This is a genomic window from Streptomyces sp. GL_140 (genome assembly GCF_057834465.1).
Genome location: NZ_CM174404.1, coordinates 5,971,474 through 6,079,201, shown reverse-complemented (window position 1 = coordinate 6,079,201; position 107,728 = coordinate 5,971,474). Strand labels below are relative to the sequence as shown.

The following is a 107,728-nucleotide window of genomic DNA, read 5'->3' as shown; positions in this document are numbered from 1 at the left end:
GAAGGGCGGCACCCCATGGCCATGACCGTCGGTGAACTCGTCGGCTACGTCCGCGCGGACTCCTCCGACTGGACCCGCGGCCTCGCCCGCGCGGAACTTGCCGCCCAGGGATTCACCGTTGACGCGGCCGGCCGCCTGCGCAACCTTGCGGGGCACTTCGTTGCCGAAGCCTCCGTGATGAACCAGGCCCTGGGGACTGTCGAAGAGGGCCTGGAGGACGTCTCCACGCAGACCTCGGAGACTGCGGCGGTCGTCGAGGTCGAGACCCGCACCATGGCCATGCGCTTCCGGGCGCTGGCGCGCGCCGCCGACGATCTGGGAACCTCGCTCGGGGCGCGTCTCGGCCGGGCCGTGAGCAGCCTGCGCAACATCAACATCGACACCGACCGGCTCGGCTCCATGGCGGGTCGCATCAGTGGCGTCGCGATGTCCTTCGCGAAGGTCGGCGCCGCGATTGGCGCGGCCGGGCCGCTGGTGGCCGGGCTGGCCGCGACGGTGGTCCAGATCGCCCCGGCGGCTCTGGTCGCCGTGTCCGGGCTTGTGGCTCTCAAGCTGGCGACGGGCGCGCTCAAGCTGGGCATGGTGGGTGTGGGCGACGCGGTCAAGGCCGCGATGGACCCTTCGGACCCGCAGGCCTTCGAGGAGGCCATCAAGAACCTCGCACCGTCTGCCCGTGCTTTCGCGCGCGAGGTCCGCACCCTCCAGCCCCAGCTGAAGAGCATTCAGCAGACCGTGCAGCAGGAAATGTTCCGCGACCTGGACACGGTCCTCCGCGACCTGGGCAAGACCACCCTGCCGATCCTCAAGTCCCAGCTCAAAGAGACCGGCATCACCCTCAACTTCATGGCCAAGGGCGTCGGTGACGCGGCCATCGAAATGAGCCGCAACGGCACCCTCGGCAAAGCCCTCTCGGGGGCAAACGAAGGCCTCGCCAACCTGTCGCAGGCCCCCGGGCTCGTGGTCCGGGCCCTGGGCCAGGTCGCTGCAGCAGCCGCGCCCAGCTTCGCCCGGCTCACCGAAGCCGCGGGCGCCGGCCTGAACACCCTCTCCGGCCGCCTGGACAAGGCGTTCGCGTCGAACAAGATGCAGCAGGCCATCGAGGACGCGATCACCGTCTTCAAGCAGCTCTTCGACGTCGTCGGCAACGTCGGCTCGATTGTGGGGTCCGTCTTCTCTGCCGCCCGTACCACCGGCGGCGACTTCCTCGGCGTCCTCACCCAGATCACCGGGGCGATCGCGGAGGCCTTCGCCAGCCCCGCCGTGCAGGGCGCTCTCCAGGCGATCTACGGGACGATGGCGGTGCTCGCCCAAACCGTTGGCCCGCTCCTCATCACCGCGCTCAAGGCCATCGCCCCGGTGTTCACGGCGCTCGGTCCGCCCGTCCAGCGGCTCATCGAGATCCTCGGGGCCGCCCTCGGCCCGATCATCGCCGCACTCGGCCCCGTCCTGGAGGCCGCCGCGGAGGCTGTCGGCGCGCTCCTCGACGCGGTCGGCCCCCTGATCCCGGTGTTCGCGAGCCTGATCGTGGGGCTCCTGCCTGCGCTGACACCGATCCTCAAACTGGTCGCGAACGTCTTCAAAATGCTGGCCCCGCTGGTCGCGCAGCTCGCGGGTGTCCTGATGTCCGCGCTGACGCCGATCCTGGCCGCTCTGATCCCGGTCCTGGAACCGATCCTCGACGCGTTCATGACGCTCACCGAGGCCATCCTGCCGATCCTGTCGGCGCTGATCAGCGCACTCGCCCCGGTCATCACGCAGCTCGCCGGGATCTTCGCGCAGTTGATGGTGGCGCTGGCTCCGGTCATCGCACAGCTGGTGCTGCTGGTCGCGAAAGTCCTGACCGACATGACACCAATGCTGATCACCGTCATTGGCTGGATCGGCAAACTCGCCGAAATGTTCGCTGGTGAGCTCGGCCGGGTCATCAACACCGTGGTCCTGCCCGCCATCGAAGCCATCGTGGCGCTCCTCAAGGGCGACTTCAGCGGAGCGTGGGACGCCGCGAAGAGCATGCTGAGTGGCGTCCTCGACTTCTTCGTCCGAGCGTTCATTGAGCTCCCCGGCCGCGCTGGCTCGGCGCTCGCCGGACTCGCGGGCGCACTGTGGGACCGCGTCCAGGAGGCTGGCGGCCGGATGATGGACTCGGTCCGGCAGAAGAAGAACGAGTTCGTGGACTGGATCCGTGGGATCCCCAGCGCCGCCCAGAACGCCCTTGGTGACCTCGGCAGCATCCTGTGGAACGCGGGCGCCCGCCTGATCAGCGGGTTCATCGAAGGCATCCGGTCGAAGATCGGATCCATCAGGTCCACGCTCAGTGGCATTACAGGCATGTTGCCCGATTGGAAAGGGCCGGCTGATGTCGATGCCCGGATCCTTACCCCCGCCGGCCGCAGCATCATCGAGGGGTTCCAGCGGGGCATCACCGCGCAGACTCCGGCGCTTCAGCAGCAGCTCGGCGGCCTCACGGGCGCCCTGCCGGGGATGGCCCTCGGCCCAGCGGGCGCGGGCGGCCTTCAGGGAGGTGGGGGGCAGCCTCGCACGATCATCGAGTTCGAAGGACCAGAGGCCTTCAAGGCCCTGATCCGCCGCATTGTCCAGGTTGATGGGCGCGGGTCCGTCCAGACCGCTTTCGGCTAGGAGGCCCGCATGTCAGTACCCGACGCCCGCGTCGAGCTCCAGATCGCCGGCACGTGGACGGACGTCACCAACGATGCCCTCCACGCGGGCGCAATCCGGTACAGCTGGGGCCGTCGCGGGGAAGGGTCCCAAACGGACCCTGCGGCAGCCTCGTTCGCACTCCGCAACCCTGACGGCAAGTACAGCTCCCGGAACCCGGGCAGCCCGTATTTCGGGCAGTTGGGCCGCAACACGCCCGTGCGCCTTACGCACGGTGGCGGAACCGTGGGGCTTGTCATCCCGAGTGGGGTCCGAGGAGGCGCGACCACTCCCGACGCGGCAACCCTCGACATCGTGGGCGACATCGACGTCCGTGCCGATCTCACTCCAGCCCATTGGGCAGGAGCGAGCAGCGCCAACAGCTTTGGCGTCCTGGGCAAGTACAACACCACCGCGAATCAGCGCTCATGGCTGCTGTGGCTCCACGAGGACGGGGTGGCCGAGTTCCGGTGGTCCACCGACGGGACCACTACCGCCAACGCCACCTCTAGCCAGCCCGTACCGTTCGGCCCCGGCGAGCGCGGAGCCCTCCGGGCCACGTTGGACGTCAACAACGGAAGCGGCGGCTACACCGTCGTTTTCTACACCGCGCCCACCATGGCAGACCCCTGGGTACAGCTCGGCACCAGCACCGTCACCACCGCCGGCACCACATCAATCTTCAACTCGACCGCTGTTGTGGAAGTGGGGGACATCGCCACCTCCACGCTTGCGGCCACCTCCCGCCAGTACCACTCCATCGAGATCCGCAACGGGATCGGCGGATCTGCTGTCGCCAACCCGGTGTTCAGCGCGCAGGCCAGCGGCACCACTACGTTTGCTGACCCAGCCGGACGAACATGGACCGTCGGAAACGGCGCGGAAATCACCTCCCGCCGTATCCGCGCCGTCCTGGAGGCATCCTCATGGACACCACAGTGGGGTGCGGGCGGCCACGACGTCACCACCCCCGTTGAGGCGGCCGGCATCCTGCGGCGCCTCGGCCAAGGCGCGAAAGCCCTGGCCTCGCCACTGCGGCGCAGGATCCCCACGGTAGGGGCTCCGGTCGCCTACTGGCCGCTGGAGGACGGCCGGTCTGCCCTCCAGGCCTACTCGCCACTGCCGGCCGTGTCACCGCTGGCCGTATCCGGATTCGAGTTCGCCGCAGACAACACACTCCTCGGATCCGCGCCGCTTCCCCGCATCACGGCATCTGCCAGCATGCTCGGCGTGGTCCCGGCCCACACCGCTACGGGACAGTGGCTCGTTGCTTGTGTCTTCTACTGGGCGACCCCGCCCGCCTCGCCCACCGTCCTCATGGACTTCGCGACCACGGGAACTGCCGCTCGCGTCGTCCTCACCGTCGACAACGGCAGCCTCTCCCTCGACGGATATTCCAGCACCGGCGCGAGCTTGTTCAGCGTGCCTTCGGTAACCACTGGTTTCGGATTCCATGGCGCCTGGACCCGTCTGGAGATCAACGCCGAGCAGACGGGCGGGAACACCCGGTACCGGATCGGCTGGGTCGACGTGTCGGGGGGCGGCTTCGGAAACGACACCACCATCGCCGCGACCGCAGGAACCGTGACCACGATCGGCACCTCGTTCGGCGCGCTCGCGGCCGACGTGCGCCTCGGCCACCTCGGAGTGTTCGCCAGCTCGAACACATCCGTCTACGACCGTGCCGATGACGGCTGGTTCGGCGAAACCGCAGCCGCCCGATTCCGCAGGCTGGCCACCGAGGAGAACGTGCCAGCCATTGCCGGGACCGCCCCGACCCAAATGGGCCCCCAACGCTCTGAAACCCTCCTAACCCTGCTCGGCGAATGCGAGACCTCGGATGGCGGGATCCTGTACGAGGACCGGGAACGGGCGGGCCTTATCTACCGGGGCCGCACCACCTTGTACAGCCAGACCCCGAGGCTGACCATCCCCTACGCGCAGCTCGCGCCGCCGCTGAAACCGGTCGACGATGACCGGCACCTTCGCAACGACCGCACCGTGAGCCGCGTTGGCGGCTCGTCCGCGCGGGCCGTCCTGACAAGCGGTTCCCTGTCGACTGCGGCCCCGCCGTCAGGTGTCGGCACCTATGACGACTCCCAGACCATGAGTTTGGCCTCTGACGGCCAGTGCGAGGACATTGCCCACTGGCTGCTACATCGAGGCACCTGGGATGAGGCCCGGTATCCGAGCGTGCGGATCTACCTGCACAAATTCCCAACACTCATCCCGGCGGTGGCCGCGCTCCAGCCGGGCGACATCATCCGCATCACCGGTCTGCCTGCGTGGCTTCCACCTGGCCCTCTCGATCTGATGGTCGAGGGCGGCGACGAAGAGCTGAAGACGTTCGAGTGGACAGTCACGCTGGCATGCTCGCCGGCGGGCCCGTGGACCGTGGCCGTGGTCGACGACCTCGTCACCGGCCGGGCCGACACCGACGGCTCGACCCTCGCCTCGGGCGTCACGTCGACCGCGACGTCCCTGTCGGTTGCAACCGTGGGCGCACCGCTGTGGTCCACCTCGGGCGCCGAGCTCCCTGTCGACATCGAGGTCGGCGGCGAGGTCATGCGGGTGACCGCGATCTCGGGCGCGGCCAGCCCGCAGACGTTCACCGTGACCCGCTCGATCAACTCGATCGTCAAGGCGCAGTCCGCCAGCGCGGACGTTCGCCTCGACCAGGCCCCAATCATCAGCTACTGAGGAGGCGCCATGGCGTACACAGGATGGGTCGCCGGACTCCGGACCACCGCAGCCCGCCTCAACGCGATCAGCGCAATCTGGACGCCGTACACGCCCACCTGGACGTCCTCGACCGGCGCCGCGGTCTCTCTCGGCAATGGCACTCTCGACGGCGAGTACGCGCTGGACGGCGGCCTCTGCCACGTCAGGGCCTCGCTGGTGGGCGGGAGCACTACAACGTGGGGTGGCGGCCAGTTCAGGTTCGCGCTGCCCTTCGCGTGTGCTTCGCTGGCCAGCTCCAGCATGTCGTACGTCGGTAGCGCCCTGGCCCTCGACCCCGGCGGCGCCTACTACCCGGGGGTCTCGCGCGTCCTGTCCGGCGACAGCTTCGCCATGGCCCTGTCGTCGACCGCCGCGAGCGGCGCGACGCCGGGCGAGTGGAACGCCACTCGACCCTTCACCTGGGGCAACACGGACAACTTGTCCATCTGCCTCGTGTACAAGCCTGCGTAGCCACCCCGCCACCCACCGCCCCGAGCCTGATGGCCCGGGGCTTTTGTCATGTCTTGGAGGTGTCATGGCCTGGTACCCAGGCGCCGAGAAAATGGAGCTCCAACCGGAGTCCGATTCCCAGCCCGCAATTCGACCGACGCAGTTCATCATGCACTCCGTCGCAGCCCCGTGGGACGAGAATCGGATCTACGCCTACTGGCGCGATTCGACGAACCTCGAAAGTCACTTCGGCCTCGACTACGACGGCTCACTCGGCCAGTACATCGGCACCCAGACCAGGGCTGATGCCAACTACCGAGCCAACCTTCGGCCGGACGGCACCGGCGCGGTATCGATCGAGACTGCCTCGAACGACGACGCCACCGACCCGTGGACACCGGAGCAGGTCGAGCAGCTGATCCGGCTCGGCGTGTGGCTCCACCAGGAACACGGCCTCCCGCTGCGGGTGTGCCAGACCGCCGACGACCCCGGATACGGCCACCACCGGCTGCACACGGCATGGGCCGTGTCCGGCACGGACTGCCCCGGCGACGCCCGCGTGCAGCAGTTCAAAAAGATCGTCTTCCCGGGCATCGTCGCCCGCGCGACCGGCGCCCCCGACCCGTCCCAGGAGGACGACATGGCAACCCCGAACGAGCTCTGGTCCTACAAGGGCACCGGCGAACCCATCGACGCGTACGGCTACCTGGTCACCGCGAGCAAGCGGGTGGCCGTCCTGTCCGACCAGGTGGCCGCGCTGACCACGAAGGTCGCCGCGTTGGAGACCACGGGCCTCACCCCGGAGCAGGTCGCCGCCATCGCCAACGCCGTCGCGGACGTTCAGGCCGCACGCCTCACCAACTAGGAGACCTCCATGACCAGCCCGTTCCCGCCCGTCGATTCCATCCTCAAGACCGGCGCCACGTACGCCAAGGACGTCGCCGAGCGCACCATCTGGACGTTCGCCGCAGCCACCGGCGGCCTCCTCGTCGCGTCCGGTCCGGCCGATATGCTCCACGGCTCCTTCTGGCAGTCCGTTGGCACGGCCGGCATCGTCGCCGCGGGCACCTTCGTCAAGGGGCTCCTGGCCCGGCTGGTCGGTGACCCGAACAGCGCGTCGACCGCCAAGGGGGTCTAGTGACCACCCCCGATCCGGGCGTCTACATCAGCTCCGCACAGATGTATGGGGAGGTGAGGGGGCTGACGCAGACCGTAGGGCGGATCGAGTCCAAGCTCGACGGCATCCTCGACGACACGAAAGACCTCCGCCGTGACTTCGCGGATCACGAGACGCGGATTCGCACCCTGGAGCGGTCCCGCTGGCCCCTGCCCACCCTTGGCGTCCTCGCCGGGGTCGGCGGAGCCGTGACCGGGGCACTCGCCCTCTTGGCCCGGTAGGAGGACACCATGTCGACCAGGCGCACCGTCACCGGCAGCGTGGCGGACATCTTCACTGACCTCGGCGCCCCGGTGACCGTCACCCTGGCATGCCTGCCGCGCCGCTGGACCGACGAGACCGGCAACCGGCTGCTCGTCGGCCCGGACCATCCAGTCACCGTCACGGCCGGCGCGTGGTCGGCGTCGCTGATCCCCACGGACGCGGCAGGGATCGAGCCCGCGACGGGCCGCTACTACCGGATCACGGAGTCCCTTGCCGGGGTTCCGGTCCGGGTCCGGACGTTCGCGGTCCCAACGGGCGACGGTTCACCGCTCGACATCCTCGACCTCGTCGTCGCCGACCCGGGGCTCCCGGGCTACGTGCGGGGTGCTGCAGGTCCGGTCGGGCCTGCGGGGGCTCCGGGAGCGAACGGCGCACCCGGCGCTGCAGGAGCCCCGGGAGCGAAGGGCGACACGGGCGATACGGGGCCGCAGGGGATCCAGGGCATTCAAGGCCTGCAGGGCACCGCAGGCACTGCCGGAGCCGCGGGGGCGACGGGCCCTCAGGGCGCGATCGGTGCGTCCGGAACGGTCGTCACGACCAGCGGGGCCACCATCACTGACGGCACCATCACTGATCTGCCCTCGTCCACGCCGTGGATCATCGTGCAGACGAGCGCGGGCACGCCGCTCCAGTGCACCATCCCCGCAGCAGTCGGCGACCGCATCGACGTCGACCTCGCCATGATGTACAACGGCGCCCACTTCATGGACGTCGCCCTACTCACCAGCGGCGGGGCTGTCTCCATCTACGGCGGCTCCGGCACGAGCACACCGCTGGCCGAGGGCGCGCCATGGCTGTACCCGAGCACCAGCTTTTCGAAGGTGACGAGCCAGTTCTTCGTGGTGCAAGCAGGCCACATCGACGGCTCCGGAAACATCACCGTGGCCCTCGTCCACAGTGGCACCGCCGCCGGCCGGGTCTACGCCAACACCGTCTATCCGTGGCGGATGAGGCTCTGGAACTTCGGCGCGGTGAACGGTTCGGCCGCTGGCTCTTGGCTGCCGCGCCCGTCGGAGCAGGGGCTCATCACGTGGACTGGCGACCCCAACGATGCCGGGCATGTGACGGCGCAGAGCAGCGCGGGTGTCGCGGGCCGGATCACGTTGGTCAAGATCCCGATCCGGGAGCAGGTCACCGTCGCGAACATCTGGTTGGGCCTGTCCGGTGTCGACGCGGGCGCCTCGCTGAGCAACTGCTACCTCGGCCTGTACGACAGCACAGGAGCCCTGAAGGGTGTCACTGCGGACATCTCCTCGTTGCTGATGTCGGGCGCTACGGCCAAGGCCCTGCCGCTCGCCACGCCGTTCGTTGCGGCACCCGGCAACTACTACATCGCGATGCTGCTCGGCAACGGCTCCACCTGGACGACCAACTCGCTCACCTTCAAGGCCACCGGGGCCGGGATCTCGGTGAACGCGAACCTGACGGCGCCGAACCTCCGCTACTCCACGATCCTCACCGGACAGACGTCGTTGCCGTCGAGCCTGACGCTATCGAGCCAGGCAACCAGCACGATCAACACCGGCTGGGGATCCCAGTGGTACGCCCTCTCTGGACCCTAGGCAGCACGATGCCCCCTCTCGCCTACGGGCGGGAGGGGGCGCTTTCGTGCGTTCGGCCCCGTGGATAGGCTGCTCGCATGACGATTCGCGCTGTGGTGTTCGATGTCGGTGAGTGCCTCGTGGACGAGACCCGGGAGTACGGCACCTGGGCCGACTGGCTCGGCGTCCCCCGACACACCTTCGCCGCGATGTTCGGCGCCGTGATCGCACAGGGCCGCGACTACCGCGAGGTCTTCGAGCCCTTCAAGCCCGGCTTCGACCTGACGGCCGAGCGGGAAGCACGTGCTGCCGCTGGCCTCCCGGAGTGGTTCGGCGAGAACGACCTCTACTCGGACGTCCGCCCGGCGCTCGCGCAGCTCCGCGCGGACGGCCTGTGGCTGGGCATCGCCGGGAACCAGACCGTTCGGGCGGGCGGTCTGCTCCGCGAGCTGTTCACGAAGGATGTCGACCTGATCGGTACCTCGGACGACTGGGGCGCGAGCAAGCCGGATCCGGAGTTCTTCGAGCGGGTCGCCGCCGTCGTCCCGGCCGCCCCCGGCGAGATCCTCTACGTCGGCGACCGCGTCGACAACGACCTCCGCCCCGGCGCCGCCGCGGGCATGCACACCGCGCTCATCCGCCGGGGCCCGTGGGCCACGATCCAGTGGAACACCGCCGAGGCCCTCGAACTGCCAACGTTCCGCGTCGAGAGCCTCGCCGAACTGTCCCCTCGGATCACCGAGTTCAACAGGCGAGAGCGCTGACGACGGCACCCCAGCCGTAGAGACGATCATCGAGGTCGCGGACGTACTGCTCGTGTTCCCACGGAGCGAGTGCGCGCCGCACCTCGCGGACCCGCTCCAGCCCGGTGGCGTACCAGTGCGTCTCCAGCAGCTCCAGCGCGCGAAGCGCGTACCGCGCCGCGTCCTCCGGGCGTCCGGCGGCGGCCTCGACCGCTCCGAGGTCTCCGAGGATGACGGTGCGCTGCTTGTCGGCGTCCTCCGGAAGCTCGTCGAGGACGTGGAGCAGCGTCTCGCGGGCCTGCGGCAGGTGCCCGGCTGTGAGCTGGGTATTGCCCTTGAACGCGGCAAGCCGGACGGGGCTGAACCAATCCATCCACTCGGGGGTGGGGCCTGCGTCGTCCTCGACGACGGTCTCACCGTGGGCGATGAGGTTGAGGGCGGCTCGCGTGTCCCCGCAGCGGGTGGCGCATTCGGCCTCGACGGCATCGAGCCAGGCCACGAACTGGCCGCTGGCTTGGCCGCGCCGGGCGTAGGTGCGGGCCGCGACCATGCGCTCTGTGGCGGCGGAACACTGCCCAGACCATCCGGGGATGAACGCCATGTGCGCCAGGATCGCGGCGCCGAGCAGCGTGTCGTCGGCCTCGCCCGCGGCTTGGAGAGCACGGACCCACGTGTCGCCGGCCCGGGTGGGCTCGCGGAGGTCGAAGAACTCGATCCGGCCTGCCAGGAGCCAGCTCTCCGAGAGAGCCACGGCGAGGGTCTGACGCGTTCTGCCGGTAGTCGCGTCGAGGAGCTGGCCGCCGAGGGTGGCATGTGCTGCAACGGCCGGGTGCAGGACCGACGGGGTGACGGTCCAGTACAGCCGTCGGTGTGCCCGGGTGACCGCAAGGAAGTCGGAACCGGCGGTGGCTGGTTGTGGTGCGCTCGAGGCGCGCAGCGGTCCGCGGTTCGCAGGGGCGATAAGGCTGGTGCTGGTCTGCGGTCCGGTACCGGGCGGCACGTTGAACCCGAGCTCGTCGAGGGGGCGGCCGAGCAGGTCGACGAGTGCCTGCCGCACGTCGGTCTGCGGCAGGGGCGGGTTCTCGGCTTCGTAGCGGCGGGCCTGCCGTAGGCCGATGTGGATCCCGCGGGCGGCGAGGGCGTCGACGAGTTCCTGCTGGGTCCGGTAGCCGGCGGCCTGGCGGGCCGCCCGGAAGCGCGCGTTGCCGGTGGGTCGGGTCATTCCAACTCCCGTAGTGGGTAGGTGTCCTGACCTACTGTCTCAGGACGCCCTCTTGACTGCCATGGTTCACCAGAATGGGGGCAGCAAAGCCCTATTTGAGGACCCAGAAAGGCCGCTCTGAAGTCCTAGCAATAGGACTTTCCTAGGTCCATGGTGTCTCTCACCACCCGTTGACGACGGTAGGGAGTGACCCGTGACCAGCCCGACCCACAGCTGCGCCCGCGGCGTATGGAACCTCGACACCCCGGACGATCCCCGTATGGGCATGGCTGAGGTGGTCGAGCCGAGCGCTGATCTCCTTGACCGGGCGCAGGCCGGCTGGGCGCGATTCACCAGCACGGATGGAGACGAGTCCGATGGCTAAGCCGGGAGAGCACCTGGCCCACCCGCTCCTGAACCAGCGGGTCCGCGATATTGCCTCCGGTACGGAGGGCCAGCTCATGGCCGTCGTGTATGAGGAGGTCCGCCGCGTCTATGGCGACCCCCAGTACGCGCCAATCGCATACATCCGAATGAAGTCCGGTCTGGAGCTGTCGACCTCGGAACGCAACGTCGAGGCCACCGGATGACCGGGCTTCCGCAGCAGCTCTGCTACGTGCTGATCGTGCTCGGCATCCTCGCCGTGATCGTCGTCGGCACCACCTGACCCGCACCTTCCTGCACATGACCTAGGGGAGAAGCATGTCCAGTCCCGTACCGAACCCTGTCCCGCCGCCGTGCATCAGCCAGCCCGGCAACCCGCAGCCGTCCGGCGTCCTGACGGCCACCGCCCCCGCAAGCGCGCGGGCTCTGCTCAGCGATGCCGAGTTCAACGGCGTCATGCACACCGTCCTGGATAACAACCCCGGCATGGCCATGGACCTCGCCTCCCGCATCGTTGTCGACGCGCTGGCGTTCCTCGCCACGGCCGCCCGGACCCCGGCGGGTCTCGTACCGTCCCGTGTCGTGGACGAGGGCTGGCACGCGCTCGTACTCCACACCGCCCTCTACCAGTCGCTGTGCTTCCGACTCTGCGGCGGCTTCATCCACCACCTGCCGGAGCGGCCCGACCCCACCAACCGCTCACACAGCTCCGTCGAGCGCACCGTCGCCGCGATCGAGGCCGCGGGCTACAGCGTCGACGCGGACCTGTGGCGCGGCCCGGAGGACACCCTCGTCACCGTCGCCGCTTCCTGCCGTCACTCGGACGACGGCGGCCCGATCGTCATCATCCCCAAGCCCAAGGGCTGAGTAGGCTGCCGCCATGAACGAGTGGATCGACCCCCGGTACGCCGACCTTGTCGAGGCCCTGCACGAGGCATTGCGCGCTCAGGACCCGACCCGGCAAGGACCTGCGCCGGTCCGCGGGTTCGTCGTGGCGGAGCCTGACGAGAGCTGATCTGAGAACCGCCCCGGCCGACAGTTCCCCCTCCGGCCGGGGCTACTCCCGGACGAGGTGCGCGAGCGGTACGCCGATGGCGTCCGCGATGAGGATGAGCGTGTCGAGGAGCGGGCTCGCCTGGCCCTGCTCGATACGGACGTACGTTGCCCGGTCCATGTCGCCAGCTTGCTCGGCCACGAACTGCTGTGTCAGCTTCCTGTCCGTCCGGGCCTGTCGAATCTGTTCGCCGATGCGTCGTCGTCTGGCGAGGACGTGAGCGGGTACAGGGTGGGCACGGGACACCCGTACACGCTGACGTGATCATGAACTGATGTATGTAGGGTGCACCCTACATCGACTCATCTCCCGCAAATGTGGGCATCAGCCTGCACACCAGACCGGCCCTCCCAGTCCTGCCCCCCAGGCGGCGGGAGCGGCCAGCGGGGCCCCCGCCTGCCAGCGGGGGCCCTGCTTCATTTCCACGCGACCTGCACAGAATTCGGGTCCCAATACCCGCCACCGGGCTGCCGGCCCCGGCGGGCCCGGTTGATGGTCACGGTCATCAGATACGAGATCACCGCCCGCTTCCGAGACAGATCCAGCCCGTTCCACGCTTCCTCAACGTCCTCCGCCGTGAGCAGGGCGGCCACCGGATTCACCTTGACCGCACGCGACAGCACCTCTTCCGCTGCGGCAATCCGCTGCCGCGCAGCCTCGGACGCCAGAGTCCACGACCGCATATCCAGCTCTCCACGCCCCAGAGCGCCCGCCAAGCCGTCCAGGGTGAACCGTGCCTGCCTCCGGTCCTCCTGGGCGCCCCGTACATCCACAGGGTCCTCACGGGTCGCCAGAAGGTCTGCTGCATCAGGGAGGGAGAGCCGGTCAAGCACGGCGAGTTGAACGACATCGTCTACGAGGTCTCGCCGACGGCTCACGTGCTTCTGCGACCGGCACCGGTAGTTGAGCATCCGTTCCCGATCGGGGTGGTTGCCGCTGCCGTCCGTGGACGAAATCACGCTCTTGCCGCAGGTCCCGCACACGTAGAGGCCCGTACCGAGGGCAACCCTGGCGTTCCCGGCTGGCCCGATCTTGCGGCTCGGGTCCTTGAGCATGGCGACAACACTCCGCCATGTCGGCTCGTCCAGCGCGGCAGGCCACTGGGCCGGCCCCACCTCCTCACCCCTGTGTACGACGATGCCCGCGTTGCGGGGGCGTAGGAGCATCTTGCGGATCTCGGAGGCACTCCACTGCCCGCCGGTACTCGTGAGGGCTTCACGGGCCCGCAGATCCCGCTGAATGGAGTACAGGGAGGCTCCGGCGAGAACGCTGCGTGCAGCGTGCTGGATGCACTCCACCTCGGCAGGGATGGGCGTCATACCGTCGACCTCCCAGCCGAAGGGCCGTCGGCCGCCGAAGTGCTTACCCATTTGCGCCATCTGATCCCGGGCGCGCTTCTGTCTTTCGACCATCCGCTCGACCTCGTACCGAGCCTGCACTCCGAGCTGCCGGGCGATCATCCGTCCGGTGGCAGTGGTGAGGTCTAGGTGGCCCGCCTTGACCGTGCGCGTCTCGACGCGCCGCGGCTCGCAGATGTCGATGTACCGCTCGAGCTCGGCAGGCGACCGGTGGAGGCGGTCCGTGTGCCAGGCGATGACGCACTCGCCAGCGCCCGCCTCGAGCCCTTGGAGCATCCGGATGTAGTCCGGGCGTGGCTTGCCCGAGTAGGCCGAGAGGTCGTTGTCTTCGAAGACTTCGACGACGCGGTACTCGGTGTCGCTGTTGCTGAGCTGTTCGGCCAGTGCGTAGCCGTCTTCGATCTGGCGGTCACAGCCGAGTCCGGCGCCCTCGCGGTCCGAGCTGATGCGGGCGTAGAGGTAGCAGCGGACTACGCGGCGCCCTGTCGGGCCGGTGTTCTGTGACTCCATGCCTCTATGCTCGCACTTTAATTCCGTCTTTCGTGGGCCTTTGCTAGGTCGAAGGCCCACTAAAGGCAGTTTTAAATCTCGGGGTGCGCCCGCACCTCTTCGACCGGATCCATCGGGTTGTAGAGGACAGCCATGCCGACCTGAGTCGCGTGGGCGAGGTGATCGGTGAGTTCCTTGGCGAGCTGCTCGCTGCCGTGGTCCGGGTGGACGGCGAGGACCGTCTTACCGCGAAGCTGAATGGGGATCATGGCGTAGCCGTCCGGTACGAGCGCGGAGACGACTACTTCAGCTTCCACTGGGCGCGGACGCTCCCGATGGGTGTACTCACTGTCAGCCATGCGACCCCCTTGGCGCTGCCTGCGTCACAAACCGCGCACAAGTTCGAATGCGAGCGCGCAAATGCAGACTATCGGACCTAACGCGCCCCCAGGCGGTGCCGCCAATGGTGTCGCATTGAACGGCTTCTGACTACACCGAGCATATGAAAACTACAGAGCGTGTTCAGCCCGCTGGTGGCATATGCCTCGATGTCTATTCCTGTCGGGTGAACGATTCAATGAGTCGCTGAAGCTGCTCACGCTGGGTAGGCGTCAGCGGCGCAAGGCTGTCGACGAGCGCACGCGCCTCACCCGACGCGGACCACTCAACGTCGACACCGAAGAACTCGGCGCCAGCGGCGTCCTGCACTTTCCCAAGCGGCACGTCGAGGCCGACGGCCAGTCCCCGCAGCATCGGGTAGTCCGGGATCTGCACCGGGAGGTCGGTCGCGAGGCGGTGAAGCCAGGAGGATTTCACGGTCTGCTCGCCGGTTTCCGGGTCGATGCAGCGCGCGGCGAGCTTGTCGTAGCTCAGCCCGAGAGTGTTCTTGCGGTCGCGCGCGAGGTCTCTCAGCTGGCTTCGCCCCGCCGCAGGGGAACGATCTTGTGCAGCCATGAGGGTCATCCTGCCACTCCGAGTCATGTCATGGGCCGTGGGGTGTCCATGCGACCAGTGAGGCGGTCCACCTATCCCCCCAAGTGGCGGGGGGTCTGCCATCCCACTCGCCGGACAGAGTGTCCATGCAGTGCAGCGGCGCACGCTAGGGCGCAAAGCAGAGTTTGGCCAAATTCACACGCCACACCCAAGAGGCTGGACGTGACGTCCAAGCTATGCAATGCTTCATCCATCCAAGCAGTGCAACAATTCACTGCACGAGGTGGACGCATAGATGTCTGACCACAAGCCCATTCCGCTCTTCCGACTCGTCGACCGAGACCTCCTGGCCAAGCTCATGGAACGCACCGGCACCGGCGCCGCAGTTACCGGCCGCGAGCTCGCCACGAAGGCCGACGTTTCACACAGCACCATCGGCAACCTACTGACAGGCGAGCAGGAAGCAGTCTTCTACCCGACCGCCTGCGAGATCGCATCGGCCATCGGCGTAGATGTCCTGATCCTGTTCACCCCCACGGGGCGAGCTACCCGCCACTCGGGCCGCTCCCGGCTGCGAGTGCCGGCGTGACCGCCACTTTCAGCCGCACAGCCGCCCAGCAGCGCCTCGGCCCCGCCGCAGTGCAGGCCATCCGCGAACTCGTGGCTGCGGCTCCGCCGCTCAGCCCCGACACCCGGGCCCAGATTCAGTCGCTCTTCGACACCGCACGGCCTGCCACCGGTCCGGCTGGCCTGCCCATCGCCGCCTGACCCCATGAAAACGGGGCCGCCCGGACGGCTAGGTCCGAGACAGCCCCGGCATTCCTCACCAACACCGAGAAGACGAGGAACACCATGAACCACCAGCCTACCGTCACCGGCCTCCCCGGCCAGAGCGGCATCACGCACCACATTCCCGTCCCGCTCCCGGCCCCGCCGGTCGAGCTGTACAGGGACCTGCGTGGCTTCGTGTGGCGGCTCGTCGAGGACGGCCAGGACGGCCGCCTCTTCGTCCCGGAGCAGGTGAACCCCGCCAACTGCCCGCGGATGGTGTGGGCCCGCGAGGACGAACTCGCCGAGGTCGTCGGCCCGCTGGTCCGCCTGGAGCGTGCGGCGTGAACACCCAGTCGATCGGCAGCGCGTCCCGTGTGATCTGCGAGGCCATGGGCCGCCCGAACGCGGTCCCGGCGACGATCGCTGTGGCGCTGGACGCGAACGGGCTGCTGAACACCGTGGAGACGGCCGCCGAGTTGGTGGCGCTGCGGGACCGGGTGGCCGAGCTGGAGGCCCTGGAACCCGCCACGTACCAGACGTGCCCCACCTGCCACGCGGCGTACCGGTACGGCACACCGTGCAGTACCTGCGCATTCCAGGCCCAGGTGGCCGCTGCCCGGAACTCGATCGCCACCGAGTTCCCGCACGTGGCCGCGCTCCTCGCCGAGGACCCGCACGACGGGCCCCTCCACCACGACTACCGCCTCGGCCACGACCTCCCGGAGACCTCCTGATGAGCAACCTGCCCGTTGACGGCCCGTACCGGATCGGCGTCACGCCTCTGCCCGGCGGCGCCCGCATCGACATCAACCACTACCTCACCACGGTGCTCGTCTCCCTTGCCGAGCTGGCCGCCGAGGACGGCAAACAGCTCCTCCACCAGCTCCAGGACATCGCCGCCGCACACGCCGCCTCGTCGGGCGCCGACTCCCACGGCGCCCACGAGCGGGACACGCTCGTCGAGCAGCTGCTCACCGAGGTCGGCCACGAGTGCGCCATGAGCGTCTACGGCGCCGGGGTGTCTCGGCTCGCGTCGGCTCTGCTCGTCGCCGGACGCCGGTCGGTACCGAGGCAGCGGGGTGCCGCGTGAACGCCCTCAACCGTATTCGCTGCGAGCCCAGCATCAAGGCCCTGCCGAACCGGTGGCGGCCCGTCTACATCCAGCAGGACGGGGAGCCGGATGGCATCGCCCCAGTCTGCTCCGACGAGGACCACGAGGACGCCGACGCGGACGGCGGCGTGTACGGATGCTGCCCGGAACCGCTCATCGAGGTCCCGGACCCGCACCTCGCCGAGTACCTGGCCGCGCTCCTGAACGCGGACCGAGGTGACCGATGAACGCGGCCGCGCCGGCCCCGGCCGATACCCGACTGCCCGTGCTTCGCACCGCGGCCGCGGAATGGCTCGGGCAGTGGACGACCCGCCGCGTGCAGCACCTGTACGCCGCGCACTTCGGGCCCGGCCCATGGCGCCAAGCCGCCCGCGAGGACCTCGCGGAGCTGCACCGGCAAACGCTGCTGCACCTCCACGACGAGGACCCGGGGCGCCGCTTCTACACCGTGAACACGTACGGAGGCATCTGATGTTCATCCGCCGCAGCACCTACCAGCGGCTCGTCGCCCGCGCCGAGGCCTACAGCCAGGCCTACGTGGACGCGCGCCGGGCCGGGGTGGCGAAGTGATCGCGACCGGCAGCGACGAGTACGGCGAGCAGCTGGCCGCGCGCATCGGCCAGCTCATCATCGACGCGGACAAGAACTCCGGCCGCAGCCGTCAGCGGGCGATCGGCCCCTCCGAGGTCGGCGAGCCGTGCGAACGCCAGCTCACCTACAAGATCCTCGACTGGCCCGAGACCAACACCAACCGCGACCCCATCGCCGCGATCATCGGCACCGGATTCCACATGTGGATGGCCGAGAAGTTCGAAGCCCGCCAGACGCCCATGCCCGACGGGCAGCCCCGGTACCGCATCGAGGAACGCGTCACCGTGCGCCAAGGACACACCGAGGCCGCCACACTCACCGGCAGCTCGGACCTGTTCGACCGGCTCGCCCTGCTCAACAACGACTGGAAGCTCGTCGGCAAGAGCAGCCACGACAAGTACCGGCGGCAGGGCCCCGGCGAGAAGTACCGCGTCCAAGCCCATCTCTACGGCCTCGGCCAGGAGAACGCCGGACACCGGCCCACCCGCGTCGCCGTGACGTTCATCGGCCGACACCACGAGCTGATGGTCCACGTGTGGTCCGAGCCCTACGACCGCAGCATCGCCGAAGCCGCGCTCGCCCGCCTCGACCGGATCCGCGACACCGCGGCCGGACTGGAGCTCGACCACCACCCCGAGAACTGGCGGCTCATCCCCATCCCCAACAAGCCGAACTGCCGGTTCTGCCCCTGGCTCAAGCCCGGCAGCGACGACCTCGCCGCCGGATGCCCTGGACAGCCCAGCACCAACCCGGGCGCCTCGCTTGAGGCCTTGATCGCATGACCGCCCGGTTCGTGCGCCAGCGCCGCTGCGTCATCTGCGACCACCGCGTCCACGCCGTGCCCGACCGGCGGCCGCCCGCGCAGTGGGACTCGCGATGCGACGAAGGGTGCGAGTGCACAACCGCCTACTGCCAGCCGTACCGGGTCTACACGGACGGCACCACCGATCGACGGGACATGGGCCCGTTCGGCACCAGCAACCAGCAGGAGCAGAAGCAGATGACGACACCGCAGCAGTACCAGGCCCCCTCCGCTGACGACTTCCTCATGGGCGGAGGCGGCGCCCCCAGCGCCAAGTTCCCCACCCCGGGAACCAGCCTCACGGGCCGAATCACCGAGCGGCCCACAGTCGAGCAGCAGCGCGACATCAAGGACGGCACGCCCAAGTTCTGGTCCGACGGCAACCCCATGAACCAGCTCGTCATCACGGTCCAGACCGACCAGCGCGACCGTGAGATTGAGGAGGACGACGGCCGGCGGCGGCTGTTCGTCAAGGGCCAGCTCAAGAACGCGGTCGCCGACGCGGTCCGTGGGGCCGGAGCCCGCGGCCTGGAAGTCGGCGGGATCCTCACCGTGACCTACACCCACGACGGCCAGGCCACACAGCGCGGGTTCTCCCCGCCGAAGCAGTACACCGCGCAGTACGTCGCCGCAGTCGCCGCTGAGCTGCACGCACTGGACCCCGGCACCGTGCCCACGCCTCCCCAGCAGTACACGGCGCCGCCAGTGGCCGCACCCGCGCCGCAGTACACGGTGCCCGTCCCGGCCCCCGTTCAGCAGCCCGCGTCGGTGGCCGCAGCGCTCAGCCCGGAGCAGCTCGCCAACCCGGCCATCGCCGCGCTCCTCGCCCAGCAGGCCGCACAGCAGGCGCAGGCCGCGACCACTCCGCCGCCGTTCTAGCCGCCGTTCGGGGCTGCGCGACCACCGCTCCGCAGCCCCGAACGGACCAACCCGCCTCGGACCCGGCGTGACGCCGCCGAATCGACTCCGGCCCGAGGCACTGCACCCGACACCGCACCACGGCACGAGGAGCCATCTTGAGCGACACCGCACCCGACATGCTCGCCGCAGCCCTTGCGCTGCACGCGGCTGGCTGCTCGGTGGTCGCCGTCCGCACCGACGGCTCCAAGAGACCTCAGGGCGACTGGAAGCGGGCGCAGACTGAGCGGGCCTCGGAAGGCCTCGTCCGCTCCTGGTTCACCGGTGGCCACCCCGGAGTCGGTGTCGTCTGCGGCGCCGTGTCCGGCGGCCTGGAGATGCTGGAGCTGGAGGGCCGCGCCGTCGACGAGGGCGTCCTCACGCAGCTCGTCGACATCCTCGCCAACTCCGGCATGGCCGAGCTGTGGCAGCGCATCGCCACCGGCTGGCTGGAGCGCTCCCCCTCCGGCGGCCTCCACCTCCACTACCTCGTCACCGGCGGCGCCCCGGGCAACACCAAGCTCGCCAGCCGCCTGGCACGCGAGGACGAGCTCACCGACGACGAGCGGGACGTCCTCGTCCGGCACCCCCGCAAGAGGCTCCTGCGCGGCCTCGTCGAAACCCGCGGCGAGGGCGGCTTCGTCGTCACCGCGCCCAGCCATGGCACCGTCCACGCGACCGACCGACCCTACGAACTCCTCGCCGGGGGCCCGGCCACACTGCCGACCATCACCGCCGACGAGCACCGAGCGCTGCACGCGGTGTGCCGGATGCTCGACACCGTCCCGACCGACGAACACCTTGATCACTTTCCCGCTACCGCGAAAGTGATCACCGAGCCCCTCGACGAGGCCGCCGCGTTCCTCTTCGGTAGCAGCCCGGCCGGAACCGGGGCCAGCGGACTCACCCCCGGGGACGATTTCGAGCAGCGCGCCAGCTGGACCGACATCCTCACCCCGCACGGCTGGCGCCTCATGTTCGTCTCCGGCAGCACCTCCTATTGGCAGCGCCCCGGGAAGGACGGCCGGGAACCTTCGGCGACCACCGGCCGTGCCATGGACCGCGACCGGCTGTACGTCTTCACCACCTCGACCGAGTTCGTTGCCGAGCGCCCCTACACGAAGTTTGGCGCCTACGCCCTCCTCAACCACGGCGGCCAGCACTCCGACGCCGCACGCGAGCTCCGCCGTCAGGGCTACGGTGCGCCCGCACCCGAGCCCGTACGCCACCTCACTGCAGTCCCCAACCCCCGGCCCTCGATCGACGGCACGGCCGCACTCAACGTGGTCCAGCACCCAGCCACCGAGATCGGGCCCGAGACCTACACGCGGACCGACGACGGGAACGCTCTGCGCCTCGTCGACCTCCACGAGCAGGAGGTCCGCTACGTGCCGCAGCGCGGCCGCTGGCTCCGCTGGGACGGACACCGGTGGGCATGGGACGAAGCCGGGGCCGTCCGCGAAATGGCCCGAGCCATTGCCCGCGACCTCCCCAACGGCGAGGGCGAGGCCAAACACCGCGCGCGCTCCCTCTCCACCGCAGGCATCGCCGCAATGGTCACCATGGCGCAGACCGACCCCCGCATCGTCGTCCACGCGGGCCAGCTCGACGCGCACCGCATGCTGCTGAACACCCCGAACGGCGCCGTCAACCTCAAGACCGGCACACTGTCCGCCCCCGACCCGGACGAGATGCACACCCGCGCCACCCGCGTCGCCCCCGACGAGACCATGGCCACCCCGAAGTGGGACCGGTTCCTCGCGCAGACCTTCGGCGACGACCAGGAACTCCGCGGCTACGTCCAGCGCATGGCCGGGTACGCGGCGTCCGGGTCCGTGCGCTGGCACATCCTTCCCTTCCTGCACGGCCCCGGCGGCAACGGCAAAGGCGTGTTCCTCAACGTGCTCCGCTCCGTCCTCGGCGACTACGCGGCCACCGCCCCGAACGCATTCCTCATGGCCGGGGCCCAGCGCCACGAAACGGAGATCGCCCGGCTCCACGGGCTGCGCCTCGTCATCGCGTCCGAGGTCAACCAGGAGGCCAAGTTCGACGAGGCCAAGGTCAAGGAGCTCACCGGCGGCGACGGCCTCACCGCACGCTTCATGCGACAGGACCACTTCACCTTCGAGCCCACACACAAGCTGTTCCTGATGGGCAACCACCAGCCCCGCGTCTCCGCCGGCGGCAAAAGCTTCTGGCGGCGCCTGCGGCTGATGCCCTTCACCCGCACCCCGAGCGAGGTGATCGAAGACCTCGACCTCATGCTCATCGCCGAGGAAGCCCCCGGGATCCTCGCGTGGATCGTCGCCGGAGCCGCCGAGGTGTTCCGCGACGGCCTACAGGACCCAGCCTCGGTCACCGCGGCGACCGCGCAGTACGCCGAGGAGGAAGACGCGCTCGCCCGCTTCCTCACCGAAGCCTGCTCCGTCGGCGGCGGCGCGCACGTCCGCACACTCACCGACCGGTTCCGGAAGGCGTATGAGCAGTGGTGCCGCGTGGAGGGCGAGGAGCCCATCGCCGCACGGCAGCTCGGCCGCGAACTGCGCCGGTTCGAAATCGTCCGCAAGCCCAGCAACGGCAAGTACGCGTACATCAACGTTGCACTCAACGCGCCCTCCGCTGACGAGGAGGACGACGAATGATCACCCTTCAAGTGCCATCACAGTGCCGTTGCAGTGCCATCAAAGTGCCGTTGAAAGTGCCGTTGAAATCAGTACGTCTTTGCAGCTCACAGACGTGCAGTGCCATCAGTGCCGTTGAAAACAGCTATCCAGCTCCGTACGCACACAAGAGCATTGATGCTCAGAAACTGGCACTAACGGCACTGACGGCACTGCCACCCCGGATGACCTGCGGAAACAGCAGTGCCATCAACGGCACTGCAACGGCACTGCCCTCCGGCGGCACCCGATGACCCATCCCGGCGTCGCCGCAAAGATCGCAGCCTCCGCAGACCACGCGATCGAACGCACCTGCCCGCGCTGCAGCGCCCTGATCCTCACCGCGTGGGCCGGCCGTACTGCGGCCCTCCACGTGGTCGCCGACGCGGAACCCATCGACCTCGCCACGGAAATCCAGGCCCGCATGACCGGCCGGCTCACCTGGCGGCTGCTCACCAGCACCCTCGGCGTCCGCCGCATCGTCTGGCGCGACCCACTCACCGTGCCCCACCACCAACACCCCGTACTCCGAGACCACCGCTGCCCCCCGCAGCCAGTACAGGAGGCCCTGCTGTGACCCGACACTTCGCCATCCACCTCCCAGCAGGGATGGCCCTGCTCAACGCAAACCAGCGCCCGCACCACGCGGTCAAGGCGAAGCTCACCGCGGCCATCCGCGGCGCTGCGATGGAGGCCTGCTCCGAGGACCCGACGATGCACGCCGCGTTGGCACAGGCCAACCCCGGGCCCGTGCTGCAGCGCGCCTACATCCTCGGAGTGCTCCACCCTCCGTCGCGCCGCCGCGCCGACCCGGCCAACTGGTATCCGAGCTTCAAAGCCGCAGTCGACGGGCTCGTCGATGCAGGGGTGCTGGAGGACGACGACCACACCCACCTTGTCGGCCCCGACATGCGCATCGGCCCCGTGGTCAAGGGCGGCCGCATCAGCCTGCACATCCAGGAAGTCGACACCGTCACGTTCGCCGCGTTCCAGTGGAGGACCGCATCATGATCAACGACGAGTGGACGCGCCACGACAACCCCCGGCCCTGCACCAACGACCCGGAGCTGTGGTTCTCCACGAGGTCCGAGGACAAGCGGAAGGCCCGCGAGTTCTGCGCTGGCTGCCCGTTGCTCCAGCCGTGCCGGGACTACGCGCTCGCCACCCGCCCGACACACGGAATGTGGGGCGGCCTCACCGCGAAGACCCTCCGACCCGGGGCAGTACCGGTCACCCCGCGGCGCGACAGCAAGACGCCTGTGGACTGCGACAGCCCTACCTCGTACGCGCAGCACCGGCGTCGCGGCGAAGTCTGCGAGCCATGCCAGGCCAAGCGTGCCGCGCAGGTTGAGAGCAGCCGCCGAGCCCGGTTGGAGCGCGAGCACACCCTCCACGGCGGCTCGATGACCGGCTACAACGCACACGTCGCCCTCGGCGAACAGCCCTGCCTGCTCTGCCGCGCAGTCAACGCACGCCGCCTCGCCGCACGCCGCGCCGCGCTCCGATCCCCTCAGACCGGCCGCAGCCGCGCCGACGCCGCCTGAAAGGCCCGCCATGCCCGAGACACGCGAGACCTATGGCCACGAACCCACCCTCAGCTTCATCGACGGCCGAGCCCTCGCCAACATCTGCCCCCGCTGCCACACCACCACCACGCACTACGACGAGGCCTACCAACCCACCCGCTACACCCGCCCCGTCCGCTGGCCCTGCGGCACCGCTGTGCTCCTCGGCCTCACAGAACCCCCAGACGCCGCCTGACCGGCTCACATCCGGTTCCCCGATCCGCGCGCGCAACAAGGAGACCCGCATGACCAACCGGTTCGAGTTCACCGACGAGGACGGCGACCGCCTCACCTGCCGCCCCATGCTCGGCATCCCCGCCATCCTCCTGAAGACCAGCCCGAACGGTGTGGTCATCCCCCTGGCTCGGCTGGAGGAGCTCGTGAACGGCGAGCGCGACATGGCCCGCCAGGCCGGCGGACAGACGCCGGAGCCGCACGACGAAGCGCTCTGCGGGCACTGCGATGTCCCGAGGGCCAGCCACCACCACCCGTGGACCAGCACCAGTGACGTGATCGCCAACGACCCGCAGAGCGCTGCCGAGCAGCTGGCCGCCGCGTTCACCGTCGCCGAGCGGCAGTTCCTCACCTTCGCCCTCGACCTCGCCTCCGACCACATGGCCGACCGGGGCGACGAGTTCAGCGACGAGGACGAGGCCGCGCTCGACCGGTTCCGCGCCATGGCGGTTGGGGAGGCCGGAGCATGAGCCAGCAGCAGCCCCCCGCCCTGCCCGACTTCCTCGTCGGCTACCTCGCCCAGCAGGACGCCTACCGCTTCACCGCGGTGAACCAGATGCTGCGCGGCTTCACCGAGCGCGAGGTGCTGCTCATCAAGGAGGCCGCCGTCATGGGCTGGGTCCAGGGCCGCATGCACGCGGAGCAGAAGGTACCGGGAGACCGCCAAATCCTGTTCACCGTGGCCGACGGGTGCCGGGCCCACGCCGACCTGTACCCGACGATCACCGGCTGGACCCCGAGCGTCGACGAGGACGACGGGGAGGAGCCGTGAGCGGCTGGGCGGTGGTTGGCCTCGCGCTCGGCGGCTGGTTCGTCCTCGCTGTCGCCCTGGGTCTGCTTCTGGGCTACGCCATCCGCCGCAACACCCGAACCCCCAACCGCGCCGTACGAGGCCCGCACGCGACCACGTGGGGCCGCCAGAAGACCAGGAGCCGACGATGACCGAGCTCACCACCCCCTTCGACAGTGCCCTCGACCGCGTGAACGAAGCCACCACCAACCTCACTCGGCTCACCACCACCCTCGGTAAGCCCCGCAACCTCACGACCAGCGAAGCCCTCGCGGCTGTCCAAGCCCAGGGAACTCTTGCGGTGGCCTCCGCCCTGCTCGCCCTCGTCGAGACCCTGCGGAGCCAGCCGTGACCGAACAGCCCGTCCGGCACACCGCCGACACGATCACCGACACGGCACTCGACGAGCTGTACGCCGAACGGGAGCGCTACCGGCTGGCGTGGACCAGTGCCCGCAGCCGGGCCGGCGGTGCCCGCATCGCATGGCGCTGCTGGTTCCGGCTCGCAGAGAAGCGCCGCACCCGCGCCGAGCAGGCCGAAGCCGCCATCGCCCGCGTCCGAGAAGTGCTCGCACCGCGTAGCTGGCCGTACGCCGAGGTCCGCGCTCGTGACCTCCGTAGAGCCCTGGACGGCCCGCCAACGAGCCCTGAGACGCCACCGAAGCACCTTGCGAAGGGAACGAACGCCGAGGACTGCCCGGCCTGCGAAGGCACCAACCCCGACTACCCATTCCTCTGCCCCGGACCGGAGACCCCGTGAGCCTCGACATCACCGTCGTCATTTGCGTGACCCTGATCATCCTTGCCCTGATCGGCGCCAAGAACCGGAAGGGCGAGTAGCCGTGGCCCGCTCAATCGGCATGGCCGCCGACGCCACCGTCTTCCGCGCCGTCATCACCATCACGAATCGCGACGGCACCGAGGACACCAAGCACGAGGGCCCGTACGGCTCCATCGGCGCCGCCCGAGCCCGCGTCACCTTCTGGACGAACTACCTCACCGAGCTGGACGAGGAGACGTTCAAGCCCACCGGCAAGAGCCGCGCACACGGCTACGTCGAAGAGGGTTCCGTCGCCTGGAAGCCCGCCTGAGACATGCGTGAGGGGCGCATCCACCGTCCGCCACAGACCGGATGCGCCCCCAGGTGATCCCACCGTACCCCCGCCCAGCCACGGGAGCACCGATGCACACCACCAGCCCCGCCACAGAAGCCCTCATCACCATCGCCACCCTGTGGCCGCACCTCGACGACGCCCTCGACCAGCACGGCGCCGCAACCTGGCCGCCCGCCGGCCGCATGAGCACGTACCTCGCCAGCCTCGACCAGGCCGACCGCGAGGAAGCCGCCGCTCTCCGCGCGCTGGAGCGCAGCCCGGAGCAGGTCGGCGAGACCCGGGCGCCGCTGTCCATCCGGGTGCTGGACACCGCACGCCTCGTCGAGACCACGCTCATCCACTGCGCCGACACCCTCGCCCCGCAAATCACCCGGCCCGCGCTCAGCCACGCCCCGGCGGACTGGCGGGCCCGCGGCTGGTCACCGGTCGACCGGGCGCTCCGCAACCAGTGCGCCGACGACGAGCAGGCCGACCCGCGACGCTGGCGCTACGTTGGGCTCCGGACCGCCGAGTATGCCGCCGGGTGGCTGCACGCCCGCGTGAGCGACGAGGAGGGGCCGTTCCGACCGCTCACCGCCGCGCAGCTACTCCACGTCGAGCAGGTCGCCGCGGGCTGTGCCGAGCGCATCAAGTCCGCCCTCGACCTCACCGCGCGCACGGTCCCGGCGGCCCGGCCATGCCCGAGCTGCTTCGGCGAGGTGACCGTCCTGGCCGGCGGCGGCCGGGACCCCGAAGCGCGCTGCGCGGGCGCCTGCGGCCGGGTGTGGACCCTCGCCAACACCATGGCGGCGTAGGGGGCCGACGAGGCAGAGTGACGCCATGACGACGCACGCGTATTTCAGAGGCGGGTTCCGCGACGGCCACACCGAGCCGCTCAACACCGACGACGAGGTCCGGACGATCGTCTACGGGCGGAGCGACGGGACTGCTGTGGCGTACATCAATGTTCAGGAGACCAAGCTCATCGACGGCGTCCCACACGCCGTGTACGAGCTGCGCACCCGCTGAACGGGCGGCTCCGGGGTCCGCACTCCGGGGCCGCGTAGGTCACGGCAGGTCAGTAGGCGGCGGCTCGTACTCGGCCTCGTAGACGTGCGGGCCGTCGCCCTGCCACTCGATCAGCGTCGAATCCGCGAAGACCAGCTGATCGGGGTCCGGGAGCTCAGCCCTGCGCAGGAACTCCACCAGGTCCGCATCCGAGTGCGCGACGCCGAGGACCATATCGATGCCCTGCACGCGGATCGTCACCCGCCGGCCACCCGACGCAGCGATCCGGTGTACGACGATCGGCGCATGCTCCATCCGTCCAGCCTGCCGCCGGACAGATCTAAGCGCATCCGGACAGCAGAGAGCCCCGTTCCCGTCGCCGGGAACGGGGCTGATCACTTTCGCGGAGCCTCGAAAGTGACAAGCGTTTTCACTTTGGCGGCATCCGCAAAGTGATCACTCGGCGGCCTGCTTCGGCCGGTGCGACCCTGACCCGGAGTAGCCGCGGAACACGTCCTGCACGGTGCTCAGCTTGCATCCGAGCCGGTCGGCGATCTGCCGGTACGAGAGGCCGTTGCCGTCATCCCACAGCCGGATGATCAGCTCGCGGCGTTCGGCCGACCACACCTTGTTGCGCAGCACCTGCGCGGCCATGATCCGATTCTGCGCCCGCACGCGCGCCTCAGGGTCGGTGATGCGCTCGACCTCATCCAGGGCTTCCGTCACCCGCTGCACCTCCTCGTCGCTCACTCCAGCCCCTTCGTTCGGGCAGGCCGCTTGCCATCACTGTAGGGGCCCCCTACAGTCGTGAGCAAGCAGTCCACACACTGCTCAACAAGTCGGCCCCGGCCGGAGTTCGCACCTCCGCCGGGGCCGGCCATCCACCTGCACGAACAGGGGACAGCCATGACACACCGTACCCAGCTCAGCCAGGCCGAAGAAGCCCTCCGCCAGGCGACCCGCGACGAGACCGTCAAGGACACCGACGCCCTCTCGGACCTCATCACCGCCGTTGCCGACCGGCTCAGGCAGGAGCACCCGACCAACCCGGCCACCATCGTCGACCTCGACGACCTCGCCGCCGAAGTCACCTGGGTCCACGTCAAGCACCGCTCGTACCGCGGCCACATTGACCGCGCCCGGCACGGACTCCTCCACCGACTCGTGTTCGGGGCCCTGCTCATGCCGCGCCCCACCGAGACCCGCGGCGAGCTCGCACTTCGCCTCCTCGACTTTGCCGGGGCCGGCCGATGACCAGCCCGACCGAGGTCGCCACCCGGCGTGCCACCGTGCGCCGCCTGGCGCAGACTGGCGCATCCTCCCGGCGCATCGCCGACGAGCTCGGCGTCTCCAAGGACACCGTGCTCCGCGACCTGCGCCAGACCGAAGCAGCACCAGCCACCCACCGCGAGCGCCTGGCGCAGCGCGTGGCGCAGTCCGCCGCAGCCGTGCGCCACCTCAGCGCCGCAGTTCAGGACGTTGTCGACGCCCGCCCGGCGTACACGCTCACCGACGATGCGACAGCGGCGCACTGGGCTGGCGCACTCCGCGCCGCCGCGGCGCAGCTCCTGGCGCAAGCCGACGCGTTCGCCGACTGCTACCCGAGCGTCACCCTGGCCGACCGCGCACCCCGGAGTACCCCGTGATCACCCCAACCCTCGGCGGCGTCCTCTTCGGCATGATCTTCCTCGTCTGGGAAATCGCCCGCTGGTACCCCGGCATCAAAGCCCTCCGTGCCGACCCGGTACGCCACGCTGGCGACCTGCTCCCCTTCATCCTCTGCTGGGGCATCGGCGCTCTCAGCGTCATGGTCGTGGGCGGCATCGTCGGGTTCCTCGGCGACATCGCCCTGTGGGGCATGAACACCTTCGGCGACGGCATCCTCATCTTCGGCGTCGGCGCCAAGACCGGCACCGCACCCGGCACCGCTGCCGCACCCCTCACCGAGGGCGGCCTGTTCATGACCGCCCTCGTCCTCGTCGCGTTCATCGCCCGCCGCAACTTCGGCGCCACCGGCTCCAAATGGCGCGGCTGGCTCTCCGGAATCGGCCTCGCGCTGACCGGCAGCATTGCCCGGTATGCCGCGATCCCCCTGGCTTCCGCCGCGAACCTGTCCGGCATCTGGCTTACGGGGATGATCCGGTGAACGCTACCGAGCCGTCCACCGCTGACGAGGAGCACGCGGGCGGGCGGGTCGCGGGCGGCTGCGTCCTCGCGGTCGCCCTCGGCGGCGCCGGAGCGGTGGCCTACGCGGTCCCGGACGTCGCCTACTTCGTGACCGGGCTCCTGACGGCCGCCGGGTACCGCATGGCCCGCTCCTGGGCCGCCGGGCGCCGCACGGAAGCGAATGCGGAGCCGGTCGACATTGTGCCCGCGCTTCAGGGCCTGGCCGCGAACGGCGGCCACGTTCTTCTGACCCGGCTCCAAGAGGCCGCCGGACTGCCCGACACCAAGGCCGTGCGTGCCCTCCTCAGCGAGGCGGGAGTCCGCGTGCGGGCCGGGGTCCGCGCGGGCGGCCGCAATGGGCCTGGCGTCCATCACGACGATGTGCCGCCCCTTCCCGCACGCGAGAGTGGCGCCCCTTCCGGCGGTTGTTTGTGCAGTTCAGGGACCAACACCAACGCCAACAACGGCCCGCCGGAGGGGGCCCGAGCGGGGTTGCGTGTAGAGGCCATCGGCCAGGCCGGAGCCGTCGTCCGAGTCCCCTCCGAGTCTCGCACGTACAAGGTCGGGGGGTGAGCCACATGGACTACTGCGCAGACTGCGGATGGTGGACCAAGCCCGGCTGCGGGCACTGATGAAGTCCAAGCCCTCACCGGAGCAACGATGATGGACGGCATGAGCGAGCCGCACAGTCCCATGTACCGCCACAACCTCCGCTTCGAGAATCACAGCAAGGTCGTCGACTGGGAGCCAGGGTCCATGTGGGCCGAGCAGGTACCGACAGACGAGACCACGGTTACATGCGCGTGCGGCCTCAACACCGGAGCGGTCCCGAGCAACGAGGCACGCCTCGTCTACGAGGAGCACCGCAACCTGATCCGCGACGAGATCGCCGCCGGGACCATCGACTGAATCGAGCCACGCACGAGGGGTGTTGTACCGGCCATCCCGGGCGTAGCGTGAGCCCCACACCGCCGAGGGGGCCATCCTCGGAGAGCCCCGACCGTGCGCTGACACGGTCGGGGCTCTTCTGCACCTAGTTGCAAAACCGGCGCCCGTGCCCCATCCTGGCCTCACGTCCGGCGTGCCTGGACATCGAAGCCCCGCCACCGCGCGGGGCTTTCGCGCGTTACAGACCGGTCACACGCCAGACGCCCCCACACCCCCAGTGCAACGATGCGGCTCCACCACCGCACCAGGGGGCATCATGGGCTTCATCAACAACGCCAAGGGCGAGACCGCCGCCAAGGCAGCTGCCGCTGCATACACCGCTGGCCGCCAGGTCTTCGCCTTCAAAATCATCGAAGCGAACACGAACAGCCGCAGTACGGGCCCCATGATCGGCGTGGCTGAGCAGATCGAAGGCATCGAAAGCCAGGGCTGGCACCTCACCAACATGGCTGGCGCCGAAGGCAAGGCCCTGGGCAGCGAGCGCACCGCGCTCCTCTGCCTCTTCCGCCGCCGCCAGTAGACCCCCACGCCCAGCACACCCGGAGCCCCGCCAATACACGCGGGGCCTTCGTGCGTCACAGGTCAGTCACAGCCACCACACAGACGCCTGTACCCGGACACAGTGACGCGATGCGCACACACCACAGCATCACCATCCTCGCCGCAGCCGGCGTCCTCGCCCTCACCGCGTGCAACCCGCAGGCCACCAGCACCGGCCGGCCCGCACCCAGCAGCCCGCCGGCCGCCGCACCAACCCCCGCGAGCAGCACGCCTGCGGCGCCCAAGGCCTCAGCCCCCGCGCCCGCTCAGGGCACTGTGCCCAACGCGGTCGGTCAAGTCCTCCAGGCTGCCCAGGACAACGCGCAGGCCGTGGGCTTCTACCTCCTCGGCTCCACTGACGCCCTCGGCCAGAGTCGCCACCAAGTCCTCGACCGCAACTGGAAAGTCTGCTCCCAGACGCCCGCCGCCGGCACGATGACGGCCACGAGTACGAAGCTCGTGTTCCACACGGTCAAGCTCGAAGAGACCTGCCCCTGAGATGAACCGGAGGTGGTGACCGTGGCCGCGATGGGCGACAACCAGTACAACGGCGCCAGGGTCACCACCGAGGAACTCGACGAGCTCCGCCGCCTCCACGCGCAGGGCCTCGGCCGGAACGAGATCGGCCGCGCCATGGGCCGCAGCCAGCGCACCATCAGCGTCTACGCCGCCCGCCTCGGCCTGGCCTTCGACCGTACCGCCACCGAGGAAGCCACCCGAGCCCGCAAAGCGGACCTGGAAGAGAAGCGAGTCATCCTCGCCGAAGCCCTCACCGACGACGCGCTCGCCCTGTCCGCGCAGGTGTGGGAGCCGACGACAATCCACTCCTTCGGCGGCAAGGACCACACGTACAACAGCCGGGACATCCCCGAGCCGCTCGCCGCGGACAAGCGGTCGCTGATGGCCGCCGCCGCAGCCGCCGCCGCGCAGTCCGTACGCCTCGTCCCGCCGGCCGAAGACTCCGGGGCCGCTGACGCCCGCTCGATGCTCGGCAAGCTGTTCCAGGGCCTGGCTGAGGCGGTGAAGGAGGACCAGGGCAGCGAGGAGGCCGAAGGTGAGTCTCCTTGACGCCCTGCCCCTGTCCCGCAAACAGATCCTGTCCATCGTCCAGGCCGATGCCCGCATCAACTTGTGGGAGGGCTCGGTCCGGTCCGGGAAGACCATCGCGTCGCTGCTCCGCTGGCTGATCTACGTTGCCGACGCACCGACCGGCGGCGAGCTCGTCGTGGTCGGCCGGACCCGCGACTCCCTGTACCGCAACATCATCGGCCCGCTGATGAACAGCGACCTGTTCGGCGAGCTCGCGCAGCAGGTCAAGTACACCAACGGCGCACCCATCGCCTACATCCTCGGCCGGGCCGTCCACGTCATCGGCGCCAACGACGCCAAGGCCGAACCCAAGGTCCGCGGTATGACCTGCGCCGGCGCCTACGTCGATGAGCTGACCACCCTCCCGAAGGCGTTCTTCGACCAGCTCGTCGCCCGCTGCTCCGTCCCTGGCGCGCAGATCTTCGCGACGACCAACCCGGACAACCCGGGGCACTGGGTGAAGCGGGACTACCTGAAGCGGGCCGCCGAGACCCGGCTGTCGTCGTGGCACTTCGTCCTCGATGACAACCCGTTCCTCGACCCCGCCTACGTCGCCGCGCTCAAGTCGACCTACACCGGCCTGTTCTACCGGCGGAACATCCTCGGGCACTGGGTGCAGGCCGAGGGCGCGATCTACGACGCGTTCGACGAGCAGCGCCACGTTGTCGCAGAGGTCCCGCACATCGCCCGCTGGCTGTGCGACGCCATCGACTACGGCACGACGAACCCCTACTCCGATCTCCTGATCGGCCTCGGCGTCGACAACCGGCTGTACGTCGTGTCCGAGTACCGGTGGGACTCCCGGGCCCAGCGCCGCAAGAAGACCGACAGCGAGTACAGCCGGGCACGCCGTGCCTGGCTCCAGGGCGTGCCCCATCCGCAGACCAACGTCCTCGGCGTCCAGCCGGAGTGGACGATCGTCGACCCGTCCGCCGCCTCCTACATCGAGCAGCTTCACCGAGACGGCGTGTCCGGCGTCATGCCAGCCGACAACACCGTCCTCGACGGAATCCGGACGGTCGGCTCCCTCATCGCCGGGGACCGGCTGCGGATCCACACCTCCGCGCGCGGGTTGATCGAGGAGATCCCCGGCTACTCGTGGGACGACGAAGCCGCCGAGAAGGGCGAGGACAAGCCCATCAAGCTCGACGATCACAGCTGCGATGCGTTGCGGTACGGCGTCCGTACGACCGAGGCCCTGTGGCGGCCGCACATTCCGACTCTGCTGGAGGTGGCCGCGTGACCGTCGACCAGGCGATCAGCAACGCCGTCCGGATCCTCCAGGCTGCCGAGACCGAAACGAATCTGGCCCTCATGGAGCGCCTCGACCAACTCGCATGCTCGTGGCTGTCCATCGCCAACCTGCTGATGGAACGGGAGCGTGCCTGATGCCCCTACCCACCGCAGATCAGGCCTGGCCGCCCACAGACTCGCGCGTGCAGACCGCGATGGCCGACTGGGACGCCTGGTTCTCCGCCGACCCCGACCGGCTGGAGCAGCGCTACGAAGGCCGCGGCTACCGCAGTGGGGACCGTCCGGCGCAGTTCGCCACGGGCGTTCGGGGGCGCCTCGCCCGATGGTTCTGGGGCAACCCGACCACCGCCGGACAGAAGCGCACCAAGCTCCACGTGCCGCTCGCCGGGGACATCGCCCGGACCTCCTCCGAGCTGCTGTTCTCCGAACCCCCCAAGCTGACCAGCGCGAGCACGGCCACGCAGGACCGCCTCGACGAGCTCGTCGAGAAGGGATTGCACCCCACCCTGCTGGAGGCCGGCGAGCTCGGCGCGGCCCTCGGCGGCGTGTACCTGCGCATCGTGTGGGACGAAGACGTCGCCGACCGACCGTGGATCGCTCCCGTGGCCGCAGACTGCGCGGTCCCCGAGTTCACGTACGGGCGGCTGCGCGCCGTCACCTTCTGGACGCTCCTCGCCTCCGACGACCCCAACGACCGCAGGGTCTGGCGGCACCTGGAGCGCCACGAGCGCGGTGTCATCTACCACGGACTGTACGAGGGCGGTACAGGCAGCCTCGGCCACCCCGTCCCCCTCGAAGACCACCCCGCGACGGCCCCGCTCGCCAACATGGTTGACGCCGAGGGCGGCATCGAAACCGGCGCCCCCGACCACCTCACCGCCGCCTACATCCCCAACGTCCGCCCCGCGCGAGCCTGGCGACACATCCCGTCCGCCGCCTACTGGGGCCAGTCCGACTTTCAGGGCATCGAGGGCATCCTTGACGCCCTGGACGAGACGTACTCCTCGTGGATGCGGGACGTCCGGCACGGCAAGAGCCGCATCGTTGTTGCCAACGCCCTGCTCCAGTCCGCCGGGCCCGGCCAGGGCGCCACGTGGGACGAGGACCAAGAGATCTACTCCGGGCTGAACATGCTCCCGAGGGCGGGCGACCCCAACCCGATTACGCCCGTCCAGTTCCAGATCCGGGTAACTGAGCACCGCGACACCTGCGCCGAACTCGTCGAGCAGGCCGTACGCCAGGCCGGCTACTCCGCCTCGACGTTCGGGGCGACCGGTGACGCGGCTGCGGTCACCGCAACGGAGATCCGGGCCCGGGAACGCCGCAGCATGGCCACCCGCGCCCGCAAAGCCTTGTACTGGAAACCCGCGGTCGCCGACATCACGGCCGCGCTCCTCGCCGTCGAGGCTGGGCCGCTGTTCGGTGTCGCCGGGCTCGACCTGGAACCCCCGGACGTCGAGTTCCAGGACTCCATCAGCGACAGCCCTGGCGAGATCGCCGCAGCCGCCGAGCTGCTGCGCCGGGCCGAGGCCGCGTCCACGGACACCCTCGTCCGCATGATCCACCCCGACTGGGACGACGACCAGGTCAAGGCCGAGGTCAAAAAAATCCAGGGCGAGGCCGGACGGGTCGTTGCAGACCCGGCCATGACCGGTGCGGAAGGGGGAGGCCATGCCGGTTTCCCCAGCCCTGGCGGAGGACCTGGCCCACAGGGTCCGTGAGCTGTACGCCGCAGCCGAGGGTGTGCTCCTGGAGCGTCTCGCCGCCGCGCTGGAGGCGGACATCGACTCCCCACGGTGGGCCGAACTCAAGCTCGCCTCGATCGGCAACCTGCGAAACGCCGTCGAGGAGATCTCGGCCGCACTTCAGGACGACACCACGGGCGCGGTTGCCGAAGCCCTGATTACGGCCTACAACCGGGGTCGGCAAGCCGCTGTGGTCGAGCTCGGAGCGCTGGATATCGGTCGGGAGCTCGCCGCCCGGCGGGCCCTGCCCAATGCGCCGGCCGTCGACCGGCTCGCCGCCTCGTACGCGCAGGACACCCGCCCGCTCTACCAACGGATCACCCGGTCCGTCGTCGACACCTACCGGTCGATTGTGGCCCGGGTGTCCGGAGCCCAACTGCTTACCGGCATCACCCGCCGAGACGCCTCACAACGGGCCCTCGACCAGTTCGCGGCCCGCGGCATCACCGGCTTCACCGACTCGTCCGGCCGCAACTGGGACATGGCCTCGTACGCGGAGATGGCCGTCCGATCCGTCACGGCGCGCGCCGCGATCGAAGGCCATATCGACTCGCTCGCCGAGATCCGAATCGGGCTCGTCATCGTCTCGGACGCGCCGCTCGAATGCCCGCTCTGCCGGCCCTGGGAAGGCGAAATCCTCACCCTCGGCGCCGAGTCCGGGCCCCACACGGTTCGGGCGCAGCATGAGCTGCACGACGACGGCCGCACGATCGCCGTTCACGTCGCCGGGTCACTGATCGAGGCCCGCGCCGCTGGCCTCTTTCACCCGAATTGCAGGCACTCACTTGGCGCCTACCTGCCCGGGGTGACCACCCGACCGCCGCACCATGCGACGCCGGGCACCACCTACGAGGACACCCAACGGCAGCGGGAGATCGAGCGGCACATCCGCTCCTGGAAACGCCGGGCCGCTGCCTCGATGGACGAGCAGGCCCGCCGCAAGGCTCAGGCCAAGATCCGCGACTGGCAGAAGGCCGCGCGCGAGCACGTCGCCGCGCACGACGACATCCGCCGCAAGCCCGCGCGCGAGCAGATCAGGGCCGCCCGCTAGTCCTCGACCTCGCCGTCCTCGGCACTCGCCTCGAAGAGCGCGGCTTCAACGTCGAGCCATTCGTCGGTAGTGACCTCGCTGCCCTCCGCAGCCTCAACGACGGCACGGCTGGCAAGGGCCATCAGGGCCCTAACCACTCCGTCCTTGTCCTCCGACATTTCCCAGAGGGCCGCTTCACCGCTGGTGTCCTCGCGAAGGAACGCCTTCACCAGCCCCACAGCGGTCCGGAACGCTTCCTCGAACTCAGCTTCGTCTGTCATGTGCGGACGATATCCAGCACCGCTTACGGCCGCACGGCCGGGGCAAACCCGCATGGGAGCACACATGATCACCCCTTTCAGGCACACCCTCGCCACGCACCCGGCAGGCGCGATCCTCGGCTACCGCATGGACGGCCGACCGATCCACGTCATCGCGGGTGGCAGCGACGAGGGCGCCGGCGCCGCAGGTGGCACCCCGCCCGCCGGTGACCCCGGCACCCCGCCCGCAACGCCCCCGGCCACACCTCCGGCCGCCCCCGCCCCCGGCGGTGACGACACGGACTGGAAGGCCGAGGCCCGCAAGTGGGAGAAGTGGGCCAAAGAGAACAAGGGCGCCCGCGAAGAGCTGGACGCCCTGAAGGCTGCCAGCCAGACCGAGCAGGAGAAGGCCGTCACCGCGGCGGAGAAGTCCGGCCGCACGGCAGCCGCCGCCGAGTACGCCACCAAGCTCGCCGCCGCTGAGTTCCGGGCCGCCACCGCGGCCGCCGGGCTCGACCTCGGTGAGGCCTCCGAGCTCATCGACACCTCGCGGTTCGTTGCGGACGGCGAGGTCGACACCGACGCCATCAAGGCCGCGGTGAAGAAGCTCGCCAAGCTCGCCCCCCGCAGCCCCGGCCGGTCCGGCGCGGACCACGGGGCCGGCGGCGAGACCCCCGCGTCCCTCGACAAGCAGATCGCCGAGGCGACCGCACGGCGGGACTTTGCGACCGCCATCCGACTCAAGCGGCAACGCGCCGCGACCACATGACCTGAGGAGACACCATGGCCGGGATCACCGGGATGGGTACGACCTTCAACCTTCCCAACTACGCCGGCGAGCTGTTCGCGCTCACCCCGGATGACACCCCGCTGCTGTCCGCGATCGGCGGTCTGACCGGCGGTGGCATGACCACGGCCGTGGAGTTCGAATGGCAGACCTCCGACCTCCGCGACCCGGCTCAGCGGGTCCAGGTCGAAGGCGCGACCGCGCCGACCGCTGAGGAGCGGGTCCGCGCGAACGTACGCAACCTGGCCCAGATCCACCAGTCGAAGGTGTCCGTCAGCTACACCAAGCAGGCCGCGTTCGGGCAGCTCGCCACCCCTGGCAGCGCCCCGTTCCGGTCCGTGGACGGCGACAACCCGATCTCCACCGAGCTGGACTGGCAGATCGCGCAGGAGCTCAAGTCCATCGCCCTGGACGTGAACTTCTCGTTCATCAACGGGCGCTACAGCAATCCGACGACCAACGCGACCGCCCGCAAGACCCGCGGTCTGCTGGAGGCCATCACCACCAACCGGATCGCGCGGGCCACCGTCGTAACCGGCGCCACCTCGGCCACCGACACCGTCACCGCGACGGCGCACGGCATGTCCGACGGCGACAAGATCGTGTTCGTCATCACCGACGCCATGACCAACGTCGTCGCCGGCCGCGTCTACTACGTCGTCTCCAGCGCGACGAACACCTTCAAGGTCGCGACCACGTCCGGCGGCGCCGCGCTGACCCTGGGCACCGCCACGGGCATCTCGTACAACAAGCCCTGGGCAACGACCCTCACGTCCGACCACGTGTCGGACCTGATCCAGCTCGCCTACGACAACGGCGGCATGTCCGAGCAGGCCACCGCGACGCTCCTGTGCAACAGCATCCAGAAGCGCGCCATCACCAAGGCGTACTCCTCGGCGTACGGTCAGTACACGGAGACGTCCCGCACCGTCGGCGGCGTCAACGTCCAGACCATCGTCTCGGACTTCGGCACGCTGAACCTGATGATGGACCGGCACGTCCCGCAGGACACCATCCTCGCCGTGTCCCTGGAGCAGCTCGCCCCCGTCTTCCTCAACGTCCCCGGCAAGGGCGTCATGTTCGAGGAAGAGCTCGCCAAGACCGGCGCGTCCACTGACGTACAGCTGTACGGCGAGATCGGCCTCAAGTACGGGGCCGAGCGCGCCCACGGCGTCATGACCGGCCTGAAGGTCTGACGTGGCCATCTACGAACGACGCTCCGGCGACCACATCGCCGAGAGTGTTCAGCCGGTCCCCGGTTCGGACGCGGAAGCCGCCTACGCGGCCCTCGCCGACGACCCGGCGTCCGGCTGGCGTGTGGTCGAGGAGACCAAACCCAAGCGCACGTCCAAGGCCCAGAAGGAGGAGGGCTGATGGCCCTGACCACCACAGTCGGCGTGACCGTCGACGGGATCTACACCAAGGCTGGGGACCTGTCCACGGCCTCCGACAGCATGTCGAAGCGGTACGGCGCCTATCTGGCGAGCGGCACCGGCGCCGGAAAGGCGGACCTCCGCTTTGCGGACACGCGCACGCTCACCGCGTCCGCGACGGAGGACATCGACCTCGCGGGCAGCCTCGTGGACATCTACGGGGCGACGCTGACGTTCGCCAAGGTCAAGGCGATCATCATCTCCGCGGCGGCCGGGAACACCAACAACGTGATCGTCGGCGCGGGCACCAACCCGTGGATCACTGCCCTGAACGCCACCGGCACGCTCACCCTGCGGCCGGGCGCCTGCGTGGCGCTGTTCGCGGGCGCGGCGGATGCCACGACCTACGCGGTCACGGCGGCCACCGGCGACGTCCTGAAGGTCACCAACTCGGCGGGCTCCACGTCCGTGACGTACGACATCGTGATCATCGGCTCCAGCGCGTAGGAGGTGGCCCATGGCCCGTATCTACGCCACCGCCGAGCAGTACGAGACGTACACGGGGGCGGACGCCCCTGCGGACATCGACTCCCGGCTTGCTCGCGCGAGCCAGATGCTCGACGCGCAGGTGTTCCGGCTCTGCGCATACGCCGTCGGCGACACCGGCCTCCCCACGGACACCGTGGTCGCAGCCGCATTCGCCGACGCAGTGTGCGCGCAGGCCCAATGGGGCGTCGAGGTCGGCGACACCGTCGGGGCGGCCGGAGTGGGCTACGGCTCGGCGCAGATCGGCTCGGTCAACCTCGGCCGGTCCGTCACGGCCGTGTCCGGCGACGACTCCCCGGCCCGGCAGATCGCCCCCGCAGTGTGGGACGCGCTCCGGGCCCCGGACCTCACCCCGGACCGGATCCAGCTCGGGGCGGTGGCCTGGTGAGCACCATCCCCGGCTGGCTCCTCCGCTACACGATCACCATCGAGGCGTACACCGGCGAATCGGCGTACGGACCCCAGTACGCGGCCCCCGTCACCGCGCGGGCCTACGTCGAGGAGACGACCCGCACGGCCCGGACCAAGGACGGCGAGGAGATCACCTCGACGGCCACGAGGGTCTGGTTGTTTCCCACCCAAGCCTGCCCGCCCGAGTCGCGGGTGACGCTGCCTTCTGGGCGGGTCGCCTCGGTCATCACCTCCACCCTCTACGCGGGCGCCGGCCTGCCGACTCCGGACCACCGGGAGGTGACCTGCACGTGAGCCAGTACGCGCGCATGAGCTGGCAGGGCGGCCGCCTCGGAGCGTCCCGGCGGGGGCAGGCGGCGGCCGAGGAGGGTCTCCAGAAGGCCTTGGAGCATCTCCTCTTTGAGTCGCGGAAGCTGGTCCCGCTGGACGAGGGCACACTTGAGCGCAGTGGGCGCGTGACCCGCGACGGCCTCAACGGAGCCGTCACGTACGACACCGTGTACGCCCGGATCCAGCACGAGAACCTGGACTACAAGCACCTGCCGGGCCGCATGGCGAAATATTTGGAAATCCCGCTCAACAGGGATAAGGACGTCATGCTCCGGCTGATGGCGGTCCCCCTGCGGAGGTGGCTGCGTGGCTAGCCTCCTCGACGGTCTGGCCCGCCATCTGGCCGCTCAGGGCCTCGGCGTCTACGACGAGACCGGCGTCACCGGCAGCATTTTCCTCGAAGCCAAGCCGTCCACCCCGGACGTCTGCATCGTCCTAACCATCTACGACGACGGCGCCGAGGCCGACAGCCAACTCGGCTACGACGAGGTACCCGTGCAGGTCAAGGTTCGTGGCACTACCGACCCGCGCGTAAGCCGTGACCTCTGCCAGGACATCCGCTCAGAGCTCCACGGCCTTGGCGAAACCACCCTGCCCGACGGCACGTACTTGCTCCTCTCCCGCGCGAACCAGGCCGTGGCTGGTCTCGGCACGGACGAAAACCGGCGCCACGAGCACGTCTGCAACTGCCGGATGCGTGTTCGCAGCGTGACCGCGCACCGCGTCTGACCCCACCCCCCTTTCCTTCAGCCCGTACGGCACTGCCGGCGGGCTCCTCGCCATGCCCGGAGGAGACACAGCCATGGCAGTGAACACGTACAACGCGCGCGACGCGCGTTTTCAAATCGAGGACTACAACGCACCCGGCACGTGGGTGGATATCGCGATCGGTGCGATCAACACGTGGACCAAGAGCGAGGAGGAGGAGACCACCGACGTCACCACCTTCGGGTCCCTGGGCCAGTCCGAGTCGTACAAGATGCAGATCGGGAAGAGCGTGCAGCTGGAAGGGTTCCGGCTGCGGGACCCGGTGACTTTCGCCCTCGACCCTGGTCAGACCATCGTCGAGGGCATGAACGAGCGACTGGGTCCGGACTCGCTGACCGGCTTCCGGTACGCGCACAAGGACGACACGTCCTGGGTGGTGTTCACCAAGGCCCGCATCACGCTCGGCGACCAGGGTGGCGGCAACAACGACGAAGTGTCGTGGTCAGCGACATTCACGAGGTCCGGCCCGAGCACCACGGCGGTCAAGTCGTGACGGCCCCTCGCGCCACCAAGGCGCAGTCCTGGGAGGACTTCAAGGCCGAGGCCTTCGGGGCCCGCACCGAGATCATCGAGGGCGTCACCGTCCCGGTCCCCTCGGACATCCCGCTCAACTTCGCCGCCCTGTTCTCCACGCTCGGCGCCGAGTCGGAGATCTCCGACTTCGGTGACGCCGTCGGCCTGCTCTACGGCGAGGGCGTGTTCGAGCAGTGGGTCGAAAACGGCATGGGCGCCATCGGCCTGCTCACCGCCCTGATGTGGGGCTACATGCAGGGCAACGGCAAGACCGACGTCGAGTTCGGCGACGCATTCCAGCTCGTCACCAGCGACGACCCGGGAAAAGCAGCGGCCGCGCTCGTCGGGAACCGAGCCGCACGGCGATCGCAGTCCAAAACCACTGGTGGGCGATCGTCGCGGACTTCCGCCGCGAGTACGGGATCCCCGCGGGCGCGATCCCGCACCTAGGCGAGCGCGAGTTCTGGCACCTCGTCTGCGGTCTCTCCCCGGAAGCCATGTTCAGGCGGGTCGCGGCCGACGACCTCTCGGTCATCGATGACGACGCCCTGATCCGCGCTGCCCTTCGCAGCTGACCACGAAGGGCGGCACCCCATGGCCATGACCGTCGGTGAACTCGTCGGCTACGTCCGCGCGGACTCCTCCGACTGGACCCGCGGCCTCGCCCGCGCGGAACTTGCCGCCCAGGGATTCACCGTTGACGCGGCCGGCCGCCTGCGCAACCTTGCGGGGCACTTCGTTGCCGAAGCCTCCGTGATGAACCAGGCCCTGGGGACTGTCGAAGAGGGCCTGGAGGACGTCTCCACGCAGACCTCGGAGACTGCGGCGGTCGTCGAGGTCGAGACCCGCACCATGGCCATGCGCTTCCGGGCGCTGGCGCGCGCCGCCGACGATCTGGGAACCTCGCTCGGGGCGCGTCTCGGCCGGGCCGTGAGCAGCCTGCGCAACATCAACATCGACACCGACCGGCTCGGCTCCATGGCGGGTCGCATCAGTGGCGTCGCGATGTCCTTCGCGAAGGTCGGCGCCGCGATTGGCGCGGCCGGGCCGCTGGTGGCCGGGCTGGCCGCGACGGTGGTCCAGATCGCCCCGGCGGCTCTGGTCGCCGTGTCCGGGCTTGTGGCTCTCAAGCTGGCGACGGGCGCGCTCAAGCTGGGCATGGTGGGTGTGGGCGACGCGGTCAAGGCCGCGATGGACCCTTCGGACCCGCAGGCCTTCGAGGAGGCCATCAAGAACCTCGCACCGTCTGCCCGTGCTTTCGCGCGCGAGGTCCGCACCCTCCAGCCCCAGCTGAAGAGCATTCAGCAGACCGTGCAGCAGGAAATGTTCCGCGACCTGGACACGGTCCTCCGCGACCTGGGCAAGACCACCCTGCCGATCCTCAAGTCCCAGCTCAAAGAGACCGGCATCACCCTCAACTTCATGGCCAAGGGCGTCGGTGACGCGGCCATCGAAATGAGCCGCAACGGCACCCTCGGCAAAGCCCTCTCGGGGGCAAACGAAGGCCTCGCCAACCTGTCGCAGGCCCCCGGGCTCGTGGTCCGGGCCCTGGGCCAGGTCGCTGCAGCAGCCGCGCCCAGCTTCGCCCGGCTCACCGAAGCCGCGGGCGCCGGCCTGAACACCCTCTCCGGCCGCCTGGACAAGGCGTTCGCGTCGAACAAGATGCAGCAGGCCATCGAGGACGCGATCACCGTCTTCAAGCAGCTCTTCGACGTCGTCGGCAACGTCGGCTCGATTGTGGGGTCCGTCTTCTCTGCCGCCCGTACCACCGGCGGCGACTTCCTCGGCGTCCTCACCCAGATCACCGGGGCGATCGCGGAGGCCTTCGCCAGCCCCGCCGTGCAGGGCGCTCTCCAGGCGATCTACGGGACGATGGCGGTGCTCGCCCAAACCGTTGGCCCGCTCCTCATCACCGCGCTCAAGGCCATCGCCCCGGTGTTCACGGCGCTCGGTCCGCCCGTCCAGCGGCTCATCGAGATCCTCGGGGCCGCCCTCGGCCCGATCATCGCCGCACTCGGCCCCGTCCTGGAGGCCGCCGCGGAGGCTGTCGGCGCGCTCCTCGACGCGGTCGGCCCCCTGATCCCGGTGTTCGCGAGCCTGATCGTGGGGCTCCTGCCTGCGCTGACACCGATCCTCAAACTGGTCGCGAACGTCTTCAAAATGCTGGCCCCGCTGGTCGCGCAGCTCGCGGGTGTCCTGATGTCCGCGCTGACGCCGATCCTGGCCGCTCTGATCCCGGTCCTGGAACCGATCCTCGACGCGTTCATGACGCTCACCGAGGCCATCCTGCCGATCCTGTCGGCGCTGATCAGCGCACTCGCCCCGGTCATCACGCAGCTCGCCGGGATCTTCGCGCAGTTGATGGTGGCGCTGGCTCCGGTCATCGCACAGCTGGTGCTGCTGGTCGCGAAAGTCCTGACCGACATGACACCAATGCTGATCACCGTCATTGGCTGGATCGGCAAACTCGCCGAAATGTTCGCTGGTGAGCTCGGCCGGGTCATCAACACCGTGGTCCTGCCCGCCATCGAAGCCATCGTGGCGCTCCTCAAGGGCGACTTCAGCGGAGCGTGGGACGCCGCGAAGAGCATGCTGAGTGGCGTCCTCGACTTCTTCGTCCGAGCGTTCATTGAGCTCCCCGGCCGCGCTGGCTCGGCGCTCGCCGGACTCGCGGGCGCACTGTGGGACCGCGTCCAGGAGGCTGGCGGCCGGATGATGGACTCGGTCCGGCAGAAGAAGAACGAGTTCGTGGACTGGATCCGTGGGATCCCCAGCGCCGCCCAGAACGCCCTTGGTGACCTCGGCAGCATCCTGTGGAACGCGGGCGCCCGCCTGATCAGCGGGTTCATCGAAGGCATCCGGTCGAAGATCGGATCCATCAGGTCCACGCTCAGTGGCATTACAGGCATGTTGCCCGATTGGAAAGGGCCGGCTGATGTCGATGCCCGGATCCTTACCCCCGCCGGCCGCAGCATCATCGAGGGGTTCCAGCGGGGCATCACCGCGCAGACTCCGGCGCTTCAGCAGCAGCTCGGCGGCCTCACGGGCGCCCTGCCGGGGATGGCCCTCGGCCCAGCGGGCGCGGGCGGCCTTCAGGGAGGTGGGGGGCAGCCTCGCACGATCATCGAGTTCGAAGGACCAGAGGCCTTCAAGGCCCTGATCCGCCGCATTGTCCAGGTTGATGGGCGCGGGTCCGTCCAGACCGCTTTCGGCTAGGAGGCCCGCATGTCAGTACCCGACGCCCGCGTCGAGCTCCAGATCGCCGGCACGTGGACGGACGTCACCAACGATGCCCTCCACGCGGGCGCAATCCGGTACAGCTGGGGCCGTCGCGGGGAAGGGTCCCAAACGGACCCTGCGGCAGCCTCGTTCGCACTCCGCAACCCTGACGGCAAGTACAGCTCCCGGAACCCGGGCAGCCCGTATTTCGGGCAGTTGGGCCGCAACACGCCCGTGCGCCTTACGCACGGTGGCGGAACCGTGGGGCTTGTCATCCCGAGTGGGGTCCGAGGAGGCGCGACCACTCCCGACGCGGCAACCCTCGACATCGTGGGCGACATCGACGTCCGTGCCGATCTCACTCCAGCCCATTGGGCAGGAGCGAGCAGCGCCAACAGCTTTGGCGTCCTGGGCAAGTACAACACCACCGCGAATCAGCGCTCATGGCTGCTGTGGCTCCACGAGGACGGGGTGGCCGAGTTCCGGTGGTCCACCGACGGGACCACTACCGCCAACGCCACCTCTAGCCAGCCCGTACCGTTCGGCCCCGGCGAGCGCGGAGCCCTCCGGGCCACGTTGGACGTCAACAACGGAAGCGGCGGCTACACCGTCGTTTTCTACACCGCGCCCACCATGGCAGACCCCTGGGTACAGCTCGGCACCAGCACCGTCACCACCGCCGGCACCACATCAATCTTCAACTCGACCGCTGTTGTGGAAGTGGGGGACATCGCCACCTCCACGCTTGCGGCCACCTCCCGCCAGTACCACTCCATCGAGATCCGCAACGGGATCGGCGGATCTGCTGTCGCCAACCCGGTGTTCAGCGCGCAGGCCAGCGGCACCACTACGTTTGCTGACCCAGCCGGACGAACATGGACCGTCGGAAACGGCGCGGAAATCACCTCCCGCCGTATCCGCGCCGTCCTGGAGGCATCCTCATGGACACCACAGTGGGGTGCGGGCGGCCACGACGTCACCACCCCCGTTGAGGCGGCCGGCATCCTGCGGCGCCTCGGCCAAGGCGCGAAAGCCCTGGCCTCGCCACTGCGGCGCAGGATCCCCACGGTAGGGGCTCCGGTCGCCTACTGGCCGCTGGAGGACGGCCGGTCTGCCCTCCAGGCCTACTCGCCACTGCCGGCCGTGTCACCGCTGGCCGTATCCGGATTCGAGTTCGCCGCAGACAACACACTCCTCGGATCCGCGCCGCTTCCCCGCATCACGGCATCTGCCAGCATGCTCGGCGTGGTCCCGGCCCACACCGCTACGGGACAGTGGCTCGTTGCTTGTGTCTTCTACTGGGCGACCCCGCCCGCCTCGCCCACCGTCCTCATGGACTTCGCGACCACGGGAACTGCCGCTCGCGTCGTCCTCACCGTCGACAACGGCAGCCTCTCCCTCGACGGATATTCCAGCACCGGCGCGAGCTTGTTCAGCGTGCCTTCGGTAACCACTGGTTTCGGATTCCATGGCGCCTGGACCCGTCTGGAGATCAACGCCGAGCAGACGGGCGGGAACACCCGGTACCGGATCGGCTGGGTCGACGTGTCGGGGGGCGGCTTCGGAAACGACACCACCATCGCCGCGACCGCAGGAACCGTGACCACGATCGGCACCTCGTTCGGCGCGCTCGCGGCCGACGTGCGCCTCGGCCACCTCGGAGTGTTCGCCAGCTCGAACACATCCGTCTACGACCGTGCCGATGACGGCTGGTTCGGCGAAACCGCAGCCGCCCGATTCCGCAGGCTGGCCACCGAGGAGAACGTGCCAGCCATTGCCGGGACCGCCCCGACCCAAATGGGCCCCCAACGCTCTGAAACCCTCCTAACCCTGCTCGGCGAATGCGAGACCTCGGATGGCGGGATCCTGTACGAGGACCGGGAACGGGCGGGCCTTATCTACCGGGGCCGCACCACCTTGTACAGCCAGACCCCGAGGCTGACCATCCCCTACGCGCAGCTCGCGCCGCCGCTGAAACCGGTCGACGATGACCGGCACCTTCGCAACGACCGCACCGTGAGCCGCGTTGGCGGCTCGTCCGCGCGGGCCGTCCTGACAAGCGGTTCCCTGTCGACTGCGGCCCCGCCGTCAGGTGTCGGCACCTATGACGACTCCCAGACCATGAGTTTGGCCTCTGACGGCCAGTGCGAGGACATTGCCCACTGGCTGCTACATCGAGGCACCTGGGATGAGGCCCGGTATCCGAGCGTGCGGATCTACCTGCACAAATTCCCAACACTCATCCCGGCGGTGGCCGCGCTCCAGCCGGGCGACATCATCCGCATCACCGGTCTGCCTGCGTGGCTTCCACCTGGCCCTCTCGATCTGATGGTCGAGGGCGGCGACGAAGAGCTGAAGACGTTCGAGTGGACAGTCACGCTGGCATGCTCGCCGGCGGGCCCGTGGACCGTGGCCGTGGTCGACGACCTCGTCACCGGCCGGGCCGACACCGACGGCTCGACCCTCGCCTCGGGCGTCACGTCGACCGCGACGTCCCTGTCGGTTGCAACCGTGGGCGCACCGCTGTGGTCCACCTCGGGCGCCGAGCTCCCTGTCGACATCGAGGTCGGCGGCGAGGTCATGCGGGTGACCGCGATCTCGGGCGCGGCCAGCCCGCAGACGTTCACCGTGACCCGCTCGATCAACTCGATCGTCAAGGCGCAGTCCGCCAGCGCGGACGTTCGCCTCGACCAGGCCCCAATCATCAGCTACTGAGGAGGCGCCATGGCGTACACAGGATGGGTCGCCGGACTCCGGACCACCGCAGCCCGCCTCAACGCGATCAGCGCAATCTGGACGCCGTACACGCCCACCTGGACGTCCTCGACCGGCGCCGCGGTCTCTCTCGGCAATGGCACTCTCGACGGCGAGTACGCGCTGGACGGCGGCCTCTGCCACGTCAGGGCCTCGCTGGTGGGCGGGAGCACTACAACGTGGGGTGGCGGCCAGTTCAGGTTCGCGCTGCCCTTCGCGTGTGCTTCGCTGGCCAGCTCCAGCATGTCGTACGTCGGTAGCGCCCTGGCCCTCGACCCCGGCGGCGCCTACTACCCGGGGGTCTCGCGCGTCCTGTCCGGCGACAGCTTCGCCATGGCCCTGTCGTCGACCGCCGCGAGCGGCGCGACGCCGGGCGAGTGGAACGCCACTCGACCCTTCACCTGGGGCAACACGGACAACTTGTCCATCTGCCTCGTGTACAAGCCTGCGTAGCCACCCCGCCACCCACCGCCCCGAGCCTGATGGCCCGGGGCTTTTGTCATGTCTTGGAGGTGTCATGGCCTGGTACCCAGGCGCCGAGAAAATGGAGCTCCAACCGGAGTCCGATTCCCAGCCCGCAATTCGACCGACGCAGTTCATCATGCACTCCGTCGCAGCCCCGTGGGACGAGAATCGGATCTACGCCTACTGGCGCGATTCGACGAACCTCGAAAGTCACTTCGGCCTCGACTACGACGGCTCACTCGGCCAGTACATCGGCACCCAGACCAGGGCTGATGCCAACTACCGAGCCAACCTTCGGCCGGACGGCACCGGCGCGGTATCGATCGAGACTGCCTCGAACGACGACGCCACCGACCCGTGGACACCGGAGCAGGTCGAGCAGCTGATCCGGCTCGGCGTGTGGCTCCACCAGGAACACGGCCTCCCGCTGCGGGTGTGCCAGACCGCCGACGACCCCGGATACGGCCACCACCGGCTGCACACGGCATGGGCCGTGTCCGGCACGGACTGCCCCGGCGACGCCCGCGTGCAGCAGTTCAAAAAGATCGTCTTCCCGGGCATCGTCGCCCGCGCGACCGGCGCCCCCGACCCGTCCCAGGAGGACGACATGGCAACCCCGAACGAGCTCTGGTCCTACAAGGGCACCGGCGAACCCATCGACGCGTACGGCTACCTGGTCACCGCGAGCAAGCGGGTGGCCGTCCTGTCCGACCAGGTGGCCGCGCTGACCACGAAGGTCGCCGCGTTGGAGACCACGGGCCTCACCCCGGAGCAGGTCGCCGCCATCGCCAACGCCGTCGCGGACGTTCAGGCCGCACGCCTCACCAACTAGGAGACCTCCATGACCAGCCCGTTCCCGCCCGTCGATTCCATCCTCAAGACCGGCGCCACGTACGCCAAGGACGTCGCCGAGCGCACCATCTGGACGTTCGCCGCAGCCACCGGCGGCCTCCTCGTCGCGTCCGGTCCGGCCGATATGCTCCACGGCTCCTTCTGGCAGTCCGTTGGCACGGCCGGCATCGTCGCCGCGGGCACCTTCGTCAAGGGGCTCCTGGCCCGGCTGGTCGGTGACCCGAACAGCGCGTCGACCGCCAAGGGGGTCTAGTGACCACCCCCGATCCGGGCGTCTACATCAGCTCCGCACAGATGTATGGGGAGGTGAGGGGGCTGACGCAGACCGTAGGGCGGATCGAGTCCAAGCTCGACGGCATCCTCGACGACACGAAAGACCTCCGCCGTGACTTCGCGGATCACGAGACGCGGATTCGCACCCTGGAGCGGTCCCGCTGGCCCCTGCCCACCCTTGGCGTCCTCGCCGGGGTCGGCGGAGCCGTGACCGGGGCACTCGCCCTCTTGGCCCGGTAGGAGGACACCATGTCGACCAGGCGCACCGTCACCGGCAGCGTGGCGGACATCTTCACTGACCTCGGCGCCCCGGTGACCGTCACCCTGGCATGCCTGCCGCGCCGCTGGACCGACGAGACCGGCAACCGGCTGCTCGTCGGCCCGGACCATCCAGTCACCGTCACGGCCGGCGCGTGGTCGGCGTCGCTGATCCCCACGGACGCGGCAGGGATCGAGCCCGCGACGGGCCGCTACTACCGGATCACGGAGTCCCTTGCCGGGGTTCCGGTCCGGGTCCGGACGTTCGCGGTCCCAACGGGCGACGGTTCACCGCTCGACATCCTCGACCTCGTCGTCGCCGACCCGGGGCTCCCGGGCTACGTGCGGGGTGCTGCAGGTCCGGTCGGGCCTGCGGGGGCTCCGGGAGCGAACGGCGCACCCGGCGCTGCAGGAGCCCCGGGAGCGAAGGGCGACACGGGCGATACGGGGCCGCAGGGGATCCAGGGCATTCAAGGCCTGCAGGGCACCGCAGGCACTGCCGGAGCCGCGGGGGCGACGGGCCCTCAGGGCGCGATCGGTGCGTCCGGAACGGTCGTCACGACCAGCGGGGCCACCATCACTGACGGCACCATCACTGATCTGCCCTCGTCCACGCCGTGGATCATCGTGCAGACGAGCGCGGGCACGCCGCTCCAGTGCACCATCCCCGCAGCAGTCGGCGACCGCATCGACGTCGACCTCGCCATGATGTACAACGGCGCCCACTTCATGGACGTCGCCCTACTCACCAGCGGCGGGGCTGTCTCCATCTACGGCGGCTCCGGCACGAGCACACCGCTGGCCGAGGGCGCGCCATGGCTGTACCCGAGCACCAGCTTTTCGAAGGTGACGAGCCAGTTCTTCGTGGTGCAAGCAGGCCACATCGACGGCTCCGGAAACATCACCGTGGCCCTCGTCCACAGTGGCACCGCCGCCGGCCGGGTCTACGCCAACACCGTCTATCCGTGGCGGATGAGGCTCTGGAACTTCGGCGCGGTGAACGGTTCGGCCGCTGGCTCTTGGCTGCCGCGCCCGTCGGAGCAGGGGCTCATCACGTGGACTGGCGACCCCAACGATGCCGGGCATGTGACGGCGCAGAGCAGCGCGGGTGTCGCGGGCCGGATCACGTTGGTCAAGATCCCGATCCGGGAGCAGGTCACCGTCGCGAACATCTGGTTGGGCCTGTCCGGTGTCGACGCGGGCGCCTCGCTGAGCAACTGCTACCTCGGCCTGTACGACAGCACAGGAGCCCTGAAGGGTGTCACTGCGGACATCTCCTCGTTGCTGATGTCGGGCGCTACGGCCAAGGCCCTGCCGCTCGCCACGCCGTTCGTTGCGGCACCCGGCAACTACTACATCGCGATGCTGCTCGGCAACGGCTCCACCTGGACGACCAACTCGCTCACCTTCAAGGCCACCGGGGCCGGGATCTCGGTGAACGCGAACCTGACGGCGCCGAACCTCCGCTACTCCACGATCCTCACCGGACAGACGTCGTTGCCGTCGAGCCTGACGCTATCGAGCCAGGCAACCAGCACGATCAACACCGGCTGGGGATCCCAGTGGTACGCCCTCTCTGGACCCTAGGCAGCACGATGCCCCCTCTCGCCTACGGGCGGGAGGGGGCGCTTTCGTGCGTTCGGCCCCGTGGATAGGCTGCTCGCATGACGATTCGCGCTGTGGTGTTCGATGTCGGTGAGTGCCTCGTGGACGAGACCCGGGAGTACGGCACCTGGGCCGACTGGCTCGGCGTCCCCCGACACACCTTCGCCGCGATGTTCGGCGCCGTGATCGCACAGGGCCGCGACTACCGCGAGGTCTTCGAGCCCTTCAAGCCCGGCTTCGACCTGACGGCCGAGCGGGAAGCACGTGCTGCCGCTGGCCTCCCGGAGTGGTTCGGCGAGAACGACCTCTACTCGGACGTCCGCCCGGCGCTCGCGCAGCTCCGCGCGGACGGCCTGTGGCTGGGCATCGCCGGGAACCAGACCGTTCGGGCGGGCGGTCTGCTCCGCGAGCTGTTCACGAAGGATGTCGACCTGATCGGTACCTCGGACGACTGGGGCGCGAGCAAGCCGGATCCGGAGTTCTTCGAGCGGGTCGCCGCCGTCGTCCCGGCCGCCCCCGGCGAGATCCTCTACGTCGGCGACCGCGTCGACAACGACCTCCGCCCCGGCGCCGCCGCGGGCATGCACACCGCGCTCATCCGCCGGGGCCCGTGGGCCACGATCCAGTGGAACACCGCCGAGGCCCTCGAACTGCCAACGTTCCGCGTCGAGAGCCTCGCCGAACTGTCCCCTCGGATCACCGAGTTCAACAGGCGAGAGCGCTGACGACGGCACCCCAGCCGTAGAGACGATCATCGAGGTCGCGGACGTACTGCTCGTGTTCCCACGGAGCGAGTGCGCGCCGCACCTCGCGGACCCGCTCCAGCCCGGTGGCGTACCAGTGCGTCTCCAGCAGCTCCAGCGCGCGAAGCGCGTACCGCGCCGCGTCCTCCGGGCGTCCGGCGGCGGCCTCGACCGCTCCGAGGTCTCCGAGGATGACGGTGCGCTGCTTGTCGGCGTCCTCCGGAAGCTCGTCGAGGACGTGGAGCAGCGTCTCGCGGGCCTGCGGCAGGTGCCCGGCTGTGAGCTGGGTATTGCCCTTGAACGCGGCAAGCCGGACGGGGCTGAACCAATCCATCCACTCGGGGGTGGGGCCTGCGTCGTCCTCGACGACGGTCTCACCGTGGGCGATGAGGTTGAGGGCGGCTCGCGTGTCCCCGCAGCGGGTGGCGCATTCGGCCTCGACGGCATCGAGCCAGGCCACGAACTGGCCGCTGGCTTGGCCGCGCCGGGCGTAGGTGCGGGCCGCGACCATGCGCTCTGTGGCGGCGGAACACTGCCCAGACCATCCGGGGATGAACGCCATGTGCGCCAGGATCGCGGCGCCGAGCAGCGTGTCGTCGGCCTCGCCCGCGGCTTGGAGAGCACGGACCCACGTGTCGCCGGCCCGGGTGGGCTCGCGGAGGTCGAAGAACTCGATCCGGCCTGCCAGGAGCCAGCTCTCCGAGAGAGCCACGGCGAGGGTCTGACGCGTTCTGCCGGTAGTCGCGTCGAGGAGCTGGCCGCCGAGGGTGGCATGTGCTGCAACGGCCGGGTGCAGGACCGACGGGGTGACGGTCCAGTACAGCCGTCGGTGTGCCCGGGTGACCGCAAGGAAGTCGGAACCGGCGGTGGCTGGTTGTGGTGCGCTCGAGGCGCGCAGCGGTCCGCGGTTCGCAGGGGCGATAAGGCTGGTGCTGGTCTGCGGTCCGGTACCGGGCGGCACGTTGAACCCGAGCTCGTCGAGGGGGCGGCCGAGCAGGTCGACGAGTGCCTGCCGCACGTCGGTCTGCGGCAGGGGCGGGTTCTCGGCTTCGTAGCGGCGGGCCTGCCGTAGGCCGATGTGGATCCCGCGGGCGGCGAGGGCGTCGACGAGTTCCTGCTGGGTCCGGTAGCCGGCGGCCTGGCGGGCCGCCCGGAAGCGCGCGTTGCCGGTGGGTCGGGTCATTCCAACTCCCGTAGTGGGTAGGTGTCCTGACCTACTGTCTCAGGACGCCCTCTTGACTGCCATGGTTCACCAGAATGGGGGCAGCAAAGCCCTATTTGAGGACCCAGAAAGGCCGCTCTGAAGTCCTAGCAATAGGACTTTCCTAGGTCCATGGTGTCTCTCACCACCCGTTGACGACGGTAGGGAGTGACCCGTGACCAGCCCGACCCACAGCTGCGCCCGCGGCGTATGGAACCTCGACACCCCGGACGATCCCCGTATGGGCATGGCTGAGGTGGTCGAGCCGAGCGCTGATCTCCTTGACCGGGCGCAGGCCGGCTGGGCGCGATTCACCAGCACGGATGGAGACGAGTCCGATGGCTAAGCCGGGAGAGCACCTGGCCCACCCGCTCCTGAACCAGCGGGTCCGCGATATTGCCTCCGGTACGGAGGGCCAGCTCATGGCCGTCGTGTATGAGGAGGTCCGCCGCGTCTATGGCGACCCCCAGTACGCGCCAATCGCATACATCCGAATGAAGTCCGGTCTGGAGCTGTCGACCTCGGAACGCAACGTCGAGGCCACCGGATGACCGGGCTTCCGCAGCAGCTCTGCTACGTGCTGATCGTGCTCGGCATCCTCGCCGTGATCGTCGTCGGCACCACCTGACCCGCACCTTCCTGCACATGACCTAGGGGAGAAGCATGTCCAGTCCCGTACCGAACCCTGTCCCGCCGCCGTGCATCAGCCAGCCCGGCAACCCGCAGCCGTCCGGCGTCCTGACGGCCACCGCCCCCGCAAGCGCGCGGGCTCTGCTCAGCGATGCCGAGTTCAACGGCGTCATGCACACCGTCCTGGATAACAACCCCGGCATGGCCATGGACCTCGCCTCCCGCATCGTTGTCGACGCGCTGGCGTTCCTCGCCACGGCCGCCCGGACCCCGGCGGGTCTCGTACCGTCCCGTGTCGTGGACGAGGGCTGGCACGCGCTCGTACTCCACACCGCCCTCTACCAGTCGCTGTGCTTCCGACTCTGCGGCGGCTTCATCCACCACCTGCCGGAGCGGCCCGACCCCACCAACCGCTCACACAGCTCCGTCGAGCGCACCGTCGCCGCGATCGAGGCCGCGGGCTACAGCGTCGACGCGGACCTGTGGCGCGGCCCGGAGGACACCCTCGTCACCGTCGCCGCTTCCTGCCGTCACTCGGACGACGGCGGCCCGATCGTCATCATCCCCAAGCCCAAGGGCTGAGTAGGCTGCCGCCATGAACGAGTGGATCGACCCCCGGTACGCCGACCTTGTCGAGGCCCTGCACGAGGCATTGCGCGCTCAGGACCCGACCCGGCAAGGACCTGCGCCGGTCCGCGGGTTCGTCGTGGCGGAGCCTGACGAGAGCTGATCTGAGAACCGCCCCGGCCGACAGTTCCCCCTCCGGCCGGGGCTACTCCCGGACGAGGTGCGCGAGCGGTACGCCGATGGCGTCCGCGATGAGGATGAGCGTGTCGAGGAGCGGGCTCGCCTGGCCCTGCTCGATACGGACGTACGTTGCCCGGTCCATGTCGCCAGCTTGCTCGGCCACGAACTGCTGTGTCAGCTTCCTGTCCGTCCGGGCCTGTCGAATCTGTTCGCCGATGCGTCGTCGTCTGGCGAGGACGTGAGCGGGTACAGGGTGGGCACGGGACACCCGTACACGCTGACGTGATCATGAACTGATGTATGTAGGGTGCACCCTACATCGACTCATCTCCCGCAAATGTGGGCATCAGCCTGCACACCAGACCGGCCCTCCCAGTCCTGCCCCCCAGGCGGCGGGAGCGGCCAGCGGGGCCCCCGCCTGCCAGCGGGGGCCCTGCTTCATTTCCACGCGACCTGCACAGAATTCGGGTCCCAATACCCGCCACCGGGCTGCCGGCCCCGGCGGGCCCGGTTGATGGTCACGGTCATCAGATACGAGATCACCGCCCGCTTCCGAGACAGATCCAGCCCGTTCCACGCTTCCTCAACGTCCTCCGCCGTGAGCAGGGCGGCCACCGGATTCACCTTGACCGCACGCGACAGCACCTCTTCCGCTGCGGCAATCCGCTGCCGCGCAGCCTCGGACGCCAGAGTCCACGACCGCATATCCAGCTCTCCACGCCCCAGAGCGCCCGCCAAGCCGTCCAGGGTGAACCGTGCCTGCCTCCGGTCCTCCTGGGCGCCCCGTACATCCACAGGGTCCTCACGGGTCGCCAGAAGGTCTGCTGCATCAGGGAGGGAGAGCCGGTCAAGCACGGCGAGTTGAACGACATCGTCTACGAGGTCTCGCCGACGGCTCACGTGCTTCTGCGACCGGCACCGGTAGTTGAGCATCCGTTCCCGATCGGGGTGGTTGCCGCTGCCGTCCGTGGACGAAATCACGCTCTTGCCGCAGGTCCCGCACACGTAGAGGCCCGTACCGAGGGCAACCCTGGCGTTCCCGGCTGGCCCGATCTTGCGGCTCGGGTCCTTGAGCATGGCGACAACACTCCGCCATGTCGGCTCGTCCAGCGCGGCAGGCCACTGGGCCGGCCCCACCTCCTCACCCCTGTGTACGACGATGCCCGCGTTGCGGGGGCGTAGGAGCATCTTGCGGATCTCGGAGGCACTCCACTGCCCGCCGGTACTCGTGAGGGCTTCACGGGCCCGCAGATCCCGCTGAATGGAGTACAGGGAGGCTCCGGCGAGAACGCTGCGTGCAGCGTGCTGGATGCACTCCACCTCGGCAGGGATGGGCGTCATACCGTCGACCTCCCAGCCGAAGGGCCGTCGGCCGCCGAAGTGCTTACCCATTTGCGCCATCTGATCCCGGGCGCGCTTCTGTCTTTCGACCATCCGCTCGACCTCGTACCGAGCCTGCACTCCGAGCTGCCGGGCGATCATCCGTCCGGTGGCAGTGGTGAGGTCTAGGTGGCCCGCCTTGACCGTGCGCGTCTCGACGCGCCGCGGCTCGCAGATGTCGATGTACCGCTCGAGCTCGGCAGGCGACCGGTGGAGGCGGTCCGTGTGCCAGGCGATGACGCACTCGCCAGCGCCCGCCTCGAGCCCTTGGAGCATCCGGATGTAGTCCGGGCGTGGCTTGCCCGAGTAGGCCGAGAGGTCGTTGTCTTCGAAGACTTCGACGACGCGGTACTCGGTGTCGCTGTTGCTGAGCTGTTCGGCCAGTGCGTAGCCGTCTTCGATCTGGCGGTCACAGCCGAGTCCGGCGCCCTCGCGGTCCGAGCTGATGCGGGCGTAGAGGTAGCAGCGGACTACGCGGCGCCCTGTCGGGCCGGTGTTCTGTGACTCCATGCCTCTATGCTCGCACTTTAATTCCGTCTTTCGTGGGCCTTTGCTAGGTCGAAACCCGCTCCGGATTTCGGCACCGAGGCCGGGCTGAGTCCGACGGTGAGCTTCTTCTGCGGCCAGGCGGCCCCGGAGTTCACGACGGCCGCCCGCACCCGGTCCCGGCTCTCGACCAGGGTCTTGTCGGGCAGCCCCACCAGGGTGAAGGCGGCCACCCCCGGCTCCAGGTCGGCCTGGACCTCCACCACCACGCCTTCGACACCCACCAGGGCGACCGAGCAGGCTCGCGCGAACCCCATCAGGCGGCCCCCCTGACGTGCTCCACCACGGGCGCACCGCGCCGCGGCAGCAGGACTCCGACCAGGTCGATGCGGACCCCGCCCAGGGGTGGTCCGCCGTGGTCGGCGAGCCAGCGCCCGGCGAGCCTGCGCAACCGCTCGGCCTTGCCGGGCCGCAGGGCGGCCATGGGGTGCTCGAACTCCCCCGCCCGCCGGGTCTTGACCTCGCACACGACGAGGGCGTCCCCGTCCCGGGCGACGATGTCGATCTCCCCGCTGCGGCACCGCCAGTTCCGCGCGATCACCGTCATCCCGGCCTCGGCGAGCCGCCGCGCCGCGAGCTCCTCGCCGTACCGCCCCAATGCCTGCTGTGCCACGCCCTTCGCGTTCATCCGGCACCACCTCCGGCACCGACGGTCCCGCGTCCCCGCCCACCTTGTGGATCTTGGTGGACAGTCAGGGCATTGTGGACAACCCCCTCACTCCTGCGGGTGAACCGCGCGGGCCGGGACCGTCCCTCCCCGGGCCGCCGCCAACGGGCCCGCCTAGCTGCCGGGAAGTTCGAGATCGCTCTTGTTGAGCTCCTCGATGTTCACGTCCTTGAAGGTCAGCACCCGTACCTGCTTCACGAACCGGGCAGGCCGGTACATGTCCCAGACCCACGCGTCGGCCATCGAGACCTCGAAAAAGACCTCGCCCTGGACCGAGTGCACCTGCATCTCGTAGTCGTTGGTGAGGTAGAAACGACGTTCCGTCTCGATCACATACTTGAACAGCCCGACGACGTCGCGGTACTCCCGATAGAGCTTCAGCTCCATCTCGGTCTCGTACTTCTCGAGGTCCTCGGCACTCATGGCATGTTCCCCTTCAGCCTGCGTCCCCCTATTGTGCGCCAGGCCCGTGCGCCCCTAAACGATTTCCGGAGCCAGGTTCACGGGCGCACCCGGGGGACCGTCGTCGAGCAGCGTGCGGAGCAGCTCCGCGAGTCTGGTCGGGTACACCGTCTCACGGGCCGCCAGGAGTTCCTCGGAGGTCCACCACCTGGCCCCGGAGACGCTGCGCCGCTCCAGCTCGGTGAGGCCGCCCATCTCGGTCTCCGTGCGGGTCGTCCGGGCCAGGAAGTACCACTCGTCCTGCTCCCAGCGGCGCCCGTCGAAGGGGAACTCGCAGTAGCGGTGCCACAGCACCGGCCCCAGCTCCACCTCCGTGATCCCGGTCTCCTCGGCGAGCTCGCGCAGCGCGGCCTCTTCGCGGGTCTCGGACCCTTCCAGGCCGCCTCCCGGGGTGAACCACCAGTCGTCCGCCGGATCCCCCGGCTCGAAGCCGTGGAGCAGCAGGATCCGGTCCTCGGGGTCCAGGAGCACCACGCGCGAGACCCTGCGCGGCTCCCCGTCGCCCGCACCCTGGCCGGCCTGCGCCCGCTTCGTGTCAGCGGACACCGGCCGGCTCCTTCCTCCGGCCGCGCCCGAGGACCCGTACCACGGGCCCGTACGCGGCTCCGAGCAGCACCAGCACGGCTCCGGCCGCCACGGCGGCCGCCTGGAGCCTCAGCGGCCCCGCCTCGGAGATCCCGCCGGGCAGGGCCGCGTAGGTCCGCGGCCGCTCCAGCATCGACATGGAGGGCCACGCCAGTGCGTCGACCCGGGCCTTCACGGCCGACCGGGGCACCGTTCCCTGTCCGGCTTCCTGCAGGTGCGCCCGGGAGTCCAGGGAGGTGCCGCGCCGGTCGCCGAGCAGGAAGAGGCTGCCCTCGGGGACGGTCACTTCGAACGGGGTCCGCGAGGCGGATCCGCCCGGCGCGCCCACCACGTCGAGCTTCTCCTCCGCGATGTACGGCTCGTCCAGTTCCTTGCCGTTCACGGTGAGCCGGCCGCCCTCGCCACAGCATTTGACGGTGTCCCCGCCGATGCCGACGACGCGCTTGACCATGGGTGAAGCGCTCCACTGCTCGTCCTTGAAGATGACCACGTCCCCGCGCCGCACTTCACCGCCGTCGATGCGCTGGGCCAGCACCCGGTCTCCGGGGTTCACCGTCGGCATCATCGAGTCGGTCGGCACCGTGTACGGCTGGTACACCACGGCCCCCCATACGAAACCGCCCAGGAAGAGCACAAAGCCGATGGCCACGGCGATTCCCGACAACACGTTGCCGAAACCGCCGCGGCCATCGCCGTCACCTGCTCGTATCGCTTGAGTTCCGCCCATTGCAGCGCCCCCACACTCGGAGATCGTCGACCTGGGCGGCACCCTACCTGCCAGTACGCCCCGCGGTCAGCTTCCGTCGGCGCCACAGTACGACCGGCACCGCGCCGGCGAACCCGAGGGCCGCCGGGCCGAGCCCGACCGGCGCCAGTCCGGAGGCCCCGAGACCGAGCGCGGTGGCCTTGGCCTGGTTGCCGATGCCCGGCTGGTCGAAGGTGTCCGGGACCGGGAGGGTCGACCAACGGGTGATCGGCCACGCGACCACCACGGCCCGCCCGACGACATCGCTGACGGGTACGAAGCCCTGGGTGGAGTCCTGCTGGTGGTAGCGGGAGTCCTGGGAGTTCTGCCGGTGGTCGCCCATCACCCAGATCTTGCCCTTGGGGACCGTGAGCGGCCCGAAGGGGAAGTCGTCGCACGGGGTGTTGCCGGGGAAGATGTACGGCTCGTCGAGGGCCTTGCCGTTGACCATGACCGGGCCGCCCCGCTTGCACTCGACCGTGTCACCGCCGACCGCGATCGTGCGCTTGATCAGGTCCTTCTCCTCCGCGGAGGGCATGAGGCCGATCCAGCTGAGGACCTTCTGCGCGATGTTCGGGTCCGGAGTGGGCTCCCCGCTCAGCCAGTTCGCCGGGTCGTGGAAGACCACAACCTCCCCGCGCTCGGGCTCCGATCCGAACCAGGGTGTCAGCTTGTCGACCAGCACCCGGTCACCCCGCTGGAGGGTGTTCTGCATGGAGTCGGACGGGATCGAGAACGCCTGTACCAGGAAGGTCTTGATCAGCAGAGCGAGGAGCAGGGCGATTCCGACCAGGAGCGGCAGCTCCTTCCAGAACGAGCGGTGCGGGCGCGCCGCCACGCCGTCCTTCTCATCGCTGTCGTGCTTGACGGCATCGTGCTCGACGGCGTCGTCCGGGCGCTCGTCACCTTCGTCACGTCCGGACCGTGCGCCTACCGCCACATCCCCCACATCCACTCCTCATTGGGAAAATCGACGCCCGTGTCCGATCAGGCACGGGCCCTCCCCTCCCTTAACGACCGGGAGTTCCCGAAGGCGCGGGAGACCGAGGACACACTATGCGAACGACGTGCCCCGGCGGCGTCGACGGGGCGCGCGGCGTCCGGCGCGCGCCTGGTCGGGCACCATCCGGAAGGTGGCGGGCTGTTCGAGGCGGCGCCAGTGCCCGAACGGCCAGGCGATCACCACGGCCTGACCGACCACTTCCTTCTCGTCGATGGTGCCCTGGAAGGCTTCGTCGAGGTGGTAGCGGGAGTCGGCCGAGTTCGCCCGGTGGTCGCCCATGACGAAGATCCGCCCCTCGGGTACGTGGACCTCGAAACGGATCTCCGAGGGCGCGTTGCCCGGGTTGATGTACGGCTCCTCGAGCGGCGAGCCGTTGACGCTGACCCGGCCGCGGGCGTCGCAGCACTTCACGGTGTCCCCGCCGATCCCGATGACCCGCTTGATCAGGTCCTGTTCATCGGCCGACGGCAGCAGGCCGATGAAGGTGAGGGTCTGCTTGACCTGCTTGACGCCCACCGGGTCCGGTGCCGGACGGGCGGTCTCGCCGCCGAGCCAGCCGCCGGGGTCCTTGAACACGACGACGTCGCCGCGTTCGACCTTGGCGCCGAACCAGGGCGTCAGCTTGTCCACCAGGACCCGGTCGCCGATCCGGATCGTCTCCTCCATGGAGCCGGAAGGGATGAAGAAGGCCTGCACCAGGAAGGTCTTGAGGATCAGGGCGATGCACAGTGCGACCACCACCAGCAGGGGCAGCTCTCCCACCCTGCGGGTACGCCGCCTGCGCCGGACCCGGCGGGCCAGTCGGCGCCGGTCCGCCCGGCCGCCGGCCTCGGCGCCGCCGGCCGAAACCTGGGGGTCGACCCGGGGCTCGACCCGTGGCTCGACCCGTGGCTCGGCCCGGGGCTCGGGCTCCGGCTCGGTCTCAGGCCCGGTCCGCGGGTCCGCGTCCCACTCGCCTCTCGGGCGCCCCCGGCTACCCACGGCCGCCGCCCGCGGTGGTCACGCCGCCCCAGCGCGAAACCGGCCAGCCGATCCCGTCGGCCCGCCCGATCACCTTCTCCACCGGCACCATCCCCCCGCCCGGCTCGCCCAGGTGGTCCCGGGAGTCCCGGGACTGGGAACGATGATCGCCCATGACCCACAGGGTCCCAAGGGGCACGACGATCCGGAAGGGCACCTTGGAGCCCGTGTCGCCGGGGAACAGGTAGGGCTCGTCCAACGGCACCCCGTTGACCTTGATCCGGCCGTGTTCATCGCACGAGACGTCGTCGCCGCCCACGCCCACGACCCGCTTGACGAAGTCGGTGTCGGAGGGCTCGGCCAGCCCGAGCGCCGAGGCCGCACCGTGCAGGGCGTTCGCGAAGGGGTTCCCGGCCGGGGCCTCGGGCACGAAGGAGCCCGTGCCGTCGAAGACCACGACGTCCCCGCGCTCCGGCTGGTCGCCGAAACGGTACGCCAGCTTGTTGACCAGCAACCGGTCCCCGACTTCGAGCGTGGGCTCCATCGAGCGGCTCGGGATGAGGAAGGGCTGGAGCACGAAGTTGCTGAGCAGCAGCAGGAAGACGGTGCAGGCCGCGCCCAGCAGCCCGGCCCGCCGCCAGGTCAGCCACCCCGCGCCGGAAGCGGGCCCGTCAACGGAAGCCGGTACCGATACCGGAGCCGGAGCCACGGCCGCGTCGGAAGCCGAGGCCGCCCCGGAAGGGGAATCCGCTTCGGAAAACGCGAAGCGCGACCGCCCCTCCCCCTCGTCGGGGGAAGAGTGGCCGCGCTGCGTGTGAGGTGCTTCGGTGTCCATCGGGGGCGAGCCTATCCGGCCGCCCCCTGAAGACGCAGAGCAGATCAGCGGTCGCGCTTCTCCTTGATCTTCGCGGCCTTGCCGCGGAGCTCACGGAGGAAGTACAGCTTGGCGCGACGCACGTCACCGCGGGTGACGAGCTCGATCTTCTCGAAGATCGGGGAGTGGACCGGGAAGGTACGCTCCACGCCGACGCTGAAGGAGACCTTGCGGACGGTGAAGGTCTCGGAGACGCCAGAGCCCTGGCGACGGATGACAACACCCTTGAACTGCTGGATACGGGAGCGGTTGCCCTCGATCACGCGGACGTGAACGTTGATCGTGTCACCCGGGCGGAAGGCCGGCAGGTCCGAGCGGAGCGTGGCGGCGTTGACGCCATCGAGCAGGTGAGACATGTAATTCGTCTGCTTTCTTCGCATGACGCCACAGGCCGCCGATGCGGGGTTTCCGTAGAGAATTCGGGAGTTGCGGGACTCGGCGGACGACGGTCCCCCTGTGGCAGGGGCGTACGCGAGCACACAACAGCCGCCTATTCTTCCACGGTCTGCGGCCTACGCCAAAATCGGCCGTCGGGGGAAGGCTTCCAGCCCAGGATGGACAGCAGCTCGCGGTCCTTCTTGTCGAAGGCGGAGGCCTCGCAGCGCTCGATCAGGTCCGGGCGGTTGCTCGCGGTCCGGCGGAAGGCCTCGTCGCGGCGCCATCGGGCGATCTTGCCGTGGTGCCCGCTGACCAGGACCTCCGGGATGCCGCGGCCGCGCCACTCCGGGGGCTTGGTGTAGACGGGGCCTTCGAGCAGGTTCGCCATGTCGCCGGGCGCGAAGGAGTCGTCGCGGTGCGATTCGGCGTTGCCGAGGACCCCGGGCAGCAGCCGGGCCACGGCCTCGGTGACGACCAGGACGGCCGCCTCGCCGCCGGCCAGGACGTAGTCCCCGATGGAGACCTCGTAGACCGGGATGCGGGTGGCGTACTCGTCCATGACCCGGCGGTCGATGCCCTCGTACCGGGCCGGGGTGAAGATCAGCCAGGGGCGCTCAGAGAGTTCGACCGCCAGCTCCTGGGTGAACGGCCGGCCGCTGGGGGTCGGGACGACCATGACGGGCCCGTGCGCGCCCGCCTCGTAGCCGTCGGCCAGCGCCGCATCCAGGGCCTCGCCCCACGGGTCGGTCTTCATGACCATGCCGGGGCCGCCGCCGTAGGGGGTGTCGTCCACCGTGTTGTGCCGGTCGTACGTCCATTCCCGCAGGTCGTGGACGTGTACGTCGAGCTGTCCACGGGCCCTGGCCTTGCCGACCAGGGAGACGTTGAGCGGCTCCAGGTACTCGGGGAAGATCGTGACGACGTCCAGCCGCATCAGGCGCCGCCCCCGGCGGTCCCGGCGTTCTGCGCACCCTCGTCGTCCTGCGCGACCTCGGCCTCATCCTCAGCCGAAGCCTCGGCTTCGGCGGCGTCCCGCTCGGACGCGATCTCCGCGCGGTCGTCGATCAGCCCCGGCGGCGGGGTGATGACGCAGCGCTGCTCTTCGAGGTCGATCTCGGCGACGATCTCCTCGACGAAGGGGATCATCACCTCGGTGCCGTCCGGCCGCTCGACGATGAACAGGTCCTGCGAGGGCAGGTGCGAGATCTCGGTGATCCGGCCGACCGCGGTGCCGTCCTCGAGGACCACGTCGAGGTCCATCAGCTGGTGGTCGTAGTACTCGTCCTCTTCGGCGGGCAACTCCGCTGGGTCCACCTCGGCGATGAGCAGGATGTTGCGCAGCGCCTCGGCGCCCGTGCGGTCCTTGACGCCCGCGAAGCGCAGCATCAGCCGCCCGCTGTGCACCCGGCCCGTCTCCACCGTCAGCGGTCCCGCCGACGCCGGTTCGGTCTGGAGCACGGCGCCGGGCCCGAGCCGCAGCTCCGGCTCGTCGGTCCGCACCTCGACGGTGACCTCACCCTTGATCCCGTGGGCGCGGCCGATCCGCGCGACTACCAGCTGCACTGTGTCTTCTCCTGTTCAGACGACGACGGGCCGGGGCGGGCACGTATGCCCTCCCCGGCCCGTGCCGGTGTTTCACTCTTGCAGTGGACGCGTTCTCAGCGAACCTGGTCCACGTCGACGAGGTCGACGCGGATTCCCCGGCCGCCGATGGCGCCCACGACCGTACGCAGAGCACGTGCGGTGCGGCCGTTGCGGCCGATCACCTTGCCGAGGTCGTCGGGGTGGACCCGAACCTCAAGCACCTGCCCGCGACGCAGGTTGCGCGAGGCGACCTGCACTTCGTCGGGGTTGTCCACGATGCCCTTCACGAGGTGCTCAAGAGCCTCCTCGAGCATGCTCAGGCCTCGGTCGACTCGGCGGTCTCGGCCTCAGCCTCGTCCGCCTTCTTGTCGGCCTTCTTAGCCTTCTGCGTGATGGCTTCGCCCTTGCCCTCGCCGATGCCCTCGAGGGCCTTGGCGAACTCGTCGAAGGAGCGACGCTTGCTCTCCTTCGTCACCGGCTGCAGCAGCGGCGCGGGGGCCGGGAGGCCCTTGTGCGCCTGCCAGTCACCGGTCAGCTTGAGGATGGCGAGCACAGCCTCGGTGGGCTGGGCGCCGACCGACAGCCAGTACTGCGCACGCTCGGCGTTGACCTCGATGCGCGACGGGTTGTACGTCGGGTGGTAGATACCGATCTCTTCGATCGCGCGACCGTCCCGACGGGTACGGGCGTCGGCGACGACGATGCGGTAGTGCGGCTGGCGAATCTTGCCGAGGCGCTTGAGCTTGATCTTGACTGCCACTGGAGTGGTGTCTCCTGAACTTGACGTGGTTGGGCACATGAGATGCCACGTGGGGTTGCGGTACTCGGGTGCCCGATGGACGCGTCAGCCGGAGGAGAGAGGGGTCCTATGCGACTGTCGAGTACAGCTAGCTATTGTGCCACACGCCCGAGGCGCCTCGCCCGCCCGGTCAGGAAGCGGCGGCCGACACCGCGACCTCGGGAATGCGGAAGGGCTTCATGCAGCCGCCGCACACGATCGGGGCCTGGGCCAGCACCGACGGGACCACCCGGACGTTGCGCCCGCAGTCGCAGACCGCCTTGACGCGGACACCGCCACCGGAGGAGCCGTGCCGGGCTGCCGGACCGCGGAAGCTGCGCTTGGTGTCGGCAGCCGTCGCGACGGTATGGGCCTTCAGCGCACGCTGGAGCCGCTCCATGGTGGGGCGGTAGCGCTTCTTCGCCTCGGGATTGAGCGTGACCAGCGAGAAGCCACTGCTCGCATGTGGCTCGTCGGCGTGGTCCAGCCCCATCTCCTCGGCGATCGCGAGGAACCTGCGGTTGTGGTAGCGGCCGGCACGCGAAGTGTCACGCACGCCGCGGGCTGCGGCGATGCCGTGGACTGCCTCGTGCAGCAGTCGCTCGAAGGAGAGCTCGGCGCCACAGGCGGACGAGGATTCTCCGATCAGGGACTCGGGCGCGGCAAGGTCAGGCAGCTCGGGGTGGTACCGCTGAATATCGGCCCACGCCTGCGCCAGCTCTGCGGCGAGAACAGGGGGTGTCGTGCTCACGTCGTGACAACGAGCCGGGGTGCCCCGGTGTTCCGATTCCGGGCCATTCCAAATTTTTTGCACGTACCAGTCAGTTCAGTCTCATGCGTCCTGACGAGGACGGGTGCGCAGATCTCAGGAGGAGTCGGTACGTAACGACGACTACACCCCGGCGCGCGGCGGGAGCCGCGCGCCGGGGTGCGTGAGTCACCGGCGGGCCGGTCAGTACGAGCGCGCGACGATCGCGAGGGTACCGGGGGCGTCGTCCGCGTCCGGGACCGACCCGTCCTCGGCGATCAGGCAGCGTACGGAGACCGCCTGCTCCGCGAGCTTCGCCTCGCCCTCAGGGCCGAGGTCGGCCCACGGGATGCGCGCCCAGCCACCGGCGATGGCGGCCTTGGCGGCCTCCTCGATGGTGGCGACGTCGGACGTACGGGCGATGCGGCGCTCGCGGGACTCGCGCAGCAGCTGCTCCTGGTCCTCCTCCAGCACCTTGGGCAGCAGGGCGGCGAGGTCGGAGATCTGCACGGCCTCCTTGCCGCCCGGGATCCGGCGGGCCAGCATCGCGGTGCCGGCCTCCAGGTCGCGGGGACCGATCTCGACACGGACCGGTACGCCCTTGAGCTCCCAGTCCACGGCGCGGCGGCCGAAGGGGGTGTCGACGCGGTCGTCGACGAACACCCGCAGGCCCACGGCCTTGAGCTGGGCGCCCAGCTCGCGGACCTTGGTCACGGCCTCGTCGCCCTTGATCGCCATGACGACGACCTGGACGTGCGCGAGGCGCGGCGGGACCCGCAGGCCGTTGTCGTCGCCGTGCGACATGATCAGGCCTCCGACCATGCGGGTCGAAACGCCCCACGAGGTCTGCCAGACGAGCTCCTGCTTGCCTTCCTTCGACAGGTACTGCGTGTTGAAGGCCTTGGCGAAGTTGGTGCCGAGCTCGTGGCTCGTGCCCAGCTGCAGGGCCTTGCCGTCGCCCATCATGCCCTCGAGGGTGAGGGTGTTGATGGCCCCGGCGAAGCGCTCCTTGGCGGTCTTGCGGCCGAGCACGACGTCGATGCCGAGCACGTTGGTCATGAAGTCGCCGTACACGTCCTTGTGGATGCGGGCGGCGTAGTCGCGGGCGTCCTCGTACGACACGTGGGCGGTGTGGCCCTCCTGCCAGAGGAACTCGCTCGTACGGAGGAACACGCGCGGGCGCATCTCCCAGCGGACCACGTTCGCCCACTGGTTGATCAGCAGGGGCAGGTCGCGGTAGCTCTGGACCCACTTGGAGAAGTAGTCGTTGATGATCGTCTCGGAGGTGGGACGGACCACGATCGGCTCGTCCAGCTCCTTGCCGCCGCCGTGGGTGACGACCGCGAGCTCGGGGGCGAAGCCCTCCACGTGCTCGGCTTCCTTCGTCAGGTACGACTGCGGGATGAACAGCGGGAAGTACGCGTTCTGGGCGCCCGCGTCCTTGATGCGCGCGTCCATCTCCTGCTGCATCCGCTCCCACAGCCCGTAGCCGTACGGTCGGATGACCATGGTGCCGCGTACCGGACCGTTGTCGGCCAGCTCGGCCTTGTTGATCAGATCCTGGTACCAGCGGGGAAAATCCTCCGCCTGGGGGGTGAGAACGGGTGCCTTTGCCATGGCGCGAATGGTACGGCGCCCGGGGCGGCGAGCGTGAATCGGGTGGCGCGCTCCTCTGGACGCGGGGGCGAATCGGGAGTTCTCTGGCAACGGGGGCATGGGGGCGAAACGGAATCAGGAGCGCTCTTTCGATGACACCGACGCCGACGGCGACGCTTGTCGCCCGGGACTGGGCGGAAATCCAGGAACGGATGCTGGTACCGCTGTACGAAGCGGTCTACGACCGGCTGGAGGTAGGGCCGGGCGACCGGCTGCTCGGCCTGGACTGCGGGGCCGGGCTGGCCCTTCTGCTGGCCTCCGGACGGGGAGCCCTGGCCACGGGTGTGGAGAGGGATCCGGCGCGCCGCGCACTGGCGCGCGAACGGCTGCTGGAGGTGGTGGCGGCCCCTCCTGCGCCCGCGGTGCCGTACGACGTACTGCTGGCCTTCTCCCCCGCTCCGGGGGCCCTGGCCGCGGCGCTGCCCGCGCTGCGGCGGCCGGGCGGGACGGTGGTGCTGGCCGACTGGGGGCCCGCGGAGCGGTGCACGGTGCCGTCGGTGCTGGGCGGCGGGCCGGTCTCCCGGGACCTGGACGCGGTGGTGGCGCGCGCCGGGCTGGTGCCGGACGGGTCGGGGCGGGTGTTCTGCCCCTTCGGGTACGCGGACGTGGACAGCGCGGTGCGCGGGCTGCTGTCGACCGGGCTGTACGAGGCCGCGACTTCGGACCCGGTGCAGCTGGAGAAGGAGCTCGCGGAGGCGCTTCACCCGTACGAGCGAGGCGACGGGGCGGTCTGGCTGCCGAACATCTTCCGCTACGTGATCGCCCGTACGGCCTGACGGACGGTCCGGCCGCGGACCCTGCGTCCTGCGCCGTACGGGGCTGGGAACCAGCCCCGTACGGAGCTCACTTGTGGAGGCGCGGGATGCCCGCGGCGGCGTAGGCCGCGGCTTCGTCCAGGGTTTCGTTCGCCATCAGGGCCTGCGCCAGGTCGTCCAGCTTGCCGCGGTTCTCGCGCAGCAGCCGGCAGGCCTCCACGTAGCACTCGTCCGTGATCCGGCGCATCTCGTGGTCCACCGCGTCGAGGGTGGCGGGGGCCGCGGAGAGGCCGTAGGGGCCCTGTCCGTCCGAGGGGATCGCGGTGAGGCGGCCGATGCGCTCGCTCATGCCCCAGCGGCCGACCATGCCCCGGACGATGTTGGTGACCTGTTCGAGGTCGTTCTCCGCGCCCGTGGTGATGACGTCGTAGACCACGTGCTCGGCCGCCATGCCCCCCAGCGCACCGATGATGCGGCCGCGCAGGTACGGCTCCGTGTACGCGTACCGGTCCGCCTCCGGGGTGGAGAGGGTGACGCCGAGCGCCCGGCCGCGCGGGACGATGGTGATCTTGCGAACCGGGTCCGCTCCCGGCTGGAGCATGCCGAGCAGGGCGTGGCCGCTCTCGTGGTACGCCGTGCGCCGGCGCTCCTCCTCCGGCATGACCAGCGGCCGTTCGGCGCCGAGCTGGACCTTCTCCAGCGCGTCCGAGAGGTCCGACTGGGTGACCTGCTTCTGCTTGCGCTTCACGGCGAGCAGGGCGGCCTCGTTGGCGAGGTTGGCCAGTTCGGCTCCCGTCATGCCCGGAGTCGTACGGGCCACTTGCGCGAGGTCGACGCCGTCGGCGAGCGGGATGTCCCTGGTGTGGATGCGCAGGATGGCTTCCCGGCCGCCCTTGTCCGGCGGGGAGACGACGACGGTGCGGTCGAAGCGGCCCGGCCGGGTCAGCGCCGGGTCCAGGACGTCGGCCCGGTTGGTCGCGGCCAGCACGACCACGCCTTCGGAGCCGGAGAAGCCGTCCATCTCCGTGAGGATCTGGTTCAGGGTCTGTTCGCGCTCGTCGTGGCCGCCCATGGCCGCGCCGCCGCCGCGCACCCGTCCGATGGTGTCGATCTCGTCGATGAAGACGATCGCGGGAGCCACCTTGCGTGCCTCGGAGAAGAGCTCCCGCACCCGGGACGCGCCCACGCCGACGATCATCTCGATGAACTCGGAGGCCGAGGCCGAGAAGAACGGCACCCCGGCCTCTCCCGCGAGTGCTCGCGCCAGCAGGGTCTTGCCGGTGCCGGGCGGTCCGGCGAGCAGCACGCCGCCGGGCATCCGGGCGCCCATCTTGCGGTACTCGTCCGGGTTCTTGAGGAAGTCCACGACGTCGTTGAGCTCGCCCTCGACCTCGTCGATGCCGGCCACGTCCTCGAAGGTCGTGCGCTTGGCGCCCTCCAGCTCGACCGGCTTGGGCGGCGTCTTGCGCCCCAGCCCGCCCATGCCGCCGCCCATCGCCGATCCCATCCGGCGGGCGATGAACACCCACAGGAGGACGAGCAGCAGCATCGGGGCCAGGGAGAGCAGGAGGTTGGCGAGGAAGCTGCGCTGTTCGACGACCGGGGAGGCGGTGACGACCACGTTCTGCTTGGTGAGGTTGGCCCACAGGTCGTCGTCGGCAAAGGCCGGGCGCTGGGAGACGAATTTGGTGTAGTCGCCCTTGTCGCCGTCCGGCTTGGGCTGTTTGGTCTTCAGCTGGCCCTGGATGGCGTCGCCCTTGGAGTAGATCTTCGAGACGTTGCCGTTGGCGACCTGCTTGCTGAACTCGGTGTACGAGATCGTCGACTCGTCGCCCTCGTTGAAGAAGGAGAGCACCAGGTTGGTCAGCAGGTAGACGATCAGGGCGGTGAGGATCAGGCCGCGCCAGCCCCCGGGCATCCTCTTCTTCGGCGGCGGGGCGGGCGGTGCGCCCTCGGAGCGCCAGGGCGTATCGGCCCGGTCGCGGGGCGGTACGGGGGTGGGGCTGGGCACGTGGCCTCCTTCTGCCGTCCTCCCGGCCGACCATAAGCGACAAACCCGCCCATTGCCCCTGCAGAAACGGGAGGGCCCCGTCCACCGGATCCGGTGGACGGGGCCCTCCCGCTGGCGCTCGCGCCGTTACTTCATGAACTTCTTGAACTCGTCCGGGAGGTCGAAGTCCTGGCCGGGCTGCGCGCCGCCGGCCGGAAGGCCGAAGGGGTTGCCGGCTGCCGCGGGCTCGACCGCCTGCGGACCCTGCTCCTTGCGGAGCGCGGCCGCGGCCTCTTCTTCCTTGCGCTTCATCGGGTTGCCGCTCTTGCGCTTGCCCTTGGCCTGCTTGATCTGCTTCTTCTGCCGGCCGGGGCCGCCGCCCATCCCGGGGATGCCCGGCATCCCGGGCATGCCGCCGCCCTGGGCCATGCGGGACATCATCTTGCGGGCCTCGAAGAATCGCTCGACGAGCGACTTCACGGCGCTGACCTCGGTGCCGGAACCCTTGGCGATGCGGGCGCGGCGCGAGCCGTTGATGAGGTGCGGGTCCTGGCGCTCGGCCGGGGTCATCGACTTGATGATCGCGGCGGTGCGGTCCACGTCGCGCTCGTCGATGTTGTTGATCTGGTCCTTGATCTGCCCCATGCCGGGGAGCATGCCGAGGAGCTTGGAGATGGAGCCCATCTTGCGGACCTGCTCCATCTGGGACAGGAAGTCGTCGAGGGTGAACTCCTTCGGCCCCTTCGCCAGCTTCGCCGCCATCTTCTCGGCTTCGTCCTGGCTGAACGTCTTCTCGGCCTGCTCGATGAGGGTGAGCATGTCACCCATGTCGAGGATCCGGCCCGCCATGCGGTCGGGGTGGAAGGCGTCGAACTCGTCGAGCTTCTCGCCGTTCGAGGCGAACATGATCTGCTTGCCGGTGACGTGCGCGATGGAGAGCGCGGCACCACCGCGGGCGTCGCCGTCGAGCTTGGACAGCACCACGCCGTCGAAGCCGACGCCGTCGCGGAAGGCCTCGGCGGTGTTGACCGCGTCCTGGCCGATCATGGCGTCGACGACGAAGAGGATCTCGTCGGGGCTGACGGCGTCGCGGATGTCCGCGGCCTGCTGCATCAGCTCCTGGTCGATGCCGAGGCGGCCGGCGGTGTCGACGACGACCACGTCGTACTGCTTGGTGCGCGCGTACTCGATGGAGTCCTTGGCGACCTGGACCGGGTCGCCGACGCCGTTGCCGGGGGCGGGCGCGTAGACGGCGACGCCGGCCCGCTCCGCGACCACGGAGAGCTGGTTGACCGCGTTGGGGCGCTGGAGGTCGCAGGCGACGAGGAGCGGGGTGTGACCCTGCCCCTTCAGCCACAGGCCGAGCTTTCCGGCGAGGGTGGTCTTACCGGCACCCTGGAGACCGGCGAGCATGATCACGGTGGGCGCGGTCTTGGCGAAGCGCAGCCGCCGGGTCTGGCCGCCGAGGATCGAGACCAGCTCGTCGTTGACGATCTTGAGGACCTGCTGGCCCGGGTTCAGGGCCTTGGAGACCTCTTCGCCGCGGGCTCGCTCCTTGACGTTCGCGATGAAGGAGCGGACGACGGGAAGCGCGACGTCGGCCTCGAGGAGGGCGATACGGATTTCCCGCGCCGCAGCGTCGATGTCCTGCTCGGAGAGGCGGCCTTTGCCCCGGAGGGACTTGAAGGTCGCGCTGAGGCGGTCGGAAAGCGTATCGAACACGGTGGTCGCGATTCCTCGGGTCGGGGGCGGTGTGGTCGTCTCCAGGGTATCGGGCCGCGCCAGCCCCTTGGCCCTGCGGGCGGCTTTCCCCACCCCGCCCCTTCCCGAAACCGGGGGCTCCGCCCCCGGACCCCCGCGCCTCAAACGCCGGCGAGGCTGGATTCAGCCCGTCCGGCGTTTGCCCGCGCAGCGGCTACGCCAAGGCGGCCTGGACCGCCCCGGCCAGGGCTGCCGCGGGCAAGGGCGCGAGGGGCTTGCCGTCCCCGTCGACCACGTACACCGTGTCCACCGCGTTCGCGCCCAGCGTGGAGACGTGCGCGCTGCGTACCCGGACGCCGGAGGATTCCAGGGCGCGCCCGATCCGGTGCAGCAGCCCGACGGCGTCAGGGGCCCGGACCTCCAGGACGGTGGCCAGGGAGGAGACCTCCGGGACCACCGAGACCCGGGGCGGCGGCGGGACCACCCCGCGGCGGCGCGGGTACGCGGCCTCGCGGTCCGCCAGCTTCGCGGGGACGTCCAGCGAGCCGTCCAGCGCCCGCACCAGGTCCGTGCGCAGCCGCGCGGCCTGCGGCAGGGCCCCGTACTCCGCGGCCACCCGCCACCGCAGCACGAGCACCTCGCCCAGCAGGTCCGGGAGCTCCAGGGAGCGCAGGTCCGCCGCCCGGACCGTCAGCCGGTGCAGGGCCAGTACGCCCGCCACCGCCGGGAGGACCCCCGGCTGGTCGGGGACGGCCACGATCAGCTCGACCCCGACCGCGTCCTCCTCCTGCCGGGCGTGCAGGGACAGGACCGGTTCCCCGGTGCGCAGCGCCTCCACCGCGAGGCGTTCCTGTTCGGTCGTGGGGATCTCCGGCTCCCCCTCCGCCGGGGTGGCCCCCCGCAGCACGGCGGCGACCCGTCCGACCAGGTCCGCGACGAGCGAGCCGCGCCAGGCGCTCCAGGCCGCGGGGCCGGTCGCCAGCGCGTCGGCTTCCGTCAGGGCGTGCAGTATTTCCAGCGTGCCCGGGGTTCCGACCGCATCCGCGACCGCCTTCACGGTCGCGGGGTCGTCCAGGTCCCGTCGGGTCGCGGTGTCGATGAGCAGCAGGTGGTGGCGTACGAGGACCCCGAGCACGGCCACGTCCTGGGCGTCGAAGCCCACCCGCAGCGCCACGTCGCGGGCGATGGTCTCGCCCGCTACCGAGTGGTCGCCGGGCCAGCCCTTGCCGATGTCGTGGAGCAGGGCGGCCATGAGGAGGAGGTCGGGGCGGCCGACCCGGCGGGTGAGTTCCGAGGCCCGTACGGCCGTCTCGACCAGGTGCCGGTCGACGGTCCAGGTGTGCACGGGATTGCGCTGCGGCCGGCACCGGACGCGTTCCCAGTCGGGCAGCAGCCGGGTGATGATCCCCTCGGCTTCGAGCGCCTCCCACACGGCGACGGTGGGTTCGCCGGCGCCCAGCAGGGTGAGCAGCTGTTCCCGGGCCTCGGCCGGCCACGGCACCGGCAGCGGCTTGGCCTGCGCCGCGAGCCTTCGTACGGCGTGCAGCGAGACGGGCAGTCCGGCCTGCGCGGCGGCCGCTGCGAATCGCAGGGGCAGGACGGGGTCGCGGTCGGGGCGGGCGGCGAGGGCCAGTACGGCCTCGCCGTCGGATTCCACGACGCCTTCGGCGAGCGGCGCCCGCTCGGGCACGGCGCCCCGGGTGCCGAGCAGCCCGCGGAGCCGGGGCCGCGTGGCCCGAGCGCGCAGCACGCGCCCGACTTCGCGCCAGGTGACGTCGCCGGCGTACGAGACCACCCGCGCGGCCTCGTACACCTCCCTGAGGAGGGCGTCGGCGTCGAGGAGCCCGAGCTGGGCCGCGACGGCGGTCTGTTCCTGGAGGGAGAGCCGGTCGGTGGCCCGCCCGGTCACCAGGTGGAGGGCGTCGCGCGCGTCGAGCAGGCGGCGCCTGGCGTCGGCGAGCCCTTCGCGCGGGGCGTCGGCGAGCCAGGACGCGGCGACGGCCCGCAGGGCGGTGACGTCGCGCAGCCCGCCGCGGGCTTCCTTGAGGTCGGGTTCGAGGAGGAAGCGCAGTTCCCCCGCGCGCTCCGCCCGGTCCCGGCACAGGGAGTGCAGTTCGGGGAGCCGCTTGGCGGCGAGGTTGCGCCAGTCGGCGAGGACCGAGGTGCGCAGGCCCGCGAGGAGCCCGACGTCGCCGGCGACGGGCCGGGCGTCGAGCAGTCCGAGGTGCACCTTGAGGTCTTCGGCGGCGGTCCTGCGGGCTTCGCCGGGGGTGCGGACGGAGTGGTCGAGGGCGAGCCCCAGGTCCCAGACGGGGTACCAGAGCCGGTCGGCCAGTGCGCTGAGCGCGCGGGCGTCGGCCTTGCCGTCGTGGAGCAGGACCAGGTCGAGGTCGCTGCGTGGGGAGAGTTCGGCGCGGCCGTAGCCGCCGACGGCCACGAGGGCCGCGCCCCGTACGCCGGTCTCCCGTACGGCGGTGGCGAACATTGCTTTGAGCCAGTCGTCGGTCAGCGCGGCCAGGGCGGAACGCCGGGAAGGCCCGGACCGCGACTCCTCCTGGAGGAGTCGCAGCCGGGCCGCGGCGTAACCGCTGGGTCCCGAGTCGGCCGTGTGAGCGGACGAGGCGTCGTCCGTGGTCTCTTCGATGCTCGTCACCCAGGAGCTCCCGTCACCTAGAGCGCGTCAGCGCCGCGCTCGCCGGTGCGGACCCGGATGACCGAGTCCACGGGGATGCTCCACACCTTGCCGTCGCCGATCTTGCCGGTCTGGGCGGCGTCGACCACGATCCGCATCACGTCCTCGGCGTCGCCGTCCTCGACGAGCACCTCGATGCGGATCTTGGGCACCAGGTCCACGGTGTACTCGGCGCCGCGGTAGACCTCGGTGTGGCCCCGCTGGCGGCCGTACCCGCTGGCCTCGGAGACCGTGAGTCCCTGGACGCCGAACCGGTGGAGGGCCTCTTTGATCTCGTCCAGCCGGTGCGGCTTCACGATCGCGGTGATGAGCTTCATGCGTCAACCTTCTTGCTCGCGGCGGCAACGGGGACGGGTACGGCGGTGCTCCGCGAAGAGGCGCCGCCGCCGGCTCCGCTGAAGTCGTAGGCGGTCTCGGCGTGTTCGACCTGGTCGATGCCGGAGACCTCGTCGTCCTCGGTGACCCGCATGCCCATCGTCCTGTCGAGGAGGAAGGCGAGGACCGCGGACGCCACGAGAGAGTAGATGAGGACGGAGAAGACTCCCACCGCCTGCTTGCCGAGCTGGGCGAGGCCGCCGCCGTAGAAGAGCCCGGCCGCGTCGGACTGGACCCCGCCGGTGGCGAAGAGGCCGATCAGGAGGGAGCCGATGACACCGCCGACGAGGTGGACGCCGACGACGTCGAGGGAGTCGTCGAAGCCGAACTTGTACTTCAGGCCGACGGCCATGGCGCACACGACACCGGCGATGGCGCCGATGGCGATCGCGCCGAGCGGGGAGCAGGAGCCGCCGGAGGGGGTGATGGCGACGAGGCCCGCGACCGCGCCGGAGGCGGCGCCCAGCGTGGTGAAGGAGCCGTGGCGCAGCTTCTCGTAGCCGAGCCAGGCGAGCATGGCGGCGGCGGTGGCGACCTGGGTGTTGACGAACATGACGGCGCCGACGCCGTCGTCGTTGCCGAGCCAGGATCCGGCGTTGAAGCCGAACCAGCCGAACCACAGGAGGCCGGCGCCGAGCATCACGAGCGGGAGGCTGTGGGGGCGCATCGGGTCCTTCTTGAAGCCGACGCGCTTGCCGATGACCAGGATGACGCCGAGGGCCGCGGCGCCCGCGTTGATGTGGACGGCGGTGCCGCCGGCGAAGTCGATGACGCCGAGCTCGAAGAGCCAGCCGCCGGCGCCCCACACCCAGTGGGCGACGGGGAAGTAGACGATCGTGACCCAGAGGGTGATGAAGAGGGCCCAGGCGCTGAACTTGACGCGGTCGGCCAGCGCACCGCTTATCAGGGCCGGGGTGATGATGGCGAACATCAGCTGGAAGACGGCGAAGACGTACACGGGGATGGTGTAGCCGTCCCACAGTTCGGTGATGCCGATGCCGCTGAGTCCGACGTAGTCGGAGCTCCAGCCGATCACGGACCCGACGTCGGAGCCGAAGGCGAGGCTGAATCCGTAGAGGACCCACAGGATCGTGACGATCCCGAGGCTGATGAAGCTCATCATCAGCATGTTGAGGCTGCTCTTGACGCGGACCATGCCTCCGTAGAAGAAGGCGAGTCCCGGGGTCATCAGCATGACCAGGGCGGAGCAGATGAGCATGAACCCGGTGTTCGCGGCAGAGAGCGTCGGGGCGTCTGCCGCGAGGGTCGTGATGGCTGATGCCATCGGCGTCTCCTCGTCGTCGGTACGTTCGCGTGCGGGCGACCGTGAAAACCTGTGCGGCGCTGGTTCGTGAATCAGGCCTGAGGGCCCGGCCCGGAAGCTGGCCGGTTAATGGCCCTGAGATTCGCGCAGGCCGGTTTCCGGCGGCGCCGCTGGGTGTTTCGCATCGATGACGAAGAGGTCCTGCGTGTTACGCGTCCATGAACGAGTGGTTCATGGACGCCCGGCGCTGAAGCCCGGCCGTGGCGGTGACCCGGGGAACCTGGCTGGGGGAGCCTGTTCGGGCTTCACGGGGTGACTGCCACGGCCGGGGGCCTTGGGGACGGCCGCGGAGGCCGTCAGACGGCCTCCGCGGCTTCGGGGAGCCGGGAGGCGAGGTGGTCGGTGAGGCGCACCACGTCGGCCACGTCGCCGTACTCACGCGCGGCGGTGTCGACGGTCTTGCGCAGCCGGGTGTTGACCCTTTCGGACCGCACCTTTCCCGCCACGTCGAGGGCGCGGCCGACGAGGACGGCGGCCTGCTCGGGCTCGCGCTGGAGCAGGTGCACGGTGGCCATGCCGATGAGGTTGAGGGCGTACGAGCGCTGGTGCTCCTCGTCCTTCTCGAAGAGCTCGACGGCGCGCTCCATGACGGGCTCGGCGAGGGAGGCGTACATGGGGCTGCGGCCGGCCACGTAGGCCAGGTCTCGGTAGGAGTGGGAGTTCTCGCCGTTGAGCTCGGCCTCGGAGAAGAAGCGGATCCAGTCGGGTTCGCTCTCGCCGCCGAAGCCGACGTCGGAGAAGGTGTCCTCGGCCATCCGCACGGCCCGCTTGCAGCGGCTGGGCTGGCCCATGTTGGCGTAGGCGCGGGCCTCCATCGCATACAGCATGGCCTGGGTACGGGGCCCCGCGCAGTCGCGGCTGCCGTACTGCGCGAGGTGGATGAGCTCCAGGGCGTCCTCGGGGCGGCCCAGGTGGATCATCTGGCGGCTCATGCTGGAGAGGATGTACGAGCCCAGCGGCTTGTCCCCGCCCTGCTTGGCGGCGTGCAGCGCGAGGACGAAGTACTTCTGCGCGGTGGGGTGCATGCCGATGTCGTAGCTCATCCAGCCTGCGAGTTCGGCCAGTTCCGCGGCGACCTTGAAGAGTCGCTTCATGACGGGGGCCGGGTGGTGTTCCTGGAGCAGGTCGGTGACCTCGTGGAGCTGGCCGACCACGGCCTTGCGGCGCAGGCCGCCGCCGCACTGGGCGTCCCACTGGCGGAACATCACGGTGGTGGCTTCGAGGAGGTCGAGCTCGGGCTCGGAGAGCCGGGGCGGCCGGTGGCCGCTGAGGGCGCCGCCTGCGGGTCCCGGCGCCCGGAGGCCCGGGTCGGCGGGCGGGACCGGGACGAGCCAGCGCTGCATGGGCTCGATGAGGGCGGGTCCCGCGGAGAGTGCGAGGGAGGTTCCGAGGAAGCCGCGGCGGGCCAGCATCAGGTCGCTGCGGGAGAACTCGCCGAGCAGTTCCACGGTCTGCGGGCCGGCCCAGGGCAGGTCGACCCCGGAGACGGAGGGGGTCTGGTGGGCGGTGCGCAGTCCGAGGTGCTCGATGGCGACGACGGAGCCGAACCGTTCGGAGAACAGCTCGGAGAGGATCCGCGGGACGGGTTCGCGGGGCTGCTCGCCGTCGAGCCAGCGGCGGACCCGGGAGGTGTCGGTGCTGATGTGGTGGGCGCCCATCTGGCGGGCGCGGCGGTTGACCTGACGGGCCAGCTCGCCCTTGGACCAGCCGCTGCGGACGAACCAGGACGTCAGCTGCTCGTTGCGGGCGGTCGCACTCTGCTCCGATTCCTCGGCGCTGGACCCGTCGGACTCCGCACTCGTTCCGCTTGCGCCGTTGCCGCTCACTGGAACGCCCCCATCCCTCAGCCTCTTCACCCACCACGCCCGTCAACGAGCAGCGCCGAGCGGCGGGGAGGACCTTCACAGGTCCTTCACACCTTGCCTCCGGCATACCCGCGTACGAGTCTGCCGTCGCTCTTCGTGCACCGAAAGTAATCCTACGATCACCCCTTCGGCGAGGTCGATCCCGGAAACGCCACCATTCGCCACCCCTTCGAATGAACTCGCCACCCGCCAGGCGCGATTCACTTGACACGAAGGCGAAAACGATCGGATGGACAGGGGTGCGCTCGGGGCGCGCGCGGCGAGGAGTGCGCCGGGCGACCACGGGACGGACCGCCGCGGCCCGGGCACGGTCCGGACTCCGCACCCTGTCCCATTCCGGTCACGCCGACGTCGTAACCACCGGCACGTCCGACCCGTTGGAGGGGGCATGGGCATGGGCTTCACGATCGGCGGCAGCCGCGGCACCAAGGAGTTCCGTTCCGGCGCTCGGCGCCGAGGCCGGACGTCGGAGTGCACGGCGGTGGCGGAGTACACCGGACTGTGGGGCTGGGAGGTGGTCCCGGGCGCACGTGCCGCAGCACCCGCCCGCGACTGCTCCTGCGGTCATACGAGTTGCGGCGCGCCGGGGGCGCATCCGTTGGCCCTCGCGCCAACGGTCCCGGCCGGAGCCACCCTCGACGAGGTCACCGAGACCTGGAGCGAATACCCGGGGGCCGCGGTGCTGCTCCCCGTCGGCCGCGCCTTCGACGTCATCGAGGTGTCCGAGGAAGCCGGGCGGCGGGCGCTGGTCCGCCTGGAGCGGATGGGCCTGCCCCTGGGCCCGGTCACCGCGACCCCGGACGGCCGGGCCCAGTTCTTCGTGGCCCCGGGGGCCGCCGTCGGGCTGCCGCAGCTGCTGTACCGGATGGGCTGGGACGACGCCGGTCTGGATCTGCGCGCGCTGGGCCAGGGCTCCTACGTCACGGCGCCGCCGTCCGACCGCGCGGGACTCGGCCCGATGAGCTGGCTGCGCCCCCCGGCACTGGACTCGGCCGGGGATCCGCCCCAGGCCCGGCTCCTGCTGGGCACCCTCGCCTACCTGTGCCACCGGCTGCGCAAGGCCTGAGCTCTGCGCACCGCCCCGCGCACGGCAGTGCCCCCGGGTCCCGTGGGACCGCGGGGGCACTGGGCCGCGTACGGGCCTGCAAGCCGCTTGAGGCTGTCAGTCGCCGATCAGGGCGTCGACGAAGGCCTCCGGCTCGAAGGGGGCCAGGTCGTCCGCGCCCTCGCCGAGGCCGACGAGCTTGACCGGGACGCCCAGCTCGCGCTGGACGGCGATGACGATGCCGCCCTTGGCGGTGCCGTCGAGCTTGGTCAGCACGATGCCGGTGATGTCCACGACCTCCGCGAAGACGCGGGCCTGGGTCAGGCCGTTCTGCCCGGTGGTGGCGTCCAGGACCAGCAGGATCTCGTCCAGCGGGCCGTGCTTCTCCACGACGCGCTTGACCTTGCCGAGCTCGTCCATCAGGCCGGTCTTGGTGTGCAGACGGCCGGCGGTGTCGATGAGCACCACGTCGGCGCCCTCGGCGATGCCCTCCTTGACCGCGTCGTAGGCGATGGAGGCCGGGTCGCCGCCCTCGGGGCCGCGCACGGTGCGCGCGCCGACCCGGTCGCCCCAGGTCTGGAGCTGGTCGGCGGCGGCGGCACGGAAGGTGTCGGCCGCGCCGAGCACGACGCTGCGCCCGTCGGCGACGAGCACGCGGGCGAGCTTGCCGGTGGTGGTGGTCTTTCCGGTGCCGTTCACGCCGACAACCATGATCACGGCAGGGGTGTCCACGCCGCTCTCGGTCTTCACGGCGCGGTCGAAGTCGGTGCCGAGGAGCGCGACGAGCTCCTCCTTCAGGAGCGCGCGCAGATCGGCGGGGGTGCGGGTGCCGAGCACCTTGACCCGCTCACGGAGCCGGTCCACCAGCTCCTGGGTCGGCGCGACACCGACGTCGGCGATGAGGAGGGTCTCCTCGATCTCCTCCCAGGTGTCCTCGTCGAGGTGCTCGCGGGAGAGCAGCGTGAGCAGCCCCTTGCCGAGCGAGTTCTGCGACCGGGCGAGGCGCGCGCGCAGCCGGACCAGACGGCCGGCGGTGGGCTCGGGCACCTCGATCTCGGGGGCGGCGGGCGCGACGGGAGCCTCGGCCTCCACGACCGGGGCCTCGGCGGCCTCCGTCTCGGGAAGCACCACCTCCTCGATCGTGCGGCGCGGTTCTTCCGCCGTCGGTGCGGCGTCCTCCCCCACCTGCGGTTCGGCGGGCGGGGCAGTGATGGTCGGCGTGCTCGACGGTGCCGTGGGCAGCTGCTTCTTCTTGCGGCTGCTGACCACGAGCCCGCTGATCGCACCGACCGCGACCAGGGCGATGACTACGACAAGGATGAGGATTTCCATAACTCACCCAGTATCGGCCACGCGCGCCCCGGGGCGGGGACCCTGGAGGTTCATACCAGAACGTAAGCCTCTGTTTGTACTTTTTGCGGCAAATCTACGATGATGAGCAATCCCCCACGCCCCGCCTCCCCCACGGAGTAGACGTATGCCTGCCGAGACGACCACCGTCGAGTCACGCGGACTGGAGCCCGTCCCGGACGGCGAGCGGCGCGGCCGGGTCCGCGAGCTCGTGCCGACCTGGGTCGCCGCCAACATCAGCGTGCTGCTGCTGACCATGGGCGCCGGCCTGGTCATCTTCAACAAGCTGAACATCTGGCAGGTGCTCGTCGTCGCGATCGCCGCGCCCGTGGTCTCGTACGGGATCGTCGGCCTCATATCCATCGCGGGCAAGCGCGGCGGCTCCCCCGGCATGGCGCTCTCCCGGGCCGTCTTCGGGCAGCGCGGCAACCTCTTCCCCGGCGCCCTGATCTGGGTCGCCCGCTGGGGCTGGGAGACCATCAACGCGGTCAGCGGCGCCTACGCCGTCCTGACCGTGCTCGACCTGGTCTTCGGCATCAAGAAGAACACCGCCCTGATCGTGGTCACCCTGCTCTTCTTCGTCGGCTGCACCTTCCTGGTCTCCGGTCTCGGCATCAACGCGCTGCGCGTCTGCTCCAAGTGGTCCACGTACCTCTTCGGCGCCTTCAGCGTGCTCGTCCTCGGCTACCTGATCGCGGAGACCGACTGGTCGGCCGTCTTCGACAAGCCCGCCGGATCCACCGCGATGATGGTCGCGGGCATCGGCACCATCGCCGCCGGAGGCATCAGCTGGGTCCCCTCCGGTCCGGACTTCACCCGGTACCTGCCCCGCACCGCCTCCGCGAAGGGCATGGTCGGCGCCACCATCGGCGGCGCGGCCGTCGTCGTCATCCCGATGGTGCTGATGGGCGCGGTGATGGCGGTCGCCACCCCCGACCTGGCCACCGCGCAGGACCCGGTCTCCTTCATCGGCGAGCTGCTGCCGACCTGGATCGCGGTCCCGTACCTGCTGATCGCCCTCGTCGGCATGCTGCTCATCAACTCGATGTCCATGTACTCGGCCGGCTTCACCGCCCAGACCCTCGGCATCAAGGTCCCGCGCGCGGCGGCGGTCAGCGTCAACGCCGTCATCAGCCTGGTCTTCGGCTTCCTGCTGATGGTGGTCGCCACCAGCTTCTTCGGATCCTTCATCTCCTTCCTGACCCTGCTCGCCGTGGCCTTCTCCGCCTGGATCGGCGTCTTCGGCGTCGACATGCTGCGCCGCACCTCCTACGACAGCGCGGCCCTGCTGGACACCACGCGGAGCAGCGCCTACTGGTACCGGGGCGGTTTCGCCTGGCAGGCCATGACGGCGTGGGGCCTGGCCCTGGTCGTGGGGCTGCTGTTCACGAAGGTCGACTGGTTCAGCGGCCCGCTCGCCACCACCTGGATCGGCCGGAACGGCCTGGGCTGGGCTGCGGGCATCGTCACCTCGGCCGTCCTGTACGCGGTCCTGCCGCGCTCGGGCCCGGCGGCGCAGGCCCCGGTCGCGCAGGAGCCGGAGCGGGAGCCGGTGCCCGCCGGATCCCTGTCCAACTGACGCGACGTCAGCTAACGTCCCCCTTCGCCCGCCCACCCACCTCCGGCGAAGGGGGACTTCTCCATGCCCATCACCGTGGCCAGGTTCAATCTCATCGACCCGAACGGCACCCCGGAAACCCTCTCCGCCCGGTACAAGGCCGCGCTGGAGATGGCGAAGTACGCGGACGACCGCGGGATCGACACCATCCAGACCGAAGAGCACCACGGCACCGACAACAACTGGCTGCCGTCCCCCTTCGCCTTCGCGGGCGCGGTCTTCGGTGCCACCCGCCGGATCGCGGTCACCGTCTCGGCGATCATCGGCCCGCTGTACGACCCCCTGAAGGTGGCGGAGGACATCGCGGTCCTCGACCTCCTCAGCGGCGGCCGCCTCGTCACGGTGGCCGGCATCGGCTACCGGCCCGAGGAGTACGAGCAGCACGGCGTCGAATGGGGCCGGCGCGGCAAGCTCCAGGACGAGCTGCTGGAGACCCTGCTGAAGGCGTGGACCGGCGAGCCGTTCGAGTTCCGGGGCCGGACGGTACGGGTCACCCCGCGGCCGTTCACCCAGCCGCACCCGCTGCTGCTGGTCGGCGGCAGCTCGCAGGCGGCGGCCCGTCGCGCGGCCCGGCTGGGGCTGCCGTTCTTCCCGAGCGCGCACCTGCCGGAGCTGGAGGCGTACTACAGCGCGAAGCTCGCGGAGTACGGCACGGAGGGCTTCTGCATGATGCCGGCGGCCGAGACCCCGCTGCTGCACATAGCCGAGGACCCGGACCGGGCTTGGGCCGAGTACGGCGAGCGCTTCCTGCACGAGGCGGGGATGTACGCGTCCTGGCAGTCCAAGGACATCCTCAGCGCCGTCCGCTCGGGCGCGCGCACGGTGGCGGAGCTGCGCGCGGAGGGCGTGTACCGCATCCTCACCCCGGACGAGGCGGTCGAGTACGCCCGCGCCGCCGGCGAGGCGGGGAACCTGGTGCTGCACCCGCTGTGCGGCGGGATGCCGATCGACGAGGGCTGGCGGAGCCTGCAGCTGCTGTGCGAACAGGTACTGCCCCGGCTCAAGGCCTGAGCCGCAGGGGCCCGGCCGACCGGGGCAGTACCCGCTGCGAGAGGAGAGAGGTGTTGGCGGGGGTGGTTACCCCATCTCCTCCAACGCCTTGCCCTTGGTCTCCGGCACCCACTTGAGGATGAACGGGATCGAGAGCACGGCGAAGACCGCGTAGATGACGTAGGCGCCGGACAGGTTCCAGTCCGAGAGAGTCGGGAACGAGACGGTGATGACCCAGTTGGCGATCCACTGGGCGGCGGCCGCCACGCCGAGGGCCGCGGCGCGGATGCGGCCCGGGAACATCTCGCCGAGCAGGACCCAGACCACCACGCCCCAGGACAGGGCGAAGAAGAGCACGAAACAGTTGGCCGCGATGAGCGCCACGAGACCCTGGGCGTGCGGCAGGGCGATGTCGCCGCCGCTGGTGTCCTTGTAGGAGAAGGCCCAGGCGGCGAGCCCGAGGGAAATCGCCATGCCCACGGACCCGATGAGCGCGAGGGGCTTGCGGCCGATGCGGTCCACGAAGACCATCGCGATCACCGTGCCGATGATGTTCACGACGGAGGTCTCGAAGGAGTACAGGAACGAGGAGCTCGGGTCGATGCCGACCGACTGCCACAGCGAGGAGCTGTAGTAGAAGATCACGTTGATGCCGACGAGCTGCTGGAAGACGGACAGGCCGATGCCGATCCAGACGATCGGCAGGAAGCCGAGCCGGCCGCCGAGCAGGTCCTTGAAGGTGGACTTGTGCTCGGAGCGCATGGCGTGCTCGATGTCCGCGACGCGTCCGTCGAGGTCGACGTGCTCTCCCTCGACCTCGGCGAGCACCTTCTTGGCCTCGTCGTTGCGGCCGACGGAGATCAGGAAGCGCGGGGACTCCGGGATGACGAAGGACATCAGCCCGTAGAGCACGGCCGGGACGACCATGACGCCGAGCATCCACTGCCAGGCTTCCAGGCCGCCGATCTTCCCGCGCTGCTCACCGTCGGCGAGGTTGAGGATCCCCCAGTTGACGAGCTGGGAGATGGCGATGCCGATGACGATCGCGGCCTGCTGGAAGGAGGCGAGCCGGCCGCGGTACGCGGGCGGGGACACCTCGGCGATGTAGGCCGGGCCGATGACCGAGGCCATGCCGATGCCGAACCCGCCGATGACCCGCCACAGGGCGAGGTCCCAGAGCGCGAACGGGAGGGCCGAGCCGACGGCGCTGGCCGTGAAGAGGACGGCGGCGATCTGCATGCAGCGGATCCGGCCGATCCGGTCCGCGATGCGGCCGGCGGTGGCGGCGCCGAAGGCGCAGCCGATCAGCGCGGCGGCGATCACCTGGGCGAGGGTGCCGGCCCCGACGTCGAAGCGGTCCCGGATCGCGACGACGGCGCCGTTGATCACGGAGCTGTCGTAGCCGAAGAGGAAACCGCCCATGGCCGCGGCCGCGGTGATGAAGATGACGTGCCCGAGGTGGTCGGGCTGGGACGCGCGGCCGCCGCCTGATGCCGAGGCCTGCGTGCTGCTGCTGCTGGTCAAGGTCTGCTCCTGCGTGCCCGGCTGCAGTGACGGGCGGTGGGGTCGATTCCTACCAGTGGCGCACAGGTCAAGATCGGGCACCACCCGGAGGAGAGGCGGCCCAAGAGAGCCTATGTGTTCATTTCTTGAAGTCAAGGGAGCGAGAGGGGCCGGTTTTCTCGTAGATGAAGAGGAGTTGAGGGGGCGTCATCATTCAGCTATTGAATGAACGAGGGGCTGACGCGTGTCACCGCAGACGCTGGCTGATGACCTTCGAGACCCCGTCGCCCTGCATCGACACGCCGTAGAGCGCGTCCGCGACCTCCATGGTCCGCTTCTGGTGCGTGATCACGATCAGCTGCGAGCTCTCCTGCAGCTCCTCCATGATCCGGATCAGCCGCTGGAGGTTGGTGTCGTCGAGCGCCGCCTCGACCTCGTCCATCACGTAGAACGGGCTGGGCCTGGCCTTGAAGATGGCGACCAGCAGCGCCACGGCGGTCAGCGAGCGCTCGCCGCCGGAGAGCAGCGAGAGCCGCTTGACCTTCTTGCCGGGCGGTCGGGCCTCCACGTCGATGCCGGTGGTGAGCATGTTGCCTGGGTCGGTGAGGATCAGCCGGCCCTCGCCACCGGGGAACAGGCGCGAGAACACCCCCTCGAACTCCCGGGCCGTGTCCCGGTACGCCTCCGTGAAGACCTGCTCGACCCGCTCGTCCACCTCCTTCACGACCTGAAGGAGATCTGACCGCGTTTTACGTAGGTCTTCCAGCTGCTCGCTGAGGAATTTGTGCCGTTCTTCCAGGGCCGCGAACTCCTCCAGGGCCAGCGGATTGACCTTGCCGAGCTGCTGATAGGCACGCTCGGCAGCCTTCAACCGCTTCTCCTGCCGGGCCCGTACGAAGGGTTCCGGCCCGGCGTCCTCCGCCTCCCGCTCCCCCTCCCCCTCCGCGGGCGGGCTCGGCGGCACCGGCTGATCGGGGCCGTACTCGGCGACCAGCCCCGCCGCCGCGATTCCGAACTCCTCCAGGGCCCGCGCCTCCACCTGCTCGATCCGCATCCGCTTCTCCGCCCCGAGGACCTCGCCCCGGTGCACGGAGTCGGTGAGCTTGTCGAGCTCGTCCTTGAGGCCGCGGCCCCGGCTCCTGGCCTCGTCGAGCTCCCGCTCGCGCAAACCCTTGCCGTACTCGGCCGACGTGCGCTCCTCGGCGGCCCGGGACAGCGACACCTCGATGTGCGCGAGCAGCTGGCGGGCGCCGTCGGCGACGGCCGCGGCCACCCGGGCCTCGTGGCGCAGCCGTTCGCGACGGCGCTCGGCCCTGGCCCGGTCCTCCCGCTCGGCGCGGGCCGCGCGATCGAGTCCGTCCGCGCGGCCCGCCAGGCCCTTGAACCGCTCCTCATGGGTCCTGAGCTGCAGCCGCGCCTCCATCTCGGTCTGCCGCGCGTTCGCCCCGTCGGCGGCGAGCCGGTCCCTGCTGGAGGTGTCCGGCTCGTCCTCCACCGGCATCTCCTCGGCCACGGCGAGCCGTTCCGCGCACTCCTCCACCTCGGCCAGCGCCTGCTCCAGCGCGTCCTGCGCCTTGGCCGCGGCCGCCGCCGCGCGCTCGGCCTCGCCCGCGGCCCCCTTCGACTGACCGGCGAGCCGCCCGAGCTGCTGTGCGACCCCGGCCCGCGCCTGCTCGGCGGCCCGCCTGAGCTCACCGAGCTCCTCAACGCGCGCGCCCACCTCGGAACGCCGCTGCGCGGCCGCCGACTTCTCCTCCTCCAGGGCCAGGCACCGGCCGTCCAGCCGAGCGCGCTCGGCGTCCGCCTCGTCCACGGCCGCCTGCACCTCGATCAGGCTGGGCACCCCGGCGGAGCCGCCGTGCGCGAGATGCGCCCCGAGGACGTCGCCCTCGGCGGTCACCGCCACCAGATCGGGCCGCTCGGCGACCAGGGCCTCGGCCTCGTCGAGTCCGCCGACCACCACGTAGTCCCGCAACACCCAGGCGACGGCCCGCACCAGTGCGGCGTCGCCCCGCACGAGCCTCCCGGCGGGGATGGCGGTCCCGCTCTCGGCCAGGGTCTTCACAGCCGTCTCTGCCTCGGCCTCCGCCTCGGCTACAGCCAGTCCGTCCCGCGCACCGGACCCGGGGACGGCCGCAGCGGCCTGCGCCGTGGCTCCCGGAGCGGCAGAAGCAGCCGACGCAGCCGAGGCAGCCGAGGCAGCTGAGGCAGCTGAGGCAGCGTGCCCTGCGGGGGTGCCCTGGCCCGGGACCGAGGCCTCGGTCCCGGCAGGCGCCCCGGCCACGGCCCCGACGCCGGGCCCCGCCGGGGCCGCCGCCTGGCCGGGAAGGGCCGGGACGGGCCGGTCGCCGGACGGGTCCGGCGGGGTGATCAGGAACGTGGCCCGGCCCGCGTCCGTGGTGCGCAGGTGCCGGATCGCGCCGGACGCCGAGGCCGGCGAAGCCACCGTCACCGCGTCCGCCGCCGCGCCCAGTGCCGCCGCCACCGCCACCTCGTAGCCCGGGGTCAGCGACAGCCGCCGGGCCGCCGGGCCCAGCAGGCCTTCGAGCCGCGCCGCCAGCACCGCCCCGGTGCCGTCCTTGCGGCGCAGCCCCATCGCCAGGGCCTCGCGGCGGGCCGATACGGCCGCGCGTGAACGTTCCGCCGCCGCCAGCGCGTCGCGCGCCGCGCCGAGTCCGGCCTCCGCCGCCGTCAGCTCCGCCCGCGCGGCCTCGTACGCACCCTCCGAGTCCGGCGAGGAGTCGTCCTCCGCGACCTCCTCCGCCAGCGCCTCGTACTCCTCCTGCGCCGCTGCCGCGCGGGACTGGGCCCCGTCGCGCGCCGCGACCAGCCGGTCGATCTCGGCCTGGGCCGCGCCCGCGCGGGAGCGGGCCGCGCCCAGTCGGCCCGTCAGCCGCGCCAGGCCCTCGCGCCGGTCGGCGATGGCCCGCGCCGCGTCCCGCAGCCGGCGTTCCTCCGCGGCCAGCGAGCCCTCCAGCTCGGCGCGGTGCGAGACGGTGTCCTCCAGCGCCCGGGAGGCCGCCACCAGCGCGGCCGTCAGTTCCGCTTCCTGCTCGCGGATCCGTGCCGCTTCCCTCTCCATGTCCTGCGGATCGCGGCCCCGGCGCTCCTCCTCGGGCGGTGCCGAGGCCGACTTGACCCGGGCGTCCGCCAGGGACGCGGTCCCGCGTACCCGTTCGGCCAGTTGCGACAGCTCGTACCAGGTCTGCTGCGCCCGCTGGAGCCGCGGCGCGAGTTCCCGTACGGCTTCCTCCAGTTCGGATTCCCGCCGCAGCGCCGCGGCGAGCTGCGCCTGGGCCGCGTCCTTGCGCTCCTTCAGCGCCGCTTCGTCGGCGATCTCCGCGTCGAGCGCGCCCTTCAGCGTCACGAGGTCGTCGGCGAGCAGCCGCAGCCGCGCGTCGCGCAGATCGGCCTGGATCACGGCCGCCCGCCGGGCCACCGCCGCCTGCCGGCCGAGCGGTTTGAGCTGGCGGCGCAGCTCGTCGTTGAGGTCCTGGACGCGCGCCAGATTGGCCTGCATCGCGTCGAGTTTGCGCAGCGCCTTCTCTTTGCGTTTGCGGTGCTTGAGCACTCCGGCCGCTTCTTCGATGAAGGCTCGGCGGCCCATCGGATCGGCATGGAGCACGGAGTCCAGCTGGCCCTGTCCGACGATGACGTGCATCTCGCGGCCGATGCCGGAGTCGGAGAGCAGCTCCTGGATGTCCAGGAGACGGCAGGTGTCACCGTTGATCTGGTACTCGCTGCTGCCGCCGCGGAACATGATCCGGGTGATGGTGACTTCGGCGTAGTCGATGGGCAGCGCGCCGTCGGAGTTGTCGATGGTCAGAGAGACCTCGGCGCGGCCGAGCGGCGGGCGTCCGGTCGTGCCGGCGAAGATGACGTCTTCCATCTTCCCGCCGCGCAGGGACTTGGCTCCTTGTTCACCCATGACCCAGGAGAGCGCGTCCACCACATTGGACTTGCCGGAGCCGTTGGGGCCGACGACGCAGGTGATGCCCGGCTCGAAGCGCAGGGTGGTGGCGGAGGCGAAGGATTTGAAGCCACGCAGGGTCAGGGACTTGAGGTGCACGCCGCCGGACTCTACCTTTCACGTTCGGTTTCGCCCATGAAGGTGCAGGGCACTTCAGACGTTAAAGGAAGGGGCCCCTCACCTGGCGCAACGCGCCAGGTGGCCTCGCGGCGGAAGGCGCGAGAAGGAGCACCCGGCAGGCAGACCTCCGGCAAGAAAGAAGGGACGCCGAAGCGCCCCTTGCAGATCTTGCGGTACTTGTTGGTTGAGCGACGAGGGAGCGCGGATCAGGTGAGCGCAGGCTCCGCCTGGGGTACGTCGAGGTCGATGCTGTCGAGCAGCGAGTCTCCGTGCTGTGCGGCGGCCGCGTTCAGTGCGTCGTTTTCGGACTGGATTCGTCCGAGCTCGGACTCGAGGTCCTGGACGCGCTGCTGAAGCCGTCGCATCTCGGCGAGGAGTCGCGGGTCGGAACCGCCGACGTAACCGAGAAGCGCCTTTGCCATGATGGATGGTCCTCCACACTGAGTGACCGACCGAAAGCGGTGTGGGTCGTGAGGGAATCGCACCCGCGGATGTCCGGCAGCGACTGTCAGTCACTGCGCACTTCCTTTGGCTAACTGCCAACACTGCCAAACAGCTCAGGTGCGCGGGGCTTCCAGCGTCTCACCAAAAAGTTTGACGGTCAACACGATCACGCCCTGTATCGGCGGGCAGCCCGGTCCTCGCAAGGGATGTGGAGATCATCCTCGTCTCCGAGCCTTCCACGGATCCTCCGCGTCGGCAACGCGTCACCGAGGAATGCGCAGATCCGACCATGTGCGGACCATCCGGAGATCTGTTCAGTGCATGATCAGTCGATCGCTCACCGGATCGCGAACCCTTCGTAGCCGCCCCGCGGTGTGCCCCAGATCTCCGTCACACCGTCGACCCTCCCGGGCGTGTCGGCGCCGTGGAGCCACTCCAGGAGCCGGTGGCAATTCTCACGTTGACCTTCGGCCACCACCTGTACTCGACCGTCGTCGAGGTTGAGCGCGAAGCCGGCCAGTCCGCCGATCTCCAGGGCATTGGCCCTGGTGAACCAGCGGAAGCCCACTCCCTGTACACGGCCGCGCACCCAGGCGGTCATGCGGACATCTTCATTCATGCCTGAACGCTAACCGGGCAAACACTTTCGGGTCACATCCCCCCTTGGCGCCATGGCGTACAGTCGCGCACCAATGAGCTCACCCATTCGGGTGAGTACCCCTTGATCTTGAACCCCGAGGAAGGTAATTCGCGATGGGACGCCACCGACTCCAAGCCGCACCCCGTCGCGGCACGAAGCGCCGTACCGCCGTGCGTGGCGGCCTGCTCGGCGCGGCCGTGGCCGTGGTCCTGGGTACGGCGGCGGTGACCACGGGCGTGGTCCCGGTCGGTTCCTCCTTCCCCTACGTGGGCGTCGCGGGCTCGGGCTCCGCCGCCAAGGCGGACGCCGGGGCCCAGGCCTCACCGAGCCCCGGGAGCGCGCTGGAGCAGCAGGGCGGCCTCGCCAACCTCTCGGGCCGCGCCTCCGCCGGGCCGGGTTCCGCTTCTGGTTCCCCCTCCCCTTCCGCTTCCCCCTCTCCCTCCGCCTCGCCGTCCCCGTCGGCCAGTCCTTCCCCGACGCCCTCGGCGGAGCCCTCGAAGGCCCCCCAGCCGACCCCTACCCCGGCCGCGCCCAAGCCGCCCGCCCCGAAGCCGGCCACTCCCCCGGCCACAACCGGCGACTCCTCCGCGGAAGCCGCCGTGCTCGCCCTGGTGAACCAGGAGCGCGCGCAGGCCGGCTGCGTCCCGGTCCGGGCGAACCCGCCGCTGGCCGCGCTGGCCGCGGCCTTCAGCAAGGACATGGCCGTCCGGGGCTTCTTCGACCACACCGACCCCGACGGCAGGACCCCCTGGGACCGGGCCACCAATGCCGGGATCTCGGGCCTGGGCGGCGAGAACATAGCCCGCGGGCAGGGCGACGCCACGGCCGTGATGAAGGCCTGGATGAACAGCCCCGGCCACAAGGCGAACATCCTCAACTGCGAGTTCCGCACCCTCGGCGTGGGCGTCTACAACGCCGCCGGCGGCCCCTGGTGGACCCAGGACTTCGGTTTCTAGGCCTCGGCGGAGATCATTCCGCCATGACCTCAACCACGGGCACGACCACGACCGACACCGACGGAGCGGCGGCCGCGGGCACCTGGAAACTCGGTGACCTGGAGATCAACCGCCTGGGTTTCGGCACGATGCGCCTTCCCCAGACCGGCGAGGCCCTCATCGCCGACGCCACTCCGCGCGATCGCAACCAGGCCATAGCCGTGCTGCGCCGCGCGGTCGAGCTCGGCGTCAACCACCTGGACACCGCCGCGTTCTACTTCTCGCCGCTGCGCTCGGCCAACGAGCTGATCAACACGGCCCTGGCCCCCTACCCGCAGGACCTCGTCATCACGACGAAGGTCGGGCCCGGCCGGGACAAGTCGGGAGCCTGGCTCCCCCACGCCACCCCCGGCGAACTGCGCGGTCAGGTCGAGGAGAACCTGCGCCAGCTCGGCCGCGACCACCTCGACGTGGTCAACCTGCGGGTCCTGGGGACCGATTCGATCGCCGAACGGTTCGGCGCGCTGGCGGAGCTGCGCGAGGCCGGGCTCATCCGGCACCTGGGCATCTCCAACGTGACGCCCGAGCACCTCGCGGAGGCCCGGGCCATCGCGCCCGTCGTCTGCGTGCAGAACCCGTACGGGATCGGGGTCCGGCCCGATCAGGAGGCCTTCGTCCGCAGCTGCGGCGAGCAGGGGGTCGCCTTCGTCCCCTTCTACGCGATCGCCGGCGCGGGCCGCGAGGCGGGTCCGGGCGAGGACGCGGACGCCATCGGGGTGGCCGAGGTGCGGGAGGTCGCGCGGGCCCACGGCGCCAGCCCCGCGCAGGTCCGGCTGGCCTGGACCCTGAGCCAGGGGCCGCACGTACTGGCCATCCCCGGCACCGGGGACCTCGGCCACCTCGCGGACAACGTGGCCGCGGCGGCCCTGCGGCTCTCCGAGGCGGAGCTGGCCCTGCTCGACACGGCCCACCGCAGGGCGGCCTGACACACGACGGCCCGACACGAGCGGGACGAGCGAACGGGAGAGGGGCACGGCCGCGGTGCGGCCGTGCCCCTCTCCCGTCGTGCCCAAGGGCCCGTCGCGCCCTAAGTACCCGTCGTGCGTCAGACCGCTTCGGCGGCCAGCGCAGCGCGGCCCGCGACGAGGACGCGGGTCTGCTCGGTGACGCGGCGGCCAAGGTGCTCGGCGGTGGCTATGTCGGCCTTGTGGACACCCTCGGGACCCTGGTCGGTGTGGGTCTGAGCGGCGGCGCCGTCGAAGAAGCCGAGGCGGTTGATGTCGTTCTCGGAAGCGGTGGTGGCGTTCCAGCCCGGCTTCAGGCCCAGGTTGACCCAGCTCATGCCGTGCTGCGCGGCCAGCGTCTGGAAGAAGCCGAGGGTGTGGCCCTTGTCGCCGCTCTTGGAACCGGAGTTGGTGAAGCCGGCAGCCACCTTGTCCTGCCAGCCGAAGGTGAACCACACCTTGGAGGTGGCTTCGGCGAAGGCGTGGAAGGCGCCGGAGGCGGTGCCCATGTAGGTGGGGGCGCCGAAGATGATCGCGTCGGACGCGCCCAGGAGCTCCCACTGGGCGTCGTCGATCTCGTCGACCTTGACCAGGTGCACCGTCGCACCGGCCTCGGCGGCTCCCGACCGGACGGCCTCGGCGATGACGGCGGTGTGGCCGTAGCCGGAGTGGTAGGCGATCGAAACGACGGGGGCGTGCGTGATACCGGACAAGGCTGATCTCCCTCGAAAGCTCCGCGGTCGGCCGCGGCGCCGTGCTGTTGGTGCGACGGGAAACAGCCAACCACTAACTTTTGGAAAGCGCAAGCAAAACGATCAGCGCTGTGCGGTAGTACGCTGAAAGCATGCAGACTCCAGCCTGTAGCGAAGCCGACGACGCCGCCGCTACCGATCCGTCCTTCGATGTCTTCGCGCGCGCGTGTCCGTCCCGGGAGACCCTGGAACACGTCACGGGCCGCTGGGGCAGCCTCACCGTGGGCGCCCTGCGCGAAGGCTCGTGCCGCTTCAACGAGCTGCGCCGCCGCGTCGACGGCGTCAGCGAGAAGATGCTGTCCCAGACCCTGCAGGCGCTGGAACGCGACGGCATCGTCACCCGCGAGGCCCAGCCCACCAACCCGCCCCGGGTCGACTACGAGCTGACCCCCTTCGGCGCGGAGATCGCGGAGCGCCTCGTCGCGCTCATCACCCTGCTGGAGGAGCGGATGCCCGAGGTACTGAGCTCCCGCTCCGCCTACGAGGCCGCGCGCGAGGGTCGCTGACAGCGCGGGCAGAAGTAGCTCGACCGGTTCATCCACGGCCGGCGCCGCATCGGGGTACCGCAGCGGCGGCAGGGCTCGTCCTCGCGCCCGTACGCGTCGAGGGAGCGGTCGAAGTAGCCCGACTCCCCGTTGACGTTGACGTACAGGCTGTCGAAGCTGGTGCCGCCGGCGGCGAGGGCCGCGTTCATGACGTCGCGGACGTGGCCGAGGAGTTCCGCGCTCCGGGGGCGCGTGAGGGTGGCAGTGGGGCGCTCGTAGTGCAGTTTGGCGCGCCACAGCGCCTCGTCCGCATAGATGTTGCCGACCCCGCTGATCAGCGACTGGTCGAGCAGCGCCCGCTTGATGGTGCTCCGCTTGGCGCGCAGCGCCAAGTGGTAGGCCGTCTCGTCGAAGAGCGGGTCCAGCGGGTCCCGGGCGATGTGCGCGATCGTCTCGGGCAGTCCGTCCTCGTACCCGTCCGTCCCCTCCGCGACGCTCTCGTGCAGCGACATGCCGCCGAAGGTCCGCTGGTCGACGAAGCGCAGCTCGGTGCCCGCGTCGTCGCGGAACCGCACCCTGATGCGCAGGTGCTTCTCGTCGGGGGCGTCCTCGGGCTGGACCAGCAGCTGCCCGCTCATCCCGAGGTGTCCGAGCACGGACATCTCCCGCTCGGCCAGCGGCACCCACAGGTACTTGCCGCGCCGCCGCGCCACGCCGAAGGTCTCCCCGGCCAGCCGCGCCGCGAAGTCGGCTCCGCCGCCCGCGTGCCGGCGTACGGCGCGCGGATGCAGCACCTCGACCGCTTCCACGGTCCGCCCGGCCACCCAGCGTTCCAGTCCGCGCCGCACCACTTCGACTTCGGGCAGCTCGGGCACGGGGTCCTCCGGAGGGGTGCGGTCGTGAACGCTCCCGGCGAGCGTACCGGCCACCCGGACCCGGGCCGGAAACGGGTCCGCCCGCCCCTGCCGAGGCAGGGGCGGGCGGGGGAAATCCCGAAGAAAGCGTCAGGCTCCCGGTGTCGGGGCGGCGGGCGTCGGCGCCTCGCCATCCCCGGCGTCGGTACCGGTCGCGGCCGAGGCCCCGTCCGGGTCCGACTCCGAGACCGGGTCCGGCTCCGAGACCGGAACCCCGGTCGGAACCGGAGCGGCAGCGGCCAGGGCTTGCGCCGCGATCCGCTCGTCCGCCTTGGCGCGGATCCCGCGCCAAGCGGACTCCGCCGCCTGCTGTTCGGCTTCCTTCTTGCTGCGGCCGGTGCCGGTGCCGTACGAGACACCACCGACGCGGGCGGCAGCGGTGAAGGTCTTCTCGTGGTCCGGACCTGTCTCGGTGACCAGGTATTCCGGCACACCAAGACCTTCGGCCGCCGTCAGCTCCTGGAGACTGGTCTTCCAGTCCAGGCCGGCACCGAGGTTGGAGGACTTCTCGATGAGCGGGTCGAAGAGCCGGTGAACCAGCTCCGAGGCCGCGTCGAGGCCCTGATCGAGGTAGACCGCGCCGATCACCGCTTCAAGCGTGTCGGCGAGGATGGAGGCCTTGTCCCGGCCACCCGTGCCCTCTTCACCCCGGCCGAGCCGGACGAAGGAGCCGAGTTCGAGGCCGCGCCCGACCTCCGCAAGTGCGCGTGAGTTGACTACCGCTGCCCGCAGTTTGGCCAGCTGGCCTTCCGGCAGGTCCGGGTGAGTCGTGTACAGCGTGTCCGTGACCACCAGGCCCAGCACGGAGTCCCCGAGGAACTCCAGCCGCTCGTTGGTGGGCAGACCGCCGTTCTCGTACGCGTACGAACGGTGGGTCAGTGCACGCACCAGAAGGGCGGACTCGAGGTGATACCCGAGCCGCCCTTCCAGAAGCGTGTGGGACGAGGCCGCGTTGTTACTGTCTGCCTGCTTCTCAGCGTTGGACAGCTCAGACATTGCGCCTCTCACCAGCCGCTCAGACCTCGAGGACCTGGCGCTTGTTGTAGGTGCCGCAGCTCGGGCACGCAATGTGCTGGAGCTTCGGCTCCTGGCAACGCTCACACGAAACCAGGGTGGGGACCGCAGCCTTCCACTGCGACCGGCGGTGGCGCGTGTTGCTGCGCGACATCTTCCGCTTCGGAACAGCCACGGCTACTTCTCCTGCTTCTCGGCGGCGCCCTGAACTCCGTCGGAGGCAGTGCCGCTCATATTGTCCTTCTCGACGCCCTGATCGGTGACGAGTCCCTGCAATGCCGCCCAACGGATGTCGACGGCGTCATGGTGGTGGTCCGGGTCGTCGTTCAGGCTGAGCCCGCAATCGGGGCACAGTCCGAGACAGTCCTCCCGGCACACCGGCTGCAGCGGCAGTGCGAGCACCACCACATCGCGCAGCACGGGTTCGAGGTCGAACAAGCCGTCCTCGATAAAGAGCGTGTCCTCGTCGTCCTCGGCGTCGTCGGCCGGCTCCGCCTTGGAGCGGTTCCGGTCGTCGGCGTCAGGGTACGAGAACATCTCCTGGAAGTCCGCCTTGAGCTCTCGCTCGACGGCCTCCAGACACCTTACGCACTCTCCCACGGCCGAGCCACGGGCGGTGCCTGTGACAAGCACCCCTTCCATGACCGACTCGAGGCGGAGCTTGAGGTTCAGCTTGCTGCCTTCCGGCACTCCGATGACTCCGGCGAGACCGAGGTCCCCCGGTGCCGCGATTTCACGGGACAGCCGCAGCATGGCACCAGGACGCCGCCCCAGCTCGTGCGTGTCGAACACGAGGGGGTTGTGGTGGTCGAGGCGGGTATTCAGGGCTGTTCCTGCTTTCACAAAATCACTGGAGACTGCTGAAGATCAATGCTTCCGCCACTCATGGGCAGCATGGATCGCGGTGCATACGCGCGACCGAAGAGCCAGGATACCCGCCCCTTCGCCCTGAGCCCAATCCGGGTGGGCGACGGAGGTCAGCGGCCCTGCTCGTACTGACGCAGCTGATCCAGGTTGATCATGCTCGTGTCGAAGAAGCTGGTCTCGTCGAGCGCCGCCTGCTGGTCCGGTGTGCCCTGCTGCGGCTGCTGGTAGCCCGCATAGGGGTCCGGCTGCTGCTGCTCGTCGTAGTGCGCGGCGTAGGCCGCTCCGGTGGAGCCGGTGCTCGCACCGGAGTACGGGTCCGGCTGCTGCTGTACCTGCTGGTAGCCGCCGTAGGGGTCCTGGTAGGAGTAGGCGTCCTGCTGGACGGGCTGCTGGTAGGCGTAGGTGTCGTACACGGGCTCCGGCTGCGCCTGCATCTGCGCGGGGATCAGCGGGGCCTCCGGCTCGGCCAGCCCGGCCAGGAAGTCGGCGTCGCTCGCCGAGCGGGACTGCTGGAGCCCCGCGGCGTCCTGGGCGGCCATGTGCGCGCCGAGGTCGTCCGTGGCCACCCGGCCGAGGAGCTTCTGGCGGCCCCGGCCGACGGCCTCCAGGGTCTTGGAGAGCACCGCCTCGAAGGTGGCCAGCTTGGTGTCCACGTACGCGTCCGCCTGCTGCCGCTGCGTCTCGGGGTCGTGGCTGCGCTCGGGCGCCTCCGCGTCGGGGTAGCCCTGCTCGTCGAGCCCGGCCCCCCGCCCCAGGAGCTTCTCGCGGCCCCGGTCCACCGAGCCGATGGTCTTGGTCAGGACCACCTCGAAGTTGGCGAGCTTGCTGTCGACGTAGTCGTCGGCCTCGGCCCGGACCTCCTCGGCCTCCCGGCGGGCATCCGCCAGGATCCGGTCGGCCTCGTCCTGGGAGCGCCGGGCGACCTCGGTGTCGGAGATCAGCGAACCGCGCTGGGCGTGCGCCGACTCGATGATCCGGTCCGCCTCCCGGCGGGCCTCCTCGACCATCTGTTCCCGGCCGCCGATGAGCTCCTGCGCCTGCGCGAGCGAGCCCGGCAGGGCGCCCCGTACCTCTTCGAGGAGTGCGAGCAGCTCGGCGCGGTTGATCACGCACGAGGCCGACATGGGCATGGACCGGGCGCTGCCGACGGCCGCGACGATCTCGTCGAGCTTCTTCTGCACGTCCATGGGGGCTCGCACTCTCTCGGCCTCGGGCGGTTCCCGAGACGGACGGGACGACTTTAAGGCCACTGGGCCGGGAGCCGACACCGACTGACTCGGCGTCAGGGATTTGGGCGGCCGGACCTCAGCGGTCGGACAGCCGCTCCATGAGCGCGGTGTGCACATGGGCGGGCAGCAGGTGGGCGACGTCGCCGCCCCAGGTCGCCACTTCCTTGACCAGTGAGGAGGACAGGAAGCTGTAGGTGGGGTTGGTCGGGACGAAGAGCGTCTCGACGCCCGAGAGCCCCATGTTCATCTGGGCCATCTGGAGCTCGTAGTCGAAGTCGCTCACCGCGCGCAGGCCCTTGACGATGGCCGGGATCTCGCGCTGCTTGCAGAAGTCGACGAGGAGTCCGTGGAAGGACTCGACCTCGATGTTGCCGTAGCCGGCGGTCGCCTCGCGGATCAGCTCGATCCGCTCGTCGACGGTGAAGAGTCCCTGCTTGGACTGGTTGATCATCACGGCGACGTGGACCACGTCGTAGAGCCGGGAGGCCCGGCCGATGATGTCGAGGTGTCCGTTGGTGATGGGGTCGAACGACCCGGGACAGACGGCGCGGCGCAACTTGATTCCCTCGCTCCCCGGTACGGGATTCATGACTCTTCGCTGATGGTGGCGGCTCGGCCGTACCAAAGGGTGCCTTCGCCGTACTTCCGGGACCGGAGCGGTTCGAAGCCCTCGGGCCACGGGAATGCGCCACTCCTCGTCCTGCGCTCCACGGTGACGAGCGCATCGCCCGTGAGCCAGCCATTGGACCGGAGTGTGAGCAGGATCTCGCGAAGATCGTCGTGCGCCACCTCGTAGGGCGGGTCCAGGAAGACCACGTCGTACGGGTCCCCGTGCGCGGGAACGGCCGCGATCTGCTCGGCCCTGCCGGCCCGGAACTCGGCGCCGGGCAGGCCGACCGACTTGATGTTGTCCCGGATGGCCTTGGCCGCCTTGGCGTCGGGCTCGACCAGCAGCGCGTGGTCCGCGCCGCGGGAGAGCGCCTCCAGGCCTACGGCGCCGGAGCCCGCGTAGAGGTCGAGCACCCGGGCCCCCTCGATGCCGTGCAGCGACTCCCACGTGGAGAAGAGGCCTTCGCGCATCCGGTCCGAGGTCGGGCGGGTGCCGGTGCCGGGCGGTACGGCGAGGCGTCGCCCGCCTGCGCTTCCGGCGATCACGCGGGTCATCTGGGGGTCCTTCGGTGGGGGCGAGCAGAGGAGGTACAGGCCTTCAACGATAGGTCGTACCGCTCACCCCTTCTCCAGGTACTGCTCCCGCTCGGTGTCCAGGAGGGCGTCCAGGGCGGTCTTCAGGCCCGGCAGCCCCGCGAGCTCCGGGTCGGCGGCGACCACCCGGGTGGCCTCCTCGCGGGCCTGGGTGATGACCTCCTCGTCCTCGATGACCGCGAGCATGCGCAGTGAGGAGCGGACCCCGGACTGGGCCTGGCCCAGTACGTCGCCCTCGCGGCGCTGCTCCAGGTCGATGCGGGAGAGCTCGAAGCCGTCCAGGGTGGCGGCGACGGCGGCGAGCCGGGCGCGGGCGGGGCTGGCCTCGTGCATCTCGCTGACCAGCAGGCACAGTCCGGGGGCGGAGCCGCGGCCGACGCGGCCGCGCAGCTGGTGGAGCTGGGAGACGCCGAAGCGGTCCGCGTCCATGATCACCATGACGGTGGAGTTGGGGACGTTGACCCCGACCTCGATGACGGTGGTGGCGACGAGGACCTTGACCTCGCCCGCGGTGAAGCGGCGCATGACGGCGTCCTTGTCGCCGGGATCCATCCGCCCGTGCAGCACCTCCACGGACAGACCGGCGAGGGGGCCGCGGGTGAGCTGTTCGGCGATCTCCAGCACCGCGAGCGGGGGCCGCTTGTCCCCGTCCTCCTCGGCCGCCTTCTTCTTGGCCGCCTTGCCGTTCTTCGCATCGTCCTCCCCGTCGCCGATGCGCGGGCAGACCACGTACGCCTGGTGCCCGTTCTCGACTTCCTCGCGGACCCGGTCCCAGGCCCGGGTCAGGAAGTGCGGCTTGTCCTTGGCGGGCACCACGTGGGTGGCGATCGGGGAGCGGCCGGCCGGCAGCTGGTCCAGGACGGAGGTCTCCAGGTCGCCGAAGACCGTCATGGCCACCGTGCGCGGGATCGGGGTCGCGGTCATGACGAGCAGGTGCGGGGGCTGCTTGCCCTTGGAGCGCAGCGCGTCGCGCTGCTCCACGCCGAAGCGGTGCTGTTCGTCGACGACGACCAGGCCGAGGTCGTGGAACTTCACCTTGTCCTCGATGAGGGCGTGGGTTCCGATGACGATCCCGGCCTCGCCGGTGACCAGGTCGAGCAGGGCCCGGCGCCGCGCGGGCACTCCCATCGACCCGGTGAGCAGCACCACCTTGGTCCCCTGGTCGAACCCGCCGAGCATGCCGCCCTCGGCGAGCTCGCCCATCATCTCGGTGATGGACCGGTGGTGCTGCTGTGCGAGCACCTCGGTGGGCGCGAGCATCGCGGCCTGCCCGCCGGAGTCGACGACGGCGAGCATGGCCCGCAGGGCCACCATCGTTTTTCCCGAGCCGACTTCTCCCTGGAGGAGCCGGTGCATGGGGTGGTCGGTGGCGAGGTCGTCGAAGATCTCCTTGGAGACGGTCTCCTGGCCTTCGGTGAGGGTGAAGGGGAGCTTGGCGTCGAAGGAGTCGAGGAGGCCGCCGGGGGTGGGGCGGCGGGGCACGGCGGGGAGCTGGGAGTCGGCGTGCCGGCGGCGGGCGAGGGCCACCTGGAGGACGAAGGCCTCGTCCCACTTCAGACGTCCGCGGGCGTCCTCGATGTCGGCCTTGGTGGCCGGGCGGTGGATCTTGAGCAGTGCTTCGGTGAGCGGGACCAGCCCGCGGTCCTCGCGCAGCGCGGGCGGCAGCGGGTCCACGGCCTCCTGGACGCTCGGCAGGACCGCGTCCACGCATTTGGCGATCTTCCAGGACTCCATCTGCTTGCAGGCCGGGTAGATGGGGATCAGCTGGTTGGCGAAGGCGGCCGCCGCGTCGGACTCGCCGGCTTCCGCGCCCAGCGGCTCGTACGCCGGGTGGGAGAGCTGGAGCTTGCGGTTGAACATGCCGACCTTGCCCGCGAACATCGCGCGGCTGCCGGGCAGCAGTTCCTTGTGCGGTTTGTGGACGCCGGAGCCGAAGAAGACGAGCTGGATCCGGCCGCTGCCGTCGGTGATGGTGACTTCGAGGCGTTTGCCGCCGCCGCGGCTGCCCTGGTAGGTCAGCAGGCGGGCGTCGGCGACCTGCGCGACCACCGTGACGTGCTCGTCGATCTGGTCGGCGAGCTCGGCCAGCGAGGTCAGCTCGCCGCGCTCGGCGTAGCGCCGTGGGTAGTGGTGGAGCAGGTCCAGGGCCGTGTGCAGGCCGAGCTGCTCGGCGAGCACCTTGGCGGTGGCGGGGCCGAGGGTCTTCTTGAGGTCTTCGTCGAGCGCGGGCACGTGTTCCATTGCACACCATGGCGCTGACACGGCGGCCCTTCGACCCTTATTCGACCCCGATGAGCAGCGGCGCCGACCCGCGGCCGCCCCGGTAGGTCACGGTGTCCACGGCCAGGTGCGCCTGCTGGACGTACGCCTCCAGACGCGCGGCCAGCGTCTCCGGCACCTCGGGTCCCAGGACCAGGGTGACGAGTTCGCCGCCGGAGCCGAGCATCCGGGCCAGGACGGCCTCGGCGGTCCCGGTGAGGTCCGGGCCGATGACGGCCACGTCCCCGTCGATGAGGCCGAGCACGTCGCCGGCCTGGCAGATGCCGGCCGAGGTGAAGGACTGCCGTTCGGCGACGGCGAGTTCGCCGTAGCGGGTGGCGCCGGCGGCCGCGGTCATGGCGACCACGTCCTCGTCGAAGGTGCCCTCCGGATCGTGGACGGCGAGCGCGGCCAGACCCTGAACCTCGGAGCGGGTGGGGATCACGGCGACCCGTACGCCGTCGGCGCGGGCCTGCTCGGCGGCCGCGGCAGCCACGGCCCGCAGTTCGGCGGCGTTGGGCAGGAGCACGATCTCGCGGGCGTGCGCCCGGCGGACGGCCGTCACCAGGTCGGAGACAGCCGGGGGCGCATCGGGCCGGGCGAGCACGGTGGTGGCCCCGGCCTCCCCGCACAGTCCGGCCAGCCCCTCGCCCTGGACCACGGCGACGACGGCCCGCTGGGCGCGCTCGCCTCGGGCCCGGCGCCGCTCGTCGCCGAAGTGCGTGATGCGGATCCGGTAGGGCCGCCCGGCGACCACTCCGGCCTCCACTGCCGCGCCGGGGTCGTCGACGTGGACGTGGACGTTCCACAGTCCGTCGCCACCGACCACGACGAGGGAGTCGCCGAGTCCGTCGAGCCGGGTCCGCAGCTCCTCGACCAGCGCCTCGGCGGCCTCCAGCAGGTAGACCACCTCGTACGCGGGTCCGCCCAGCTCCTCCGCGCAGGGCTCCGGCGGCTGCGGTACGGCCACGGCCCGGCCGCGCACCGGCTCGGCGGCCGGTTCCTGCCCGGACAGGGCCTGCCACAGGGCTCCGAGTACGGCGACCAGTCCGCAGCCCCCGGCGTCGACCACTCCGGCCCGGCCCAGCGCGGCCAGCTGGCCCGGGGTCTCGGCGAGGGCCGCGCGGGCCCCGTCGTAGGCGGCCCGTGCCACGTCGGCGGCGGTCCCGGCGGCCTCCTCGGCGCCCGCGGCGGCCCGCGCGGCGGCGGCGGCGACGGTGAGCATCGTGCCCTCCACCGGATGCGCGACGGCCTGGTACGCCTCCTCGGCGGCCCGGGTCAGCGCCTGGGCCAGGAGCCGCGCGGGCCCGCGCCCGGCGGGCTCGTCCGCGAGTACGTCGGCCACTCCGCGCAGCAGCTGCGCGAGGATCGTCCCGGAGTTGCCCCGGGCGCCTATCAGGGCTCCGTGCGCGAAGGCCCGTACGGCCTGCGGGAGGGAGGTTCCCGCTGTGCCGTCCGTCACGCAGTCGAAGGCGTCCCCGAGCTCCCGGTCGGCGGATTCGGCGGTCAGGTAGAGGTTGGTCCCGGTGTCCGCGTCGGCGACGGGATAGACGTTGATCGCGTCGATGTCCTCGCGGGCCCGGCCCAGTGCGGCCAGGGCCAGCGCGCTCCAGGTGCGCACCGCTTCGGCGTCGAGGGCGTCGCGCTCGGCGCACTGGGCGCGCTCGTCGAGGGGGTGCGGTTGCGGCTCGTGCGCCACCGGGCGTTCCTCCTTGTGCGGGCCAGGGTTCACCGCAGGGTAACGAAGGACGGCCTGGAGGGCGGGACCCCGGGGCGGGGGTAGTGGCGGACATGGTAGTTTTCTTGGACCGAGGCAGTCGTTGTATGCTGCTCCGGTTGCCCGATGAGAGTCGGGCCATTCCCCCCGGCAAACCACCTTCAGATCTCTGATACCGGTGCGCCGGGATTCACTGTAAGTGCATCTGAAGTCTTTGGAGTGACCTGTGGCTGCCAACTGCGACGTTTGCGCCAAGGGGCCGAGCTTCGGCAACAGCATTTCCCACTCGCACCGCCGCACCTCGCGTCGCTGGAACCCGAACATCCAGCGTGTCCGTGCCGTGGTCAATGGGACGCCGAAGCGCCTCAACGCCTGCACCTCGTGCATCAAGGCCGGCAAGGTCTCGCGCTGACGCCTTCCGTCGTAGCGCAGCCCTTTCCGGTTGCCAAAGAGGCCGGTCCACCTGGTGGACCGGCCTCTTGCATTGCCTGAAACGCCTGTAGGGGTCGCTTCCCCATCGTGGGAAGCGACCCCTACAGGCGTTTTGCGCGGACCTGCGGACCTACGGGACCCATTGGGCTTACGGGCCCACGGACCTTCAGGCGCTTCGGCGCCACCGCCACGCGTGGTCCACCGGGCCCGTGCCCGCGCCGAGCGCGAAGCCGGCCGCTATGGCTCCCGTGACGTACTCCTTGGCCGCCGCGACGGCCTCCGGGACGGGCAGGCCCTTGGCCAGGCCCGCCGCGACCGCGCTGGCGAGGGTGCAGCCGGTGCCGTGCGTGTGCCGGTTGCCGTGGCGGGGGGCCCGCAGCCAGTGCTCCTCGGTGCCGTCCGTCAGCAGGTCCACGGCTTCGTTCCCGTGGGCCGCGAGGTGGCCGCCCTTGATCAGCGCCCAGGTGGGCCCGTACCCGAGGACCGCGTCGGCGGCCCGGCGCATGTCGTCCTCGGTCTCCACGACGACGCCGGTGAGCTGGGTCACCTCGTCCAGGTTCGGGGTGGCGACGGTGGCCCGGGGCAGCAGTTCCTTGCGCACGGCGTCCAGCGCCGTGGCGGCGAGCAGCGCGTCCCCGTGCTTGGAGACGCCGACCGGGTCCACGACGGCCGGGGCGCCCGTCCCGGCGAGCAGCTCGGCCACCGTCTCCACGAGCACGGCGGAGGCCAGCATCCCGGTCTTCACGGCCTGGACCCCGATGTCGTCCACCACGGCCCTGTACTGGCCCCTGACGGCCTCCGCGGGCAGTTCCCAGACCCCTTTGACGCCGAGCGAGTTCTGCGCGGTCACAGCGGTCACCACGCTCATGCCGTGGACCCCCAGCGCCAGCATCGTCTTGAGGTCGGCCTGGATGCCCGCGCCGCCGCCGGAGTCGGATCCGGCGACGGTCAGGCACAGCGGCGGGTGCGCCGGGGCGGGGACCCCGGTCATCGCGAGGGCTCCTCGGGCGCCGGGTCGGCGCCGAAGTGGTCCCAGCCGCCGGTGCTGGTCCAGGGGGCGCCGTCGACGGTCACCTGGGGCAGCGCGGAGCGGTTCTGGACCTCTCCGATGACCTTCCAGCGGGCCGGGAGCTTCACGTCGGGCGGGAAGGTGGCCACGATGGCGTGGTCCTCTCCCCCGGTGAGGACCCACTGGAGCGGGTCCACGCCGACGGCCTGGCCGATGTCGTGCATCTGCGAGGGGATGTCGACGGCCGCCGAGCGCAGGTCGATCCGTACCTTGCTGGCCTCGGCGATGTGACCGAGGTCCGCGATCAGGCCGTCGCTGACGTCGGTCATCGCGGTGGCGCCGAGTCCGGCGGCCGCGGGGCCCGCGTGGTACGGCGGCTCGGGCCGCCGGTGGGCCTCCACGAAGGCCCGCGGGGAACGGAAGCCGCGCGAGAGGACCGCGAACCCGGCCGCGGACCAGCCGAGCCAGCCCGTGACGGCCACGACGTCGCCGGGCTGGGCGCCGGAGCGCAGCACGGGCTCGTGGTTGCGCAGGTCCCCGAGGGCGGTGATGGCCACGGTGATCACGTCGCCGCGCACCACGTCGCCGCCGACCACGGCCGCCCCGGCGACCTGGCATTCGTCCCGGATGCCGTCCATCAGCTCGGTGGGCCAGGTGACCGGCAGCTCCGCCGGGACGACCAGGCCGAGCAGCAGTGCGGTCGGCACGGCGCCCATGGCGGCGATGTCGGCGAGGTTCTGCGCGGCGGCCTTGCGGCCGACGTCGTAGGCGGTGGACCAGTCGCGCCTGAAGTGCCGGCCCTCCAGCAGGATGTCCGTGCTCGCCACGACCCGCCGGTCGGGGGCCGACACGACCGCGGCGTCGTCGCCCGGTCCGAGCCGGACCGCCGGGGTGGTGGTGAGCCGTGAGGTGAGCTCTCGAATGAGCCCGAACTCCCCCAGCTCGCCCACAGTGCCCTTCATCGCTGTGCCCCTTCTTGCCCAGTCCGCTTGCGGTCGCGAGCCGTCACAGCTCTGGGTACCGTCAACAGATACGTCAACTTCTGCTCTCCGTACGCCCCGCTGTGCGTGGAGCCGGACGCGCGGGTCTCCCCGCGGCGCTCGGCGACGCGGTACCGTGGCGTCCCTTCCTCCCCGGGCCCACCCGTCATCCCCGGGCCCACCCGAAGGGTAGGGGAAATGATCCTCGCGGCCGCCCTGGAGGTTCCGTGGTACAGGCGTACATCCTCATCCAGACCGAGGTGGGCAAGGCGTCGTTCGTCGCCGAGTCCATCGCGCACATCGCGGGGGTGATCCAGGCCGAGGACGTGACCGGCCCCTACGACGTGATCGTGCGCGCCCAGGCCGACACCGTGGACGACCTCGGCCGCATGGTGGTCGCCAAGGTCCAGCAGGTGGAAGGCATCACCCGCACCTTGACCTGCCCGGTGGTCCATCTGTAGCCCCCGTCTACTCTTGGCCGGTGAAGTCCCGACACAGCCGGCGTTCGTATCTGCTCCGCACCCTGCCCGCGCTGGCCGCCTCGGCGGCCCTCGCGGGCTGTTCCCCGTCCCCGGGTGGTGCGCAGGCCCGGGTGGATGCGCCGCCCGCACCGCCCGCCGATGTCGCGGGTTTCTGTGCGGCGCTCCACAAGGAACTCCCCGACACCGTGGCCGGTCTGGTCGCGACCCCGGTGCTGCCGGCTTCCGACCTGACCGCCGCGTGGGGCGGCTCGGCGATCGTACTGCGGTGCGGTATCGCCAAACCCGCGAAGATGGCGGATCCGAAGCAGGACGGCGTCGAGGTCAACGGTGTCGGCTGGCTCCTGGAGAAGCTGGACGACGGCGGCTTCCGGTTCACCACCGGGCTGCGGCTGGCGTACACGGAGGTCCGGGTCGACAAGGAGCATGCCACGGATGCGGGCATGCTGGTGGGCCTGTCCGCGGCGATCGCCAAGACCGTCCCGGAGGGGATCGCCTCGTACTGAGTCCGCCGTGGGGCCCCGCGGCCCGCAGCGGACCCCGCGGCCCGCACGGGGCTCCGTACCCGCTCATGAGGACCGCCCGCCGGCCATCCCTTCCAAGGGGGCCGGCGGGCGGTCCTTTCCGCCTCTACGGGGCTTCGTGCCCGAACGGCTAGCGCAGCCCGGTGGAGCGGCGCAGGGCGGCCTGGATCAGGCGGTCCACCAGCTCCGGGTACTCGATGCCCGACTCCTGCCACATGCGCGGGTACATGGAGATCGGGGTGAAGCCCGGCATGGTGTTGATCTCGTTGATGACGAAGGTGCCGTCTTCGGTGAGGAAGAAGTCGGCGCGCACCAGGCCCTCGCAGGACGCGGCGTCGAAGGCCTCGATCGCGAGCTTCTGGACCTCGGCGGTCTGCTCCGGGGTGAGCGGGGCGGGCACGATGCCGGAGGCGGAGTCGATGTACTTCGCCTCGAAGTCGTAGAAGTCGTGGCTGGAGACCGGCGGGATCTCGGCGGGCACGCTCGCGCGCGGCCCGTCCTCGAACTCCAGGACTCCGCACTCGATCTCGCGGCCGCGCAGCAGCGCCTCCACGATGATCTTCGGGTCGTGGCGGCGGGCCTCGCGGATCGCCGCGTCCAGCCCGGAGGCGTCGTCGACCTTGGTGATGCCGATCGAGGAGCCGGCGCGGGCGGGCTTGATGAACAGCGGCCAGCCGTGCTCGCCGGCGAAGTCCGCGATGCGGCCGAGCGCGCCTTCGCGGTCGTTCTCCCACTCGCGGGGGCGGATCGTCACGTACGGGCCGACGCGCAGCCCGAAGGACGTGAAGACCCGCTTCATGTAGTCCTTGTCCTGGCCGACGGCCGAGGCCAGGACGCCCGAGCCGACGTACGGGACGCCGGCGAGTTCCAGGAGTCCCTGGAGGGTGCCGTCCTCGCCGTAGGGGCCGTGCAGGACGGGGAAGACGACGTCCACCTCGCCCAGGGCCTTGGGGACGGCGCCCGGTTCGGTGTAGACGACCTCGCGGCTGGCCGGGTCGACGGAGAGCACGACGGTGCCCTCCTCGGAGTCGGCGAGCTGTCCCACGTTGGGGAGCTCACCGCCGGAGATGGCCATCCGGGAGGGCTCGTCGGCGGTCAGCGCCCATCGGCCGTCCGTGGTGATGCCGATGGGCAGCACCTCATACTTGGAACGGTCGATGGAGCGCAGCACGGCGCCCGCGGTGACCACGGAGATGGCGTGTTCCGAGCTGCGGCCGCCGAACACGACGGCCACGCGGGGCTTGCGGCCCTGCTGCTCAGGGGTCTGGGGGAGGTTCTCGCTGCTCATATCGCCACGAGGGTACCCGCTCATGCGTCCGGAAAGCAGTCAGCGCCGTTCCGGTTTGGCGCTGCGGCCCATGAGTTCCTTGAGCGCGACCAGGGTGGGCTTGCCGTGGTGGACGATGTCGACCACGGTGTCGGTGATCGGCATGTCCACTCCGTGGCGGCGGGCCAGATCGGCCACGGACAGGCAGGACTTGACGCCTTCGGCGGTCTGCTTGGTGACCGCGATGGTCTCCTCCAGGGTCATCCCGCGGCCCAGGTTGGTGCCGAAGGTGTGGTTCCGGGAGAGCGGCGAGGAGCAGGTGGCGACGAGGTCGCCGAGGCCCGCGAGGCCGGAGAAGGTCAGCGGGTCGGCGCCCATCGCCAGGCCCAGCCGGGTGGCTTCGGCGAGGCCGCGGGTGATGAGCGAGCCCTTGGTGTTGTCGCCGAGTCCCATGCCGTCCGCGATGCCGACGGCGAGGCCGATGACGTTCTTGACGGCGCCGCCGAGTTCGCAGCCGACGACGTCGGTGCTCGTGTACGGACGGAAGTACGGGGTGTGGCAGGCGGCCTGGAGGCGCTGGGCGACGGCTTCGTCCACGCAGGCGACGACGGAGGCGGCGGGCTGCCGGGCGGCGATCTCGCGGGCCAGGTTGGGCCCGGTGACGACCGCGACGCGGGAGGCGGGGACCTTGGCCACCTCTTCGACGACCTCGCTCATCCGCTTGGCGGTGCCGAGTTCGACGCCCTTCATCAGGGAGACGAGCACGGTGTCGGGGGCGAGCAGCGGTGCCCAGTCGGCGAGGTTGCCGCGCAGGGTCTGCGAGGGGACGGCGAGGACCGTGAAGTCGGCGCCGGCCGCGGCCTCGGCCGGGTCGGTGGTGGCCCGGATGTTCTCCGGGAGTTCCACGTCGGGGAAGTAGTCCGGGTTGGTCCGGCCGGTGTTGATGGCGTCGACGAGCTCCTGGCGGCGGCCCCACAGGACCACCTCGCAGCCGGCATCGGCGAGCACCATGGCGAAGGCCGTGCCCCAGGAGCCCGTTCCGAATACGGCTGCCTTCACGGGACGTGTCACTTGTTGCCCTCCCCCGCGGCTTTGCGCCGCTGTTCCGCCCTGGCCTTGCGATGGTCGTACGGCTGCTCCGGCGCGGTTTCTCCGCGCAGTTCCTCCAGCAGCCCGGTGATGGCCGCCATGATGACCTCGGTGACCTCCTTGAGCACGTCCGGGGTGGGTTCCCGGTCGTAGTACGCGGAGAGGTCCACGGGCGGTCCGGCGAGGACCTGGAGGGTTTTGCGCGGGAACAGGCTGAGCTTGTTCTCCTTGGCGTAGGGCGGCATCGCGAGGTTCGCGCCCCACTGGGCCACCGGAATGACCGGGGCCCTGGTCAGCAGCGCCACCCGGGCGGCGCCGGTCTTGCCGGCCATCGGCCAGATGTCGGGATCGCGGGTGAGGGTGCCCTCCGGGTAAAAGGCCACGCATTCACCGCGCTCGATCGCGTCCACTGCGGCCCGGAATGCGTCCAGGGCGTTGGTGGACTCCCGGTAGACCGGGATCTGGCCGGAGCCTCGCAGGATCGCGCCGACAATGGGCACCTCGAAGAGGGCCGCCTTGCCGAGCAATCGGGGCACCCGGCCGGTGTTGTACTGGAAGTGCGCGTAGGAGAGCGGGTCCAGATACGAGTTGTGATTGACGGCGGTGATAAATCCGCCCTCGGCCGGAATGTGTTCCATTCCCCGCCAGTCCCGCTTGAAGAGCACTACCAGCGGCGGTTTCGCGATGGCCGCCGCAAGGCGGTACCAGAAGCCGATTCTGCGGCGGGACACTCGGACACCTTCCTCTAGGACCGGTGCGCGGCTTGGGCACCTCGGGGCCGGACAAGTGTCGCCCCGGGTCCGGTCTCTGTCGAGAACACCGTACGCCCCGCGCACCCCGTGCAGGCCCCGGGCCGTCCGGCATGAGGTGACAATGGGTCGACGCATGACCCGGCCATGACCCGTACATGGTCTACGCAGCTGCGCGAGCGCACCGGAGGAAGGGGTCGGTCACGAACGCCGTCTGGAGTCTGGTGGTCCCGCTGAAGCCCTTGGCCGTGGCCAAGAGCCGCCTGGCGAGGGCCGTGGGAGCGTCCCGGCCGGGACTGGCCCTGGCATTCGCGCTGGACACCGTCGCGGGGGCGCTGGCCTGCGCGGCGGTCGCGGATGTGGTGGTCGTCACGGACGATCCGGCGGCCGGGGCGGAACTGGCCCGGCTGGGGGCGCGGATCGTCCCGGACGTCCCGGGCGCGGGGCTCAACGCGGCGCTGGCCCACGGGGCGCGGGAGATACGCACGGGCCGGCCGCGGGCGGCGGTGGCTGCGATGAACGCGGATCTACCCGCGCTGCGGCCGCCCGAATTGCTACGCGTGCTCGATACCGCTTCGGCATTTCCCCGGGCATTTCTGGCGGATGCGGCGGGAATCGGCACGACCTTGCTTTCCGCTGCGCCGGACGTGGAATTGGCCCCCTCGTTCGGCGGTCGGTCGCGGGCCCGCCATTCGGCTTCGGGCGCGGTGGAAATGGCCCTCTCCGACGTGGACAGCGTGCGCCGGGACGTGGACACGGCGGAGGATCTGCGAACGGCCCTCACTCTCGGCGTGGGTCGCCATACGGCCCGATACAGTGCCCGTATGCAGGCGACCGCGTACACGTACGACTCCCAGACCCGCAGCGGCAGTGTGCTGCTGGACGACGGCACCCCGGTGCCCTTCGAGGCCCCCGCGTTCGACGCGGGCGGCCTGCGGCTGCTGCGCCCCGGGCAGCGGGTCCGGATCGAGACGGACGGCGAGGGCGCCGGCCTGCGGATCACCCTGGTCACGCTGCAGACGTTCTGACCCGGTTCCTGCCGCTCCAGCCCGGCCGCTCCAGCCCTTCGGCCC

At 70.3% G+C, this 107,728-nt stretch carries 129 protein-coding genes and 2 pseudogenes; 79 read left to right on the top strand and 52 right to left on the bottom strand.

Annotated features, from left to right (window positions below; genetic code table 11):
- The first annotated feature begins 15 nt into the window (after window positions 1-15).
- The 8 genes from AC3IYJ_RS28360 (at window position 16) to AC3IYJ_RS28325 (ending at window position 9,572) form a co-directional block, all read left to right on the top strand.
- Complete coding sequence (locus tag AC3IYJ_RS28360; RefSeq protein WP_489397475.1) at window positions 16-2,637, top strand: phage tail protein; 2,622 nt, start codon at window positions 16-18, stop codon at window positions 2,635-2,637.
- A 9-nt stretch (window positions 2,638-2,646) separates the two neighbouring features.
- Entirely contained in the window at window positions 2,647-5,355 is a 2,709-nt protein-coding gene (locus AC3IYJ_RS28355) for a hypothetical protein (RefSeq protein ID WP_489397474.1), read from the top strand.
- A 9-nt stretch (window positions 5,356-5,364) separates the two neighbouring features.
- Window positions 5,365-5,847 (top strand): hypothetical protein, encoded by a 483-nt coding sequence (locus tag AC3IYJ_RS28350; protein WP_489397473.1) that lies wholly within the window; start codon window positions 5,365-5,367, stop codon window positions 5,845-5,847.
- Between the two features lie 64 nt (window positions 5,848-5,911).
- Complete coding sequence (locus AC3IYJ_RS28345) at window positions 5,912-6,691, top strand: peptidoglycan recognition protein family protein (protein ID WP_489397472.1); 780 nt, start codon at window positions 5,912-5,914, stop codon at window positions 6,689-6,691.
- A 9-nt stretch (window positions 6,692-6,700) separates the two neighbouring features.
- A complete protein-coding gene (locus AC3IYJ_RS28340) occupies window positions 6,701-6,964 on the top strand; it encodes a hypothetical protein (protein ID WP_489397471.1) in 264 nt (87 codons plus the stop codon).
- A complete protein-coding gene (locus AC3IYJ_RS28335) occupies window positions 6,964-7,224 on the top strand; it encodes a hypothetical protein (protein WP_489397470.1) in 261 nt (86 codons plus the stop codon). The genes AC3IYJ_RS28340 and AC3IYJ_RS28335 overlap by 1 nt, the downstream gene beginning before the upstream one ends.
- A 9-nt stretch (window positions 7,225-7,233) precedes the next feature.
- Window positions 7,234-8,829: a hypothetical protein gene (locus AC3IYJ_RS28330; protein ID WP_489397469.1), complete on the top strand. Its 1,596-nt coding sequence runs from the start codon at window positions 7,234-7,236 to the stop codon at window positions 8,827-8,829.
- Between the two features lie 77 nt (window positions 8,830-8,906).
- Window positions 8,907-9,572 carry an HAD family hydrolase gene (locus AC3IYJ_RS28325; RefSeq protein ID WP_489397468.1) on the top strand — a complete coding sequence of 222 codons (666 nt, stop codon included), beginning with the start codon at window positions 8,907-8,909 and terminating at the stop codon, window positions 9,570-9,572.
- Here the strand turns inward: AC3IYJ_RS28325 and AC3IYJ_RS28320 are convergent.
- Complete coding sequence (locus AC3IYJ_RS28320) at window positions 9,553-10,773, bottom strand: NsdA family TPR-like regulatory protein (RefSeq protein WP_489397467.1); 1,221 nt, start codon at window positions 10,771-10,773, stop codon at window positions 9,553-9,555. The genes AC3IYJ_RS28325 and AC3IYJ_RS28320 overlap by 20 nt on opposite strands.
- A 193-nt stretch (window positions 10,774-10,966) precedes the next feature.
- Between AC3IYJ_RS28320 and AC3IYJ_RS28315 the strand changes: the two genes are divergently transcribed.
- The 4 genes from AC3IYJ_RS28315 to AC3IYJ_RS28300 all read left to right on the top strand — a co-directional run bounded on the left by AC3IYJ_RS28315 (window position 10,967) and on the right by AC3IYJ_RS28300 (window position 12,151).
- The gene (locus AC3IYJ_RS28315; protein WP_489397466.1) at window positions 10,967-11,137 is read left to right on the top strand and encodes a hypothetical protein; all 171 of its coding nucleotides are present in this window, start codon (window positions 10,967-10,969) and stop codon (window positions 11,135-11,137) included.
- The gene (locus AC3IYJ_RS28310; protein WP_489397465.1) at window positions 11,130-11,342 is read left to right on the top strand and encodes a hypothetical protein; all 213 of its coding nucleotides are present in this window, start codon (window positions 11,130-11,132) and stop codon (window positions 11,340-11,342) included. Before AC3IYJ_RS28315 ends, AC3IYJ_RS28310 begins: the two co-directional genes overlap by 8 nt.
- Window positions 11,343-11,454: 112 nt before the next feature.
- On the top strand, window positions 11,455-12,003 hold the full coding sequence (locus AC3IYJ_RS28305) for a glycine-rich domain-containing protein (RefSeq protein WP_489397464.1): 549 nt from the start codon (window positions 11,455-11,457) through the stop codon (window positions 12,001-12,003).
- 13 nt (window positions 12,004-12,016) lie between these two features.
- Window positions 12,017-12,151, top strand: coding sequence for a hypothetical protein (locus tag AC3IYJ_RS28300; protein WP_489397463.1), 135 nt, complete (start codon window positions 12,017-12,019; stop codon window positions 12,149-12,151).
- Between the two features lie 42 nt (window positions 12,152-12,193).
- On the opposite strand, the gene AC3IYJ_RS28295 is transcribed toward AC3IYJ_RS28300, so the two are convergent.
- From AC3IYJ_RS28295 to AC3IYJ_RS28280, 4 genes are all read right to left on the bottom strand, one after another.
- The gene (locus tag AC3IYJ_RS28295) at window positions 12,194-12,436 is read right to left on the bottom strand and encodes a helix-turn-helix domain-containing protein (RefSeq protein ID WP_489397462.1); all 243 of its coding nucleotides are present in this window, start codon (window positions 12,434-12,436) and stop codon (window positions 12,194-12,196) included.
- A gap of 170 nt (window positions 12,437-12,606) precedes the next feature.
- Window positions 12,607-14,058, bottom strand: a complete 1,452-nt coding sequence (locus tag AC3IYJ_RS28290; protein WP_489397461.1) for a recombinase family protein — start codon at window positions 14,056-14,058, stop codon at window positions 12,607-12,609.
- 71 nt (window positions 14,059-14,129) lie between these two features.
- Window positions 14,130-14,396, bottom strand: a complete 267-nt coding sequence (locus AC3IYJ_RS28285) for a hypothetical protein (protein ID WP_489397523.1) — start codon at window positions 14,394-14,396, stop codon at window positions 14,130-14,132.
- 193 nt (window positions 14,397-14,589) lie between these two features.
- The gene (locus AC3IYJ_RS28280; RefSeq protein WP_489397522.1) at window positions 14,590-14,991 is read right to left on the bottom strand and encodes a hypothetical protein; all 402 of its coding nucleotides are present in this window, start codon (window positions 14,989-14,991) and stop codon (window positions 14,590-14,592) included.
- Window positions 14,992-15,265: 274 nt separating this feature from the next.
- On the opposite strand from AC3IYJ_RS28280, the gene AC3IYJ_RS28275 reads away from it, so the two are divergent.
- The 22 genes from AC3IYJ_RS28275 to AC3IYJ_RS28170 all read left to right on the top strand — a co-directional run bounded on the left by AC3IYJ_RS28275 (window position 15,266) and on the right by AC3IYJ_RS28170 (window position 26,513).
- Complete coding sequence (locus tag AC3IYJ_RS28275) at window positions 15,266-15,559, top strand: helix-turn-helix domain-containing protein (RefSeq protein WP_489397521.1); 294 nt, start codon at window positions 15,266-15,268, stop codon at window positions 15,557-15,559.
- Window positions 15,556-15,738, top strand: coding sequence for a hypothetical protein (locus tag AC3IYJ_RS28270; RefSeq protein ID WP_489397520.1), 183 nt, complete (start codon window positions 15,556-15,558; stop codon window positions 15,736-15,738). The genes AC3IYJ_RS28275 and AC3IYJ_RS28270 overlap by 4 nt, the downstream gene beginning before the upstream one ends.
- An 84-nt stretch (window positions 15,739-15,822) precedes the next feature.
- Entirely contained in the window at window positions 15,823-16,086 is a 264-nt protein-coding gene (locus AC3IYJ_RS28265; protein ID WP_489397519.1) for a hypothetical protein, read from the top strand.
- Window positions 16,083-16,475, top strand: coding sequence for a hypothetical protein (locus tag AC3IYJ_RS28260; protein ID WP_489397518.1), 393 nt, complete (start codon window positions 16,083-16,085; stop codon window positions 16,473-16,475). The genes AC3IYJ_RS28265 and AC3IYJ_RS28260 overlap by 4 nt, the downstream gene beginning before the upstream one ends.
- Window positions 16,475-16,831 carry a hypothetical protein gene (locus tag AC3IYJ_RS28255; protein WP_489397517.1) on the top strand — a complete coding sequence of 119 codons (357 nt, stop codon included), beginning with the start codon at window positions 16,475-16,477 and terminating at the stop codon, window positions 16,829-16,831. Before AC3IYJ_RS28260 ends, AC3IYJ_RS28255 begins: the two co-directional genes overlap by 1 nt.
- Entirely contained in the window at window positions 16,828-17,079 is a 252-nt protein-coding gene (locus AC3IYJ_RS28250; protein ID WP_489397516.1) for a hypothetical protein, read from the top strand. Before AC3IYJ_RS28255 ends, AC3IYJ_RS28250 begins: the two co-directional genes overlap by 4 nt.
- A complete protein-coding gene (locus AC3IYJ_RS28245) occupies window positions 17,076-17,324 on the top strand; it encodes a hypothetical protein (protein WP_489397515.1) in 249 nt (82 codons plus the stop codon). The genes AC3IYJ_RS28250 and AC3IYJ_RS28245 overlap by 4 nt, the downstream gene beginning before the upstream one ends.
- A gap of 94 nt (window positions 17,325-17,418) precedes the next feature.
- The gene (locus tag AC3IYJ_RS28240; protein ID WP_489397514.1) at window positions 17,419-18,225 is read left to right on the top strand and encodes a PD-(D/E)XK nuclease family protein; all 807 of its coding nucleotides are present in this window, start codon (window positions 17,419-17,421) and stop codon (window positions 18,223-18,225) included.
- Window positions 18,222-19,124, top strand: a complete 903-nt coding sequence (locus tag AC3IYJ_RS28235; protein WP_489397513.1) for a hypothetical protein — start codon at window positions 18,222-18,224, stop codon at window positions 19,122-19,124. The genes AC3IYJ_RS28240 and AC3IYJ_RS28235 overlap by 4 nt, the downstream gene beginning before the upstream one ends.
- A 137-nt stretch (window positions 19,125-19,261) precedes the next feature.
- Complete coding sequence (locus tag AC3IYJ_RS28230; protein ID WP_489397512.1) at window positions 19,262-21,784, top strand: phage/plasmid primase, P4 family; 2,523 nt, start codon at window positions 19,262-19,264, stop codon at window positions 21,782-21,784.
- A 268-nt stretch (window positions 21,785-22,052) separates the two neighbouring features.
- Window positions 22,053-22,379 carry a hypothetical protein gene (locus tag AC3IYJ_RS28225; RefSeq protein ID WP_489397511.1) on the top strand — a complete coding sequence of 109 codons (327 nt, stop codon included), beginning with the start codon at window positions 22,053-22,055 and terminating at the stop codon, window positions 22,377-22,379.
- Window positions 22,376-22,813 (top strand): RusA family crossover junction endodeoxyribonuclease, encoded by a 438-nt coding sequence (locus AC3IYJ_RS28220; protein ID WP_489397510.1) that lies wholly within the window; start codon window positions 22,376-22,378, stop codon window positions 22,811-22,813. Before AC3IYJ_RS28225 ends, AC3IYJ_RS28220 begins: the two co-directional genes overlap by 4 nt.
- On the top strand, window positions 22,810-23,346 hold the full coding sequence (locus AC3IYJ_RS28215) for a WhiB family transcriptional regulator (protein WP_489397509.1): 537 nt from the start codon (window positions 22,810-22,812) through the stop codon (window positions 23,344-23,346). The genes AC3IYJ_RS28220 and AC3IYJ_RS28215 overlap by 4 nt, the downstream gene beginning before the upstream one ends.
- 10 nt (window positions 23,347-23,356) lie before the next feature.
- Window positions 23,357-23,563: a hypothetical protein gene (locus AC3IYJ_RS28210; RefSeq protein ID WP_489397508.1), complete on the top strand. Its 207-nt coding sequence runs from the start codon at window positions 23,357-23,359 to the stop codon at window positions 23,561-23,563.
- A 49-nt stretch (window positions 23,564-23,612) separates the two neighbouring features.
- A complete protein-coding gene (locus AC3IYJ_RS28205) occupies window positions 23,613-24,071 on the top strand; it encodes a hypothetical protein (protein ID WP_489397507.1) in 459 nt (152 codons plus the stop codon).
- Complete coding sequence (locus tag AC3IYJ_RS28200) at window positions 24,068-24,373, top strand: hypothetical protein (protein WP_489397506.1); 306 nt, start codon at window positions 24,068-24,070, stop codon at window positions 24,371-24,373. Before AC3IYJ_RS28205 ends, AC3IYJ_RS28200 begins: the two co-directional genes overlap by 4 nt.
- The gene (locus AC3IYJ_RS28195; RefSeq protein ID WP_489397505.1) at window positions 24,370-24,543 is read left to right on the top strand and encodes a hypothetical protein; all 174 of its coding nucleotides are present in this window, start codon (window positions 24,370-24,372) and stop codon (window positions 24,541-24,543) included. The genes AC3IYJ_RS28200 and AC3IYJ_RS28195 overlap by 4 nt, the downstream gene beginning before the upstream one ends.
- Window positions 24,540-24,743 (top strand): hypothetical protein, encoded by a 204-nt coding sequence (locus AC3IYJ_RS28190; RefSeq protein ID WP_489397504.1) that lies wholly within the window; start codon window positions 24,540-24,542, stop codon window positions 24,741-24,743. The genes AC3IYJ_RS28195 and AC3IYJ_RS28190 overlap by 4 nt, the downstream gene beginning before the upstream one ends.
- On the top strand, window positions 24,740-25,150 hold the full coding sequence (locus AC3IYJ_RS28185; RefSeq protein ID WP_489397503.1) for a hypothetical protein: 411 nt from the start codon (window positions 24,740-24,742) through the stop codon (window positions 25,148-25,150). The genes AC3IYJ_RS28190 and AC3IYJ_RS28185 overlap by 4 nt, the downstream gene beginning before the upstream one ends.
- 82 nt (window positions 25,151-25,232) lie before the next feature.
- On the top strand, window positions 25,233-25,481 hold the full coding sequence (locus tag AC3IYJ_RS28180; RefSeq protein ID WP_489397502.1) for a hypothetical protein: 249 nt from the start codon (window positions 25,233-25,235) through the stop codon (window positions 25,479-25,481).
- A gap of 92 nt (window positions 25,482-25,573) precedes the next feature.
- On the top strand, window positions 25,574-26,299 hold the full coding sequence (locus AC3IYJ_RS28175) for a hypothetical protein (protein ID WP_489397501.1): 726 nt from the start codon (window positions 25,574-25,576) through the stop codon (window positions 26,297-26,299).
- A 25-nt stretch (window positions 26,300-26,324) separates the two neighbouring features.
- Window positions 26,325-26,513 (top strand): hypothetical protein, encoded by a 189-nt coding sequence (locus AC3IYJ_RS28170; protein ID WP_489397500.1) that lies wholly within the window; start codon window positions 26,325-26,327, stop codon window positions 26,511-26,513.
- Between the two features lie 39 nt (window positions 26,514-26,552).
- Here AC3IYJ_RS28170 and AC3IYJ_RS28165 read toward each other — a convergent pair whose 3' ends face one another.
- Together AC3IYJ_RS28165 and AC3IYJ_RS28160 are read right to left on the bottom strand one after the other, a co-directional pair.
- Window positions 26,553-26,807, bottom strand: coding sequence for a hypothetical protein (locus AC3IYJ_RS28165; protein ID WP_489397499.1), 255 nt, complete (start codon window positions 26,805-26,807; stop codon window positions 26,553-26,555).
- 141 nt (window positions 26,808-26,948) lie between these two features.
- Window positions 26,949-27,242, bottom strand: a complete 294-nt coding sequence (locus tag AC3IYJ_RS28160) for a helix-turn-helix domain-containing protein (RefSeq protein ID WP_489397498.1) — start codon at window positions 27,240-27,242, stop codon at window positions 26,949-26,951.
- Window positions 27,243-27,398: 156 nt separating this feature from the next.
- On the opposite strand from AC3IYJ_RS28160, the gene AC3IYJ_RS28155 reads away from it, so the two are divergent.
- The 12 genes from AC3IYJ_RS28155 to AC3IYJ_RS28100 all read left to right on the top strand — a co-directional run bounded on the left by AC3IYJ_RS28155 (window position 27,399) and on the right by AC3IYJ_RS28100 (window position 35,285).
- Window positions 27,399-27,746: a hypothetical protein gene (locus AC3IYJ_RS28155; protein ID WP_489397497.1), complete on the top strand. Its 348-nt coding sequence runs from the start codon at window positions 27,399-27,401 to the stop codon at window positions 27,744-27,746.
- The gene (locus AC3IYJ_RS28150) at window positions 27,743-28,138 is read left to right on the top strand and encodes a hypothetical protein (RefSeq protein ID WP_489397496.1); all 396 of its coding nucleotides are present in this window, start codon (window positions 27,743-27,745) and stop codon (window positions 28,136-28,138) included. The genes AC3IYJ_RS28155 and AC3IYJ_RS28150 overlap by 4 nt, the downstream gene beginning before the upstream one ends.
- Window positions 28,135-28,638, top strand: coding sequence for a hypothetical protein (locus tag AC3IYJ_RS28145; protein ID WP_489397495.1), 504 nt, complete (start codon window positions 28,135-28,137; stop codon window positions 28,636-28,638). The genes AC3IYJ_RS28150 and AC3IYJ_RS28145 overlap by 4 nt, the downstream gene beginning before the upstream one ends.
- The gene (locus tag AC3IYJ_RS28140) at window positions 28,635-29,231 is read left to right on the top strand and encodes a hypothetical protein (protein ID WP_489397494.1); all 597 of its coding nucleotides are present in this window, start codon (window positions 28,635-28,637) and stop codon (window positions 29,229-29,231) included. The genes AC3IYJ_RS28145 and AC3IYJ_RS28140 overlap by 4 nt, the downstream gene beginning before the upstream one ends.
- Before the next feature lie 99 nt (window positions 29,232-29,330).
- Window positions 29,331-29,567: a hypothetical protein gene (locus AC3IYJ_RS28135; protein ID WP_489397493.1), complete on the top strand. Its 237-nt coding sequence runs from the start codon at window positions 29,331-29,333 to the stop codon at window positions 29,565-29,567.
- Window positions 29,568-29,862: 295 nt separating this feature from the next.
- Window positions 29,863-30,126 carry a hypothetical protein gene (locus AC3IYJ_RS28130; protein WP_489397492.1) on the top strand — a complete coding sequence of 88 codons (264 nt, stop codon included), beginning with the start codon at window positions 29,863-29,865 and terminating at the stop codon, window positions 30,124-30,126.
- Between the two features lie 110 nt (window positions 30,127-30,236).
- Window positions 30,237-30,644: a hypothetical protein gene (locus tag AC3IYJ_RS28125; protein WP_489397491.1), complete on the top strand. Its 408-nt coding sequence runs from the start codon at window positions 30,237-30,239 to the stop codon at window positions 30,642-30,644.
- 30 nt (window positions 30,645-30,674) lie between these two features.
- The gene (locus tag AC3IYJ_RS28120) at window positions 30,675-31,214 is read left to right on the top strand and encodes a hypothetical protein (RefSeq protein ID WP_489402958.1); all 540 of its coding nucleotides are present in this window, start codon (window positions 30,675-30,677) and stop codon (window positions 31,212-31,214) included.
- Complete coding sequence (locus tag AC3IYJ_RS28115) at window positions 31,201-32,478, top strand: PBSX family phage terminase large subunit (protein ID WP_489397490.1); 1,278 nt, start codon at window positions 31,201-31,203, stop codon at window positions 32,476-32,478. Before AC3IYJ_RS28120 ends, AC3IYJ_RS28115 begins: the two co-directional genes overlap by 14 nt.
- A complete protein-coding gene (locus tag AC3IYJ_RS28110; protein ID WP_489397489.1) occupies window positions 32,475-32,624 on the top strand; it encodes a hypothetical protein in 150 nt (49 codons plus the stop codon). The genes AC3IYJ_RS28115 and AC3IYJ_RS28110 overlap by 4 nt, the downstream gene beginning before the upstream one ends.
- Window positions 32,624-34,210 carry a phage portal protein gene (locus tag AC3IYJ_RS28105; RefSeq protein ID WP_489397488.1) on the top strand — a complete coding sequence of 529 codons (1,587 nt, stop codon included), beginning with the start codon at window positions 32,624-32,626 and terminating at the stop codon, window positions 34,208-34,210. Before AC3IYJ_RS28110 ends, AC3IYJ_RS28105 begins: the two co-directional genes overlap by 1 nt.
- The gene (locus tag AC3IYJ_RS28100; protein WP_489397487.1) at window positions 34,161-35,285 is read left to right on the top strand and encodes a phage minor capsid protein; all 1,125 of its coding nucleotides are present in this window, start codon (window positions 34,161-34,163) and stop codon (window positions 35,283-35,285) included. The genes AC3IYJ_RS28105 and AC3IYJ_RS28100 overlap by 50 nt, the downstream gene beginning before the upstream one ends.
- Here the strand turns inward: AC3IYJ_RS28100 and AC3IYJ_RS28095 are convergent.
- Window positions 35,282-35,545, bottom strand: coding sequence for a hypothetical protein (locus tag AC3IYJ_RS28095; protein WP_489397486.1), 264 nt, complete (start codon window positions 35,543-35,545; stop codon window positions 35,282-35,284). The genes AC3IYJ_RS28100 and AC3IYJ_RS28095 overlap by 4 nt on opposite strands.
- A 64-nt stretch (window positions 35,546-35,609) precedes the next feature.
- On the opposite strand from AC3IYJ_RS28095, the gene AC3IYJ_RS28090 reads away from it, so the two are divergent.
- From AC3IYJ_RS28090 to AC3IYJ_RS28005, 18 genes are all read left to right on the top strand, one after another.
- Window positions 35,610-36,293 carry a hypothetical protein gene (locus AC3IYJ_RS28090; RefSeq protein ID WP_489397485.1) on the top strand — a complete coding sequence of 228 codons (684 nt, stop codon included), beginning with the start codon at window positions 35,610-35,612 and terminating at the stop codon, window positions 36,291-36,293.
- A gap of 14 nt (window positions 36,294-36,307) precedes the next feature.
- Window positions 36,308-37,507, top strand: a complete 1,200-nt coding sequence (locus tag AC3IYJ_RS28085; RefSeq protein WP_489397484.1) for an SU10 major capsid protein — start codon at window positions 36,308-36,310, stop codon at window positions 37,505-37,507.
- Between the two features lies 1 nt (window position 37,508).
- Entirely contained in the window at window positions 37,509-37,685 is a 177-nt protein-coding gene (locus AC3IYJ_RS28080) for a hypothetical protein (protein ID WP_489397483.1), read from the top strand.
- Entirely contained in the window at window positions 37,685-38,191 is a 507-nt protein-coding gene (locus AC3IYJ_RS28075; RefSeq protein ID WP_489397482.1) for a hypothetical protein, read from the top strand. The genes AC3IYJ_RS28080 and AC3IYJ_RS28075 overlap by 1 nt, the downstream gene beginning before the upstream one ends.
- Window positions 38,192-38,201: 10 nt before the next feature.
- Window positions 38,202-38,618: a hypothetical protein gene (locus tag AC3IYJ_RS28070; RefSeq protein WP_489397481.1), complete on the top strand. Its 417-nt coding sequence runs from the start codon at window positions 38,202-38,204 to the stop codon at window positions 38,616-38,618.
- Window positions 38,615-38,935: a hypothetical protein gene (locus AC3IYJ_RS28065; RefSeq protein ID WP_489397480.1), complete on the top strand. Its 321-nt coding sequence runs from the start codon at window positions 38,615-38,617 to the stop codon at window positions 38,933-38,935. Before AC3IYJ_RS28070 ends, AC3IYJ_RS28065 begins: the two co-directional genes overlap by 4 nt.
- Window positions 38,932-39,285: a hypothetical protein gene (locus AC3IYJ_RS28060; protein WP_489397479.1), complete on the top strand. Its 354-nt coding sequence runs from the start codon at window positions 38,932-38,934 to the stop codon at window positions 39,283-39,285. The genes AC3IYJ_RS28065 and AC3IYJ_RS28060 overlap by 4 nt, the downstream gene beginning before the upstream one ends.
- A complete protein-coding gene (locus AC3IYJ_RS28055; RefSeq protein WP_489397478.1) occupies window positions 39,278-39,700 on the top strand; it encodes a minor capsid protein in 423 nt (140 codons plus the stop codon). Before AC3IYJ_RS28060 ends, AC3IYJ_RS28055 begins: the two co-directional genes overlap by 8 nt.
- Window positions 39,701-39,773: 73 nt before the next feature.
- On the top strand, window positions 39,774-40,232 hold the full coding sequence (locus tag AC3IYJ_RS28050; protein WP_489397477.1) for a phage tail tube protein: 459 nt from the start codon (window positions 39,774-39,776) through the stop codon (window positions 40,230-40,232).
- Entirely contained in the window at window positions 40,229-40,702 is a 474-nt protein-coding gene (locus AC3IYJ_RS28045; RefSeq protein WP_489397476.1) for a hypothetical protein, read from the top strand. Before AC3IYJ_RS28050 ends, AC3IYJ_RS28045 begins: the two co-directional genes overlap by 4 nt.
- Window positions 40,703-40,846: 144 nt before the next feature.
- Window positions 40,847-43,468 carry a phage tail protein gene (locus tag AC3IYJ_RS28040; RefSeq protein WP_489397475.1) on the top strand — a complete coding sequence of 874 codons (2,622 nt, stop codon included), beginning with the start codon at window positions 40,847-40,849 and terminating at the stop codon, window positions 43,466-43,468.
- Window positions 43,469-43,477: 9 nt separating this feature from the next.
- Window positions 43,478-46,186, top strand: coding sequence for a hypothetical protein (locus AC3IYJ_RS28035; RefSeq protein WP_489397474.1), 2,709 nt, complete (start codon window positions 43,478-43,480; stop codon window positions 46,184-46,186).
- A 9-nt stretch (window positions 46,187-46,195) separates the two neighbouring features.
- A complete protein-coding gene (locus AC3IYJ_RS28030) occupies window positions 46,196-46,678 on the top strand; it encodes a hypothetical protein (RefSeq protein WP_489397473.1) in 483 nt (160 codons plus the stop codon).
- Between the two features lie 64 nt (window positions 46,679-46,742).
- Window positions 46,743-47,522: a peptidoglycan recognition protein family protein gene (locus AC3IYJ_RS28025; RefSeq protein WP_489397472.1), complete on the top strand. Its 780-nt coding sequence runs from the start codon at window positions 46,743-46,745 to the stop codon at window positions 47,520-47,522.
- A gap of 9 nt (window positions 47,523-47,531) precedes the next feature.
- Window positions 47,532-47,795: a hypothetical protein gene (locus AC3IYJ_RS28020; RefSeq protein WP_489397471.1), complete on the top strand. Its 264-nt coding sequence runs from the start codon at window positions 47,532-47,534 to the stop codon at window positions 47,793-47,795.
- Window positions 47,795-48,055 carry a hypothetical protein gene (locus tag AC3IYJ_RS28015; protein WP_489397470.1) on the top strand — a complete coding sequence of 87 codons (261 nt, stop codon included), beginning with the start codon at window positions 47,795-47,797 and terminating at the stop codon, window positions 48,053-48,055. Before AC3IYJ_RS28020 ends, AC3IYJ_RS28015 begins: the two co-directional genes overlap by 1 nt.
- 9 nt (window positions 48,056-48,064) lie before the next feature.
- On the top strand, window positions 48,065-49,660 hold the full coding sequence (locus tag AC3IYJ_RS28010) for a hypothetical protein (protein WP_489397469.1): 1,596 nt from the start codon (window positions 48,065-48,067) through the stop codon (window positions 49,658-49,660).
- Window positions 49,661-49,737: 77 nt separating this feature from the next.
- The gene (locus tag AC3IYJ_RS28005) at window positions 49,738-50,403 is read left to right on the top strand and encodes an HAD family hydrolase (RefSeq protein ID WP_489397468.1); all 666 of its coding nucleotides are present in this window, start codon (window positions 49,738-49,740) and stop codon (window positions 50,401-50,403) included.
- Here AC3IYJ_RS28005 and AC3IYJ_RS28000 read toward each other — a convergent pair.
- The gene (locus tag AC3IYJ_RS28000; RefSeq protein WP_489397467.1) at window positions 50,384-51,604 is read right to left on the bottom strand and encodes an NsdA family TPR-like regulatory protein; all 1,221 of its coding nucleotides are present in this window, start codon (window positions 51,602-51,604) and stop codon (window positions 50,384-50,386) included. The two genes, AC3IYJ_RS28005 and AC3IYJ_RS28000, sit on opposite strands and share 20 nt — an antisense overlap.
- Before the next feature lie 193 nt (window positions 51,605-51,797).
- Here AC3IYJ_RS28000 and AC3IYJ_RS27995 point away from each other — a divergent pair, with 193 nt between their 5' ends.
- From AC3IYJ_RS27995 to AC3IYJ_RS27980, 4 genes are all read left to right on the top strand, one after another.
- The gene (locus tag AC3IYJ_RS27995) at window positions 51,798-51,968 is read left to right on the top strand and encodes a hypothetical protein (protein WP_489397466.1); all 171 of its coding nucleotides are present in this window, start codon (window positions 51,798-51,800) and stop codon (window positions 51,966-51,968) included.
- A complete protein-coding gene (locus AC3IYJ_RS27990; protein ID WP_489397465.1) occupies window positions 51,961-52,173 on the top strand; it encodes a hypothetical protein in 213 nt (70 codons plus the stop codon). The genes AC3IYJ_RS27995 and AC3IYJ_RS27990 overlap by 8 nt, the downstream gene beginning before the upstream one ends.
- Before the next feature lie 112 nt (window positions 52,174-52,285).
- Complete coding sequence (locus tag AC3IYJ_RS27985) at window positions 52,286-52,834, top strand: glycine-rich domain-containing protein (protein WP_489397464.1); 549 nt, start codon at window positions 52,286-52,288, stop codon at window positions 52,832-52,834.
- Between the two features lie 13 nt (window positions 52,835-52,847).
- Entirely contained in the window at window positions 52,848-52,982 is a 135-nt protein-coding gene (locus AC3IYJ_RS27980; RefSeq protein WP_489397463.1) for a hypothetical protein, read from the top strand.
- Window positions 52,983-53,024: 42 nt separating this feature from the next.
- Here the strand turns inward: AC3IYJ_RS27980 and AC3IYJ_RS27975 are convergent, their stop codons facing one another.
- The 17 genes and pseudogenes from AC3IYJ_RS27975 to proS all read right to left on the bottom strand — a co-directional run bounded on the left by AC3IYJ_RS27975 (window position 53,025) and on the right by proS (window position 65,326).
- On the bottom strand, window positions 53,025-53,267 hold the full coding sequence (locus AC3IYJ_RS27975; protein ID WP_489397462.1) for a helix-turn-helix domain-containing protein: 243 nt from the start codon (window positions 53,265-53,267) through the stop codon (window positions 53,025-53,027).
- Window positions 53,268-53,437: 170 nt separating this feature from the next.
- Window positions 53,438-54,889, bottom strand: a complete 1,452-nt coding sequence (locus tag AC3IYJ_RS27970) for a recombinase family protein (protein WP_489397461.1) — start codon at window positions 54,887-54,889, stop codon at window positions 53,438-53,440.
- A 35-nt stretch (window positions 54,890-54,924) separates the two neighbouring features.
- Window positions 54,925-55,182, bottom strand: a pseudogene (locus tag AC3IYJ_RS27965) (magnesium chelatase domain-containing protein); the annotation flags it as partial.
- Window positions 55,182-55,553: a YraN family protein gene (locus AC3IYJ_RS27960; RefSeq protein WP_489397460.1), complete on the bottom strand. Its 372-nt coding sequence runs from the start codon at window positions 55,551-55,553 to the stop codon at window positions 55,182-55,184. The pseudogene AC3IYJ_RS27965 and the gene AC3IYJ_RS27960, both read right to left, overlap by 1 nt.
- A gap of 153 nt (window positions 55,554-55,706) precedes the next feature.
- Window positions 55,707-56,015, bottom strand: a complete 309-nt coding sequence (locus tag AC3IYJ_RS27955; RefSeq protein ID WP_005311352.1) for a DUF2469 domain-containing protein — start codon at window positions 56,013-56,015, stop codon at window positions 55,707-55,709.
- A 54-nt stretch (window positions 56,016-56,069) separates the two neighbouring features.
- Window positions 56,070-56,600, bottom strand: coding sequence for an NUDIX hydrolase (locus AC3IYJ_RS27950; protein WP_489397459.1), 531 nt, complete (start codon window positions 56,598-56,600; stop codon window positions 56,070-56,072).
- A complete protein-coding gene (lepB, locus tag AC3IYJ_RS27945; RefSeq protein WP_489397458.1) occupies window positions 56,590-57,366 on the bottom strand; it encodes a signal peptidase I in 777 nt (258 codons plus the stop codon). Before lepB (AC3IYJ_RS27945) ends, AC3IYJ_RS27950 begins: the two co-directional genes overlap by 11 nt.
- Before the next feature lie 43 nt (window positions 57,367-57,409).
- Window positions 57,410-58,333, bottom strand: coding sequence for a signal peptidase I (gene lepB, locus AC3IYJ_RS27940; RefSeq protein WP_489397457.1), 924 nt, complete (start codon window positions 58,331-58,333; stop codon window positions 57,410-57,412).
- A 105-nt stretch (window positions 58,334-58,438) separates the two neighbouring features.
- On the bottom strand, window positions 58,439-59,149 hold the full coding sequence (lepB, locus tag AC3IYJ_RS27935) for a signal peptidase I (protein WP_489397456.1): 711 nt from the start codon (window positions 59,147-59,149) through the stop codon (window positions 58,439-58,441).
- A gap of 211 nt (window positions 59,150-59,360) precedes the next feature.
- Window positions 59,361-60,182: a signal peptidase I gene (gene lepB, locus AC3IYJ_RS27930; RefSeq protein ID WP_489397455.1), complete on the bottom strand. Its 822-nt coding sequence runs from the start codon at window positions 60,180-60,182 to the stop codon at window positions 59,361-59,363.
- 44 nt (window positions 60,183-60,226) lie between these two features.
- The gene (gene rplS / locus AC3IYJ_RS27925) at window positions 60,227-60,577 is read right to left on the bottom strand and encodes a 50S ribosomal protein L19 (protein ID WP_384653597.1); all 351 of its coding nucleotides are present in this window, start codon (window positions 60,575-60,577) and stop codon (window positions 60,227-60,229) included.
- Between the two features lie 134 nt (window positions 60,578-60,711).
- On the bottom strand, window positions 60,712-61,533 hold the full coding sequence (gene trmD / locus AC3IYJ_RS27920) for a tRNA (guanosine(37)-N1)-methyltransferase TrmD (protein ID WP_489397454.1): 822 nt from the start codon (window positions 61,531-61,533) through the stop codon (window positions 60,712-60,714).
- On the bottom strand, window positions 61,533-62,162 hold the full coding sequence (rimM, locus tag AC3IYJ_RS27915) for a ribosome maturation factor RimM (RefSeq protein WP_489397453.1): 630 nt from the start codon (window positions 62,160-62,162) through the stop codon (window positions 61,533-61,535). The genes trmD and rimM overlap by 1 nt, the downstream gene beginning before the upstream one ends.
- Window positions 62,163-62,257: 95 nt before the next feature.
- On the bottom strand, window positions 62,258-62,497 hold the full coding sequence (locus AC3IYJ_RS27910; protein ID WP_030011889.1) for an RNA-binding protein: 240 nt from the start codon (window positions 62,495-62,497) through the stop codon (window positions 62,258-62,260).
- A gap of 2 nt (window positions 62,498-62,499) precedes the next feature.
- On the bottom strand, window positions 62,500-62,943 hold the full coding sequence (rpsP, locus tag AC3IYJ_RS27905) for a 30S ribosomal protein S16 (RefSeq protein ID WP_356658180.1): 444 nt from the start codon (window positions 62,941-62,943) through the stop codon (window positions 62,500-62,502).
- A gap of 169 nt (window positions 62,944-63,112) precedes the next feature.
- On the bottom strand, window positions 63,113-63,712 hold the full coding sequence (locus AC3IYJ_RS27900; protein ID WP_330298800.1) for a hypothetical protein: 600 nt from the start codon (window positions 63,710-63,712) through the stop codon (window positions 63,113-63,115).
- A 201-nt stretch (window positions 63,713-63,913) separates the two neighbouring features.
- Complete coding sequence (gene proS, locus AC3IYJ_RS27895; RefSeq protein WP_489397452.1) at window positions 63,914-65,326, bottom strand: proline--tRNA ligase; 1,413 nt, start codon at window positions 65,324-65,326, stop codon at window positions 63,914-63,916.
- Window positions 65,327-65,457: 131 nt separating this feature from the next.
- Here proS and AC3IYJ_RS27890 point away from each other — a divergent pair, with 131 nt between their 5' ends.
- Window positions 65,458-66,141: a class I SAM-dependent methyltransferase gene (locus AC3IYJ_RS27890; RefSeq protein WP_489397451.1), complete on the top strand. Its 684-nt coding sequence runs from the start codon at window positions 65,458-65,460 to the stop codon at window positions 66,139-66,141.
- Window positions 66,142-66,208: 67 nt separating this feature from the next.
- Here AC3IYJ_RS27890 and ftsH read toward each other — a convergent pair whose 3' ends face one another.
- The 6 genes from ftsH to nsdA all read right to left on the bottom strand — a co-directional run bounded on the left by ftsH (window position 66,209) and on the right by nsdA (window position 76,028).
- Window positions 66,209-68,038: an ATP-dependent zinc metalloprotease FtsH gene (gene ftsH / locus AC3IYJ_RS27885; protein WP_489402957.1), complete on the bottom strand. Its 1,830-nt coding sequence runs from the start codon at window positions 68,036-68,038 to the stop codon at window positions 66,209-66,211.
- Window positions 68,039-68,257: 219 nt separating this feature from the next.
- Window positions 68,258-69,832: a signal recognition particle protein gene (ffh, locus tag AC3IYJ_RS27880; protein ID WP_489397450.1), complete on the bottom strand. Its 1,575-nt coding sequence runs from the start codon at window positions 69,830-69,832 to the stop codon at window positions 68,258-68,260.
- A gap of 193 nt (window positions 69,833-70,025) precedes the next feature.
- The gene (locus AC3IYJ_RS27875; RefSeq protein ID WP_489397449.1) at window positions 70,026-72,464 is read right to left on the bottom strand and encodes a [protein-PII] uridylyltransferase; all 2,439 of its coding nucleotides are present in this window, start codon (window positions 72,462-72,464) and stop codon (window positions 70,026-70,028) included.
- 17 nt (window positions 72,465-72,481) lie between these two features.
- Window positions 72,482-72,820 (bottom strand): P-II family nitrogen regulator, encoded by a 339-nt coding sequence (locus tag AC3IYJ_RS27870; RefSeq protein ID WP_112451060.1) that lies wholly within the window; start codon window positions 72,818-72,820, stop codon window positions 72,482-72,484.
- The gene (locus AC3IYJ_RS27865) at window positions 72,817-74,163 is read right to left on the bottom strand and encodes an ammonium transporter (protein WP_489397448.1); all 1,347 of its coding nucleotides are present in this window, start codon (window positions 74,161-74,163) and stop codon (window positions 72,817-72,819) included. The genes AC3IYJ_RS27870 and AC3IYJ_RS27865 overlap by 4 nt, the downstream gene beginning before the upstream one ends.
- 335 nt (window positions 74,164-74,498) lie before the next feature.
- On the bottom strand, window positions 74,499-76,028 hold the full coding sequence (gene nsdA, locus AC3IYJ_RS27860) for a transcriptional repressor NsdA (RefSeq protein WP_489397447.1): 1,530 nt from the start codon (window positions 76,026-76,028) through the stop codon (window positions 74,499-74,501).
- Window positions 76,029-76,461: 433 nt separating this feature from the next.
- On the opposite strand from nsdA, the gene AC3IYJ_RS27855 reads away from it, so the two are divergent.
- Window positions 76,462-77,133, top strand: coding sequence for a bifunctional DNA primase/polymerase (locus AC3IYJ_RS27855; protein WP_489397446.1), 672 nt, complete (start codon window positions 76,462-76,464; stop codon window positions 77,131-77,133).
- 96 nt (window positions 77,134-77,229) lie between these two features.
- Here the strand turns inward: AC3IYJ_RS27855 and ftsY are convergent, their stop codons facing one another.
- On the bottom strand, window positions 77,230-78,444 hold the full coding sequence (ftsY, locus tag AC3IYJ_RS27850) for a signal recognition particle-docking protein FtsY (protein WP_489397445.1): 1,215 nt from the start codon (window positions 78,442-78,444) through the stop codon (window positions 77,230-77,232).
- A 145-nt stretch (window positions 78,445-78,589) separates the two neighbouring features.
- Between ftsY and AC3IYJ_RS27845 the strand changes: the two genes are divergently transcribed.
- Complete coding sequence (locus tag AC3IYJ_RS27845; RefSeq protein ID WP_489397444.1) at window positions 78,590-80,041, top strand: cytosine permease; 1,452 nt, start codon at window positions 78,590-78,592, stop codon at window positions 80,039-80,041.
- A 63-nt stretch (window positions 80,042-80,104) separates the two neighbouring features.
- On the top strand, window positions 80,105-81,091 hold the full coding sequence (locus AC3IYJ_RS27840; RefSeq protein WP_489397443.1) for an LLM class flavin-dependent oxidoreductase: 987 nt from the start codon (window positions 80,105-80,107) through the stop codon (window positions 81,089-81,091).
- A gap of 66 nt (window positions 81,092-81,157) precedes the next feature.
- Here the strand turns inward: AC3IYJ_RS27840 and AC3IYJ_RS27835 are convergent, their stop codons facing one another.
- The 4 genes from AC3IYJ_RS27835 to AC3IYJ_RS27820 form a co-directional block, all read right to left on the bottom strand.
- Window positions 81,158-82,594: a sugar porter family MFS transporter gene (locus AC3IYJ_RS27835; protein WP_489397442.1), complete on the bottom strand. Its 1,437-nt coding sequence runs from the start codon at window positions 82,592-82,594 to the stop codon at window positions 81,158-81,160.
- A 226-nt stretch (window positions 82,595-82,820) separates the two neighbouring features.
- Window positions 82,821-86,642, bottom strand: a complete 3,822-nt coding sequence (locus AC3IYJ_RS27830) for an AAA family ATPase (protein ID WP_489397441.1) — start codon at window positions 86,640-86,642, stop codon at window positions 82,821-82,823.
- 227 nt (window positions 86,643-86,869) lie between these two features.
- A complete protein-coding gene (locus AC3IYJ_RS27825) occupies window positions 86,870-87,085 on the bottom strand; it encodes a hypothetical protein (protein ID WP_030227372.1) in 216 nt (71 codons plus the stop codon).
- Between the two features lie 359 nt (window positions 87,086-87,444).
- Complete coding sequence (locus AC3IYJ_RS27820) at window positions 87,445-87,726, bottom strand: acylphosphatase (RefSeq protein ID WP_489397440.1); 282 nt, start codon at window positions 87,724-87,726, stop codon at window positions 87,445-87,447.
- Window positions 87,727-87,860: 134 nt separating this feature from the next.
- Here AC3IYJ_RS27820 and AC3IYJ_RS27815 point away from each other — a divergent pair, with 134 nt between their 5' ends.
- The gene (locus AC3IYJ_RS27815; RefSeq protein WP_489397439.1) at window positions 87,861-88,703 is read left to right on the top strand and encodes a CAP domain-containing protein; all 843 of its coding nucleotides are present in this window, start codon (window positions 87,861-87,863) and stop codon (window positions 88,701-88,703) included.
- Window positions 88,704-88,726: 23 nt separating this feature from the next.
- Entirely contained in the window at window positions 88,727-89,668 is a 942-nt protein-coding gene (locus AC3IYJ_RS27810; RefSeq protein ID WP_489397438.1) for an oxidoreductase, read from the top strand.
- A 119-nt stretch (window positions 89,669-89,787) separates the two neighbouring features.
- On the opposite strand, the gene AC3IYJ_RS27805 is transcribed toward AC3IYJ_RS27810, so the two are convergent.
- Window positions 89,788-90,390 carry a flavodoxin family protein gene (locus AC3IYJ_RS27805; protein ID WP_489402956.1) on the bottom strand — a complete coding sequence of 201 codons (603 nt, stop codon included), beginning with the start codon at window positions 90,388-90,390 and terminating at the stop codon, window positions 89,788-89,790.
- A gap of 140 nt (window positions 90,391-90,530) precedes the next feature.
- Between AC3IYJ_RS27805 and AC3IYJ_RS27800 the strand changes: the two genes are divergently transcribed.
- Window positions 90,531-90,944 carry a winged helix-turn-helix transcriptional regulator gene (locus AC3IYJ_RS27800; protein WP_489397437.1) on the top strand — a complete coding sequence of 138 codons (414 nt, stop codon included), beginning with the start codon at window positions 90,531-90,533 and terminating at the stop codon, window positions 90,942-90,944.
- Here AC3IYJ_RS27800 and mutM read toward each other — a convergent pair.
- The 9 genes from mutM to AC3IYJ_RS27755 all read right to left on the bottom strand — a co-directional run bounded on the left by mutM (window position 90,917) and on the right by AC3IYJ_RS27755 (window position 100,108).
- Window positions 90,917-91,798 (bottom strand): bifunctional DNA-formamidopyrimidine glycosylase/DNA-(apurinic or apyrimidinic site) lyase, encoded by an 882-nt coding sequence (mutM, locus tag AC3IYJ_RS27795; RefSeq protein ID WP_489397436.1) that lies wholly within the window; start codon window positions 91,796-91,798, stop codon window positions 90,917-90,919. The two genes, AC3IYJ_RS27800 and mutM, sit on opposite strands and share 28 nt — an antisense overlap.
- A 129-nt stretch (window positions 91,799-91,927) precedes the next feature.
- Window positions 91,928-92,833, bottom strand: coding sequence for a ribonuclease III (gene rnc, locus AC3IYJ_RS27790; protein ID WP_489397435.1), 906 nt, complete (start codon window positions 92,831-92,833; stop codon window positions 91,928-91,930).
- Between the two features lie 19 nt (window positions 92,834-92,852).
- Window positions 92,853-93,026, bottom strand: coding sequence for a 50S ribosomal protein L32 (rpmF, locus tag AC3IYJ_RS27785; RefSeq protein ID WP_003965982.1), 174 nt, complete (start codon window positions 93,024-93,026; stop codon window positions 92,853-92,855).
- A 2-nt stretch (window positions 93,027-93,028) separates the two neighbouring features.
- Window positions 93,029-93,676 (bottom strand): YceD family protein, encoded by a 648-nt coding sequence (locus tag AC3IYJ_RS27780; RefSeq protein ID WP_489402955.1) that lies wholly within the window; start codon window positions 93,674-93,676, stop codon window positions 93,029-93,031.
- Between the two features lie 152 nt (window positions 93,677-93,828).
- Window positions 93,829-94,905, bottom strand: a complete 1,077-nt coding sequence (locus AC3IYJ_RS27775) for an ATP synthase subunit B family protein (protein ID WP_489397434.1) — start codon at window positions 94,903-94,905, stop codon at window positions 93,829-93,831.
- Between the two features lie 118 nt (window positions 94,906-95,023).
- Window positions 95,024-95,503 carry a pantetheine-phosphate adenylyltransferase gene (gene coaD / locus AC3IYJ_RS27770; RefSeq protein ID WP_489402954.1) on the bottom strand — a complete coding sequence of 160 codons (480 nt, stop codon included), beginning with the start codon at window positions 95,501-95,503 and terminating at the stop codon, window positions 95,024-95,026.
- 29 nt (window positions 95,504-95,532) lie between these two features.
- Window positions 95,533-96,111 (bottom strand): 16S rRNA (guanine(966)-N(2))-methyltransferase RsmD, encoded by a 579-nt coding sequence (gene rsmD, locus AC3IYJ_RS27765; RefSeq protein ID WP_489397433.1) that lies wholly within the window; start codon window positions 96,109-96,111, stop codon window positions 95,533-95,535.
- A gap of 63 nt (window positions 96,112-96,174) precedes the next feature.
- Window positions 96,175-98,391, bottom strand: coding sequence for an ATP-dependent DNA helicase RecG (gene recG, locus AC3IYJ_RS27760; protein WP_489397432.1), 2,217 nt, complete (start codon window positions 98,389-98,391; stop codon window positions 96,175-96,177).
- A gap of 37 nt (window positions 98,392-98,428) precedes the next feature.
- The gene (locus AC3IYJ_RS27755; protein WP_489397431.1) at window positions 98,429-100,108 is read right to left on the bottom strand and encodes a DAK2 domain-containing protein; all 1,680 of its coding nucleotides are present in this window, start codon (window positions 100,106-100,108) and stop codon (window positions 98,429-98,431) included.
- A gap of 244 nt (window positions 100,109-100,352) precedes the next feature.
- Here AC3IYJ_RS27755 and rpmB point away from each other — a divergent pair, with 244 nt between their 5' ends.
- The gene (gene rpmB, locus AC3IYJ_RS27750; RefSeq protein ID WP_073911113.1) at window positions 100,353-100,538 is read left to right on the top strand and encodes a 50S ribosomal protein L28; all 186 of its coding nucleotides are present in this window, start codon (window positions 100,353-100,355) and stop codon (window positions 100,536-100,538) included.
- Between the two features lie 186 nt (window positions 100,539-100,724).
- Here rpmB and thiD read toward each other — a convergent pair whose 3' ends face one another.
- Both thiD and AC3IYJ_RS27740 read right to left on the bottom strand, forming a co-directional pair.
- On the bottom strand, window positions 100,725-101,549 hold the full coding sequence (gene thiD / locus AC3IYJ_RS27745) for a bifunctional hydroxymethylpyrimidine kinase/phosphomethylpyrimidine kinase (protein ID WP_489397430.1): 825 nt from the start codon (window positions 101,547-101,549) through the stop codon (window positions 100,725-100,727).
- Window positions 101,546-102,529: a thiamine-phosphate kinase gene (locus AC3IYJ_RS27740; RefSeq protein WP_489397429.1), complete on the bottom strand. Its 984-nt coding sequence runs from the start codon at window positions 102,527-102,529 to the stop codon at window positions 101,546-101,548. The genes thiD and AC3IYJ_RS27740 overlap by 4 nt, the downstream gene beginning before the upstream one ends.
- 245 nt (window positions 102,530-102,774) lie before the next feature.
- Here AC3IYJ_RS27740 and AC3IYJ_RS27735 point away from each other — a divergent pair, with 245 nt between their 5' ends.
- Together AC3IYJ_RS27735 and AC3IYJ_RS27730 are read left to right on the top strand one after the other, a co-directional pair.
- Window positions 102,775-103,008 (top strand): Lrp/AsnC ligand binding domain-containing protein, encoded by a 234-nt coding sequence (locus AC3IYJ_RS27735; protein ID WP_489397428.1) that lies wholly within the window; start codon window positions 102,775-102,777, stop codon window positions 103,006-103,008.
- 20 nt (window positions 103,009-103,028) lie between these two features.
- Window positions 103,029-103,532 (top strand): DUF3515 domain-containing protein, encoded by a 504-nt coding sequence (locus tag AC3IYJ_RS27730; protein WP_489397427.1) that lies wholly within the window; start codon window positions 103,029-103,031, stop codon window positions 103,530-103,532.
- A gap of 148 nt (window positions 103,533-103,680) precedes the next feature.
- Here the strand turns inward: AC3IYJ_RS27730 and AC3IYJ_RS27725 are convergent, their stop codons facing one another.
- Genes AC3IYJ_RS27725 through AC3IYJ_RS27715 form a run of 3 tightly spaced genes read right to left on the bottom strand, consistent with a single transcriptional unit; the run spans window position 103,681 to window position 106,637 of the window.
- Window positions 103,681-104,838, bottom strand: coding sequence for a D-alanine--D-alanine ligase family protein (locus tag AC3IYJ_RS27725; protein WP_489397426.1), 1,158 nt, complete (start codon window positions 104,836-104,838; stop codon window positions 103,681-103,683).
- 39 nt (window positions 104,839-104,877) lie between these two features.
- Window positions 104,878-105,888 (bottom strand): NAD(P)H-dependent glycerol-3-phosphate dehydrogenase, encoded by a 1,011-nt coding sequence (locus tag AC3IYJ_RS27720; protein WP_489397425.1) that lies wholly within the window; start codon window positions 105,886-105,888, stop codon window positions 104,878-104,880.
- Window positions 105,885-106,637, bottom strand: coding sequence for a lysophospholipid acyltransferase family protein (locus tag AC3IYJ_RS27715; RefSeq protein WP_489397424.1), 753 nt, complete (start codon window positions 106,635-106,637; stop codon window positions 105,885-105,887). The genes AC3IYJ_RS27720 and AC3IYJ_RS27715 overlap by 4 nt, the downstream gene beginning before the upstream one ends.
- A gap of 176 nt (window positions 106,638-106,813) precedes the next feature.
- Here AC3IYJ_RS27715 and cofC point away from each other — a divergent pair.
- Window positions 106,814-107,476, top strand: a pseudogene (cofC, locus tag AC3IYJ_RS27710) (2-phospho-L-lactate guanylyltransferase); the annotation flags it as partial.
- Window positions 107,477-107,728: the final 252 nt, after the last annotated feature.

What these genes read in the sequence shown, in the direction of transcription:
- AC3IYJ_RS28360 (WP_489397475.1), top strand. Translation starts at nt 16, where the DNA reads ATGGCCATGACCGTCGGTGAACTCGTCGGCTACGTCCGCGCGGACTCC.
- AC3IYJ_RS28355 (WP_489397474.1), top strand. Translation starts at nt 2,647, where the DNA reads ATGTCAGTACCCGACGCCCGCGTCGAGCTCCAGATCGCCGGCACGTGG.
- AC3IYJ_RS28350 (WP_489397473.1), top strand. Translation starts at nt 5,365, where the DNA reads ATGGCGTACACAGGATGGGTCGCCGGACTCCGGACCACCGCAGCCCGC.
- AC3IYJ_RS28345 (WP_489397472.1), top strand. Translation starts at nt 5,912, where the DNA reads ATGGCCTGGTACCCAGGCGCCGAGAAAATGGAGCTCCAACCGGAGTCC.
- AC3IYJ_RS28340 (WP_489397471.1), top strand. Translation starts at nt 6,701, where the DNA reads ATGACCAGCCCGTTCCCGCCCGTCGATTCCATCCTCAAGACCGGCGCC.
- AC3IYJ_RS28330 (WP_489397469.1), top strand. Translation starts at nt 7,234, where the DNA reads ATGTCGACCAGGCGCACCGTCACCGGCAGCGTGGCGGACATCTTCACT.
- AC3IYJ_RS28325 (WP_489397468.1), top strand. Translation starts at nt 8,907, where the DNA reads ATGACGATTCGCGCTGTGGTGTTCGATGTCGGTGAGTGCCTCGTGGAC.
- AC3IYJ_RS28320 (WP_489397467.1), bottom strand. Translation starts at nt 10,773, where the DNA reads ATGACCCGACCCACCGGCAACGCGCGCTTCCGGGCGGCCCGCCAGGCC.
- AC3IYJ_RS28310 (WP_489397465.1), top strand. Translation starts at nt 11,130, where the DNA reads ATGGCTAAGCCGGGAGAGCACCTGGCCCACCCGCTCCTGAACCAGCGG.
- AC3IYJ_RS28305 (WP_489397464.1), top strand. Translation starts at nt 11,455, where the DNA reads ATGTCCAGTCCCGTACCGAACCCTGTCCCGCCGCCGTGCATCAGCCAG.
- AC3IYJ_RS28300 (WP_489397463.1), top strand. Translation starts at nt 12,017, where the DNA reads ATGAACGAGTGGATCGACCCCCGGTACGCCGACCTTGTCGAGGCCCTG.
- AC3IYJ_RS28290 (WP_489397461.1), bottom strand. Translation starts at nt 14,058, where the DNA reads ATGGAGTCACAGAACACCGGCCCGACAGGGCGCCGCGTAGTCCGCTGC.
- AC3IYJ_RS28285 (WP_489397523.1), bottom strand. Translation starts at nt 14,396, where the DNA reads ATGGCTGACAGTGAGTACACCCATCGGGAGCGTCCGCGCCCAGTGGAA.
- AC3IYJ_RS28280 (WP_489397522.1), bottom strand. Translation starts at nt 14,991, where the DNA reads ATGGCTGCACAAGATCGTTCCCCTGCGGCGGGGCGAAGCCAGCTGAGA.
- AC3IYJ_RS28275 (WP_489397521.1), top strand. Translation starts at nt 15,266, where the DNA reads ATGTCTGACCACAAGCCCATTCCGCTCTTCCGACTCGTCGACCGAGAC.
- AC3IYJ_RS28265 (WP_489397519.1), top strand. Translation starts at nt 15,823, where the DNA reads ATGAACCACCAGCCTACCGTCACCGGCCTCCCCGGCCAGAGCGGCATC.
- AC3IYJ_RS28255 (WP_489397517.1), top strand. Translation starts at nt 16,475, where the DNA reads ATGAGCAACCTGCCCGTTGACGGCCCGTACCGGATCGGCGTCACGCCT.
- AC3IYJ_RS28245 (WP_489397515.1), top strand. Translation starts at nt 17,076, where the DNA reads ATGAACGCGGCCGCGCCGGCCCCGGCCGATACCCGACTGCCCGTGCTT.
- AC3IYJ_RS28235 (WP_489397513.1), top strand. Translation starts at nt 18,222, where the DNA reads ATGACCGCCCGGTTCGTGCGCCAGCGCCGCTGCGTCATCTGCGACCAC.
- AC3IYJ_RS28225 (WP_489397511.1), top strand. Translation starts at nt 22,053, where the DNA reads ATGACCCATCCCGGCGTCGCCGCAAAGATCGCAGCCTCCGCAGACCAC.
- AC3IYJ_RS28215 (WP_489397509.1), top strand. Translation starts at nt 22,810, where the DNA reads ATGATCAACGACGAGTGGACGCGCCACGACAACCCCCGGCCCTGCACC.
- AC3IYJ_RS28210 (WP_489397508.1), top strand. Translation starts at nt 23,357, where the DNA reads ATGCCCGAGACACGCGAGACCTATGGCCACGAACCCACCCTCAGCTTC.
- AC3IYJ_RS28205 (WP_489397507.1), top strand. Translation starts at nt 23,613, where the DNA reads ATGACCAACCGGTTCGAGTTCACCGACGAGGACGGCGACCGCCTCACC.
- AC3IYJ_RS28200 (WP_489397506.1), top strand. Translation starts at nt 24,068, where the DNA reads ATGAGCCAGCAGCAGCCCCCCGCCCTGCCCGACTTCCTCGTCGGCTAC.
- AC3IYJ_RS28190 (WP_489397504.1), top strand. Translation starts at nt 24,540, where the DNA reads ATGACCGAGCTCACCACCCCCTTCGACAGTGCCCTCGACCGCGTGAAC.
- AC3IYJ_RS28175 (WP_489397501.1), top strand. Translation starts at nt 25,574, where the DNA reads ATGCACACCACCAGCCCCGCCACAGAAGCCCTCATCACCATCGCCACC.
- AC3IYJ_RS28170 (WP_489397500.1), top strand. Translation starts at nt 26,325, where the DNA reads ATGACGACGCACGCGTATTTCAGAGGCGGGTTCCGCGACGGCCACACC.
- AC3IYJ_RS28165 (WP_489397499.1), bottom strand. Translation starts at nt 26,807, where the DNA reads ATGGAGCATGCGCCGATCGTCGTACACCGGATCGCTGCGTCGGGTGGC.
- AC3IYJ_RS28155 (WP_489397497.1), top strand. Translation starts at nt 27,399, where the DNA reads ATGACACACCGTACCCAGCTCAGCCAGGCCGAAGAAGCCCTCCGCCAG.
- AC3IYJ_RS28150 (WP_489397496.1), top strand. Translation starts at nt 27,743, where the DNA reads ATGACCAGCCCGACCGAGGTCGCCACCCGGCGTGCCACCGTGCGCCGC.
- AC3IYJ_RS28135 (WP_489397493.1), top strand. Translation starts at nt 29,331, where the DNA reads ATGAGCGAGCCGCACAGTCCCATGTACCGCCACAACCTCCGCTTCGAG.
- AC3IYJ_RS28130 (WP_489397492.1), top strand. Translation starts at nt 29,863, where the DNA reads ATGGGCTTCATCAACAACGCCAAGGGCGAGACCGCCGCCAAGGCAGCT.
- AC3IYJ_RS28125 (WP_489397491.1), top strand. Translation starts at nt 30,237, where the DNA reads ATGCGCACACACCACAGCATCACCATCCTCGCCGCAGCCGGCGTCCTC.
- AC3IYJ_RS28120 (WP_489402958.1), top strand. Translation starts at nt 30,675, where the DNA reads ATGGGCGACAACCAGTACAACGGCGCCAGGGTCACCACCGAGGAACTC.
- AC3IYJ_RS28105 (WP_489397488.1), top strand. Translation starts at nt 32,624, where the DNA reads ATGCCCCTACCCACCGCAGATCAGGCCTGGCCGCCCACAGACTCGCGC.
- AC3IYJ_RS28100 (WP_489397487.1), top strand. Translation starts at nt 34,161, where the DNA reads ATGCCGGTTTCCCCAGCCCTGGCGGAGGACCTGGCCCACAGGGTCCGT.
- AC3IYJ_RS28095 (WP_489397486.1), bottom strand. Translation starts at nt 35,545, where the DNA reads ATGACAGACGAAGCTGAGTTCGAGGAAGCGTTCCGGACCGCTGTGGGG.
- AC3IYJ_RS28090 (WP_489397485.1), top strand. Translation starts at nt 35,610, where the DNA reads ATGATCACCCCTTTCAGGCACACCCTCGCCACGCACCCGGCAGGCGCG.
- AC3IYJ_RS28085 (WP_489397484.1), top strand. Translation starts at nt 36,308, where the DNA reads ATGGCCGGGATCACCGGGATGGGTACGACCTTCAACCTTCCCAACTAC.
- AC3IYJ_RS28075 (WP_489397482.1), top strand. Translation starts at nt 37,685, where the DNA reads ATGGCCCTGACCACCACAGTCGGCGTGACCGTCGACGGGATCTACACC.
- AC3IYJ_RS28070 (WP_489397481.1), top strand. Translation starts at nt 38,202, where the DNA reads ATGGCCCGTATCTACGCCACCGCCGAGCAGTACGAGACGTACACGGGG.
- AC3IYJ_RS28050 (WP_489397477.1), top strand. Translation starts at nt 39,774, where the DNA reads ATGGCAGTGAACACGTACAACGCGCGCGACGCGCGTTTTCAAATCGAG.
- AC3IYJ_RS28040 (WP_489397475.1), top strand. Translation starts at nt 40,847, where the DNA reads ATGGCCATGACCGTCGGTGAACTCGTCGGCTACGTCCGCGCGGACTCC.
- AC3IYJ_RS28035 (WP_489397474.1), top strand. Translation starts at nt 43,478, where the DNA reads ATGTCAGTACCCGACGCCCGCGTCGAGCTCCAGATCGCCGGCACGTGG.
- AC3IYJ_RS28030 (WP_489397473.1), top strand. Translation starts at nt 46,196, where the DNA reads ATGGCGTACACAGGATGGGTCGCCGGACTCCGGACCACCGCAGCCCGC.
- AC3IYJ_RS28025 (WP_489397472.1), top strand. Translation starts at nt 46,743, where the DNA reads ATGGCCTGGTACCCAGGCGCCGAGAAAATGGAGCTCCAACCGGAGTCC.
- AC3IYJ_RS28020 (WP_489397471.1), top strand. Translation starts at nt 47,532, where the DNA reads ATGACCAGCCCGTTCCCGCCCGTCGATTCCATCCTCAAGACCGGCGCC.
- AC3IYJ_RS28010 (WP_489397469.1), top strand. Translation starts at nt 48,065, where the DNA reads ATGTCGACCAGGCGCACCGTCACCGGCAGCGTGGCGGACATCTTCACT.
- AC3IYJ_RS28005 (WP_489397468.1), top strand. Translation starts at nt 49,738, where the DNA reads ATGACGATTCGCGCTGTGGTGTTCGATGTCGGTGAGTGCCTCGTGGAC.
- AC3IYJ_RS28000 (WP_489397467.1), bottom strand. Translation starts at nt 51,604, where the DNA reads ATGACCCGACCCACCGGCAACGCGCGCTTCCGGGCGGCCCGCCAGGCC.
- AC3IYJ_RS27990 (WP_489397465.1), top strand. Translation starts at nt 51,961, where the DNA reads ATGGCTAAGCCGGGAGAGCACCTGGCCCACCCGCTCCTGAACCAGCGG.
- AC3IYJ_RS27985 (WP_489397464.1), top strand. Translation starts at nt 52,286, where the DNA reads ATGTCCAGTCCCGTACCGAACCCTGTCCCGCCGCCGTGCATCAGCCAG.
- AC3IYJ_RS27980 (WP_489397463.1), top strand. Translation starts at nt 52,848, where the DNA reads ATGAACGAGTGGATCGACCCCCGGTACGCCGACCTTGTCGAGGCCCTG.
- AC3IYJ_RS27970 (WP_489397461.1), bottom strand. Translation starts at nt 54,889, where the DNA reads ATGGAGTCACAGAACACCGGCCCGACAGGGCGCCGCGTAGTCCGCTGC.
- AC3IYJ_RS27960 (WP_489397460.1), bottom strand. Translation starts at nt 55,553, where the DNA reads ATGAACGCGAAGGGCGTGGCACAGCAGGCATTGGGGCGGTACGGCGAG.
- AC3IYJ_RS27955 (WP_005311352.1), bottom strand. Translation starts at nt 56,015, where the DNA reads ATGAGTGCCGAGGACCTCGAGAAGTACGAGACCGAGATGGAGCTGAAG.
- lepB (WP_489397458.1), bottom strand. Translation starts at nt 57,366, where the DNA reads ATGGGCGGAACTCAAGCGATACGAGCAGGTGACGGCGATGGCCGCGGC.
- lepB (WP_489397455.1), bottom strand. Translation starts at nt 60,182, where the DNA reads ATGGACACCGAAGCACCTCACACGCAGCGCGGCCACTCTTCCCCCGAC.
- rplS (WP_384653597.1), bottom strand. Translation starts at nt 60,577, where the DNA reads ATGTCTCACCTGCTCGATGGCGTCAACGCCGCCACGCTCCGCTCGGAC.
- trmD (WP_489397454.1), bottom strand. Translation starts at nt 61,533, where the DNA reads ATGCGGCTGGACGTCGTCACGATCTTCCCCGAGTACCTGGAGCCGCTC.
- AC3IYJ_RS27910 (WP_030011889.1), bottom strand. Translation starts at nt 62,497, where the DNA reads ATGCTCGAGGAGGCTCTTGAGCACCTCGTGAAGGGCATCGTGGACAAC.
- proS (WP_489397452.1), bottom strand. Translation starts at nt 65,326, where the DNA reads ATGGCAAAGGCACCCGTTCTCACCCCCCAGGCGGAGGATTTTCCCCGC.
- AC3IYJ_RS27890 (WP_489397451.1), top strand. Translation starts at nt 65,458, where the DNA reads ATGACACCGACGCCGACGGCGACGCTTGTCGCCCGGGACTGGGCGGAA.
- ftsH (WP_489402957.1), bottom strand. Translation starts at nt 68,038, where the DNA reads ATGCCCGGGGGCTGGCGCGGCCTGATCCTCACCGCCCTGATCGTCTAC.
- AC3IYJ_RS27870 (WP_112451060.1), bottom strand. Translation starts at nt 72,820, where the DNA reads ATGAAGCTCATCACCGCGATCGTGAAGCCGCACCGGCTGGACGAGATC.
- AC3IYJ_RS27865 (WP_489397448.1), bottom strand. Translation starts at nt 74,163, where the DNA reads ATGGCATCAGCCATCACGACCCTCGCGGCAGACGCCCCGACGCTCTCT.
- AC3IYJ_RS27855 (WP_489397446.1), top strand. Translation starts at nt 76,462, where the DNA reads ATGGGCTTCACGATCGGCGGCAGCCGCGGCACCAAGGAGTTCCGTTCC.
- ftsY (WP_489397445.1), bottom strand. Translation starts at nt 78,444, where the DNA reads ATGGAAATCCTCATCCTTGTCGTAGTCATCGCCCTGGTCGCGGTCGGT.
- AC3IYJ_RS27845 (WP_489397444.1), top strand. Translation starts at nt 78,590, where the DNA reads ATGCCTGCCGAGACGACCACCGTCGAGTCACGCGGACTGGAGCCCGTC.
- AC3IYJ_RS27840 (WP_489397443.1), top strand. Translation starts at nt 80,105, where the DNA reads ATGCCCATCACCGTGGCCAGGTTCAATCTCATCGACCCGAACGGCACC.
- AC3IYJ_RS27825 (WP_030227372.1), bottom strand. Translation starts at nt 87,085, where the DNA reads ATGGCAAAGGCGCTTCTCGGTTACGTCGGCGGTTCCGACCCGCGACTC.
- AC3IYJ_RS27820 (WP_489397440.1), bottom strand. Translation starts at nt 87,726, where the DNA reads ATGAATGAAGATGTCCGCATGACCGCCTGGGTGCGCGGCCGTGTACAG.
- AC3IYJ_RS27815 (WP_489397439.1), top strand. Translation starts at nt 87,861, where the DNA reads ATGGGACGCCACCGACTCCAAGCCGCACCCCGTCGCGGCACGAAGCGC.
- AC3IYJ_RS27810 (WP_489397438.1), top strand. Translation starts at nt 88,727, where the DNA reads ATGACCTCAACCACGGGCACGACCACGACCGACACCGACGGAGCGGCG.
- AC3IYJ_RS27800 (WP_489397437.1), top strand. Translation starts at nt 90,531, where the DNA reads ATGCAGACTCCAGCCTGTAGCGAAGCCGACGACGCCGCCGCTACCGAT.
- rnc (WP_489397435.1), bottom strand. Translation starts at nt 92,833, where the DNA reads ATGTCTGAGCTGTCCAACGCTGAGAAGCAGGCAGACAGTAACAACGCG.
- AC3IYJ_RS27775 (WP_489397434.1), bottom strand. Translation starts at nt 94,905, where the DNA reads ATGGACGTGCAGAAGAAGCTCGACGAGATCGTCGCGGCCGTCGGCAGC.
- rsmD (WP_489397433.1), bottom strand. Translation starts at nt 96,111, where the DNA reads ATGACCCGCGTGATCGCCGGAAGCGCAGGCGGGCGACGCCTCGCCGTA.
- recG (WP_489397432.1), bottom strand. Translation starts at nt 98,391, where the DNA reads ATGGAACACGTGCCCGCGCTCGACGAAGACCTCAAGAAGACCCTCGGC.
- thiD (WP_489397430.1), bottom strand. Translation starts at nt 101,549, where the DNA reads ATGACCGGGGTCCCCGCCCCGGCGCACCCGCCGCTGTGCCTGACCGTC.
- AC3IYJ_RS27740 (WP_489397429.1), bottom strand. Translation starts at nt 102,529, where the DNA reads ATGAAGGGCACTGTGGGCGAGCTGGGGGAGTTCGGGCTCATTCGAGAG.
- AC3IYJ_RS27725 (WP_489397426.1), bottom strand. Translation starts at nt 104,838, where the DNA reads ATGAGCAGCGAGAACCTCCCCCAGACCCCTGAGCAGCAGGGCCGCAAG.